Source organism: Micromonospora coriariae (assembly GCF_900091455.1).
GTDB classification, from domain to species: Bacteria; Actinomycetota; Actinomycetes; order Mycobacteriales; family Micromonosporaceae; genus Micromonospora; species Micromonospora coriariae.
The window spans coordinates 4,318,898-4,432,456 of record NZ_LT607412.1; the positions used below are offsets into that span (position 1 = coordinate 4,318,898).

Annotated in this window: 103 protein-coding genes, 1 other RNA gene and 1 pseudogene (2 of these 105 only partly in view); 56 read left to right on the plus strand and 49 right to left on the minus strand. The window is 72.9% G+C overall.

Features of this window, described 5'->3' with window-relative positions; all coding sequences use genetic code 11:
- The 3 genes from GA0070607_RS20275 to mctP all read left to right on the plus strand — a co-directional run.
- On the plus strand, positions 1–568 hold the end of the coding sequence (locus GA0070607_RS20275; RefSeq protein WP_089019609.1) for a bifunctional RNase H/acid phosphatase. Its footprint begins 587 nt before the window's first position; only the last 568 of its 1,155 coding nucleotides appear in the window; the start codon falls outside the window, past its left edge; it ends in the stop codon at positions 566–568.
- A 164-nt stretch (positions 569–732) separates the two neighbouring features.
- Entirely contained in the window at positions 733–975 is a 243-nt protein-coding gene (locus GA0070607_RS20280; RefSeq protein WP_074313313.1) for a DUF3311 domain-containing protein, read from the plus strand.
- Complete coding sequence (mctP, locus tag GA0070607_RS20285) at positions 975–2,624, plus strand: monocarboxylate uptake permease MctP (RefSeq protein WP_089019610.1); 1,650 nt, start codon at positions 975–977, stop codon at positions 2,622–2,624. Before GA0070607_RS20280 ends, mctP begins: the two co-directional genes overlap by 1 nt.
- Before the next feature lie 104 nt (positions 2,625–2,728).
- Here mctP and GA0070607_RS20290 read toward each other — a convergent pair whose 3' ends face one another.
- On the minus strand, positions 2,729–3,214 hold the full coding sequence (locus tag GA0070607_RS20290; protein ID WP_089019611.1) for a MarR family winged helix-turn-helix transcriptional regulator: 486 nt from the start codon (positions 3,212–3,214) through the stop codon (positions 2,729–2,731).
- Positions 3,215–3,268: 54 nt separating this feature from the next.
- On the opposite strand from GA0070607_RS20290, the gene GA0070607_RS20295 reads away from it, so the two are divergent.
- A complete protein-coding gene (locus tag GA0070607_RS20295; protein WP_089019612.1) occupies positions 3,269–4,501 on the plus strand; it encodes an MFS transporter in 1,233 nt (410 codons plus the stop codon).
- A 26-nt stretch (positions 4,502–4,527) separates the two neighbouring features.
- Here GA0070607_RS20295 and GA0070607_RS20300 read toward each other — a convergent pair whose 3' ends face one another.
- The gene (locus GA0070607_RS20300) at positions 4,528–5,289 is read right to left on the minus strand and encodes a sulfite exporter TauE/SafE family protein (RefSeq protein WP_089019613.1); all 762 of its coding nucleotides are present in this window, start codon (positions 5,287–5,289) and stop codon (positions 4,528–4,530) included.
- A 150-nt stretch (positions 5,290–5,439) separates the two neighbouring features.
- Between GA0070607_RS20300 and rnpB the strand changes: the two genes are divergently transcribed.
- From rnpB to GA0070607_RS20340, 10 genes are all read left to right on the plus strand, one after another.
- Positions 5,440–5,855: RNase P RNA component class A (rnpB, locus tag GA0070607_RS20305), an RNA gene on the plus strand.
- A 422-nt stretch (positions 5,856–6,277) separates the two neighbouring features.
- A complete protein-coding gene (locus GA0070607_RS20310) occupies positions 6,278–6,580 on the plus strand; it encodes a hypothetical protein (RefSeq protein WP_089019614.1) in 303 nt (100 codons plus the stop codon).
- A 187-nt stretch (positions 6,581–6,767) separates the two neighbouring features.
- Positions 6,768–7,190: a hypothetical protein gene (locus GA0070607_RS20315; protein WP_089019615.1), complete on the plus strand. Its 423-nt coding sequence runs from the start codon at positions 6,768–6,770 to the stop codon at positions 7,188–7,190.
- A 385-nt stretch (positions 7,191–7,575) separates the two neighbouring features.
- Complete coding sequence (locus GA0070607_RS20320) at positions 7,576–7,764, plus strand: helix-turn-helix domain-containing protein (protein WP_089019616.1); 189 nt, start codon at positions 7,576–7,578, stop codon at positions 7,762–7,764.
- 184 nt (positions 7,765–7,948) lie between these two features.
- On the plus strand, positions 7,949–8,650 hold the full coding sequence (locus GA0070607_RS33825) for a tyrosine-type recombinase/integrase (protein WP_197701110.1): 702 nt from the start codon (positions 7,949–7,951) through the stop codon (positions 8,648–8,650).
- Positions 8,610–8,993, plus strand: coding sequence for a tyrosine-type recombinase/integrase (locus tag GA0070607_RS33830; protein ID WP_269458390.1), 384 nt, complete (start codon positions 8,610–8,612; stop codon positions 8,991–8,993). Before GA0070607_RS33825 ends, GA0070607_RS33830 begins: the two co-directional genes overlap by 41 nt.
- Before the next feature lie 510 nt (positions 8,994–9,503).
- A complete protein-coding gene (locus tag GA0070607_RS32420; protein ID WP_157743190.1) occupies positions 9,504–10,124 on the plus strand; it encodes a fascin domain-containing protein in 621 nt (206 codons plus the stop codon).
- Between the two features lie 517 nt (positions 10,125–10,641).
- Positions 10,642–11,868 carry an epoxide hydrolase family protein gene (locus GA0070607_RS20330; RefSeq protein WP_089019617.1) on the plus strand — a complete coding sequence of 409 codons (1,227 nt, stop codon included), beginning with the start codon at positions 10,642–10,644 and terminating at the stop codon, positions 11,866–11,868.
- The gene (locus GA0070607_RS20335) at positions 11,869–12,822 is read left to right on the plus strand and encodes a redoxin domain-containing protein (protein ID WP_089019618.1); all 954 of its coding nucleotides are present in this window, start codon (positions 11,869–11,871) and stop codon (positions 12,820–12,822) included.
- Between the two features lie 44 nt (positions 12,823–12,866).
- Positions 12,867–13,508, plus strand: a complete 642-nt coding sequence (locus GA0070607_RS20340; RefSeq protein WP_172899070.1) for a GNAT family N-acetyltransferase — start codon at positions 12,867–12,869, stop codon at positions 13,506–13,508.
- Here GA0070607_RS20340 and GA0070607_RS20345 read toward each other — a convergent pair.
- The gene (locus tag GA0070607_RS20345) at positions 13,498–14,088 is read right to left on the minus strand and encodes a GrpB family protein (RefSeq protein WP_197701111.1); all 591 of its coding nucleotides are present in this window, start codon (positions 14,086–14,088) and stop codon (positions 13,498–13,500) included. The two genes, GA0070607_RS20340 and GA0070607_RS20345, sit on opposite strands and share 11 nt — an antisense overlap.
- 172 nt (positions 14,089–14,260) lie before the next feature.
- Between GA0070607_RS20345 and GA0070607_RS20350 the strand changes: the two genes are divergently transcribed.
- Genes GA0070607_RS20350 through GA0070607_RS20360 form a run of 3 tightly spaced genes read left to right on the plus strand, consistent with a single transcriptional unit; the run spans position 14,261 to position 16,445 of the window.
- A complete protein-coding gene (locus tag GA0070607_RS20350) occupies positions 14,261–15,133 on the plus strand; it encodes an AraC family transcriptional regulator (RefSeq protein ID WP_089019621.1) in 873 nt (290 codons plus the stop codon).
- A 20-nt stretch (positions 15,134–15,153) separates the two neighbouring features.
- The gene (locus GA0070607_RS20355) at positions 15,154–15,486 is read left to right on the plus strand and encodes a PadR family transcriptional regulator (RefSeq protein WP_089019622.1); all 333 of its coding nucleotides are present in this window, start codon (positions 15,154–15,156) and stop codon (positions 15,484–15,486) included.
- Complete coding sequence (locus tag GA0070607_RS20360; protein WP_231930055.1) at positions 15,480–16,445, plus strand: hypothetical protein; 966 nt, start codon at positions 15,480–15,482, stop codon at positions 16,443–16,445. Before GA0070607_RS20355 ends, GA0070607_RS20360 begins: the two co-directional genes overlap by 7 nt.
- An 11-nt stretch (positions 16,446–16,456) precedes the next feature.
- Here the strand turns inward: GA0070607_RS20360 and GA0070607_RS20365 are convergent, their stop codons facing one another.
- Positions 16,457–16,954: an NUDIX hydrolase gene (locus GA0070607_RS20365; RefSeq protein WP_089019623.1), complete on the minus strand. Its 498-nt coding sequence runs from the start codon at positions 16,952–16,954 to the stop codon at positions 16,457–16,459.
- Positions 16,955–17,179: 225 nt separating this feature from the next.
- On the opposite strand from GA0070607_RS20365, the gene GA0070607_RS20370 reads away from it, so the two are divergent.
- The 4 genes from GA0070607_RS20370 (at position 17,180) to npdG (ending at position 20,617) form a co-directional block, all read left to right on the plus strand.
- Positions 17,180–17,383 carry a hypothetical protein gene (locus tag GA0070607_RS20370; RefSeq protein WP_089019624.1) on the plus strand — a complete coding sequence of 68 codons (204 nt, stop codon included), beginning with the start codon at positions 17,180–17,182 and terminating at the stop codon, positions 17,381–17,383.
- An 82-nt stretch (positions 17,384–17,465) separates the two neighbouring features.
- The gene (locus GA0070607_RS20375; RefSeq protein ID WP_231931237.1) at positions 17,466–18,308 is read left to right on the plus strand and encodes a histone; all 843 of its coding nucleotides are present in this window, start codon (positions 17,466–17,468) and stop codon (positions 18,306–18,308) included.
- 98 nt (positions 18,309–18,406) lie between these two features.
- Positions 18,407–19,837 carry an RNB domain-containing ribonuclease gene (locus tag GA0070607_RS20380; RefSeq protein WP_089019625.1) on the plus strand — a complete coding sequence of 477 codons (1,431 nt, stop codon included), beginning with the start codon at positions 18,407–18,409 and terminating at the stop codon, positions 19,835–19,837.
- A gap of 81 nt (positions 19,838–19,918) precedes the next feature.
- Positions 19,919–20,617, plus strand: coding sequence for an NADPH-dependent F420 reductase (gene npdG, locus GA0070607_RS20385; protein WP_089019626.1), 699 nt, complete (start codon positions 19,919–19,921; stop codon positions 20,615–20,617).
- Positions 20,618–20,712: 95 nt separating this feature from the next.
- Here the strand turns inward: npdG and GA0070607_RS20390 are convergent, their stop codons facing one another.
- The 3 genes from GA0070607_RS20390 to GA0070607_RS20400 all read right to left on the minus strand — a co-directional run bounded on the left by GA0070607_RS20390 (position 20,713) and on the right by GA0070607_RS20400 (position 24,859).
- Positions 20,713–21,963 (minus strand): HNH endonuclease signature motif containing protein, encoded by a 1,251-nt coding sequence (locus GA0070607_RS20390; RefSeq protein ID WP_089019627.1) that lies wholly within the window; start codon positions 21,961–21,963, stop codon positions 20,713–20,715.
- A gap of 171 nt (positions 21,964–22,134) precedes the next feature.
- Positions 22,135–22,980 carry a 3-methyl-2-oxobutanoate hydroxymethyltransferase gene (gene panB / locus GA0070607_RS20395; protein ID WP_089019628.1) on the minus strand — a complete coding sequence of 282 codons (846 nt, stop codon included), beginning with the start codon at positions 22,978–22,980 and terminating at the stop codon, positions 22,135–22,137.
- Between the two features lie 121 nt (positions 22,981–23,101).
- Positions 23,102–24,859, minus strand: a complete 1,758-nt coding sequence (locus tag GA0070607_RS20400) for an NAD+ synthase (RefSeq protein WP_089019629.1) — start codon at positions 24,857–24,859, stop codon at positions 23,102–23,104.
- Between the two features lie 259 nt (positions 24,860–25,118).
- On the opposite strand from GA0070607_RS20400, the gene glnA (GA0070607_RS20405) reads away from it, so the two are divergent.
- From glnA (GA0070607_RS20405) to GA0070607_RS20420, 4 genes are all read left to right on the plus strand, one after another.
- On the plus strand, positions 25,119–26,468 hold the full coding sequence (gene glnA, locus GA0070607_RS20405) for a type I glutamate--ammonia ligase (RefSeq protein WP_089019630.1): 1,350 nt from the start codon (positions 25,119–25,121) through the stop codon (positions 26,466–26,468).
- Positions 26,469–26,555: 87 nt separating this feature from the next.
- Positions 26,556–26,981 (plus strand): DUF350 domain-containing protein, encoded by a 426-nt coding sequence (locus GA0070607_RS20410; protein WP_089019631.1) that lies wholly within the window; start codon positions 26,556–26,558, stop codon positions 26,979–26,981.
- 187 nt (positions 26,982–27,168) lie between these two features.
- A complete protein-coding gene (locus tag GA0070607_RS20415) occupies positions 27,169–27,765 on the plus strand; it encodes a helix-turn-helix transcriptional regulator (RefSeq protein WP_231930064.1) in 597 nt (198 codons plus the stop codon).
- Between the two features lie 150 nt (positions 27,766–27,915).
- Positions 27,916–28,296, plus strand: coding sequence for a VOC family protein (locus GA0070607_RS20420; RefSeq protein ID WP_089019632.1), 381 nt, complete (start codon positions 27,916–27,918; stop codon positions 28,294–28,296).
- 51 nt (positions 28,297–28,347) lie between these two features.
- Here the strand turns inward: GA0070607_RS20420 and GA0070607_RS20425 are convergent, their stop codons facing one another.
- Entirely contained in the window at positions 28,348–28,830 is a 483-nt protein-coding gene (locus tag GA0070607_RS20425; RefSeq protein WP_089019633.1) for a hypothetical protein, read from the minus strand.
- Between the two features lie 232 nt (positions 28,831–29,062).
- Here GA0070607_RS20425 and GA0070607_RS20430 point away from each other — a divergent pair, with 232 nt between their 5' ends.
- On the plus strand, positions 29,063–29,947 hold the full coding sequence (locus GA0070607_RS20430; RefSeq protein ID WP_089019634.1) for a Vgb family protein: 885 nt from the start codon (positions 29,063–29,065) through the stop codon (positions 29,945–29,947).
- 37 nt (positions 29,948–29,984) lie between these two features.
- Here the strand turns inward: GA0070607_RS20430 and GA0070607_RS20435 are convergent, their stop codons facing one another.
- Positions 29,985–30,920 (minus strand): S66 peptidase family protein, encoded by a 936-nt coding sequence (locus GA0070607_RS20435; protein ID WP_089019635.1) that lies wholly within the window; start codon positions 30,918–30,920, stop codon positions 29,985–29,987.
- Positions 30,921–31,034: 114 nt separating this feature from the next.
- Here GA0070607_RS20435 and GA0070607_RS20440 point away from each other — a divergent pair, with 114 nt between their 5' ends.
- The 5 genes from GA0070607_RS20440 (at position 31,035) to mptB (GA0070607_RS20460) (ending at position 39,447) form a co-directional block, all read left to right on the plus strand.
- Positions 31,035–31,802 carry a type 1 glutamine amidotransferase gene (locus tag GA0070607_RS20440; protein ID WP_089019636.1) on the plus strand — a complete coding sequence of 256 codons (768 nt, stop codon included), beginning with the start codon at positions 31,035–31,037 and terminating at the stop codon, positions 31,800–31,802.
- On the plus strand, positions 31,802–34,825 hold the full coding sequence (locus GA0070607_RS20445) for a bifunctional [glutamine synthetase] adenylyltransferase/[glutamine synthetase]-adenylyl-L-tyrosine phosphorylase (RefSeq protein ID WP_089019637.1): 3,024 nt from the start codon (positions 31,802–31,804) through the stop codon (positions 34,823–34,825). The genes GA0070607_RS20440 and GA0070607_RS20445 overlap by 1 nt, the downstream gene beginning before the upstream one ends.
- The gene (locus GA0070607_RS20450) at positions 34,818–36,467 is read left to right on the plus strand and encodes a hypothetical protein (protein ID WP_231930066.1); all 1,650 of its coding nucleotides are present in this window, start codon (positions 34,818–34,820) and stop codon (positions 36,465–36,467) included. Before GA0070607_RS20445 ends, GA0070607_RS20450 begins: the two co-directional genes overlap by 8 nt.
- 71 nt (positions 36,468–36,538) lie before the next feature.
- Entirely contained in the window at positions 36,539–37,939 is a 1,401-nt protein-coding gene (mptB, locus tag GA0070607_RS20455) for a polyprenol phosphomannose-dependent alpha 1,6 mannosyltransferase MptB (RefSeq protein ID WP_172899072.1), read from the plus strand.
- Between the two features lie 71 nt (positions 37,940–38,010).
- Complete coding sequence (gene mptB, locus GA0070607_RS20460; RefSeq protein WP_089021973.1) at positions 38,011–39,447, plus strand: polyprenol phosphomannose-dependent alpha 1,6 mannosyltransferase MptB; 1,437 nt, start codon at positions 38,011–38,013, stop codon at positions 39,445–39,447.
- Positions 39,448–39,620: 173 nt separating this feature from the next.
- Here mptB (GA0070607_RS20460) and GA0070607_RS33455 read toward each other — a convergent pair.
- Both GA0070607_RS33455 and glnA (GA0070607_RS20470) read right to left on the minus strand, forming a co-directional pair.
- Positions 39,621–39,761, minus strand: a pseudogene (locus GA0070607_RS33455) (helix-turn-helix transcriptional regulator); the annotation flags it as partial.
- A 135-nt stretch (positions 39,762–39,896) separates the two neighbouring features.
- Positions 39,897–41,321 (minus strand): type I glutamate--ammonia ligase, encoded by a 1,425-nt coding sequence (glnA, locus tag GA0070607_RS20470; RefSeq protein ID WP_089019640.1) that lies wholly within the window; start codon positions 41,319–41,321, stop codon positions 39,897–39,899.
- A 260-nt stretch (positions 41,322–41,581) separates the two neighbouring features.
- On the opposite strand from glnA (GA0070607_RS20470), the gene GA0070607_RS20475 reads away from it, so the two are divergent.
- The gene (locus GA0070607_RS20475) at positions 41,582–41,980 is read left to right on the plus strand and encodes an RDD family protein (RefSeq protein WP_089019641.1); all 399 of its coding nucleotides are present in this window, start codon (positions 41,582–41,584) and stop codon (positions 41,978–41,980) included.
- Positions 41,981–42,045: 65 nt separating this feature from the next.
- Here GA0070607_RS20475 and GA0070607_RS20480 read toward each other — a convergent pair whose 3' ends face one another.
- Positions 42,046–42,732 carry a DUF4191 domain-containing protein gene (locus GA0070607_RS20480; protein WP_089019642.1) on the minus strand — a complete coding sequence of 229 codons (687 nt, stop codon included), beginning with the start codon at positions 42,730–42,732 and terminating at the stop codon, positions 42,046–42,048.
- Between the two features lie 207 nt (positions 42,733–42,939).
- Here GA0070607_RS20480 and GA0070607_RS32795 point away from each other — a divergent pair, with 207 nt between their 5' ends.
- Positions 42,940–43,110, plus strand: a complete 171-nt coding sequence (locus GA0070607_RS32795) for a hypothetical protein (RefSeq protein WP_172899073.1) — start codon at positions 42,940–42,942, stop codon at positions 43,108–43,110.
- Positions 43,107–46,115: a helix-turn-helix transcriptional regulator gene (locus GA0070607_RS33835; RefSeq protein WP_269458391.1), complete on the plus strand. Its 3,009-nt coding sequence runs from the start codon at positions 43,107–43,109 to the stop codon at positions 46,113–46,115. Before GA0070607_RS32795 ends, GA0070607_RS33835 begins: the two co-directional genes overlap by 4 nt.
- A 23-nt stretch (positions 46,116–46,138) precedes the next feature.
- Here GA0070607_RS33835 and GA0070607_RS20490 read toward each other — a convergent pair whose 3' ends face one another.
- Positions 46,139–47,716: a hypothetical protein gene (locus GA0070607_RS20490; RefSeq protein ID WP_089019643.1), complete on the minus strand. Its 1,578-nt coding sequence runs from the start codon at positions 47,714–47,716 to the stop codon at positions 46,139–46,141.
- 129 nt (positions 47,717–47,845) lie between these two features.
- Positions 47,846–48,841 carry a lipoyl synthase gene (gene lipA / locus GA0070607_RS20495; RefSeq protein WP_089019644.1) on the minus strand — a complete coding sequence of 332 codons (996 nt, stop codon included), beginning with the start codon at positions 48,839–48,841 and terminating at the stop codon, positions 47,846–47,848.
- A 454-nt stretch (positions 48,842–49,295) separates the two neighbouring features.
- Between lipA and aspS the strand changes: the two genes are divergently transcribed.
- Positions 49,296–50,582, plus strand: coding sequence for an aspartate--tRNA(Asn) ligase (aspS, locus tag GA0070607_RS20500; RefSeq protein ID WP_089019645.1), 1,287 nt, complete (start codon positions 49,296–49,298; stop codon positions 50,580–50,582).
- Between the two features lie 133 nt (positions 50,583–50,715).
- Here the strand turns inward: aspS and lipB are convergent, their stop codons facing one another.
- Both lipB and GA0070607_RS20510 read right to left on the minus strand, forming a co-directional pair.
- Positions 50,716–51,357, minus strand: coding sequence for a lipoyl(octanoyl) transferase LipB (gene lipB, locus GA0070607_RS20505; RefSeq protein ID WP_089019646.1), 642 nt, complete (start codon positions 51,355–51,357; stop codon positions 50,716–50,718).
- A gap of 87 nt (positions 51,358–51,444) precedes the next feature.
- Complete coding sequence (locus GA0070607_RS20510) at positions 51,445–53,259, minus strand: DUF2079 domain-containing protein (RefSeq protein WP_089019647.1); 1,815 nt, start codon at positions 53,257–53,259, stop codon at positions 51,445–51,447.
- 234 nt (positions 53,260–53,493) lie between these two features.
- Here GA0070607_RS20510 and GA0070607_RS20515 point away from each other — a divergent pair, with 234 nt between their 5' ends.
- Positions 53,494–54,711 carry an extracellular catalytic domain type 1 short-chain-length polyhydroxyalkanoate depolymerase gene (locus GA0070607_RS20515; protein WP_089019648.1) on the plus strand — a complete coding sequence of 406 codons (1,218 nt, stop codon included), beginning with the start codon at positions 53,494–53,496 and terminating at the stop codon, positions 54,709–54,711.
- Positions 54,712–54,761: 50 nt separating this feature from the next.
- On the opposite strand, the gene GA0070607_RS20520 is transcribed toward GA0070607_RS20515, so the two are convergent.
- Both GA0070607_RS20520 and GA0070607_RS20525 read right to left on the minus strand, forming a co-directional pair.
- A complete protein-coding gene (locus GA0070607_RS20520; RefSeq protein WP_089019649.1) occupies positions 54,762–55,661 on the minus strand; it encodes a TIGR01777 family oxidoreductase in 900 nt (299 codons plus the stop codon).
- A 52-nt stretch (positions 55,662–55,713) separates the two neighbouring features.
- On the minus strand, positions 55,714–56,712 hold the full coding sequence (locus GA0070607_RS20525) for an aldo/keto reductase (protein WP_089019650.1): 999 nt from the start codon (positions 56,710–56,712) through the stop codon (positions 55,714–55,716).
- Between the two features lie 55 nt (positions 56,713–56,767).
- Between GA0070607_RS20525 and GA0070607_RS20530 the strand changes: the two genes are divergently transcribed.
- Entirely contained in the window at positions 56,768–57,148 is a 381-nt protein-coding gene (locus GA0070607_RS20530) for a MerR family transcriptional regulator (protein ID WP_089019651.1), read from the plus strand.
- A 27-nt stretch (positions 57,149–57,175) separates the two neighbouring features.
- On the opposite strand, the gene GA0070607_RS20535 is transcribed toward GA0070607_RS20530, so the two are convergent.
- The 4 genes from GA0070607_RS20535 to GA0070607_RS20550 form a co-directional block, all read right to left on the minus strand.
- Positions 57,176–58,099 carry an LLM class flavin-dependent oxidoreductase gene (locus tag GA0070607_RS20535; protein ID WP_089019652.1) on the minus strand — a complete coding sequence of 308 codons (924 nt, stop codon included), beginning with the start codon at positions 58,097–58,099 and terminating at the stop codon, positions 57,176–57,178.
- 61 nt (positions 58,100–58,160) lie between these two features.
- Positions 58,161–58,664, minus strand: a complete 504-nt coding sequence (locus GA0070607_RS20540; protein ID WP_231930077.1) for a hemerythrin domain-containing protein — start codon at positions 58,662–58,664, stop codon at positions 58,161–58,163.
- A gap of 92 nt (positions 58,665–58,756) precedes the next feature.
- Entirely contained in the window at positions 58,757–60,094 is a 1,338-nt protein-coding gene (locus GA0070607_RS20545) for a low temperature requirement protein A (protein ID WP_089019653.1), read from the minus strand.
- Between the two features lie 45 nt (positions 60,095–60,139).
- Positions 60,140–60,709, minus strand: a complete 570-nt coding sequence (locus GA0070607_RS20550) for a TetR/AcrR family transcriptional regulator (protein ID WP_089019654.1) — start codon at positions 60,707–60,709, stop codon at positions 60,140–60,142.
- 135 nt (positions 60,710–60,844) lie between these two features.
- Between GA0070607_RS20550 and GA0070607_RS20555 the strand changes: the two genes are divergently transcribed.
- Positions 60,845–61,780, plus strand: coding sequence for an SDR family NAD(P)-dependent oxidoreductase (locus GA0070607_RS20555; protein WP_089019655.1), 936 nt, complete (start codon positions 60,845–60,847; stop codon positions 61,778–61,780).
- Between the two features lie 133 nt (positions 61,781–61,913).
- Here GA0070607_RS20555 and sucB read toward each other — a convergent pair whose 3' ends face one another.
- On the minus strand, positions 61,914–63,752 hold the full coding sequence (sucB, locus tag GA0070607_RS20560; protein ID WP_089019656.1) for a 2-oxoglutarate dehydrogenase, E2 component, dihydrolipoamide succinyltransferase: 1,839 nt from the start codon (positions 63,750–63,752) through the stop codon (positions 61,914–61,916).
- A 67-nt stretch (positions 63,753–63,819) separates the two neighbouring features.
- Positions 63,820–65,211, minus strand: a complete 1,392-nt coding sequence (gene lpdA, locus GA0070607_RS20565) for a dihydrolipoyl dehydrogenase (protein WP_089019657.1) — start codon at positions 65,209–65,211, stop codon at positions 63,820–63,822.
- Positions 65,212–65,389: 178 nt separating this feature from the next.
- Between lpdA and GA0070607_RS20570 the strand changes: the two genes are divergently transcribed.
- Positions 65,390–65,719 carry a hypothetical protein gene (locus GA0070607_RS20570; RefSeq protein ID WP_089019658.1) on the plus strand — a complete coding sequence of 110 codons (330 nt, stop codon included), beginning with the start codon at positions 65,390–65,392 and terminating at the stop codon, positions 65,717–65,719.
- 56 nt (positions 65,720–65,775) lie between these two features.
- Here GA0070607_RS20570 and GA0070607_RS20575 read toward each other — a convergent pair whose 3' ends face one another.
- Positions 65,776–67,350: a leucyl aminopeptidase gene (locus tag GA0070607_RS20575; RefSeq protein ID WP_089019659.1), complete on the minus strand. Its 1,575-nt coding sequence runs from the start codon at positions 67,348–67,350 to the stop codon at positions 65,776–65,778.
- A gap of 161 nt (positions 67,351–67,511) precedes the next feature.
- Here GA0070607_RS20575 and gcvT point away from each other — a divergent pair, with 161 nt between their 5' ends.
- Positions 67,512–68,642 (plus strand): glycine cleavage system aminomethyltransferase GcvT, encoded by a 1,131-nt coding sequence (gcvT, locus tag GA0070607_RS20580; protein WP_089019660.1) that lies wholly within the window; start codon positions 67,512–67,514, stop codon positions 68,640–68,642.
- Between the two features lie 65 nt (positions 68,643–68,707).
- On the opposite strand, the gene GA0070607_RS20585 is transcribed toward gcvT, so the two are convergent.
- The 4 genes from GA0070607_RS20585 to GA0070607_RS20600 all read right to left on the minus strand — a co-directional run bounded on the left by GA0070607_RS20585 (position 68,708) and on the right by GA0070607_RS20600 (position 74,602).
- Complete coding sequence (locus GA0070607_RS20585) at positions 68,708–70,006, minus strand: DUF2314 domain-containing protein (RefSeq protein ID WP_089019661.1); 1,299 nt, start codon at positions 70,004–70,006, stop codon at positions 68,708–68,710.
- A gap of 65 nt (positions 70,007–70,071) precedes the next feature.
- Entirely contained in the window at positions 70,072–70,845 is a 774-nt protein-coding gene (locus GA0070607_RS20590; protein ID WP_089019662.1) for an adenosylcobinamide-GDP ribazoletransferase, read from the minus strand.
- Positions 70,835–72,754: a bifunctional adenosylcobinamide kinase/adenosylcobinamide-phosphate guanylyltransferase gene (locus GA0070607_RS20595; RefSeq protein ID WP_089019663.1), complete on the minus strand. Its 1,920-nt coding sequence runs from the start codon at positions 72,752–72,754 to the stop codon at positions 70,835–70,837. Before GA0070607_RS20595 ends, GA0070607_RS20590 begins: the two co-directional genes overlap by 11 nt.
- Before the next feature lie 60 nt (positions 72,755–72,814).
- Positions 72,815–74,602 (minus strand): protein kinase domain-containing protein, encoded by a 1,788-nt coding sequence (locus tag GA0070607_RS20600; RefSeq protein WP_089019664.1) that lies wholly within the window; start codon positions 74,600–74,602, stop codon positions 72,815–72,817.
- A gap of 143 nt (positions 74,603–74,745) precedes the next feature.
- On the opposite strand from GA0070607_RS20600, the gene GA0070607_RS20605 reads away from it, so the two are divergent.
- Together GA0070607_RS20605 and GA0070607_RS20610 are read left to right on the plus strand one after the other, a co-directional pair.
- A complete protein-coding gene (locus tag GA0070607_RS20605; protein ID WP_089021975.1) occupies positions 74,746–74,946 on the plus strand; it encodes a hypothetical protein in 201 nt (66 codons plus the stop codon).
- Positions 74,946–75,743 carry a site-2 protease family protein gene (locus tag GA0070607_RS20610; protein WP_089019665.1) on the plus strand — a complete coding sequence of 266 codons (798 nt, stop codon included), beginning with the start codon at positions 74,946–74,948 and terminating at the stop codon, positions 75,741–75,743. The genes GA0070607_RS20605 and GA0070607_RS20610 overlap by 1 nt, the downstream gene beginning before the upstream one ends.
- Positions 75,744–75,910: 167 nt before the next feature.
- On the opposite strand, the gene GA0070607_RS20615 is transcribed toward GA0070607_RS20610, so the two are convergent.
- From GA0070607_RS20615 to nadA, 6 genes are all read right to left on the minus strand, one after another.
- Positions 75,911–76,909 (minus strand): aldo/keto reductase family protein, encoded by a 999-nt coding sequence (locus tag GA0070607_RS20615; RefSeq protein ID WP_089019666.1) that lies wholly within the window; start codon positions 76,907–76,909, stop codon positions 75,911–75,913.
- A gap of 43 nt (positions 76,910–76,952) precedes the next feature.
- Complete coding sequence (locus GA0070607_RS33470) at positions 76,953–81,650, minus strand: WG repeat-containing protein (protein ID WP_231930079.1); 4,698 nt, start codon at positions 81,648–81,650, stop codon at positions 76,953–76,955.
- Positions 81,651–82,032: 382 nt separating this feature from the next.
- Positions 82,033–82,593: a helix-turn-helix domain-containing protein gene (locus tag GA0070607_RS20625; RefSeq protein WP_089019667.1), complete on the minus strand. Its 561-nt coding sequence runs from the start codon at positions 82,591–82,593 to the stop codon at positions 82,033–82,035.
- A gap of 143 nt (positions 82,594–82,736) precedes the next feature.
- Positions 82,737–83,330, minus strand: coding sequence for a DUF3043 domain-containing protein (locus tag GA0070607_RS20630; RefSeq protein WP_089019668.1), 594 nt, complete (start codon positions 83,328–83,330; stop codon positions 82,737–82,739).
- Between the two features lie 74 nt (positions 83,331–83,404).
- Complete coding sequence (murA, locus tag GA0070607_RS20635) at positions 83,405–84,760, minus strand: UDP-N-acetylglucosamine 1-carboxyvinyltransferase (protein WP_074313195.1); 1,356 nt, start codon at positions 84,758–84,760, stop codon at positions 83,405–83,407.
- 212 nt (positions 84,761–84,972) lie between these two features.
- A complete protein-coding gene (gene nadA / locus GA0070607_RS20640; RefSeq protein ID WP_089021977.1) occupies positions 84,973–86,172 on the minus strand; it encodes a quinolinate synthase NadA in 1,200 nt (399 codons plus the stop codon).
- A 68-nt stretch (positions 86,173–86,240) separates the two neighbouring features.
- Here nadA and GA0070607_RS20645 point away from each other — a divergent pair, with 68 nt between their 5' ends.
- The 3 genes from GA0070607_RS20645 to GA0070607_RS20655 all read left to right on the plus strand — a co-directional run bounded on the left by GA0070607_RS20645 (position 86,241) and on the right by GA0070607_RS20655 (position 89,083).
- Complete coding sequence (locus GA0070607_RS20645) at positions 86,241–87,380, plus strand: glycerate kinase family protein (protein WP_089021978.1); 1,140 nt, start codon at positions 86,241–86,243, stop codon at positions 87,378–87,380.
- Between the two features lie 181 nt (positions 87,381–87,561).
- Positions 87,562–87,930, plus strand: coding sequence for an iron-sulfur cluster insertion protein ErpA (erpA, locus tag GA0070607_RS20650; protein ID WP_074313193.1), 369 nt, complete (start codon positions 87,562–87,564; stop codon positions 87,928–87,930).
- Between the two features lie 175 nt (positions 87,931–88,105).
- On the plus strand, positions 88,106–89,083 hold the full coding sequence (locus GA0070607_RS20655; RefSeq protein ID WP_089019669.1) for a carbohydrate kinase family protein: 978 nt from the start codon (positions 88,106–88,108) through the stop codon (positions 89,081–89,083).
- A 101-nt stretch (positions 89,084–89,184) separates the two neighbouring features.
- Here the strand turns inward: GA0070607_RS20655 and GA0070607_RS20660 are convergent, their stop codons facing one another.
- Both GA0070607_RS20660 and GA0070607_RS20665 read right to left on the minus strand, forming a co-directional pair.
- Complete coding sequence (locus GA0070607_RS20660) at positions 89,185–89,418, minus strand: sulfurtransferase TusA family protein (RefSeq protein ID WP_089019670.1); 234 nt, start codon at positions 89,416–89,418, stop codon at positions 89,185–89,187.
- Positions 89,415–90,566 carry a cysteine desulfurase family protein gene (locus tag GA0070607_RS20665; protein ID WP_089019671.1) on the minus strand — a complete coding sequence of 384 codons (1,152 nt, stop codon included), beginning with the start codon at positions 90,564–90,566 and terminating at the stop codon, positions 89,415–89,417. The genes GA0070607_RS20660 and GA0070607_RS20665 overlap by 4 nt, the downstream gene beginning before the upstream one ends.
- 171 nt (positions 90,567–90,737) lie before the next feature.
- On the opposite strand from GA0070607_RS20665, the gene ctaC reads away from it, so the two are divergent.
- Together ctaC and GA0070607_RS20675 are read left to right on the plus strand one after the other, a co-directional pair.
- A complete protein-coding gene (gene ctaC, locus GA0070607_RS20670) occupies positions 90,738–91,709 on the plus strand; it encodes an aa3-type cytochrome oxidase subunit II (protein ID WP_089019672.1) in 972 nt (323 codons plus the stop codon).
- Positions 91,710–91,718: 9 nt separating this feature from the next.
- On the plus strand, positions 91,719–92,144 hold the full coding sequence (locus GA0070607_RS20675) for a cytochrome c oxidase subunit 4 (protein ID WP_089019673.1): 426 nt from the start codon (positions 91,719–91,721) through the stop codon (positions 92,142–92,144).
- Between the two features lie 221 nt (positions 92,145–92,365).
- On the opposite strand, the gene GA0070607_RS20680 is transcribed toward GA0070607_RS20675, so the two are convergent.
- The 4 genes from GA0070607_RS20680 to GA0070607_RS20695 all read right to left on the minus strand — a co-directional run bounded on the left by GA0070607_RS20680 (position 92,366) and on the right by GA0070607_RS20695 (position 95,331).
- Positions 92,366–92,572, minus strand: a complete 207-nt coding sequence (locus GA0070607_RS20680; RefSeq protein WP_089019674.1) for a hypothetical protein — start codon at positions 92,570–92,572, stop codon at positions 92,366–92,368.
- 148 nt (positions 92,573–92,720) lie between these two features.
- Positions 92,721–93,767 carry an anthranilate phosphoribosyltransferase gene (gene trpD / locus GA0070607_RS20685; RefSeq protein WP_089019675.1) on the minus strand — a complete coding sequence of 349 codons (1,047 nt, stop codon included), beginning with the start codon at positions 93,765–93,767 and terminating at the stop codon, positions 92,721–92,723.
- Positions 93,768–93,854: 87 nt separating this feature from the next.
- On the minus strand, positions 93,855–94,250 hold the full coding sequence (locus GA0070607_RS20690) for a response regulator (RefSeq protein ID WP_089019676.1): 396 nt from the start codon (positions 94,248–94,250) through the stop codon (positions 93,855–93,857).
- A 106-nt stretch (positions 94,251–94,356) separates the two neighbouring features.
- Positions 94,357–95,331: a cytochrome c oxidase assembly protein gene (locus GA0070607_RS20695; protein ID WP_089019677.1), complete on the minus strand. Its 975-nt coding sequence runs from the start codon at positions 95,329–95,331 to the stop codon at positions 94,357–94,359.
- A gap of 108 nt (positions 95,332–95,439) precedes the next feature.
- Between GA0070607_RS20695 and ctaE the strand changes: the two genes are divergently transcribed.
- The 5 genes from ctaE to GA0070607_RS20720 all read left to right on the plus strand — a co-directional run bounded on the left by ctaE (position 95,440) and on the right by GA0070607_RS20720 (position 100,613).
- On the plus strand, positions 95,440–96,039 hold the full coding sequence (ctaE, locus tag GA0070607_RS20700) for an aa3-type cytochrome oxidase subunit III (protein ID WP_074313173.1): 600 nt from the start codon (positions 95,440–95,442) through the stop codon (positions 96,037–96,039).
- A gap of 72 nt (positions 96,040–96,111) precedes the next feature.
- Positions 96,112–96,948, plus strand: coding sequence for a cytochrome bc1 complex diheme cytochrome c subunit (gene qcrC / locus GA0070607_RS20705; RefSeq protein ID WP_089019678.1), 837 nt, complete (start codon positions 96,112–96,114; stop codon positions 96,946–96,948).
- A gap of 64 nt (positions 96,949–97,012) precedes the next feature.
- Positions 97,013–98,101, plus strand: coding sequence for a cytochrome bc1 complex Rieske iron-sulfur subunit (gene qcrA, locus GA0070607_RS20710; RefSeq protein WP_089019679.1), 1,089 nt, complete (start codon positions 97,013–97,015; stop codon positions 98,099–98,101).
- On the plus strand, positions 98,098–99,729 hold the full coding sequence (gene qcrB, locus GA0070607_RS20715) for a cytochrome bc1 complex cytochrome b subunit (protein WP_089019680.1): 1,632 nt from the start codon (positions 98,098–98,100) through the stop codon (positions 99,727–99,729). Before qcrA ends, qcrB begins: the two co-directional genes overlap by 4 nt.
- A 194-nt stretch (positions 99,730–99,923) precedes the next feature.
- On the plus strand, positions 99,924–100,613 hold the full coding sequence (locus GA0070607_RS20720; RefSeq protein WP_089019681.1) for a DUF4142 domain-containing protein: 690 nt from the start codon (positions 99,924–99,926) through the stop codon (positions 100,611–100,613).
- A gap of 66 nt (positions 100,614–100,679) precedes the next feature.
- On the opposite strand, the gene GA0070607_RS20725 is transcribed toward GA0070607_RS20720, so the two are convergent.
- From GA0070607_RS20725 to GA0070607_RS20745, 5 genes are all read right to left on the minus strand, one after another.
- Complete coding sequence (locus GA0070607_RS20725) at positions 100,680–100,967, minus strand: Lrp/AsnC family transcriptional regulator (protein ID WP_074313163.1); 288 nt, start codon at positions 100,965–100,967, stop codon at positions 100,680–100,682.
- Positions 100,968–101,046: 79 nt separating this feature from the next.
- Positions 101,047–101,946 carry a nucleotidyltransferase family protein gene (locus tag GA0070607_RS20730; RefSeq protein WP_231930081.1) on the minus strand — a complete coding sequence of 300 codons (900 nt, stop codon included), beginning with the start codon at positions 101,944–101,946 and terminating at the stop codon, positions 101,047–101,049.
- On the minus strand, positions 101,943–102,485 hold the full coding sequence (locus GA0070607_RS20735) for an NUDIX hydrolase (RefSeq protein ID WP_089019682.1): 543 nt from the start codon (positions 102,483–102,485) through the stop codon (positions 101,943–101,945). The genes GA0070607_RS20730 and GA0070607_RS20735 overlap by 4 nt, the downstream gene beginning before the upstream one ends.
- 53 nt (positions 102,486–102,538) lie before the next feature.
- A complete protein-coding gene (locus tag GA0070607_RS20740) occupies positions 102,539–104,332 on the minus strand; it encodes a RelA/SpoT family protein (RefSeq protein WP_089021980.1) in 1,794 nt (597 codons plus the stop codon).
- Positions 104,333–104,461: 129 nt separating this feature from the next.
- Positions 104,462–106,216: a DEDD exonuclease domain-containing protein gene (locus GA0070607_RS20745; RefSeq protein WP_089019683.1), complete on the minus strand. Its 1,755-nt coding sequence runs from the start codon at positions 106,214–106,216 to the stop codon at positions 104,462–104,464.
- 127 nt (positions 106,217–106,343) lie between these two features.
- Between GA0070607_RS20745 and GA0070607_RS20750 the strand changes: the two genes are divergently transcribed.
- The 4 genes from GA0070607_RS20750 to GA0070607_RS20765 all read left to right on the plus strand — a co-directional run bounded on the left by GA0070607_RS20750 (position 106,344) and on the right by GA0070607_RS20765 (position 110,802).
- The gene (locus GA0070607_RS20750; RefSeq protein WP_089019684.1) at positions 106,344–107,798 is read left to right on the plus strand and encodes an NYN domain-containing protein; all 1,455 of its coding nucleotides are present in this window, start codon (positions 106,344–106,346) and stop codon (positions 107,796–107,798) included.
- A gap of 246 nt (positions 107,799–108,044) precedes the next feature.
- A complete protein-coding gene (locus GA0070607_RS20755) occupies positions 108,045–108,266 on the plus strand; it encodes a hypothetical protein (protein ID WP_089019685.1) in 222 nt (73 codons plus the stop codon).
- Between the two features lie 155 nt (positions 108,267–108,421).
- Positions 108,422–109,681 carry a M48 family metallopeptidase gene (locus tag GA0070607_RS20760; RefSeq protein WP_089019686.1) on the plus strand — a complete coding sequence of 420 codons (1,260 nt, stop codon included), beginning with the start codon at positions 108,422–108,424 and terminating at the stop codon, positions 109,679–109,681.
- Positions 109,678–110,802, plus strand: a complete 1,125-nt coding sequence (locus GA0070607_RS20765; RefSeq protein ID WP_089019687.1) for a glycosyltransferase family 4 protein — start codon at positions 109,678–109,680, stop codon at positions 110,800–110,802. The genes GA0070607_RS20760 and GA0070607_RS20765 overlap by 4 nt, the downstream gene beginning before the upstream one ends.
- 14 nt (positions 110,803–110,816) lie before the next feature.
- Here the strand turns inward: GA0070607_RS20765 and GA0070607_RS20770 are convergent, their stop codons facing one another.
- From GA0070607_RS20770 to GA0070607_RS20780, 3 genes are all read right to left on the minus strand, one after another.
- Positions 110,817–111,485, minus strand: a complete 669-nt coding sequence (locus GA0070607_RS20770) for a lysophospholipid acyltransferase family protein (protein ID WP_089019688.1) — start codon at positions 111,483–111,485, stop codon at positions 110,817–110,819.
- Positions 111,486–111,512: 27 nt separating this feature from the next.
- On the minus strand, positions 111,513–112,094 hold the full coding sequence (locus GA0070607_RS20775) for a TetR/AcrR family transcriptional regulator (protein WP_089019689.1): 582 nt from the start codon (positions 112,092–112,094) through the stop codon (positions 111,513–111,515).
- A 174-nt stretch (positions 112,095–112,268) separates the two neighbouring features.
- Positions 112,269–113,559, minus strand: the 3' portion of a protein-coding gene (locus GA0070607_RS20780) for a putative bifunctional diguanylate cyclase/phosphodiesterase (RefSeq protein ID WP_231931186.1). Its footprint extends 368 nt past the window's final position; the window shows 1,291 of its 1,659 coding nt (coding positions 369–1,659); the start codon falls outside the window, past its right edge; it ends in the stop codon at positions 112,269–112,271.

The window sequence follows — 113,559 nt, forward strand, 5'->3', positions numbered from 1 at the left end:
GCGCTACTCCGGCCGGGGCGACGTGCCGCTCTCCGAGCGCGGCCGGGCCCAGGTGCGGGCCACCGCGACCCGGGTTGCCGCGCTGGCCCCGTCCGTCGCGGCCGTGCTCAGCTCACCGCTGTCCCGGTGTACGCAGACCGCGGCGGCGATCGCCGGGGCGCTCGGCGACGTGCCGGTACGCACCGAGGACGACCTGATCGAGTGCGACTTCGGGGACTGGGAGGGGCGCACCTTCGCCGAGGTGCGCGCGCAGTGGCCGGGGGAGATGGACGCCTGGCTCGCCTCACCCCGGATCGCCCCGCCGGGCGGTGAGTCGTTCACCCACGTGGCCGAGCGCTGCCACCGGGTGATCGCCGGGCTGCTCACGGCGTACCCCGGGGAGACCGTGGTGGTCGTCTCGCACGTCTCGCCGATCAAGCTGGTGCTGCGGGACGCGCTCGCGGCCAGCGACGGCTTCCTGCACCGGCTCTTCCTGGACGCGGCCGGCATCTCGGTGCTCGACATGTGGCCCGACGGCGGCGTCGCTGTGCGCACGGTCAACGACACCGCCCACCTCTCCGCTGGCTGATCCGGCCGAACCTGCTCGCCCGTCCGGCCCGACCGGTCGCGCCGTTCGGCGCATGCCGTCGGCCGCTCGGCGCAGCACCCTCCGCGCAGCGCACGTGACAGCGGTCACAGAGTCGTAGCCTCCGGCCGTTACATCGCGAGCCATACTTCCCGGAGGTGTGTCACATGGCTGCACCGGAACCGGAGGCGCCCACCACGGCGCCGTCCAGGGCGAAGGACCACAGCCCCTGGAACTGGTTGCTCTTCATCCCCATCGTGGTGCCGCTGATCCCGGCCTTCTTCAACGGCGACTCTCCCCGAATCTTCGGGTTCCCGCGTTACTACTGGCTGCAACTCGCCTGGATCCTGCTCGGCGTGGCCACCACGACGCTGGTCTACCAGATGACGAAGAAGCGGGGTGAGCGCTGATGTGGAGGGACCATCTCACCGAGATCATCGTCTTCTCCCTGCTCTTCCTGCTGGTCAGCGGGATGGGCTTCGTGGCCGCCCGCTGGCGTGCCCCGAAGGACATGGCCCACCTCGACGAGTGGGGGCTGGGCGGGCGCAGCTTCGGCGGCTGGATCACCTGGTTCCTGGTCGGCGGTGACCTCTACACCGCGTACACCTTCGTGGCGGTGCCGGCGCTGATGTTCGGGGCCGGCGCGGCCGGGTTCTTCGCCGTGCCGTACACCATCGTGATCTACCCGCTGGTCTTCCTGGTGCTGGTCCGGCTCTGGTCGGTGTCACACCGGCACGGGTTCGTCACGCCGGCCGACTTCGTCCGCAACCGGTTCGACTCGCCGGTGCTGGCGCTGTTGATCGCGATCACCGGCATCGTGGCCACCATGCCGTACATCGCGTTGCAGTTGGTCGGCATCGAGGCGGTCCTCAAGACGATGGGGGTGACCGGCGACAACGCACTGGCCCGGCACCTGCCGATCATCATCGCGTTCGCCATCCTGGCGGCCTACACCTACCAGTCGGGGCTGCGCGCGCCGGCGCTGATCGCGTTCGTCAAGGACACGCTGATCTACATCGTGATCCTGGTGGCGATCGTCTACCTGCCGTACAAGCTGGGCGGCTGGGGCGACATCTTCGCCGCCGCGGACGCGAAGTTCGACGCCTCACCCAACCCGAACGACGGGATCCTGCTCAACGGCAACAACCAGCTCCAGTACATCACGCTGGCGTTCGGCTCGGCGCTGGCGCTCTTCCTCTACCCGCACAGCATCACCGGCGTGCTGGCCAGCAGGAACCGTGACGTGATCAAGCGGAACATGTCGGCGCTGCCGGCGTACAGCCTGCTGCTCGGGCTGATCGCGCTGCTCGGCTACATGGCCATCGCGGCCGGCGTGAAGCCGCTGCCGGGTGCGTCGGAAGGCAGCGTGGACAACAACACCATCGTCCCGCTGCTCTTCGACCAGCAGTTCCCGGACTGGTTCGCGGGCGTGGCGTACGCGGCGATCGGCATCGGCGCGCTGGTGCCGGCGGCGATCATGTCGATCGCGGCGGCGAACCTGTTCACCCGCAACGTCTACAAGGAGTACCTGAAGCGGGACGCCAGCCCGGCGCAGGAGGCGAACGTTTCGAAGATCACCTCGCTGGTGGTGAAGGTCGGCGCGGTGGCCTGCATCGTCTTCCTGGACCCGCAGTTCTCCATCGATCTCCAGCTGATCGGCGGCGTGATCATCCTGCAGACGCTGCCGGCGGTGGCGCTGGGTCTCTACACCCGCTGGTTCCACCGCACCGGGCTCATCGTCGGCTGGGTTGCCGGCATGGGCCTGGGCATGTGGATGCTCTACCAGGTGGCGAGCCCCACCCGGAAGCACTTCGGTGGCTCGGCGTTCCCGCTGTCGGAGTTCGGGTTCGACACCACCAAGACGATCTACGTGGGCATCGTGGCGGTGCTGGTGAACCTGGCGGTCGCGGCGCTGGTAACGCTGGCCCTGCGCGCCGCCAAGGTGGCCGAGGGGGTCGACGGCACCACGCCGGACGACTACTTCGCCGACGAGGGCGACCCCCGGGTCACCCCCGGCACCGAGCGCGACGCCGACTCCGCCCGGGAGCCGGTCGCCTAAGGTCCCCGCGAAGGAAGGGCCCCTTCTTAACGCCTCGCGTTAAGAAGGGACCCTTCCTTTCGTTTCGGCGCGCTGCGCTGTGGGTGCGGCGTGCGCGCGGCGGTTCAGCGGGGGCGGTTGCGCGATTCCAGGGCCTCGTTGAGGCGGCGCAGCAGCACAGCGAGGGTTTCCCGGTCCTCGGCGGGCCAATCGCCGAGCATGTCGCCGTAGAGCCGGGTCCGCGCGGCCCGCACCGCGGCCATCCGCTGCAACCCGGTGGCGGTGGGGGAGATGACGGTGCCCCGGCCGTCGGACGGGTCCGGGGTACGGGTGATCAGGCCGTCGCGCTGGAGCGCGGACACCTGCCGGGTGACGGTCGAGCCGTCCAGGTTGAGTCGGGCGGCGAGCGCGGAGACGTTCTGCGGGCCGGCGGTGTCCAGGTGACGCAGGATCACGTACGCCGCCCGGTCGAGCACCCGGTGCTCGGCGGTGCCGGTGGCCCGCCGGGTCGCCTCGCCGAAGCGCATCAGCAGGGCCACCTCGGTCTCGATCCGGCCCAGGGTGACCTCGTCGGTCTCGGCTTCGGCGTCCCGGTAGGGGTCATCGCTCATAGCTGTATGATACAAGATAACTACCTGTACCATACAGCTAATTGGGGAGTCGGAGTGGATCGGCGTTCCGAACCGAACCGCAGTGCCATCTACGCCACCACACTGGTGGCCTTCCTCGCGATCGCCGGCATCGCCGTCGTCGACCCGATCCTGCCGGCCATCGGCGACGCGATCGGGGTCACAGCCTGGCAGGTCGAGCTGCTGTTCACCGCGTACATCGCGGTGATGGCCCTCGGCATGATCCCGGCGACCCTGGCCAGTGGCCGGTTCGGCTTCAAGCCGGTGCTGATCGCCGGAGTCTCCGTGGTCGGCCTGGCCGCGATCCTCGCCTCGTTCAGCGACAACATCGTGCAGCTGTCCGTGCTGCGCGGCGTCTGGGGGCTGGGCAACGCGATGTTCTTCGCCACCGCCATGGTGGTGCTGGTCAACCTCGCGGTCGACCGGGAGTGGGTGGTCGGCCTCTTCGAGACCGCCCTCGGCCTCGGCTTCGCGGTCGGCCCGCTGATCGGCGGCCTCCTCGGCGAGGTCAGCTGGCGACTGCCGTTCTTCGTCTGCGGTGTGTTCATGGTGCTGGCGCTCGGCGTGGCCGCCCGCAAGCTGCGCGAGCCGACCAACCGGCAGGCGCCGGTACGCGTCGGTCAGATCTTCGCCACCTACCGCCGTCCCGCGTTCATCGCGCTCTGCGTGGTGACCGGCACGTACAACTTCGTCTTCTTCGTGGTACTCGGCTACACGCCGCTCTTCCTGGGCCTGGACGTCATCCCGCTGGGGCTGGCGTTCACCGGCTGGGGGCTCGGCCTGGCCGCCGGCATCCTGCTGATCGGCCACCGGTTGGCCCACCGGATCGGCGCGGTGCAGACCGTCGGCGTGGCCATCGCCGGGCTGCTGGTCTGCATGGTCCTCTTCGCCACCTCCACCAGCACCACCGAGGCGCTCGTCGTGCTGGTGCTGGCCGGGCTCTGCATGGGTCTGGCCAACGCCAACCTCACCGACCTGGCGCTCGGCCTCGGCTCCAGCGACCGCCGGGTGGCCACCGGCGCGTTCAACCTGGTCCGCTGGGGTGCCGCCGCGCCCGCGCCGATCATCTCCGGCAAGCTCGCCGAACACTCGCTGTCGATGCCGTTCTGGGTCGGCTTCGGCGTACTCGCCGTCGGTGTGCTGGTCTACCTGGCCTTCGCGCACGTGATGGCCGCCGGCTACGGCGAGCGGGTGCTCTGGTCCCGGTGGAACCGGGCGGCCGCCGGCACCGAACACGCCCCCGAGGAGCCGGTCGGCGAGGCGTACTGACCGCGCGGTCCCCGCTGCCGCCGGTGTCAGCTCAGGGCGCGATAGAGCAGATAGAGCCCGATCACCGTGCCGAACACCACGATGATCGTCTTGAGCAGCACCGGCGGCAGCCGGCGGACCAGCCGGGCGCCAACGTACCCGCCGATCAGCGTGGCCGGGGCGACCATCGCGACGGCGGCCCAGTTCACCGGTCCGAACAGGGCGAACACCACCAGCGTGGTGAAACCCACCACCGCGGAGAGCAGGTTCTTGATCGCGCTCACCCGGGCCAGCGTCGCGTCCAGCACCAGCGCCAGCCCGGCGACCAGCATCACGCCGAGCGCCGCGCCGAAGTACCCGCCGTACACCGCGCCGAGCCCGACCATCGTCTGCACCGCGACCGTCCGCTGGCGCGGCGACATGTCCCGTGGGTGACCGACCAGCCGGCGCAGCGGGTCCTGGAACGCGAGCACGGCGGTCGCACCGAGCACCAGGAACGGCACGACCACCTCGAACGCGCGGGCCGGGGTGGCCAGCAACAGCAGTGCCCCGAGGATGGTGCCGACGATCGTGGTGGGTACCAGCGTGGCCAGCGCCCGTCCGCGCGGAAGATCCGCCCGGCTGCCCGCCACGCTGGACAGGTACCCGGGGAACACGGCGACGGAGTTGCTGACGTTCGCCGGCACCGGGGGCAGCCCGACCGCGATCATCGCTGGAAAGGTGATCAGCGAGCCACCACCGGCCACCGCGTTGACCGTGCCAGCGGCGAGACCGGCGGCGAGCAGCAGCGCGGCGTGGGAGAGATCCATAGCCCCACGAGGCTAGACCCCGCCCGGGCGGGTGGGTACGCCGGACTCCCGCCCGATGACCGCCACCACCGCCCCTGAGCTGCGCGATCTTGACCAGGCGGGGTGGCAATACCGGTGGGCCGCCCGTCGTTAGGATGAGAGCGCGACGGACGAGTCGACCGGGCGGCCGCGTCGGCGGGCTTCGGCCCGCCGCCGAGGAACGTCCGGACTCCACAGGGCAGGGTGGTTGTTAACGGCAACCCGGGGTGACCCGCGGGACAGTGCCACAGAAAACAGACCGCCGGCCCCATCGGGGCCGGTAAGGGTGAAACGGTGGGGTAAGAGCCCACCAGCACCCCGGGTGACCGGGGTGGCTTGGTAAACCCCACCCGGAGCAAGGCCAAGTAAGGGCCGTCACCGCAAGATGACGACCCGGCGCAGACGCTTGAGGGCTGCCCGCCCGATGTCTGCGGGTAGGCCGCTGGAGCCTGCCGGCAACGGCAGGCCGAGATGGATGGCCGCCGCCGGCGCAGACCCCTCGGGGTACGCGCCGCGCACAGAATCCGGCGTACAGGTCGACTCGTCCGTCGCCCACCAGGTCGCAGCCTCGATCAAGGCTGCGACCTGGTTGTATTTCAGGCTGTCTATGGGCGTTGGCGGTCATCATTGGTTGGCGTTCGACGCCCTGGAGACGCCCTGACGCCCTGACGCCCTGGGGACGCCCTGATCTTGAGGGCGTGAAAGCTTCAGTTTGGAAGGACGAAGATCACGACCGACAAGGGCCTGGTGGGCCAGGTCAAGGGCAAAAGTTCGCGACCGTTCGTGCCCCCTGGTGACCGTCCGAGGTACTGGCTACTGGCACGTGGATGGCACGGTGACCTACGCATTACGAGATCATGTTTCCCGACTCGCCTACCTGGCCAACCGTTGGTTGAGCTGCGATTTGCCTTCCGGCATCTCTCACTGACGGTGGTGGCGGCTCGGCGTCTTGAGGACTGGATGAGGACCGGTGAACATCGCCGATGTTGGTACGGTCGCGCTCGTGCATGCGGTGAACGTCGTCAGCAAGTTCGGTGATGACGGCTACCTTGAAGGGTCATGGGTCCTGCCGCTGGAAGTGATCGAACCGTTGAGATCCCACGTCCGCATGACCAGCGAGGGCTGGATCGTCGACGAGTGGGCGATCACCGACGCGACAGCCGCCATCGTTCAACCGTGGGTAGACCAGGCGATCGATGTGGCATCTGACGCGTGGTGGGTTGGATCAGAGCAAGTTGACCCGTCGCACGTCTGGGCCATCCGTGTCCGCTGATCTCCGCACCGGAACGGCGGCAGTGGCCCTGGGATTAGAAGAAGATCGCGGGTGGCTGGTCAGGTGATGGCACTCCTGGTCAGCACGTCCGTCGTTGTCGGGCAGCGTCGGCGTAAGCGGGCGGGCTTGGCTGTACGGATGGCTGTACGTGTGTCGGCTGCCGCAGGAACACCTACAGTGCAGAACCGTGGATCTCACTGACTGCTTGGAGCGGGTGCTCGAACTGAGGAACGCACCGCTACCGCGCACCGACGCCGCTGTGTCGACCGAGGGCGGACCCGGCTACCTGGTCCTGGACCTCAGCACCAGTGAGGCTTTCTGGGAGGACCGGTCGCAGGCCAACGAGGTGTGGGACCAGTTCTCACAAGACTTCCTGGGGCTCACGGAGGCACTCGGCGGAGTGTGGGGGCCGGCGGAAAGTATTGATCTGAGTCCGGTCCTTGATCGCGCGATGCGGGGAGAGGCGGTCCCGGCGCTTGCCGGCGTCCTCTCGAACTTCGTGCCGTCCGTGTCTGCCTGGCGCTTTGAGGACCGCAGCGTCTGTGTCGGCGTCGGTCAGTGGGATTCGGAACTGCCAGTCGTGCTGGTGGCCGCAGCAGGTGAGCTGTAGTCAGCGTGCCTGTTGGTGGGATCTCCTCGTCGGGCAGTTGCAGACCTTCCAGCCTCCCCCGGACGGGGACAAGGTGGAGCGCCTCACCAGCCGAACGACCTTGGCCCCGTCCGGGGAGGCTGGAAGCCCTCGTGGTGCCCGGCGAGGGGATCCCGGGCGGATCTCTGAGGAGGGCCGGGGTTCGGGGCGGAGCCCCGAGGTCTTCGTGGTCTTAGTCATCCGTCACGTGGCCGGCCGGCCCGGCCGATGCCGGCCGGAGGTCGCCAGCAGGCCGGGGCCGGGCCGGCGCGGCCCGCTTTGCGGGCCGCCTTGACGGCGCCAGACGCGCCGCCGCTGACCCGCCCGACGTTTCGGCAACCGCGACCGAGCGCAAGAAGGTGAGCTGATGACTGTGGCTTCGGTGCCGGAGCATCTGTGGTCAGTGGACGACGTGGCTGCTTACCTGTGGGTGCCCGTCGAGACGCTGTACCAGTGGCGTAAGCGCAAGTACGGACCGCCGGCCGCCCGGGTCGGCAAACACCTGCGCTACGACCCGAACGACGTGCGGTCCTGGTTCCGCCAGAAGGCGGCCTGAGCGATGGCGCACATAGAGGACCGCTGGTATCGCACGGTGCGTCAAACCAACCGGGCGCGCTGAGCGGGTCAAATCAGATCTGTTCGGCAAAGGGCTGCGGTACCGGGTCCGCTATGTCGGACCGGACGGCAAGGAGCGGAAGAAGTCGTTCCCCGATCGGGCGAAGCGGGACGCCGAAGCGTTCATGGTGTCGGTTGAGTCCGACAAGCTTCGGGGTGCCTACGTCGACCCGGCGGCCGGGCGGATCACCTTCGCCGAGTATGCCGAGGAGTGGATGCGGACCCGAGCGCTTGACGAGTCCTCGCGGGAGAGCACTGAGTTTCGCGTCCGCAAACATCTACTGCCGTTCTTCGGCCACCGGCACCTATCGGCGATCAAGCCGGGCCAGATCCGCGAGTGGGACCGCAGCATGGTGGGCGTCCTCGCCCCGGCTACCCGCTCGGTGGTCTTCGCTCACCTGCGCTCGATCCTGGCCGCTGCTGTCGATGACGAGCGTATAGCCAAGAACTCCTGCTCGGCTCGCTCGGTGACACCACCTCGGGCCGTTCAGCGTCGGGTGGTGCCCTGGAAGCCGCACGAGGTCGCGGCACTCCGTGCCAACCTTCCCGAGCGGTACCGGGTTGCCGTCGACCTGGGCGCGGGCTGCGGGCTGCGTCAGGGCGAGATTTTGGGTCTCTCCGTCGATGACATCGACTTCGACGCAGGCTGGCTGCACGTGGTCCGGCAGGTCAAGTTCGTACGCTCCCGGCTCGTGTTCGGCCTACCCAAGACAGACCGGGACCGGCGGGTACCGCTCCCCAGCTCGGTCGCGAGCGCTGCGGGCGCATCTCGACCGGTTCCCGCCTGTGGAGATCACTCTTCCGTGGGAGGACCCGACCGCCGATGAGCGGCGGACTGTCGCCCTGGTCCTCACCACCACCCGCAATGCCGCGATCCGCCGGAGCACCTTCGATGAGCGGGCGTGGCGTCCGGCTGTCACGGCGGCCGGCATGGTTCCGACCCGTGCCACCGGAATGCACGCTCTACGCCACTTCTACGCCTCAGCGCTCCTGGACGCGGGGGAGAGCATCAAGGCCCTGGCGTCCTACCTCGGGCACACCGACCCCGGATTCACTCTCCGGGTCTACACCCACCTCATGCCGTCTAGCGAGGAACGCACCCGCCAGGCGACCGACAACTTCTTTCCTGAGGTAGACGGGAGCGAGGGTGACGCCCTGGGGACGCCCTGAGGGCCATGATCGCTCATATCTCCGCAGTTCAGAGGCGGTGTGGTGTTCAGAATCCGGCGTACAGGTCGACTCGTCCGTCGCCCACCAGGTCAGTCACCCTCGTAAGGTGGCTGACCTGGTGTTGCTTCGGGTGCTGCTGGTCGTGGTCGGTCGTCTACACCCAGCGCCGGCTCGCCACAGCGTCGGGCTTGATTGCGAGCGTGTCCGCTATGGCAACTGCCATCGAAGACTTCGCGCTGGGTTCAAGCGGAAACCCGCGGCGGCCAACTGCGGCCGTCTGATGGGCGCGCCGGCTTTAGCTCCAGAGCTCATAGGATAATGGTTGATTGCCGACGTTTCGCGCGGTCTTGTGCCGCAAGCGCGCCCCGGCAGATCTGGTCGTCAGGTTGACCGCACCGGGCATTGCGGCGTTACCCCCGATCAATGTGGCCCCACGCATTCCATCGACGTGTTAATATCTCTGCCACTGATGATCATCAACGCGTCACACGGTGGAATAGGGGAGTGTTCGTGGAAAATGTCCGCAAAGCTGGCCAACGAGGCCTCAGTGGGTTTGGCCGACAAATCACATTCCGCTTGACTTCGCGGTGGTGGACCGCTCGGTTCTTCGCGCCGCTCGCGCTCTTCGCGGTCCTTGCCGCACCGTTGGCCGCACCGGCGCAGGCGGCGACGCCGCAGCGCGCCGCCAGTGCGGCGGCCGCGGCAGATCCGCTCGACGACTGCTGGTTCATTTACTCCTACGTCAGCGGCCTGTTCGTCAGCGCGCGCCACAACGTGAGCGGATCCCCGCTGCAAGCCAGCGCTGCTCAGCCAGGGACGTGGGAGCGGTTTTGCATTTGGCCATGGGGTTATGACGAACTGGGTTTCCAGCTCTACGCCATCCGGGCGGAATCAGTATACAAGTTCGTAAGCGCAAGGTTAAATGTGACCAATTCCCCGCTGCGGGCCAGCGCCGACAGCATTTCAACCTGGGAGCTGTTTAGATTTAGGTACAATTCCTCCGATGGGTCCTATTCTCTCGTTGCCCATAACCAGAAGTTCGTCAGTGCACGGTTGAATTCGACCGGCGCCCCGCTGTGGGCGAGCGCTTCCATCCCCAGCACGTGGGAGAAGTTCTATCTCACGCACTGACCTACATCAGGATCGCGCCTCTGTCCCGTCTGTCATCGACCCGCCCCGCTGGGGAACGCGCCGCTGCCCGACCCGGCACGTCATCTAGGGAGCGGGGCCGGTCAAGGGTGGAGCGTGTGTGCGGCGTCGGGGTCAAGGCTGGGCCGTAGGCCCACCCCGGTAGGGGCTTGGCCTTGACGCCGGCGCCGTGGACGCCCTCCTGCTGAGTGGCGGAAGTCGGTGTTGTGGGTGGCCGCCCTGGGAACCGGCAGTCCGACGAACAACGTCGACCCGTGGCCCGCGAGCCTGCGCCGCACCACGACAGCGACTGGCGCGCCTCGAACTGTCTGCGCCGAATGCGCCCGACGTAACCGTATGCGTTCAGCGGCGACTGCTCGTATCGCCGCGACCACGGGGTAGGTCGTTCTAGGCTCCGACATGTGGCGTCGGCGTGCCCTTGTCGAACTGGCACACAGTTCCGGTCAGCGCCTCTGTCGAACATGCCCTCCAGCGAGCCCAAGCGGAGAGGAAGGCACGCATGGCCGTCAAGACCAAGACTCGTCCGGGCACCACGGAGGTCCGGCCGTTCACGGTGGAAATTCCCCAGGCGGACCTCGACGACCTGAAAAGGCGGATCGCGGCCACCCGATGGCCGGAAAAGGAAACCGTCGACGACCAGTCGCAGGGCGTGCCACTCGCGATGATTCAGGCCGTCGCCCGCTATTGGGAGAACGAGTACGACTGGCGCAAGGTCGAGGCGCGGCTGAACGCCGTACCGCAGTTCATTACCACCATCGACGGGGTGGACATCCACTTCATTCACGTCCGCTCGAAGCACGAGGACGCGCTGCCGCTCATCGTGACGCACGGGTGGCCGGGTTCGGTGATCGAGCAGATGAAAATCATCGAACCGCTCACCGATCCCACGGCGCACGGCGGGAGCGCGTCGGATGCCTTCCACCTGGTGATCCCGTCACTGCCCGGCCACGGTTTCTCGGGCAAGCCGACCTCGCCGGGCTGGAACCCGGAGAAGATCGCGACCGCTTGGACCGAGCTGATGAAGCGTCTCGGCTACTCGCGGTTCGTCGCGCAGGGCGGCGACTGGGGTGCGGTCGTCGTGGACCAGATGGGTGTGCAGGCGCCTCCGGAGCTGCTCGGCATCCACACCAACATGCCCGGGGCGGTCCCACCCGAGATCGACCTGCTGTTCCAGGGCGACACCACGGGCGCGAACAACGCCATGGGTTCGCTGCCATCCGGTCTGTCCGACGACGAAATGCGTGCTGCCGAGGAAGTCAACTTCGTCTGGAAGCACGTGGCCTATGCCCTCATGATGGCGACGCGTCCGCAGACGCTGACCGGGCTGGCGGACTCTCCGGTCGGCCTGGCGGCTTTCCTGCTCGACCATGACGCGAAAAGTCTGGATCTGATCTCGCGGGTGTTCGACGGGGCCAACGAGGGCCTCACCCGCGACGACATCCTGGACAACATCTCGCTCTACTGGCTGACGAACACCGCGATCTCCGCGTCCCGTCTGTACGCGGACAACAAGCTGTCATTCTTCGCCACCAAGGGCGTGAACGTCCCGGTCGCCGTGAGCGTCTTTCCCGACGAGCTCTATGAGGCACCGCAGAGTTGGGCCGAGCAGGCGTATCCCAACCTCATCTACTACAACAAGCTCGACAAGGGCGGGCACTTCGCGGCCTGGGAACAGCCGAAGATCTTCTCCGAGGAGCTGCGTACCGCCTTCCGGTCGCTTCGCTAGATGGCCGTGTTCGGGCGTCCACACCTGCCCCCGCTCGACGGGGCGGTCGAGTGGCTCAACTCCGAGCCACTCGGCCCCGCCGAGCTGGGCGGGCGCGTCGTCCTCGTGAACTTCTGGACGCTGACCTGCATCAACTGGCTGCGCCAGGAGCCGTACGTGCGCGCGTGGGCGCAGGCGTACCGCGACGACGGGCTGGTCGTTCTCGGAGTGCACACGCCGGAGTTCTCGTTCGAGCACGACGTCGACCAGGTGCGACAGGCGATCAGCGCGCGCGGGATCGGCTACCCGGTCGCGGTCGACAACGACTACGCGATCTGGAGAGCCTTCGGCAACCAGTACTGGCCGGCGCTCTACTTCGTCGACGCGGTCGGTGTCATCCACGACCAGCAGTTCGGCGAGGGACGCTACGAGCAGTCGGAGCGTGTCATCCAGCAGTTGCTCGGCATCGAGCGCGGGCTCGTCCCCGTCGAAGGACTCGGGGTGGAGGCGGAGGCCGACTGGGCTCTCCTGCGTACGCCCGAGACGTACCTCGGTTTCGAGCGTGGTGAACACTTCGCGTCGCCGAACGACGCCGTGCTCGACGAACGCCGCGCGTACCAGGTCCCCGAGAGCCTGAGCCTCAACCAGTGGGCCCTCGCGGGGGAGTGGACGATCGGGTCGGAGCGTGTCGTGCTCGGCCAGGCCGGCGGGAAAATCGCCTTCCGGTTCCACGCGCGCGACGCGCATCTCGTGCTGTCTTCCGGGGCGGGACAGCCCATCCCGTTCCGCGTGCTGCTCGACGGCGTTGCTCCCGGCCCGTCGCACGGCGTCGACGTCGACGAGGACGGCAACGGCGTACTCCAGGACGGCCGCCTCTACCAGCTCGTACGCCAACAGGGCACGGTCCGTGAGTCGGCCCTGGAGATCACGTTCGGCGAGCCGGCCGCCGAGGCGTACGTCTTCACCTTCGGATAGGCGCGGCCACTCCCGCCAGCGCGGCCGGGATAGTGTCGACTGCTGTGACAACGCCCGAGATCACCATCGCCACGTCAGCGGACCGCGACGCGGTGGTCGGTTCGCTGGTCGCCGCGTTCGTCAAGGATCCCGTGCTGCGGTACCTGTTCCCGGACGAGGACACCTACCCGCGGTACGCCGCCGCCTTCTTCGGCCATCTCTTCGACAAGCGGGTGCACAGGTCGTCGATCTGGACGATCGGCGGAGGCGCCTCGGTCGCCATCTGGGAGCCGCCGGCCGAGCCGCCAACCCCCGGGGACGGATCGCCGGACAGCGGGTTCGCCGCTCATTTCCCGGCCGACGTGCTGGCCCGCGTTCAGGGCTATGACAGGGCCGTGCATGCCGCCCTGCCGGCGCTCCCGTTCTGGTATCTCGGCGTCCTGGGCACGCACCCCGACAGCGCCGGACGGGGTTGGGGGCGCGCCGTCATGAGGGCCGGGTTGGATCGCGCCGCCGCGGACGGTCTGCCGGCGATCCTGGAGACCAGCAACCCGGCCAACGTCGAGCTGTATCGCCGCGCCGGCTGGGAGGTGGTGGACTCCCTGTCGGAGCCCGTCCCCACCTGGATCATGCGGCAACCCTTAGTTGGTAACGGCAAGTGTCCAAGATCTGCGGATGGCCGCCGGTGGCGTGAGGTCATCGGCTGAAGATGCGGGCGTAGATCTCGTCGATGACGTCGTTCTTCGCCAGGCTGTAGTCGCCGGGCCGCTGCGCGGTCTGCCGCGCGAGGCGACGCTTGGTCGTGGCGTACAGCTCCCGGTCGTCCGGATGCGACCGCAGCCAGTCCCGGAAGAGCCGATGCCGGACGGGTTCCGGCGCGCCCCGCGGCCAGACGTGCAGGTTGACGTCCTCCGCCGGGCTGACGAGCATCCGGTGTCCGTGCCACCAGGGCTCCCGGAGAACGAGCCGGTACCCGAGCCGTTCCAGGGCGGGGAGATAGGTGGACTCCTCCGCTGTGTCCTCGACTGTGAGGTCGATGTCGATGACGGGCTTGGCCGCCAAACCCGGCACCGACGTGGACCCGACGTGCTCCACACCGATGATCAGGCCACCCAGCGCCCCGGTCAGCAACGCGCGGACGGCGGCGAAGCGACCCACCCACTCGGGGTCGTAGTCCTCGATGACGACCGACTGCCACGTCCGTGGTGGCTCACCCACCAGGCCGGCGCCCACCTGCTCGGGGCTGCCATGGAAGCGTTGCACGATGTCTTGCGGATACTCGGCCACGTCAACCTCCGGAAAGAAGCAAAGTCCGCCAGGGTACGACACCGGGGACCGCTGCCGCCGCGACGGGGCGACCCGGGGTTCGCCGCCCACCCGATCAATACGGGCACCGGATGTCGGGTGCGCCATCGGCCCCGCGACCTAGCGTCAGTGCTCGAAAGGGAAGGAGGCCCGGGTGCTGGAGCGGCTCAACGAGGCCATGGCGTACATCGAGCGCCACCTCGACCAGCGGATCGAGGTGGCCGAGCTGGCGCGGATCGCGGTGACGTCGGAGTACCACTTCCGGCGGCTGTTCTCCGCGTTGGCCGGCATTCCGCTGTCGGAGTACATCCGGCGGCGTCGGCTCACCGTCGCAGGCGCGGACGTGCTGGCGGGGGAGCGGACGCTGCTCGACATCGCGGTGCGCTACGGCTACGGCTCGGCCGAGGCGTTCGCCCGTGCGTTCCACGCCGTGCACGGTGTGACGCCCGGCGAGGCCCGGCGTACGGGGGCGGCGCTGCGCGCCCAGCCCCGGATGTCCTTCCGTCTCACCGTCGAAGGGAGCGGCAGCATGGAGTATCGAATCGTCAGCAAGGAGGCGTTCACCCTGGTGGGACGCAGGGCCCGGGTCCCGCTCGTGCATGAGGGGATGAACCCGGCGATCGTCGCGTTCATCAGGGGCATCGACCGGGAGACCGTCGGGCGGATCGAGGCGCTCTCCGATCAGGAGCCGAGCGGCGTCGTCAACGTCAGCGACAACCTCGCCGGCAGTCGGGCGGAGGGCACCGAGCTGGACTACTGGCACGGGGTGGTCACCGGAGCCGCACCGCCGGACGACCTGGATGCGCTGCCGGTGTCGGCCGGGGCATGGGCGGTCTTCACGACCTCCGGCGCGTTCCCGCAGGCGGTGCAGTACCTGTGGCGGGACGTCTTCACCCAGTGGTTCCCGTCCAATCCGTACCGCAGCCGGCCCGGTCCGGAGATCTCCCGGGTGCGGGTGTCCCCGGATGGGGGCCAGGCGGACGCGGAACTGTGGATTCCGGTCGAACGGGTCCCCACCCCTATGTAGATATCCGATACAGTGGCCGGATGCGGATCACCATTCCGGTCGCGAAGGTGCTGGCGGCGTTGCTCGCCGAGCCCGGCGTGGAGCGGTACGGGCTGGACCTGATGCGGATGACCGGCCTGCCCAGCGGCACCCTCTATCCGGTGCTGCACCGGCTGCGGGCGGCCGGCTGGCTGGCTGGCGACTGGGAGGCGATCGACCCCGTCGCGGTCGGCCGGCCGGCCCGCCGCTACTACCGGCTCACCGCGCAAGGGGTGGCGGAGGCCCGTCGGGCGCTCGCCGACCTGCGGGCCGTCATCCCCGACGGCCGACCCTCCTGGGGCGGCACCGGGCCAACCGAAGCACCGGCATGGTGACCCGCCGCGCCGCCGAGCTGCTGTTGGCGATGGCCGCTCGCCGCTGGCCCGCCGACATCCGCGACGACCTGCGCCGCGAGTGGACCGCCGAGCTGCACGTGCTCGCCGCGAGCGGGCGGCGGACGAAGATGGTCGGGTTCGCGATGAGCCTCGCTGTCAGCCGGGCCGGCGCCCCGCTCGTCGACCGCACCGTGCTGCACCGGCGGGCCCGGCGCACCGCGGCCGCGCTGCTGCTGTCTCCGCTCGCCAGCGTCGGGATCGTGGTCGTCACCGGGCTGGCCCTGCACCCGATCCAGCGCTGGCTGATGGGAATGATCTGGTCGGATCGGACGCAGAAGCAGATCTGGACGGTGCTCATCGTCGGGCTGGCGGTCCTGCTGGCGGTGTTCGCCGCCCGATGGGCCCGGCACACCGCACTCCACGGCCCGCTGCGCATCGCGCTCGGTGTGGTGCTCCCCATCGGTGCGGCCGCGGTCCCCCTCCTGTACGTGATCTACCCGAACGACGTGGCCCGCGTCGTACCCGGTCTGCTGCTCTGGCTGGCCGGCCTGACGCTGGCCCTCTGGGCGGCGGCGAGCCTCGCCGCCCGCGAGCAGGTCCGCGCGGCCTGGTGGGTGGGCGTCCTCGGTGCGCTCGTCGCCGCCGACCTCGCGGTCATCCTCGCCGTGGTCGACAGCATCCCGGGCGGCACCGCCGCCGGTCCGGTGATCGGCGCGATTCCACTGGACAGCGTCGACCGGACCTCCGCGCCGCTGTGGCTCTTCGCCTCGTGGACGGACTGGAACTTCGGCCTGCCCCGGCCCATCCAGTGGGAGATCTTCCTCATCACCAACAAGGTGCTGGTGGAGCCCATGCTCTACCTGGCCTGCATGCCGTACGCGCTCGCGTACACGATCCGGGCGGCCCGGTCGGCGCCCGCCGCGCCGGTCGCCCTCGCCCCGGCCCCGTCGTCGGTCTGACCCGCGCACGCTCAGCCGGGCACGTCGTCCCACGTCGTGCCCGGCGGCAGGTAACCGGCCGACTGGTTGTCGCGCAGCGCGTAGGCGAGGACCAGCAGGGCGTGCGCGTCCAACTCGGGCAGGCGGTCCATCGGAAACCACCGCACGGCCAGCGACTCGTCGTCGTTCACCCGGGCGGTGCCGGCCACCACCCGGCAGACGAAGCCCAGATTGAGGTACTCGCAGCGATCCCCGTTGGGGTAGGTGTGCGGGTGCGAGACGGCGCTGGACAGCCGTACCGGCACCACGTCCAGGCCGGTCTCCTCCCGCACCTCGCGGACCAGCGCGGTGGCCGGCTGCTCGCCCGGCTCGACGAAACCGCTGATCACCGACCAGCGCCCGTCGTCGGCGCGCTGACCGAGCAGCAGCTCACCGGCGTCGTTGCGGACCACGGCGCTGACGCTGGGCAGCCACAGCAGATCGTGGCCGACGTGCTTGCGCATCCGCAGGATGTAGTCCGGTACCGCCATCGGGCGATCATAGGCCGCGACCATGCGGCCGCCGCCGCCCCGCGCCGCCGCGCCGGGGTCAGGCCAACCAGCCGACGGTACGACGAAAGCCTCGTCCTACCCGTCTCACCTGCACTTCTTTCGGCGTTCCGACCCGAGGCGCGGAAAGCGGCTCTACTGTGGAGAAGGTCGGCGACTTGTGTGATCCGGTGGCGGCCGGCTGGATCGCAGTGCACAGTGATTCCCATGAGCGACAGCGAACGTGGTGGGCAGTTCTACTGGTGCACCCGACACCACCGGGTCGAGACGGACGCCGACGTGTGCCCGGCGACGCATGTCCTCGGCCCGTACGACTCGGCGGCCGACGCGGAGAACGCCCTGCAACGGGTGCAGGAGCGGAACGAGGCGTGGGACGCCGAGGACGCCCGTTGGGCCGGGGAGGACAGGTAGACGGCGCGGGACGGCTCGCGCCGCGGTATTTCGTGCTCCGCGAGGACGCACGCGAGAGCACGTCCCCAAGGAGGGAACCACGATGGCCGAAGCACAGCAGGCCACCACCCGCCCGGCCGCCCGACGTACCACCCCGAAGAAGACCGCCGCGGCAGAGCGGAACACGGCGGCGAGCCGGACCACCCCCGTGCGCAAGTCCACCACGGCTGCGACGAAGGCGCCGGCCCGCAAGGCGGCCGGCGGTGCGGGGCGTGCCCCGGCCAAGAAGACCACCACGGCGGCCAAGGCCCCGGCGAAGAAGGCCGCCACCAAGACCTCCACCGCGGCCAAGAAGGCGCCGGCGAAGGCCTCGACCGCCACCCGCAAGACGACCACCGCCGCGAAGCGTGCCCCGGCGTCGGCGGCGAAGAAGACCACCGCCGCCGCGAAGAAGACCACGACCAGCACGGCGCGGAAGACCGCCGGTACGGCGAAGAAGACGACCGGCGCCGCGAAGAAGACCACCAGCGCCGCGAAGAAGACGACCGGCGCCGCGAAGAAGACCACCACGTCGGCGGCCAGGAAGACCACCGCCGCGGCGAAGGCGCCGGCGCGCAAGGCCGCGACCAAGGCGTCCACCGCGAAGAAGACGGCCGCCAAGAAGGCCCCGGCGAAGAAGACGGCGGCGAAGAAGACCGCGTCGACCGGCCCGAGCGGCGGTGCCCGCAAGGCTCCCGCGAAGAAGGCCCGGGCCGCGAGGTCGACCGCCACCTCGTCGACCACCGCCCGCAAGGCGGCGGCGAAGAAGGCCCCGGCGAAGAAGACCGTGGCGGCCAAGGCTCCGGCCCGCAAGGTGACCGCCCGCAAGTCACCGGCACGTCCGGTCGCCGCCCGGGCCACCGCCCCGCACGGCACACGGACCACCGCGCGGAAGGCGACCGGCTGACCGTAGGCCACAGCAACTCGGCGCTGCCCGGCACGCCGGCCCGACATCTCGGCCGGTCACCGGAAGCGGATCACCGGCGGCGCTGTCAGGATTGACCCGTGGTCATCCGACGCGTACTCGCGCCCCGCATCGACTTCGGCGCGCTGCGCCGCGAGCTCGGCTTGCCGGAGGGGTTTCCGGCCGCCGCCCAGAAGGAGGCCGACGAGGCCGCCGCCGCACCGCCGCGGCCGCCCGCCGATCGCACCGACGTGCCGTTCGTGACGGTCGACCCGGCGACCTCACGGGACCTTGACCAGGCGATGCACCTCGCCCGCCGACCGGGCGGCGGCTACCGGGTGCGGTACGCGATCGCGGACGTCGCCGCGCACGTCCGCCCGGGCGGCGCCCTGGAGGCGGAGACCTGGCGGCGGGGGCAGACCGTCTACCTGCCCGACGGGCACGTGCCGCTGCACCCGCTGACGCTCAGCGAGGGCGCCGCCAGCCTGCTGCCCGACGACGACCGGGCGGCGGTGGTCTGGACCATCGACCTGGACGCCGACGGCGGCACGGTGGCTGTCGAGCTGGAACGCGCCCTGGTCCGCAGCCGGGCCAAGCTGGACTACTCCGGGGTGCAGGCGGCGGCCGACGCCGGTCGGCTGCCCGAGCCGATCGCGCTGCTACCCGAGATCGGTGACCGGTTGACCGCCCGGGGCCTGCGTCGTGGCGCCATCAACCTGCCGCTGCCCGAGCAGGACGTGGAGCCCGACGGCGACGGCTGGCGGCTGGTGCTGCGCGGACCGGTGCCCATGGAGGAGCACAACGCGCAGATCTCGCTGCTGACCGGGATGGCCGCCGCCGGCATCATGCTGGCCGGAGGGATCGGCCTGTTGCGCACAATGCCGGCGCCGAAGCCCGAGGCGGTGCAGCGGTTGCGGGCCGCCGCCGCGCCGCTGGGCGTGCACTGGCCGGACGGCATCGGCCCGGGCGAGGTGATCGCCGAGCTGGACGCCGCCCAACCACGAGCCGCCGCGTTCATCGACCAGGCGGCCGAGCTGATGCGCGGCGCGGCGTACACCGCGTTCGACGGGACGCTGCCCGAGCAGCCGGAGCACGGCGGTGTGGCGGCCGCGTACGCCCACGTCACGGCGCCGTTGCGGCGCCTGGCCGACCGGTACGCCACGGAGGTCTGCCTGGCCCTGCACGCGGGCCGGCCGGTGCCCGACTGGGCGCGCGCCGCGCTGCCCCGACTGCCCGAGGTGATGGCCACGACCGACCGGACCGCCTCGGCGGCCAGCCGGGGTGCCGTCGAGCTGGCCGAGGCGGTGCTGCTGGCGCACCGGGTGGGTGAGACCTTCGACGCGGCGGTGCTGGACGTGGACGCCCCACCGAACGGCCGGTCCCGCCCCCGCCCGCCCGGCGGAACGGTGGCCCTGGACGCCCCGCCGGTACGCGCCCGCTGCCTCGGCGAGCTGCCGCTCGGCGAACGGGTCCGGGTCCGACTGGTCACGGCCGACCCGGCGGACCGCACGGTCCTGTTCGAGCTGGCCTGACCCGGCTGCGGCGGGCGGCAGCGGGGATTGTCACAGCGCCTGGCGCTGCTGCCGGACCGGGCGGTTTGCGAGGATGGGCCAATGGCATACGACGCGAGCACGCTGCCCGACGTGTCCGGGCTGACGGTCGGCATCATCGGCGGCACCGGCGACCAGGGGCGGGGCATCGCCTACCGGTTCGCCCGGGCCGGGCAGACGGTGCTGATCGGCTCCCGGTCCGCGGAGCGGGCCGCCGAATCCGCCGCCGAGATCGCCGCCCTGCCCCGGATGCCGGCCGACGCCAGCATCACCGGCGCCGCCAACGACGAGGTGGCCCGCCGTAGTGACGTGGTCATCATCGCGGTGCCGTGGGACGGGCACGCCGCGACCGTCGCCGCTCTCGCCGAGCCGCTCGCCGGCACGATCGTCGTCGACTGCGTCAACCCCCTCGGCTTCGACAAGCAGGGCCCGTACGCGCTGACCGTCCCCGAGGGCAGCGCCGTGCAGCAGGCCGCCGCGTTGCTGCCCGACTCCCGGGTCTGCGCGGCGTTCAACCATGTCAGCGCTCCGCTGCTGGCGGACCCCGAGGTCGACCGGATCGACCTGGACGTGCTGATCTGCACCGAGGACCGCGAGTTGGTCGACGTGGTCGGCGCGCTCGCCGCCCGGATCCCCGGGATGCGCGGCATCTACGCGGGGCGGCTGCGCAACGCCCACCAGATCGAGGCGTTCACCGCCAACCTGATCGCCATCAACAAGCGGTACAAGGCGCACGCCGGCATCCGCGTCACCGACCTCTGAGCACGCAGCACCCACCGGTGAGTCTGTTTGTCTGGCGTCCGATGGGCGGTGGGTGTCTCGTCGACCTGCCGCTTGTCGTGGCTCAAGGGTCGCTGTCACGTGCGCCGGTGGTACTGGTTGCGGCGGGGGAGTTGGTCGGGGTCGAGCCAGGCCGGTGGGACGAACTCCGGGTGGCCGTCGCCGCCGAGGCGGACGGTCCAGTCGCCGTGGTGGATGTGTCGGTGGTGGTGTGCGCAGAGCAGCACGGCGTTGGCCAGGCTGGTGCTGCCGCCGTCGGCCCAGTGCTGGATGTGGTGGGCGTCGCACCAGCGGGGTGGGCGGTCGCAGCCGGGGAAGGCGCAGCCGCGGTCGCGTAGGACCAGGGCGCGTCGCAGCGGCCCGGTGACGAGCCGGCGTTGCCGGCCCACGTCGAGCGGTTGACCGGCGCCGCCGAGGACGGCGGGCAGGATGCCCGCGTCGCAGGCGAGCCGGCGGACCGTCTCCGGGGTGAGCCGGAGGCCGGTGTCCAGGGTGCCGACGTTGAGCTGCCGAGCCAACGGGTCGAAGCTGGTCGTGACGACGATCTGGGCGGGCTCGCCGCCGTGTTCGGGGAGGTCACCGATGCGCAGGGTGAGCCGGCAGAGATCGGCGAGCGCGTCATGGCGGCGTTGTCCGGGGGTACGCGGGTCGTCCGGGCCCGGCGGCGCGGTCAGCGGGTCGATCGCGGCGCGCAGCAGGGCGGCGGTCTCGGCGTCGAGGCTGCCGGTGAGCCGGAGACGGCCGTCGTGCAGCTCGGACAGGGTGACGTGGCGGTCTCGGGCGGATCGGTGGGCCTCGGCTTCCAGGGCGGCCCGGCCGGCGGCTTCCGCGACCTCCGGGGCGACGTGGTCGAGGATCCGTGTGCCCAGCTTGCGCAGGAGGGTCGGATCGAACTGACCGGCCCACTCGACGAGCACGCCGACGGCCTTGTCGGCGGCCTCGGCACCAGCGGTGGCGTGCACCGTGCCGACCGTGTCGCCGATGACCCGGGCCTGCTCCAGGCTGATGGCCCCATCGGCCAGCGCGCGGCGCACTCCCTGGGCGCCGGCGTCCAGCGTGGCGGCCAGGTCGACCAGCCGCCGGGCGGTGGGAACGGTGAGCCGCAGCCGGTCACGTAACCAGACCGCCGTCGAGGACGCGCCCTGCGCGCCGGCCGTGCCTCGGCCGTCCAGCTCCCGCACCAGGACCAGTTTCACGGCTGCCAGGCGCTGCTCGAGCCGGTGCGCGGCGTCGAGCGCCGCGATGAGGTCATGCTCCGCAAGGGCCCAGCTGGCCACGTCGAGGCACGCCGCCACCGCGTCCTCCGCCTGCGCCAACTCCTTGACCACGACCCGAGACTAGAACAGGTGTACGACAGCTTCAGTCACCATGATCGATTGACTGCCGCTGCCGCTGCCGCTGCCGCGCACCGGGGACAGCGAGGCAGGCACCGCGACCCGCGGCGGGGCCGGCCGGCGAGCGGAAACGCCGGCGCCGGCCGGCCCGTGCCGTGGACCGTCCTAGAAGGTGTGCTCGGCGGCCGGGAACTCGCCGCCGCGGACCTCGTCGGCGAAACGGCGGGTGGCGTCGGTGAGGGCGCCGGCCACGTCCGCGTACCGCTTCACGAAGCGTGGTGCCTTGCCGGTACGCAGGCCGGCCATGTCCTGCCAGACCAGCACCTGCGCGTCGGTGGCCGGGCCCGCCCCGATGCCGACAGTGGGGATCGGCAGTTCGTGGGTGACCTGCTTGGCCACCTCACCCGGCACCATCTCCAGCACCACCGCGAACGCGCCCGCCTCGGCCACCGCCCGCGCGTCGGCCAGCACCTCGTCGGCCGCGTCGCCCCGGCCCTGCACCCGGTAACCGCCCAGGGTGTGCTCGCTCTGCGGGGTGAAGCCGATGTGCGCCATCACCGGGATACCCGCGCCGACGATCGCGGCGATCTGCGCGGCGCAGCGGCGGCCACCCTCCAGCTTCACCGCGTGGCAGCCACCCTCCTTCATGAACCGGACGGCGGTGCGCAGGGCCTGGGTCGGGCCCTCCTCGTACGAGCCGAACGGCAGGTCGCCGACGATGAGTGCCTGCCGGGTCGCCCGTACCACGGCCCGCACCAGCGGGAGCAGTTCATCGGCGGTGACCGGCAGGGTGGTCTCGTAGCCGAACACGTTGTTCGCGGCCGAGTCGCCGACCAGCAGCACCGGAACTCCGGCCTGGTCGAAGATCGCCGCCGTGTACTGGTCGTACGAGGTGAGCATCGGCCACCGTTCGCCGCGCTCCTTGGCGGCGATCAGGTCGCGGGTACGGACCCGTCGCGTGGCCGGCCCGCCGTACAGGGCGGTCACCTCGTTCGGAGTGGACTCCACCATCACTGTCTCCCTTCCTCGAGGCCGCCTGCGCGGTCCCCGGGTTCCACAGCGATCGTCGCACCGCGAAAGGGGATGACGGCAGAGCGCAGTGCGAGATGTCACTCCACCGCACCCGGGCGACTCAGCCGTGCTCGCGCCACCGGTTGGTGATCGGCAACCGGCGGTCCCGCCCGAACGCCTTCATCGAGATCTTCGCGCCCGGAGCGGACTGCCGTCGCTTGTACTCGGCGGTATCCACCAGCCGCAGCACCTTGTCCACCACCGCCGGGTCGTGACCCGACTCGACCAGCCCGTCCCGGCCGAGGTCACCATCGACGTATCCGATCAGGATCGGGTCCAGCACGTCGTAGTCGGGCAGGGTGTCGCTGTCCAACTGGCCCGGGCTCAGCTCGGCGCTCGGCGGCTTGCCGATCGAGTTCTCCGGGATCGGGGCGGTCGCACCCCGCCGGATCGCGTCCGCGTTGCGCCACTTCGCCAGCCGCCAGACCAGCGTCTTCCAGACGTCCTTGATGGGGTTGAAGCCGCCCACCGAGTCGCCGTACAGGGTGGAGTAGCCGACCGCCAGCTCGCTCTTGTTGCCGGTGGTCAGCACCAGGTGGCCCTCCTGGTTCGACAGGGCCATCAGGATCACGCCGCGTACCCGGGCCTGGAGGTTCTCCACCGCCACACCGGACAGCGACAGGTTGGCCAGGAAGCCGTCCACCATCGGCTGGATCGGCTCCACGCGGTAATCCAGCCCGGTGCGCTTGGCCAGGTCGGCGGCGTCCTCCCGGGAGTGCTCCGAGGAGTGCTGGCTGGGCAGCGACACCCCGACCACCCGGTCCGGGCCGAGCGCGTCGACGGCGAGCGCGGCCACCACCGCGGAGTCGATGCCGCCGGAGAGGCCGAGCACCACCGACGGGAACCGGTTCTTGTTGACGTAGTCGCGCAGGCCGAGCACCAGCGCCTGCCACACCTCGGCCTCGTCGGCCACCGGCTCGATCAGCCCGCCGGTCGCGGCCGGGCCGGACGGCGCGGGCGGAATGGCGTCCACCGTGCTGCGCACCACCCGCATGCCGTCCGCGACGGCCTCCACGGCTGGTGCGTCGGCGGCGGCCGGCAACTCGACGTCGTGCACGAGCAGGTGCTCGACGAACTGCGGGGCCCGGGTGAGCAGCTCACCGTCGGCGCCCACGATCATCGAGTCGCCCTCGAAGACCAGCTCGTCCTGGCCGCCGATCATGTTGACGTACGCGATGGCGGCGCCGGCCTCGGCGGCCCGGCGGCGGACCAGCGGCAGCCGGATGTCGTCCTTGTTCAGCTCGTACGGCGAGCCGTTGATGTTGACCACGAGGCCGACCCGGGCCTGCCGGGCGGCGGCGAACGGACCGCCGGCCTGCCACAGGTCCTCGCAGATGGTCAGCGCGACGTCCACCCGGCCGATCCGCACGACGGTCAGCGTGTCACCGGAGACGAAGTAGCGGTCCTCGTCGAAGACGCCGTAGTTGGGCAGGTGGTGCTTGAAGTAGCGGGCGGCCACCGAGCCCCGGTGCAGCAGGGCGGCGGCGTTGCGGGCGCCCCGGCCCGGCTCGGCGTCCCCACTGACCTGCGGCGGCCCGTCGGCGTCCAGGTAGCCGACCACGACCGGCAGCTCGCCGAGGCCGTCCGCCGCGAGGTCGGCGGCGAGCCGCTCCAGGGCGGCCCGGGACGCGGCGACGAAGGACCGCCGGAAGACCAGGTCCTCGACCGGGTACCCGGTCAGCATCATCTCCGGAAAGAGCACCAGCTGGGCGCCGGCGTCGGCGGCCTGGCGTGTCCAGCTGCGGACCAGGTCGGCGTTGCCGGCGAGGTCGCCGACGCTCGGGTTGACCTGGGACAGGGCGAGACGCAGGGTGGGCATGCCCTCATCTTGCCCCAGCCGCTCGGGGCCGACACGGCGCCCGGCGGGAGATGCGGGCCACGCCCCGGTGGGCTCAGCCACCCACCGGCCGGTCGGCTTCCGTCGGGCCGCCGTCCGCGTGCGCGGGCACCTCGGCGGGCGCGGCGGGACGGTGTCCGGGCGTTGGCGTAACGTCGGCGTAACCAGGCCCGTGGAGACTGGTCGGTCAGGCCCGGCCGGCCCGGCCGGTGATGGCAAACAGGTGTCGCGAGGGGTGGAAGTGGACCGTCAGCAGGAGTTCGTCCTCCGTACGCTGGAAGAGCGGGACATCCGGTTCGTCCGGCTGTGGTTCACGGACGTGCTGGGCACGCTCAAGAGCGTGTCGGTGGCGCCGGCCGAGCTGGAGGCGGCCTTCGAGGAGGGCATCGGCTTCGACGGCTCGGCGATCGAGGGCTTCGCCCGGGTCTTCGAATCCGACATGGTCGCCATGCCCGATCCGACCACCTTCCAGGTCTTCCCGTTCGAGGGCGGGGTGAGCGGCGAGAGCGCCCGGATGTTCTGCGACATCCTGCTGCCCGACGGCGGGCCCTCCTGGGCCGATCCGCGGCACGTGCTACGCCGGGCGCTGTCCAAGGCCGCCGAGAAGGGCTTCACCTTCTACACCCACCCGGAGATCGAGTTCTTCCTGCTGGAGAACGGCCCGCAGGACGGCTCGGTGCCCACCCCGGTGGACACCGGCGGCTACTTCGAGCACACCACCCACGCCGTCGCCCGGGACTTCCGGCGGCAGGGCGTGCTGGCGCTGGAGCGGATCGGGATCTCGGTGGAGTTCAGCCACCACGAGGTCGCCCCCGGCCAGCAGGAGATCGACCTGCGCTACGCCGACGCGCTCACCACCGCCGACAACATCATGACCTTCCGGCACGTGGTCAAGGAGGTGGCGCTCTCCACCGGCGTGCAGGCCAGCTTCATGCCGAAGCCGTTCACCGACCAGCCGGGCAGCGGTATGCACACCCACCTGTCGCTGTTCGAGGGCGAACGCAACGCCTTCCACGACAGCGGCGACCCGATGAAGCTCTCCAAGGTGGCGAGGTCGTTCATCGCCGGCCTGCTGGTGCACGCCCGCGAGTACACCGCGGTCACCAACCAGTGGGTCAACTCGTACAAGCGGCTCTTCCCGCAGCACCTGCCGGACCGGATCACCGAGAGCCCGGCGTACGTCTGCTGGGGTCACCTGAACCGGTCCGCGCTCGTCCGGGTGCCGGCCTACGGCAAGCCCAACTCGGCCCGGGTGGAGGTCCGTTCGCTGGACTCGGCGGCCAACCCGTACCTCGCCTTCGCGGTGCTGCTCGGCGCCGGCATGAAGGGCATCGAGGAGGGCTACGAGCTGCCGCCGGGCGCCGAGGACGACGTCTGGTCGCTGACCAGCGCCGAGCGGCGCGCGATGGGGTACGAGGCGCTGCCGGAGAACCTCGCCGAGGCGATCGACGTGATGGCCGAATCCGAGCTGGTCGCCGAGGTGCTCGGCGAGCACGTCTTCGACTTCTTCCTGCGCAACAAGCGGGCCGAGTGGGAGCAGTACCGTCGCGAGGTCACCCCGTACGAGCGGCAGCGCTACCTGGCGCTGTAACCACGGGGCTGACGCCGTTGCGCGCTGCCGCTATCGTCTCGATCACCGCGCCGGTACCCCTCCGGGCGGAGAGTCGGGAGGCAGTCGGTGCTGGAGGATCTGCTCAGCGGTGCCTGGCAGAGCGTCGTGTTCGGGGTCGTCGGCGTGGGGCTGATGGCGGCCGGGTTCGGGTTGGTCGACCTGCTCACCCCCGGCCGCCTGCGGGACCTGATCTGGGTGGACCGCAACGCCAACGCCGGGCTGCTGCTCGCCGCCAACCAGTTGGGCATCGCCGGGATCGTCTTCACCGCGATCCTCACCAGCTACAGCGACTTCGGCAAGGGGCTCGCCTCCACAGTGGTGTTCGGGCTGGTCGGTCTGGCCATCATGGCGCTCGCCTTCGTGGTGCTCGACCTGCTCACCCCGGGCAAGCTCGGTGAGGTCATCTGCTCGCCGGAGCCGCACCCGGCGGCCCGGGTCAGCGCGGCCACCCACTTCGGCGCTGCGCTGATCGTCTGCGCCTGCATCGCCTGAGCCGCGTCGCCTGAGCCGCGTCGCCTGAGCCGCGTCGCCTCAGCGCGCGTCGCCTGAGCGCGGTCGTCGTACCCCGGCCGTAGCGTGCCGGGCATGAACCGCACGGACCGCCTCTACGCCCTGGTCGAGGAGCTGCGGGCGATGTCGCCGCGGCCGCGCAGCGCCCGCTGGCTGGCCGCGCGCAGAGGTGAGCAGCCGGACCATCGAGCGCGACATCGGCGCCCTGCAGGAGGCCGGCGTGCCGATCTGGGCGGAGCCGGGGCGCACCGGCGGCTACGTGCTGGACCGCGCCCGCACCCTGCCCCCGGTCAACCTCACCGCCGCCGAGGCGGTGGCGATGGCCGTCGCGCTGCACCGGCTCGCCGCCACGCCGTTCGCCGGGCCCGGCGCCACCGCGCTGCGCAAGCTGGTGGCGGTCCTGCCGGCCGCCGACGCGGCCGCGGCGCACCGGCTCGCGGGCCGGGTGCACCTGATCGGCGACGGGCCGGCAACGCCCGTCCCGGCCATCGTCGCCGACGCGGTCGCCGCGCGGCGGGTGCTGCGCATCCGGTACGCGGACCGCGACGGCGCCGATTCGGCACGCGACGTCGAGCCGCTCGGCTATCTCGGCAACCCTCGACACTGGTACCTGCTCGCCTGGTGCCGCCTGCGCGACGAGCTGCGCTGCTTCCGCACCGACCGGATCCGGGGCGTGCGGACGCTGCCCGAGGTGGTGTCCCGGGAGCTGCGGCCGGCGGATCTCGACATCCCTCAGGAACGGGTCCGACGGCTCAGCCTGGTCTGAGACCGACGGCGCGGGCGTGTCGTGCATCGCCCGGCCGGTGCGGACCCCGTCGGGTGGTCCGGAAACACCGACAGGACGGTGTCGCGGACGGCCCCGAGACTGCTCCTGACAACGGCCGAACGGCCGGCACGGGAAACCTGGAGGCAGCAGATGTCCACGACGCCCATCACCTGGTTCGAGATCGGCACCGATCGACCCGAGGAGGCGGAGCGCTTCTACGGCGAGCTGTTCGGTTGGACCTTCGAGGAGCAGGGCGGGGCCAACGGCGGGTCCTACCGCGTGACCGGGGCCGGTGGCGACACCGGAATCGGCGGGGCGATCCGGGCGACCGACGGCACGTCGCCGAACTACGCGGTGTTCTACGCCGAGGTGGCCGACGTGGCCCAGACCTGCCAGCGGGCCGAGGCGGCCGGCGGCAAGGTGCTGGTGGCGCCACGTACGGCGCCGAGCGGGCTCGCGTTCGCCCAGCTGCTCGACCCGGCCGGCAACCACCTCGGTGTGTTCACGCCCCCGCCCGCTCCCGCCGCCTGACGGTCTGGTCAGCGGCGGCCCCGCCCGGGTGCCGGGCGGGGCCGCCGACGGTCACTTGCCGGCCGTACCGTCGGGGCCGCCGTGACCGCCGTGACCGCCCGGCCCGCGGTGGCCGCCCGGGCCGGGGAAGACACCGGCCTCGACGGCCTTGGTGATCGCATCGGCCTGCTCCCGGGTGAGCTTGCCGTCCTTGACCGCCTGGTCCAACCGTTCCTTGAGCGCGGCCTGCCGGTCCTCGGTGGACGGCCGCTCCCGCCGGTCGGCGCGCTGCTGCTCGCGGACCTTCTCCAGCGCGGCGGCCACCTTGTCGGTGGGGACGCCCAGCTCCTTGGCGAGCGCCTCGGCGAACTCGCCCCGCCGGTCGGCCTTCGCCGTGCCGGAGCCCGTGTCGGAGTTGTCGGCGGTGCTGCTGGCGCTCGGCGTCGACGTGGCGTCCGCGGCGAACGCGATCGTCGGTGCCGCGATCCCCACGCCGAGGACGCCGGCGGTGGCCAGGCCGGCCAGCAGGTGCTTCTTGCGGATGGTGCGGGACATGCTCTCCTCCAGATGCTCGGTGGTGCTGCGATGTCTTCACCGACAGTGACCAGCCCGGCTGGGTGGAAGCCGTGCCGAAGCTGTCCGCCAGCTGGCAATCCGGGTCGCGGAGTCGGACAAACCGGTTGCCTCGGTACGCTCGATGGGTGAGGGTGGGTCCTCGCCGGGCCCTGGGTGGGCCGAGCCGTACGGGCCGGGCCGGCCGGGAACCATCGACGGAAGGCAGCCTCTCGTGACGTCCACACCGATCCGGGAACTCCCGGTCACCGATTCGCAGGCCGGGCCGTACGGCATCACCACCGGCCCCGACGCTGCCCTCTGGCTGACCCTGGTCCACGCCGGCGCGATCGCCCGGGTGGAGGTGGATGGTTCGGTGCGCCACTGGGCGGCCGGCGACCCGGGCAGCCGGCCACTGATCGTCACGTCCGGTCCGGACGGCGCGCTCTGGTTCACCCGCTCCGGGGACGACCGGATCGGCCGGATCACCACCGACGGGGAGCAGAGCGAGGTCGCGTTGCCGGCGGGCACCGGCCCGTGCGGCATCGCCGCGGGCCCGGACGGCGCCCTCTGGTACGCCGGGATGAACTCCGACACCATCGGACGGGTCAGCACCGACGGCGTGGTCACCGAGGTGCCGTTGCCGGTCACCGGTGCGTACGCCTCGATGGTGGCGGCCGGGCCGGACGACGCCGTCTGGTGCACCCTCAACCAGTCGAACGCGATCGCCCGGGTCGGCATGGACGGCGCGGTACGGGTGCACCCGTTGCCCACCGAGGGCGCCGCGCCTGTCGGTATCGCCGCCGGCGTGGACGGGGCGCTCTGGTTCGTGGAGATCGCGGCCGGTCAGGTCGGGCGGATCACCCCCGACGGTCGGATCGAGGAGTACCCGCTGCCGGACCGGACGGCCCGGCCGCACGGCATCGTCGCCGATCCGTCCGGTGGCGCCTGGTTCACCGAGTGGGCCGGAAACCGCATCGGCCACGTCGACCCGGCCGGCCGGGTCGACACCTACGAGCTGCCCACCCCGAACTCCGAGCCGCACGGCCTCACCGTCGCCCCCGACGGGAACATCTACGCGGCCCTGGAGAACGGCCACCTGGCCCGCCTCACCCTGTGACTCGCGCGAGGGGGCACGGGCCGGGCTGGGGTGCGGGTCAGGCTACGGCGGGTTGGACCGTGAGGGTGGCCGTGGTGGTGTCGAGGGTGGCCCGGGTGCCGACGGGGACGGTGAGCTGGTTGGGGCCGTGGCCGATCGGCAGTCCGCCGAGCACCGGTACGCCGAGGCCGCCGAGGCGTTCGCCGAGCACGTCGACGATCGTGGTGTCCCAGCCGTCGGCGCAGTCGGTGAACTGGCCGACCGCCACCCCGGCCAACCCGTCCAGCGCGCCGGCCCGGCGCAGGTGGGTGAGCATCCGGTCGACCTTGTACGGAGGCTCCTGCACGTCCTCGATCAACAGCACCGCCCCGGTCAGGTCGGGCAGGTCCGGCGTGCCGACCGACGCGGCGATCATGCACAGGTTGCCGCCGAGCAGGGTGCCGGTGGCCCGACCCGGGACGCGGACCGGATAGGTCTCCTCGCCGGCCACCGCGGTGACCGTCACCGGCTCGGTCGTCATCAGCGCGGCGTGCAGCGACTCGGCCGAACGCAGCGGGGTGCGTTCATCCCGCCAGGCCGCCCCCGGGCCGTGCACCCCGGCGAGCCGGGCACCCCGCCAGAGCGCGAACTGCAGCGCGGTGATGTCGGAGAAGCCCGCCACCACCTTCGGGTCGCGGCGGACCGCGGCCATGTCGATGGCGTCCACGATCCGCTGGGCGCCGTACCCGCCCCGGGTGCAGATCACCCCGCGTACCTGCGGGTCGGCGAACGCCGCGTTCAGGTCGGCGGCGCGCAGCTCGTCCGCACCGGCCAGGTAGCCCTGCCGGGCGTACGCGTTCGGCGCCGGCACCGGCCGCAGGCCCCAGCCGGTGAGCAGCTCCATCCCACGGGCCACCCGCTCCGGCGAGGTCGGACCGGACGGCGACACCAGCAGCACCGTGTCACCCGGGCACAGCGCGGGCGGGCGGATGACTGTCGGGTCGTCGCTGATCACAACCGCAGAGCCTATCGACCCTGCTGTCCTCCAGGACGGGCGCAGGCCGGGGGCGGAGGGCGCGGGGCCGTGGCGGGGCGTGGCGCCCGGCGGCGCACCGGCTAGCCTCGACGGGTGGCAACCGCTCTGGTGATCGAGAACGACCCGTCGGACGACCTGCGCCGACTGGGCGAATGGCTGACCGAGGCCGGGCTGGAGCTGTGGGTGGTCCGCCCGCACGCCGGCGACGAGCTCCCCGCCGACCTGGAGGGGTACGCGGCGCTCGTGGTGCTCGGCGGCGAGCAGCAGGCGTACCCGCTGCCGGACGGCTCGCCCGGCGCACAGTGGTTCCCGGCGGTGGAGGGGCTGCTGCGTAAGGCGGTCCGTTACCGGGTGCCCACCCTGGCCGTCTGCCTGGGGGCGCAGCTGCTCGCCACCGCGCACGCCGGGCTGGTCGAGCGGAGCCCGTCCGGGCCGGAGATCGGCCCCGGCGTGGTCGGCCGGCGGGACGCCGCCGAGAACGACCCGCTGTTCCGGTATGTGCCGCTGATCCCGGACGTGCTCCAGTGGCACTCCGACGAGATCACCGAGCTGCCCCGGGGCGCCACCCTGCTGGCCGCCTCCACCCGCTACCCGAACCAGGCGTTCCGGCTCGGTGACCGGGCCTGGGGGCTGCAGTTCCACATCGAGTGCGACACCGCGATGATCGCCGACTGGGCCGCCGACTCGACGCTCCTCGCCGACCTGGGCTACGACCCGGAGCTGGTGGTCGCGGCGTGCGCCTCGGTGATGGCCGACGTCGAGGAGGTCTGGCAGCCGTTCGCCGCCCGGTTCGCCGCGCTGGCCCTCGGTGAGCTGGACGACAGCACGATGCGGCGTGGCCTGCCGCTGCTCGGGCACTGATGAGCCGGCCGACCAGGGCGTCGGGCCGCCTCGCCCGGTACGGCTTCGGCACCGCCGATGGCGACGGCGGGGCGCGCGCCGCCGACCTGCTCGGCCCGGACGGGCTGCGGTTGTGGCGGCCGGCCGAGCAGGAGCCGGTCGACGAGCCGGCCGTGGAGCTGCTCGCCGCGCTGTCCCGGGCCGCCGACCCGGACCTGGCGCTGCGCCAGCTGCACCGCATCGTCGAGGCCGAACGCCGCGCGAACGGCGGCAGCGACCCCGGGTCGCCGCTGCTCGCGGAGCTGCACGCCGATTCCGGGTTGCGGCGGCGGCTGATCGCTGTGCTCGGCGCCTCGTCGGCGCTCGGCGACCATCTGGTGGCCCACCCCGAGCACTACGCGGCGCTGCGCACCGCCCCGGACGGGCTCGCCCCCACCGCCGAAGGCCGGCTGGAGCCGGCCGGCGACGGCAATCCGACGGCGGTGCTGCGGTCCGCGTACCGGCTGGCCCTGCTGCGGATCGCGGCGGCCGACCTGACCGGCGGGCGCGGCCTGGAGCAGACCATGGCGGCGCTCTCCGCGCTGGCGGACGCGACGCTGGCCGCGGCGTACGAGATCGCGGTCGCCGAGCTGCCCGCGGGCACCGCGCGGCCCCGGCTGGCCGTGGTGGCGATGGGCAAGTGCGGCGGCGGCGAGCTGAACTACGTCTCGGATGTGGATGTCATCTTCGTGGCCGCCGAGGACGCCGACCTCTCCGCCGCCACCCTGGTGGCGACCCGGCTGATCCACATCTGCGGGCTGGTGGCCTGGCCGGTGGACGCGGCGCTGCGTCCGGAGGGCAACCGGGGCCCGCTGGTGCGGACCCTCGCGAGCCACCTGGCCTACTACCGCCGGTGGGCCCGCACCTGGGAGTTCCAGGCGTTGCTCAAGGCCCGCCCGGCCGCCGGTGACCTGCCGCTGGCCCAGGAGTGGATCGACCAGCTCGCGCCGCTGGTGTGGCGGGCGGCGGAACGGCCCGAGGCGGTCGAGGACGTTCGCGCGATGCGACGCCGGATCATCGACAACATCCCGCCGAAGGAGCTGGAGCGCGAGATCAAGCGCGGCTCCGGCGGGTTGCGCGACATCGAGTTCGCCGTCCAGCTGTTGCAGCTCGTGCACGGACGCGGCGACGAGACGCTGCGGGTGCCCGGCACCATCCCGGCGTTGCGCGCGCTCGTCGCCGGCGGCTACGTCGGTCGTGCCGACGGCGAGGCGCTGCTGCGCGGCTACCGCTTCCTGCGCGGCATCGAGCACCGGCTCCAGTTGCAGGGCCTGCGCCGCACCCACACCGTGCCCACCGAGCCGGCCGCGCTGCGCTGGCTCGCCGCCGCGCTGGGCTACACGGCGACGCCGGGGCGCAGCGCCGTGGAAGCCTTCCGGGCCGAGTGGGTGACGCACGCCGCCGAGGTACGTCGGCTGCACGCCAAGCTGCTGTACCGGCCGTTGCTGGAGTCGGTCGCCCGGGTCCCGGCCGACGGGCTGCGGCTCACCCCGGAGGCGGCCCGGCACCGGTTGGAGATCCTCGGCTTCGCCGACCCGGCCGGGGCGCTGCGCCACCTCCAGGCCCTCACCGGTGGGGTGAGCCGCACCGCGGCCATCCAGCGGACCCTGCTGCCGGTGCTGCTCAGCGAGTTCGCCGACGCGCCGGAGCCGGACCGGGGGCTGCTCAACTACCGGAAGGTCTCCGACAAGCTGGGCAGCACCCCCTGGTATCTGCGGCTGCTGCGCGACGGTGGCCCGGTCGCCCGGCGGCTCGCCCGGGTCCTCGCCCTCTCCCGGTACGCCGCCGACCTGCTCGCGCGGGATCCGGAGGCGCTGCGGCTGCTGGCCGAGGAGAACGAGCTGGCGCCCCGCCCGCGCGAGGTGCTCCGGGAGGGGTTCCTCGCGGCGGCGGCCCGGCACACCGACCCGGTCGAGGCCACCCGGGCGGTGCGCGCGTTGCGCCGCCGGGAGCTGGTCCGGGTGGCCTGCGCCGACGTGCTCTGCCGGGCCGGTTCGCTCGCACCCACCCCCACCCGTACGGACGGCGGAACCCGGCCGGCCCCCGGGCTCGCCGACATCACCGCCGTCGGCACGGCGCTCGCCGACGTCACCGACGCCACCCTGGCCGCCGCGCTGCGCGCCGCCCAGGCCAGCCAGCCGGCACCAGCCGGGCTGCGGTTCGCGGTGATCGGCATGGGCCGGCTCGGCGGGTACGAGTCGAACTACCTCTCCGACGCCGACGTGCTCTTCGTCTACGACCCGCCCGCCGGCAGCAGCGAGAGCGCGGCCAGCGCCGCCGCCCACGCGATCGCCGAGGAGCTGCGTCGGCTGCTCGGCGTACCCGCCCCCGATCCGCCGCTCGGCGTCGATGCCGACCTGCGTCCGGAGGGCCGGCAGGGCCCGTTGGTGCGCAGCCTCGCCGCGTACGCCCAGTACTACGCCCGCTGGTCGCGGGTGTGGGAGGCACAGGCGCTGCTGCGCGCCCGGTTCGTCTGCGGTGACGCCGACCTGGGCGCCGAGTTCGAGGCGCTGATCGACCCGGTGCGCTACCCGGCCGAGGGGCTCACCCGCGAGCAGGTCGTCGAGATCCGCCGGATCAAGGCCCGGGTGGAGACCGAGCGGCTGCCCCGGGGCGCCGACCCGGCCACCCACACCAAGCTGGGTCGCGGCGGGCTGGCCGACGTGGAGTGGGCGGTGCAGCTCGTCCAGCTCCGGCACGCCGGCGCGGTGCCGGCGCTGCGCGGCACGCGTACCCTCGACGCGCTCGCGGCCGCCGAGCGGGCCGGCCTGATCGACCCGGCGGACGCCGCCGAGATGGCGGCCGGCTGGTCCCTGGCCGCGCAGGTCCGTAACGCGTTGATGCTGGTCCGTGGTCGGGCCGGCGACCAGCTGCCCCGGCACGGGGTCGAGTTGGCCGGGGTGGTCGCGCTGCTCGGCCGGGACGACCCGGGGGAGTTCCTCGACGAGTACCTGCGCACCGGCCGCCGCTCCCGCGCCGCGGCGGAACGGGTCCTCGATGCCTGACGCGCTGACCCAGCCGACCGGTACGGCGGCCGGCCGGCGTACCGGGGGCGCCCGGTCCCCGTACACCGTCTGGGTGCCGGCTGCCGGGGTCGCGGTGCTGCTCGCGGCCGTGTTCCTGCTCGCGCCGCGGATGGGCACCGACCTCGCCGCCCAGGTGGCCCGTGCCGAGTTCGCCGACCGGTACGGTGCCGCGCCCCTCGACCTCGGCTGGTACGGCGGTGTCAACCAGTACGGCTACAGCCTGTTCACGGCCAGGTTGGGCGCACTGATCGGGGTGCGTCCGCTGGGCGCACTCGCCGCAGTGCTCGGCGCGGCCGCGCTGGGTTGGCTGTTCGACCGGAATCGGGCTCGTCGGCCACTGCTGGCCGGTGTCCTCGGTGCCGTGGTGCTGGTCGGCAACCTGGCCAGCGGTCGGATCACCTTCGCCGTGGGGGTGACGTTCGGGCTGCTGGCGCTCTGCGCGGTCAGCGCGGAGCGCCCGCCGCGTCCGGTACGGCTGGCGCTCGCCGCCGGCTGCGCTGCCCTGGCGACGGCGGCAAGCCCGGTCGCCGGCCTGTTCACCGGCCTGGCAGGCGCGGCGTTGCTGCTGGCCGCCCTGCGTCGCGGTGACGGACCGGGCCGCCCGCTGCCGGGTGGGTGGCGAGCGGAGCGACCACTGGCGGAGGGCATCGTCCTGGCCGTGGCGCCCGCGCTCACGCTGGCCCCGATAGCGTTGTTCTTCGGCAACGGCGGCACCCAGCCGTACTCGCCCGAGTCGATGCGGATCAACGTCGCGCTCGCGGTGCTGGTGGGCGTCGTGCTGCCCCGTCGTCGCCGGGTGCTGCGCGTCGGCGCGGTGCTCACGGTGCTGCTCCTGGTCGGGGCCTACTACGTGCCCAGCCCCATCGGTTCCAACGCGTTGCGCCTGCCGATGCTCTTCGCCCTGCCCGTGCTGGCCGGGTACGCCCCGCTGCCGGGGCCGTGGCTGGCCGGGCTGCTCGCCGCGACCGTGTGGTGGCAGCCCCCGGTGATGGTGAGCGACGTCGTCCGGGCCGGCGCCGCCGAGAGCGCCGCCGGTTTCTACCGGCCGCTCGTCGCGGAACTGGAGCGGCGGCAGCCGGTCGGGCGGGTCGAGGTGGTGCCGCTGCGGGACCACTGGGAGTCCGCGTACCTGCCACCGACCGTGCCGCTGGCCCGCGGTTGGGAACGGCAGGTCGACAGCGATCGCAACGCGCTGTTCTACGACGGCGACCTGAGCGCGGAGACCTACGAACGTTGGCTACGCGACGTGGCGGTGACCTACGTGGTGGTCGCGGACGCTCCCGCGGACCGGTGGGGCCGCGACGAGGCCGAGCTGATCCGCACCGGCCTGCCGTACCTGCGGGAGGTCTGGCGTGATCCGACCTGGCGGATGTATGCAGTGGTCGATCCGACTCCGCTGGTCGGGGACCCGGGCCAACTCGTCGCCGCCGACCGGGGCTCGGTCCGGCTGACCGCCGCGCCGGGCGACGTGCTGGTTCGGGTCCGCTGGTCGCGCTGGCTGTCGCTCACCGGCCCGGACGGCTGCGTGCGGCCCGGCGCGAACGGGTGGACCGAGGTGCGGGTGCGTGCCGCCGGTGACTACTCGATCGCCAGCGGCCTCGCGCCGGCGAACCACTGCTGACCGTCCGGGGACGCTCTCCGGCCGGGTGCCTGCCGTCGGCTCCCCGCCGACGGGCTGGCAGCATGTCGGACGTGCCTCACCACCTCGCACGCTGGACCGGCCTGGCCGGCTCGACGCTGCTCGCGCTGTCCGCCTTCCTCGGGGGCGCGTTTCCCGGCGGCCCGCTGCGCAGCACCCCGGTCAGCATCTGGCAGGGCCCGAACGGCCCGCTGATCCTCGCCGCGTGGGCGGTCGGCACAGGCCTGCTGGCGTACGCCTGGTGGGCTCTGCGCGACGGGGTGCCGTCGACCCGCTGGGCCCTGGTCACCGTGGGGCTCTGGCTGCTGCCGCTGCTCGTCGCGCCGCCCACGGGCAGCCGGGACGTGTACGCGTACACCTGCCAGGGCGCCAGCTTCGTCGGCGGCATCAGCCCGTACGAGCAGGGCGTCTCCGCCCTGCCCTGTCCCTGGCTGGACACGGTCTCCTACATCTGGCGGGACACCCCGGCACCGTACGGCCCGCTCTTCGTGATCATCGCGGGTGCGGTGGTCAAGGTCGCCGGTTCGCTGACCGCCAGCATCGTGCTGTTCCGGGCGTTGTCGCTGGTCGGGGTGGTGTTGAGCGCGTGGGCACTGCCGGCGCTGGCTCGTCGAGCCGGCGTGCCGGCCGAGCGGGCCGTGTGGCTGGCACTGGGCTCCCCGCTGGTCGCCGCGCACCTGATCGGTGGCCCACACAACGATGTGCTGATGCTCGCCGCGCTTGTCGGTGGGCTGGCCGTGGTGGCGTCCCGGCCGGGCCGGCGTGGGCTGCTGCTGGTTGGCGGGGTGCTGCTCGGTGTCGCGGTGGCGATCAAGGTCACCGCCGTGGTGGTGGTGCCGTTCGCCGCGCTGGCGGCCACCGCCGGGCCGTACCGGATCCGGACTCTGATCCGTGACGGCGGCTGGGTGGTCGGCGGCGCGGTCGCCACCGTGGCGGGAGTGACCGCCGCCGGTGGGCTGGACTTCGGCTGGGTCGGCGGGCTGTCCCAGGGAGGCGCCGCCGTCGCGTGGACATCCCCGCCGACAGCGGTCGGCCAGACGGTCGGCTATGTCGCGGCGCTGTTCGGCGGGCACGTCGACGCGCTGCCGGTGACGCGCGGGATCGCCGTCGTGCTCCTGGCCGTACTCCTCGTCTGGCTCTGGTGGCGGGCTCGCACCCGCGACCCGCTGTTCTACGCCGGCCTCGCGCTCGCCCTCACGGTCGGGCTCTCTCCGGTGGTGCATCCCTGGTACTGGACCTGGCCGTTGTTCGTGCTGGCGGCCACCGCCCGGCGCACCAGGTGGTTCCTCGTGGTCGCCCTGGTCGCCTCGTTCCTGGTGCTGCCCGATGGCACCGGGCTGCCCCGGTACACCAAGTCGGTCGGGGCGCCGCTGATGACGCTGTTGGTGATCGTGCTGGTCATCTGGTTGGTACGGTCGGCTCGGGCGGCCCGTCAGCCGGTCGCTACCGACTGAGGAAAGGTGCGCCGGTGACAGTTCCCGGCGCCGCGCCCGTCGCCCCGCCACCATCCGCCGCTCCCGGTCCGCTGACGGCGCGCGTCGCCCGGTACGGCGGGCTGGCCGGCGCGGTCCTGCTCGCCGTGGCCGGGTACCTGGGTGGGGCGCTGCCCGACGCCCCGCTGGGCGCGACGCCGGTGTCGATCTGGCGCACCCCGGGCGGCCCGGCGACGCTGACCTGCTGGCTGGGCGGCACCGCACTGCTGGTCGGGGCGTGGTGGTCGCTGCGCGAGGGTGCGCCGTCGACCCGGTGGGCGTACGCCACCGCCGGCCTGTGGGCGTTGCCGCTGCTGCTCGCGCCGCCGATGGGCAGCCGGGACGTGTACTCGTACGCCTGCCAGGGCTGGACGTACGCGCACGGCCTCGACCCGTACGCGACTCCGGTGGCGGCGGCGGGCTGTCCGTGGCTGGACACGGTGGCACCGATCTGGCGGGACACCCCCGCCCCGTACGGACCGGTGTTCGTGCTGCTCGCGGCGCTCGCGGTCGGCCTGGGCGGCGGGCTCACCGGCGCGATCGTGCTGCTGCGGGTGATCGCGGTGGCGGGCCTGCTGCTGGCCGCGCTCTGCCTGCCCGGGCTGGCCCGCGCGGCCGGGGTGCCGACCCGACGGGCCGCCTGGCTGGCGCTGGCCAGCCCGCTGGTCGGGGTGCACCTGGTGGCCGGCGCGCACAACGACGCGGTGATGCTGGGTCTGCTGCTGTGCGGGCTGCTGGTGGTGATCCGCCGGCCGGGCCGACCTGCGGCGCTGCTGCTCGCCGGGGCGCTGCTCGGGCTGGCGGTGACGGTGAAGGCGAGCGCCGCGGTGGTGGCGCCGTTCGCCGCGCTGGCCGCGGTGCACGGCAGGTACACCGTGCGGGCGCTGCTGCGCGACGGCGGCTGGTTGGCCGGCGGGCTGTTCGCCGCGCTGCTGATCAACTCGGCGCTGTCCGGCCTGGGGTTCGGCTGGGTGGGCGGGTTGACCCACAGCGGCGACTCCGAGCAGTGGACGTCACCGCCCACCGCGGCCGGTTTCGTCGTCGACTACGCCGGCGCGCTGGTCGGCCGGGACCCGGCGGCGGTGCCGGTGCTCCGGGTCCTCGCGCTGCTGCTGCTCGCCGGAGTGCTGGCAGGGCTCTGGTGGCGGGCGTGGCGGGCGCTGCGCGCGTTGAACGACGTCCGGCAGCGGGTGACCCGGATCGAGGCGGGGCGCCCCCGGGTGGCGCTGCACGGCGCGGCGCTGGCGCTGGTCGCCACCGTCGTGCTGTCCCCGGTCTTCCACCCCTGGTACGCCACCTGGCCGCTGGCGCTGCTCGCCCTCACCGCCATCCGGACGGCGTGGTTCGTGCCGCCGGCCGCGGTGGCGGGCTTCCTCGCCCTGCCCGACGGCACCAACCTGGCCCGCTTCACCAAGGCCCCCGGCGCTGTGGCGATGACCGCCCTGCTCCTGACCGTGCTCATAGGCACCGCCCGCAGCCGCCATCGTTGATCATGAGGTTGACGGGGGCGATCCGGACGGAACGCCTCGCCAACCTCATGATCGTCATCGTCGTGCGGTCAAGATCGTGCTCGAACGTGGATGTAGTGGTGTCCGACACGATCGAGGCCACTAGATCCAGGATCGAGCGCGATCTTGAAGCGGGGCGGGGCGGGGCGGGGCTGGGGGACGCCCCGGCGGTAGTAGCGGCGCAGTCGGCCGTCCACCACTTCTTCCCGGTCGACCTCGACAAGGCCGGCGGCGACCAGTCGGTCGAGCGCCCCGTAGAGCGTCCCAGGGCGTGGCGACACGCGGTTTTCAGAGAGAGGGGTTTCCACCGCCTCGATATATCGACAGCGAAGGTATATCGGGGGACGTTATAAAGCGGCCGGGGCCGGCTCCGCGACAGCGGAGCCGGCCCCGGCCGGTGATCGAGTGACTGCTCAGCAGTCGTAGGCTGCTCAACAGTCGTAATACATGGCGAATTCGTGCGGGGTCGGGCGCAGGCGCACCGGGTCGACCTCGTTGGCCCGCTTCCAGTCGACCCAGGTGGAGATCAGGTCGGGGGTGAAGACCCCGCCGTCGAGCAGATAGTCGTGGTCGGCCTCCAGCGAGTCGAGCACGGCCGGCAGCGAGCCCGGCACCTGCTTGACGTCGCCCCATTCCTCGGGCGGGAGGTCGTAGAGGTCCTTGTCGATCGGCGTGGGTGGTTCGATCTTGCTCTTGATGCCGTCGAGGCCGGCCATCATCATGGCCGAGAAGGCGAGGTAGACGTTGGCCGACGGGTCCGGGACGCGGAACTCGACGCGCTTGGCCTTCGGGTTCGCGCCGGTGACGGGGATGCGGGTGCAGGCGGAGCGGTTGCGCTGGGAGTAGACCAGGTTGACCGGCGCTTCGAAGCCGGGCACGAGGCGCCGGTACGAGTTGACTGTCGGGTTGGTGAAGGCCAGCAGCGACGGCGCGTGGTGCAGCAGGCCGCCGATGTACCAGCGGGCGGTGTCGGACAGGCCGGCGTAGCCGGTCTCGTCGTAGAACAGTGGTTCGCCGTTGAGCCAGAGGCTCTGGTGGGTGTGCATGCCCGAGCCGTTGTCACCGAACAGGGGCTTGGGCATGAACGTGGCGGTCTTGCCGTTGGCCCAGGCTTCGTTCTTGACGATGTACTTGAAGAGTTGGAGTTGGTCGGCGGCGTGCAGCAGGGTGGAGAACCGGTAGTTGATCTCGGATTGGCCGGCGGTGCCGACCTCGTGGTGCGAGCGTTCCACGGTGAAGCCGGAGTCGACGAGGCGGCGCACGATCGCATCGCGCAGGTCGGCGTAGTGGTCGACCGGGGGGACGGGGAAGTAGCCGCCCTTGTAGGCGGTCTTGTAGCCGCGGTTGCCGCCGGGCTCTTCGCGGCCGGTGTTCCAGGCGCCCTCGACCGAGTCGATGTAGTAGAACGACTGGTGCGCGGAGGTTTCGTGGCGGATGGAGTCGAAGATGTAGAACTCGGCTTCGGCGCCGAAGTAGGCGGTGTCGGCGATGCCGCTGGCGGCGAGGTACGCCTCGGCCTTCTTCGCGACGTTGCGGGGGTCGCGGGTGTAGGCCTCGCGGGTGAACGGGTCGTGGATGAAGAAGTTCAACGCGAGGGTCTTCTGCGCCCGGAACGGGTCGATGAACGCGGTGGCGACGTCCGGGAGCAGGAGCATGTCCGACTCGTGGATCGCCTGGAAACCGCGGATCGATGAGCCGTCGAACGCGAGGCCGTCGGTGAACAGATCGTCGTTGACGGACTCGACCGGCAGGTTGAAGTGCTGCATCACACCGGGCAGGTCACAGAAACGAACGTCGACGAACTTCACGTCCTCGTTCTTGAGGTACCGCAGCAGTTCCTCGGAATTGGCGAACACACGTCCTCCTGGCACGTCCACGGGGTGGCTAGGCTTCTGGCGACGCTATGGCCAGGGGGTTGCCCGGCCGTGTCCCCGGTGTTTCTGCCGTGTTACGTCCCTCGCGGAGCGTCAGCGACGCTCCTCTACCGCTCCCGGTCCGCCGCGAGCCGCGTACCACGTACACCATTGTAATGACGTTTGATGCCATTGGCCGGATTTAGCGAGCGCGGTGGCAGCACCCGGAAGCCCCGATCGCGACACGGATACCCTTGACCGCTGTGACCAACCCGCAGGCCCCGGCAGCGCCGGCCACCGATCCCACCTTCACCCCACCGAGCCTGGGTCGGCGGTTCGGGGCGCTGATCATCGACTGGGTGCTGTGCCTGCTGGTGGCCAACATCTTCGCCGACCCGGTGCGCGACGGCTGGGCCCCCGTGCTGGTGCTGATCCTGCTGTACGGCTTCTTCCTCGGCCTGTTCGCCCAGACGCCGGGCATGTACATCACGAAGGTCCGCTGCGTGAACTGGCACGACGGCGGCCGGATCGGGCTGCTCCGTGGGCTGCTCCGGGGTCTGCTGCTGGCCCTCGTCGTCCCCGCGCTGATCATGGACGAGCACCGTCGCGGCCTGCACGACCGGCTCACCGACGCCGTCATCGTCGACGCGCCCCGCCGCTGACCACCCCCCGCAACGCGGAAGAGCCGGGCCCGTAGGGCTCCGGCTCTTCCGGGGGTACGCCAGGGTCAGCGCCGCGACTGGCGGAACGAGCCGCCCGGCGGCCGCATGTTCTTCGGGATCGCGCCCTTGGGCATCTGCGGCCGGGCCGTCAGCGCCTTGAGTCGCTTGTCCAGCGAGTTGACGTCCTTGCCGCTGAGCGCCCGGGGCAGCCGCAGCAGCGTGGTCCGCAGCTTGCGGATCGGCAGCTCGCCCTCCTCCTGCCCGATCACGTAGTCGTGCAGCGGGGCGGAGCCGATCACCTTGGCCAACCGCCGCTTCTCCTGCCCGAGCAGGCCGCGTACCCGCTGCGGGTTGCCCTCGGCCAGCAGGATCACGCCGGGCCGGCCGATCACCAGGTGGACCATGTCCATCTGGGTGGTGGAGCTGACGGCCGGGGTCACCCGCCAGTCGCCGCGCATGTTCTCCATGATCTGCGCCGCCGCGCCGGGCTGCCCCTCGGCGGCGTTCATCATCGCCTTGTTGGACCGCAGGTTCAGCACGATCAGCACCGCGAGCAGGGCGAACAGGATGCCCAGCGGCAGCCAGATCCAGCTCCAGAGGATGACCGCGACCACGGTGAGGGCGAGCGGGAGGAGCACCGCGGCGGCGACCAGCGGCGCGAACCACCGGTCCTGCTTGGCGGTGAACTGGAACACCATCCCGATCTGCTTCAGCCGCTGGCCGAACGAGACCTTCTCCTGGGGCTTTGCCATGCCGCAGAGTCTAGTGGGCGCCGCCCGCCCCGTTGATCCGCGTCCGGGTGCCGGCCGGCTGAGTACCTTACGTCGCCGTACGCCCCCGCGGCCGGCGGGTAAGGAGGGTGGCGCCGGAGAAGATCCGGCAGTGTGCCCATGCCCGGATGGGGCCTTCGCGCGAAGAGTCATCAACAGCAAGATGACGACGCCACGAAGGAGCCCGAGATGTTCGGCAACGACGCAGACTTCCTGCTCACCCTGCACCACAGCCACGCCGCCGAGCTGCGCGCCGAGGCGGCGACGGAACGGCTCGCCCGTTCGCTGTCGCGCCCCGCCAGGCGCACCTGGCTGGGCCGGCGCCAGCAGATCCGGCGCACCGGCGACGACCACCGGTGACCGCGACCGCCCTGCCCGCCGCCGCGCCCACCCCGCCGCCGTCCCCGCCGCTCGGTCACCAGCCGATCGGCGGGGACGGCGTTCGGGCCCGTCGTGGCATGCTCGACCCCGTGACCGTACGTGCCGCCAGCTCCGTCCTCGTCGGCCGCCAGCGCGAGATCGCCGCGCTGCGGGCCGCGCTAGCCCGGGCCCGGGCCGGGGAACCCAGCACCGTGCTGGTCGGTGGCGAGGCGGGCGTCGGCAAGACCCGGCTGCTGGAGGAGTTCGCGGGCTCGGCCACCGACGCCGGCGCGCGGGTGCTCGTCGGGCAGTGCCTGGAGCTGGGCGAGGCCGGCCTGCCGTTCGCGCCGTTCGCCGCCGCCCTGCGCGCGGTGCTGCGCGCCGACGGCGCCGAGGTCTTCGCCGGATACGAGGCGGAGTTCGCCCGGCTCCTGCCGGAGCTGGGCCGGGTGTCCGCCGCGCTGGCCGCGCCGGCCGCCGCGCCGCTCACCGACGCGCCGCGCGGCTACCTGTTCGACCTGGTCGCCGAGCTGTTCCAACGGCTCGCCGACGTCCGGCCGCTGGTGCTGGTGATCGAGGACCTGCACTGGGCCGACCGTTCCACCCGTGACCTGATCGGTTTCCTGGTCCGGGCCGCCCGGCCGGGCCGACTGCTGCTGGTCAGCACCTACCGCACCGACGAGCTGCAGCGCGGGCATCCGCTGCGCCCGTTCCTGGCCGAGCTGGACCGGGCCCGCGGCGTCGAGCGGGTCGAGCTGGGCCGGCTGGACCGCGACGGCACCGCCGCGATCCTCGCCGACCTCCTCGGCGCCGAGCCGCATCCCCGCGCCATCGACGACATCCACAAGCGCACCCAGGGCAATCCGTTCTTCATCGAGGAGCTGACCGTCGCGGGCGACCCGATCGGCTGCGCCGCGCTACCCGAGACGCTGCGCGACCTGCTGCTGGCCCGGGTGGACCGGCTGCCCGAGCCCGCCCAGCGGGTGCTGCGGATCGCCGCCGCCGGCGGCACCCGCTTCGCCCACCACCTGCTCGCCGAGGTGGCCGGGCTGCCCGAGGCCGAGCTGGAGGACGCGCTGCGCGCCGCCGTCGCCGCCCAGCTGGTCGTGGCTCGTGACGGCGACTACGAGTTCCGGCACGCGCTGGTCCGCGAGGCCGTGCACGACGAACTGCTGCCCGGCGAGCACGCCCGGCTGCACGCCCGGTTCGCCGCCGCGATCGAGGCCCAGCCGCACCTGGTCGCCGAAGGGCGGGCCCCGGCCGAGATCGCCCATCACTGGTACGCCGCGAACGACCACCCCCGGGCCCTGGTCACCGCACGGGCCGCCGCCTGCGCCGCCGCCGACCGGTACGCCTACGCCGAGCAGCGCCGCCTGCTGGAACGGGTGCTGGAGCTGTGGGAACTCGTGCCCGACGCCGCCGACCGGCTCGGCATGGACCACCTGGCGCTGCTGGAGCAGACGCTGAACGCCGCGGTCACGGCGGGCGACTTCAGCCGCGCGATCACCCTGACCAGGGCCGGGCTGGCCGAGGTGGACGCCGAGGCCGCGCCCCTGCGCGCCGCCCGCCTGCTGGCCCAGCGGGGCCGCCTGCTGGCCCTGCTCGGCAAGAGCGACGGCAGCAGCGAGCTGGGTGAGGCGTACCGGCTGGCGGCGGGCGGCCCGGCCGGCGTGGAGCGGGTACAGCTGCTCGCCGACATCGCCGCCCACCTGGTCAAGATCGACTCGCGGCAGGCGGCCCGGGTGGCCACCGAGGCCGTCGCGGACGCCGAGGCCCTCGGCGAGTACGTGGCCCTGCTGCCCACGCGGATCGCCCTGCTCTGCCACGGCGACCGGGACCTGGAGCAGGGGCTTGCGGAGCTGCACGAGGCCGAGTCGGCCGCCCGCGCCGCCGGGGACGCGCCGGCCCTGGTGAACGCCATGGTGTACCGATCGGACGTGCTCTGCGAGCTGGGCCGCTACGCCGAGTCCGCGCAGGCGGCCGAGGCCGGCGTCGCCGAGGCGCGGCGGGTGGGGATCAGCCGTTCCACAGGCGCGTACCTGCTGAGCAACCGGGCCGAGGCGCTGATCGCGCTGGGCCGGTGGGATGAGGCGGAGGCGGTGTGCGCGGAGGCCGCCCGGATCGATCTGTCCGGCGTCACCGGGGTGCACTGGCTCCAGTTGGGCGCCGGCCTGCGGCTGGCCCGCGCCCACCCGGGCGCCGACGAGCTGGTCGACCGGGCGCTGGCCTTCCTCGGCCGGCCCTACCTGCGGCCGAGTCACCGGCTGCCCCTGCACGAGCTGGGGATCGAGTCGGCGCTGGCCGCCGACGACAAGGTCGAGGCGATCCGGGCGGCCCGCGTCGCGCTGGCCGATCAGAGCCTGCCGCAGCTGCCCCGCGAGGGTTGGCCGGTGCTCAGCGCGGTCGCGCGTACCGCCGCCCGGGTGGGGGACCGGGAGTTGGCCGCCACCGTCGCGGCGCTCGCCGCCGACCTGCCCGCGCGGCACCCGGCCGCGCGGGCGCACGCCGCCCAGGTCACCGCCCTGCTCGCGACCGCCGGGCGAGCGCTGCCGGCCTGGCGTGCGGCGGTGGACGCGTGGCGCGCCGACGGGCAGCCGTATCCGCTGGGCCGGGCGTTGCTGGCGCTGGCCGAGGCGGCCGCCGCCGCGGGAGAGCGGGACGAGGTGGCGGCCGCGGTCACCGAGGCCACCGAGATCGCCCGGCGGCTGGGCGCGACGCCGCTGGCCGAGGCGGCCGCCACCCTGGCCCGCCGGGTCGGCCTGCGCGGGGCGGGCCAGGCGGGGCCCGGCGCCGACCTGCTGACCTCGCGGGAACGGGAGGTGCTGCGGCTGGTCGCCGAGGGGCACAGCAACAGCCGGATCGCCGAGCAGCTGTTCATCTCGCCGAAGACGGCAAGCGTCCACGTGTCCCGGATCATCGCCAAGCTCGGCGTGACCAACCGGGGGGAGGCCGCCGCCCTGGCCCACCGCCTCGGTCTGCTCGCCGAGACCGCCGCACCCCGCTGACGGGCGGGCCGGTCAGCCCGTCCTCAGGTGCGCGGCAGATAGATCCGCCAGCCGTCGAGGGTGACCAGTTCCAGGCTGTCCGGGGCGGCGCGCAGCCGGTCGTCGAGGCGGGCCGCCATCGGCGACCCGGTCGGCGCGACCCAGGCCGGCGCCGTCGCACGCTCCACCTCCAGCCGGTACGCGGGGTAGCGGTCGAGGCCGGGGCGCAGCCTGTCGTCGACGACCGCGCAGACCACCTCCTCCGCGCTGGCGAAGGTGAGCCGGTTGCAGGTCCAGTAGCCGCCGTGCACCTGCCGTACGCCGAGATGGCGCAGCGTGGTCACCAGCTCGGCGTGCCGGGCCTCGACGGCCCGGGTCGCCGGGGCGGTCTGCGCCACCCGCCAGGTGGCGTGGGCGGTGGTGCCCACCGTGGCGGCGAGCACGGCCAGCGCGACCGGTCGGGCGACGGTCCGGCCGCCCCCGTTCCGGGCCACCGTCCACACCGGCCAGAGCAGCGCCGGCGTGGAGATGAGCAGGCAGGACAGGTAGCGGGAACTCTCCACCGGGGTGAGCCCGGCGGCGCTGCTCACTGTGTACGCGCCGAGAGTGGCCGCCGCGGCCAGAACGAGGCCCAGCCGCATCGCCGCCGCGGCCCGGGGCGACGGACCAGCGGTGGGCGACCGGCGCAGCACCCGCCAGGCGGTCCCGGCGGCGACGGCCAGCAGCACCGGCAGAACGAGCGCCCACCACAGCTGCCAGGTGGCGCACCGCCCCGGCGCGCAGAAGCCCATGCCCAGCGGTGGGCCGAGCAGCAGCCCGCCGTGCAGCCGGTCCGTCCAGCCCGTGGTGGCGTCCGCGCCGCTGGCGGCGAGCATCGCGTGCAGTGGGATCCGCTTGGTCAGCAGGCTGTGCGCCAGCAGGGGGGCCGCGCCCAGCACGGTGGCCGCCCCGAGCAGCACGCCGGCCGCTCCGCGAAGTTCCCGGCGGCAGAACGCGACCAGCACCGCGCCGGTGGCGAGGACGTACGCCAGCACCAGCGGGTCGACCCAGAGCATGAGGCCGGCCAGGAAGCCCCACAGCGCCCAGCGCACCGGCCGCCGACCCGGCCGTCCGGTGGCCAGATCCAGGGCCAGCAGGGCGAGCGCCACCCCCGCCGCGTTCATCTCGGGATAGCCGCCGCCGGCGATCAGCTGGTTCTTGACCACCCGATCGGAGCCGAGGGCGAGCAGCGCCACCACCAGCAGCCCGAACCAGCGGTCCCCGGTCAGCCGCAGGGTCAGCCGCCAGGCCAGCAGCAGGAACACCGCGTACAGCGCCAGTGTCGGCAGGCGCAGGCCGAGCAGTGATGGCCCGCCGGTCAGGGCGAACACGGGTGCGGCCAGATACGCCTCCAGCGTGCCCATGTACTGCTGGCCGTAGAACCAGACCGGGAAGCCCTCACCCCGGGCGATGTGCAGCGCGGCCAACCCCATGGTGGCCTCGTCGCTGTTGGTCGGCGGCGCGGCGTGGCCCAGCAGACCCAGGCGATAGCCGACACCCGCGACGACGGCGGGCACGGTGAGGATTTCGGGCAGCCGCGACCGCCGGACGGGTGGCGATACCCGCTGCACAGACACCAACACCTGTACATAACGGGCGAAGCGGGCAATTGGCGCGCAAGCGCCAACGTCCGGCGGCAGCCGTCAGCCGATCGGGGCACCCCAGGTGTCGGCGCTCCCCGACGCGACGTGCGGCGGCGCCGTCGGTGCGGGTTAGCCGGCGGTGCCGACCGGTGCGGCGGCGCGGGCGTCGAGAGCCTGGCGGTAGAGCCGGCCGGCGCGGTACGACGAGCGCACCAGCGGCCCGCTCATCACCCCGGCGAAGCCGATCTCCTCGGCCTCCTCGCGCAGCTCCACGAACTCCTCCGGCTTGACCCATCGGGTCACCGGGTGGTGCCGGGGCGAGGGGCGCAGGTACTGCGTGATGGTGATCAGCTCACAGCCGGCCTCGTGCAGGTCGCGCAGCGCCTGCGAGACCTCGGCCCGCTCCTCGCCCATGCCCAGGATCAGGTTGCTCTTGGTGACCAGGCCGTCGGCGCGGGCCTTACGGATCACGTCCAGCGAGCGGTCGTAGCGGAACGCGGGGCGGATCCGCTTGAAGATGCGCGGCACCGTCTCCACGTTGTGCGCCAGCACCTCCGGGCGGGAGCCGAAGACCTCGGCCAGCTGCTCGGGGACGGCGTTGAAGTCCGGGATCAGCAGCTCGACGCCGCAGCCCGGCTGGAGGGCGTGGATCTGCCGCACGGTCTCGGCGTACAGCCACGCGCCGCCGTCGGGCAGGTCGTCACGGGCGACGCCGGTGATGGTGGCGTAGCGCAGCCCCATGGACACCACCGACTCGGCGACCCGGCGGGGCTCGTCGGCGTCGAACTCGGCCGGCTTGCCGGTGTCGATCTGGCAGAAGTCGCAGCGCCGGGTGCACTGGTCGCCGCCGATCAGGAAGGTGGCCTCGCGGTCTTCCCAACACTCGTAGATGTTGGGGCAGCCGGCCTCCTGGCAGACGGTGTGCAGCCCCTCGCGCGAGACGAGCCCGCGCAGCTGGGTGTACTCCGGGCCCATCTTGGCCTTGACCTTGATCCATGGCGGCTTGCGCTCGATCGGCGTCTCGGCGTTGCGCGCCTCGATCCGCAGCAGACGCCGCCCCTCGGGGGCGGCCGTTGCGGTGCGCGCTGCCTGGCCGGTCGTCGGCGCGGAGTGCTCGATCGTCACGAAAACGAGCCTACGCCCGACGGCCGCCGTCTATGTGCGTCGGGCGACCGGCGTCACGCCGCGGATGTTGTGACGCCGGACACCAGCGGCTCGAAATTGGCGTCACAGCCACGGGGATCGGGTGTTACCGTCACCGCCAACAGCGACGACGGAGCCGAGTAGCGCCCCGACCCGCCAGTGCAGAGAGCCGCCGGTGCTGAGAGGCGGTCTGGCGCCGGTGCGCGAAGACCCTCCCGAGCTGCGGGAAGAACGGTTGCGGGTCACCCCGTGCCCAGTAGAGCCCGCCCGGCTGGCCCCGGTCATCAGGCGACGAACGAGGCCCCCGCTCCGGCGGGGGCGAAGGTGTGGTGGCACCGCGAGGTTCCCGCTCGCCCACACCTCCCTGGGGCTGATGCGACGCTTTCGCCACCCCGGGGCGGCGACGGCGTGGCGATCGACCGAGGAGCAGCCCGCCATGCAACGAACCCTGTCCCACCAACTGCCCGCCCAGGTCGGCGCGACCGTGCGGATCGCCGGCTGGGTGCACCGCCGCCGAATGCTCAAGTCGGTGGCCTTCCTGATCGTGCGCGACGCCACCGGCCTGGCCCAGGTCGTCGTCACCGATCCGGCCGTCCGCGCCGAGCTGGACAAGCTCACCGAGGAGACGGTCGTCGAGGTGATTGCGACGGCCACCGCGAACGAGACGGCGCCCACCGGGGTCGAGCTGACCGACCCGACGGTACGTCCGCTCGGCCCGCCCGCAGTGCCGCCGCCGTTCGACCTGTACCGGCCGGCGCTCACCGCGAGCCTGCCCACCCAGCTCGACAACGCGCCGACCGCGCTGCGTCACCCGACCCGATCCGCAGCGCTGCGGATCTCGGCGGCGGCGGTGGCCGGGTTCCGTGCCGCGCTCGACGCCCGGGACTTCGTGGAGGTCCACACGCCGAAGGTGGTCAGCTCCTCCACGGAGAGCGGGGCGAACGTGTTCGCGCTGGACTGGTTCGGCCGGCCCGCGTACCTGGCCCAGTCACCGCAGTTCTACAAGCAGCTGATGGTCGGCGTCTTCGAACGGGTCTACGAGGTGGGGCCGGTCTTCCGGGCCGAACCGCACGACACCGTCCGGCACCTCGCGCAGTACACCTCGCTCGACGTGGAGCTGGGCTTCGTCGCCGACCACCGCGACGTGATGATCGTCCTGCGGGACACCCTGGCCGGGATGCTGGGCACCGTCAACGAGCGGGCCGCCGGCGCCCTGGCGACGCTCGGCGTCGAGGTGCCGGCCGTGCCGGCGCAGATCCCCGCGGTGCACTTCACCGAGGCGTTGAGGATCGCCGGCGCGCCCGCCGACGAGCCGGACCTCGCGCCCGCCCATGAACGGGCGCTGGGGGAGTGGGCCCGCCGCGAGCACCTGTCGGACTTCCTCTTCGTCACCGGCTATCCGATGGCGAAGCGCCCGTTCTACACCCACCCGGACCCGGCCCGGCCGGACTACTCCAACGGCTTCGACCTGCTCTTCCGGGGGCTTGAGCTGGTCACCGGCGGGCAGCGCCTGCACCGGCACGCCGACTACCTGGCGGCGCTGGCGGCCCGGGGGGAGCCGGTCGAGCCGTACGCCGGCTACCTCGACGCCTTCCGGCACGGCATGCCACCGCACGGCGGCTTCGCCATCGGCCTGGAGCGCTTCGTTGCCCGCCTGGTCGGCGCGGCGAACATCCGGGAGGTCACCGCGTTCCCCCGCGACCTACACCGCCTAACCCCCTGACCAACGGCCAAGCCCTCCGCCCGCCCGCCCGCCCGCCCGGGCGGGCGGGCGGGCGACTCGTCGATCTAGGGGAAATCGCGGCGTCTGTAGATCAATCAGCGACGATAGTCCCTAGATCGACGAGGTTGGGCGGTCAGGCCTCGATCAGGGTGGAGAGGCGGCGCTCGACGACTGGGAGCACGTCGGCGACGGTGATCGGGCGGGCCAGCTCGGCGGTGAGCGAGGTGACGCCGGCGTCCCGGATGCCGCACGGCACAATCCGGTCGAAGTGCGTCAGGTCGCAGTCGCAGTTGATCGAGAAGCCGTGCAGGGTGACGCCCCGGGCGACCCGGATGCCGATGGCGGCCACCTTGCGGGCCGGCCCCCGGTCGTCCTCGGGCACCCAGACCCCGCTGCGCCCCTCGACCCGGCCGGCGGTCAGCCCGAACTCGGCGCACACGTCGATCAGCAGTTCCTCGGTGCGGCGCACGTAGGCGACCACATCCACCGGGTCGGGGAGCCGGAGGATCGGGTAGCCGACGAGCTGCCCCGGCCCGTGCCAGGTGATCTTGCCGCCGCGGTCCACGTCGACGACCGGGGTGCCGTCCACCGGCCGGTCCCACGGCTCGGTGCGCTTGCCCGCGGTGTAGACGCTCGGGTGCTCCAGCAGCAGCACGGTGTCGCCGCGCTCGCCGGCCACCACCGACTCGTGCAGGCGCCGCTGCTCGTCCCAGGCGGCCTGGTACTCGAGCAGGCCGGCACGGACGGCCGTCAGGCCGGAGGTCGTCGTCGTCACGCCTCTCAGCCTAGTCCCGTGACCGGCAATGATCGCTGGTGAGCCGCCTCACCAGGGTGTCGACGGGTCCCGGCGGCGGGCCGCCGGTCAGGACGGCGGGATGCGCCAGACCCAGACGTCGTCGACCCGTTGCGGTTCCCCGAACAGGGCGGTGGCGGTGCGTCGGACCGCCTCCTCGTCGACGTCGAACTTCGCGCCGTGTACCCGGTCGGGAAGCACTACCACCTCGATCCGCCAGTGCTGCAGGTCGGCGCGGACATCCCGCAGGGTGCCGTCGGTGACGATCGGCACCAGCCCGGTCCGGCCGGCCTGGTCCATCAGGGCGCTCAGGGTGCGGGGCACCGGCCCGATCCGACCGCGACCGTCGGGGCCACCGGGGCCGAGGAAGAAGCCGCCCGGAATGGCGAACTCACCCTGTCGGTGGGACAGCGCGTACGCCTGCCAGCGCTGCCCGTCCGGGTAGATGTCCACGGTCAGCGGCACCGGCGTGAGCACTCCGCCGGGCGAGACGTACTCCCGCCAGGTGCCGGCCGTGATGAACCGCGGGACGGGCTCCCGCTCGTGGGTCAGCAGCGGGGTGGGCAGCAGCGGCAGCAGGGCCACCGTGAACCCGATCACCCAGGCCAGCTCCGTGGGGCGGTACCGGGGCGGATCGTGCCGCAGTTGGTCGATCGCGTACGCCAACAGCACCCCGATCACCGGCGCGACCACCAAGGCCAGCCGGGCGGGCAACGCGGCGTTCACCACCGGCAGATGCCCGAGCAGGTCGAACGGCATCGGCAGGTCGGTGCGCCGCCCATCGACCTTCGCCACAGGTCCGAAGGAGAGCACGGCGAAGATCAGCGCGGTGACGCCCAGCGCCCAGAGGGTGCCCCGGCGGGCGGCATCGGCGCGTCGCCAGAGCGCGACGAAGCAGATCACGGTGAGCACCAGCAGGGGGATGCCGAAGAACGAGTTCTCCTCGGTCGGGTTCGGCGCCAGCGCGGTGCCCAGCCCGGCCTCACCGGCCAGCGAGCGGCGCGGGAACGCGGCGAACGCGGCGATGTCCTCGGAGTGGATCAACGGGTCGAAGCCGGTGCCGTGGAACCGCTGCGGCCCGGCGAAGTGCAGCCACAGCGGGTACGACAGCAGCACGCCCGCCACCACCGCGGTCACCCCGAGCCCGCGCAGGAAGGTGGGCAGCGCGGCCCGGCCCTCGGCGCGGTGGGCCGGGTGCAGCGCCCAGACGGCGACGAACACGCCGAGCGCGAGCGCGGCGAAGAACAGGCCCTCGGCGGCGATCGAGAAGGCCAGCGCGACCAGGACGCCGAGGATCACCCCGTCCCGGAGCCAGTGCCCGGGCCGGCGCAGCGCGAACAGCCGCCAGACCAGCAGTGGCACCAGCCAGCCGGCGCTCCAGTTCAAATGGGCGTTGGCGTGCGAGACCATGCCGGGGGAGTAGGCGATGAACAGTCCGCCGACCCCGGCGGCCAGTCGGCTGCGGACCAGGTGTCGGGAGAGCAGCCAGTACCAGGCCAGCGCGGTGGCGAGCAGGTTGAGGGTGAGGATCACCAGGAAGGTCGCCGGCGGTCCGACCAGGTACGTGAGCGGGGCGAAGACGACTGCGTACACCGTGATCGAGGTGTTGACCGCGAGGTTGACCCCGTCCGGGACGTTGATCAGGTACGTGAAGAACGGGTTCTCCCCGTGCGTCACCGCGTGCCCGCCGAAGGCGAGCAGCCACTCGAAGAGCGCCTGGTCGCTGGAGTTGACGGTGATGGTGCGTACGTTCGGGTCCCGCCACAGCCCACTGGTCACCCAGACGGCGAGCGCGAGCGCCACCAGCACGACGATCAGGTCGGCCCGGCGGTCCCGGGCGGCGCGAGGTGCGGGCCCGGTGGCCAGCGACGGGGAGGACGGCACGCAGCGGACGTTACCAACCGGACCTGGACGGGCCGGTCATACATGCAAGGAGGGGACCCTTGTTATCGCCTGAGGTAGAGGAGGGGGCCCTTCCTAACGGCTGGGCGTCGGGGGTACACAGTGGCCGCCGTGAATGTGTGACTGTGGCCCATGTCATAGCGGCGACACACCGACGTAACGTTCCGGCAATTCGACCGTGACCCAGTTCACAGTCCGCCCCGTCAGGAGGCCGCCGTGCGCCGCTCCTCGTCCACCCTCACCCGGCTGATCGGTGCGGTCGCCGGGCTCGTCCTCGCCGTCGCCGGTGCGGTCGCCCTCGCCACGCCCGCCCAGGCCGCCAGTCTGACCCAGGTCACCGGCTTCGGGTCCAACCCCGGCAACCTCGCCATGTACGCCTACCGTCCGGACAACCTCCCGGCGAACTCCCCGGCAGTGGTGCTGCTGCACGGGTGCACCCAGAGCGCCTCCGGCTACTTCGCCAACTCCGGTTGGCAGAAGTACGCCGACCAGTGGAAGTTCGCCCTGATCGTTCCCCAGCAGCCGTCGGGCAACAACGCCAACAGCTGCTTCAACTGGTTCGAGCCGGGGGACACCGCCCGGGGTCAGGGCGAGGCGCTCTCGATAAAGCAGATGGTCGACCACGCGAAGGCGAACTTCGGGGTGGACGGGGCCCGGGTCTTCGTCAGCGGCCTCTCGGCGGGCGCGGCGATGAGCTCGGTCATGCTCGCCACCTACCCGGACGTCTTCGCCGCCGGATCGATCATCGCCGGCATCCCGTACCGCTGCGCCACCAGCATGGTAAACGCGTTCAGCTGCATGAACCCGGGCACGGACAAGACCCCGGCCGCCTGGGGCGACCTGGTCCGCGGCGCGTACCCCGGCTACAGCGGCCGGCGGCCCCGGGTGGCCATCTGGCACGGCACCTCGGACACGACTGTCGCCCCGCTCAACGGCGCGGAGTCCCGCGACCAGTGGACGAACGTGCGGGGGATCTCGCAGACCCCGAGCAGCACGTCGTCGCTGCCCGGGGGCACCAGCCTCGAGGTGTACGGGAACGACGACGTGCGGCTCTACCGGGTCGCCGGGATGGGCCACGGCACTCCGGTCGACCCGGGCTCCGGCGCCGAGCAGTGCGGCAGCACCGCCGCGTACTTCCTGGACACCATCTGCTCGACGTACCGCGACGCGGTCTTCTTCGGGCTCAATGGTGGCGGCACCACCCCGACCCCGACCCCGACGGCCACCCCGACGCCGACGCCGACCCCCACCCCGACCACGCCGCCGACCTGCGTGACCGCCAGCAACTACGCGCACGTCAGCGCCGGCCGGGCGTACCAGTCCGGCGGCTACGCCTACACGAACGGCTCCAACCAGCGGATGGGCCTCTACAACACCTTCTACACCAGCGCCCTCAAGCAGACCGCCCCCAACTACTGGGTAATCGGCTGCTGACCCACCCGACGAGAGGCCCCTCCCGACCCGACGGGACGGGCCTCTCGTCGTCACTCGGTGAGCGCGGCGCGCAGAGCGCTGGGCAGGTCGGGGTGGTGGTAGGTGAAGCCGGCGCGGGTCAGCACCGCCGGCAGGACCCGGGTGCTGGTGAGGGCCTCGTGGGCGAAGCCGCCGAGCACCACCTTCAGCGCCAGCGCCGGGATGGGCATGATCGCCGGACGGTGCAGCTGACGGGCGAGCTCCCGGGTGAACTCCGCGTTGGTCACGGGGGCCGGACCGACCATGTTGACCGGCCCGGCGATGTCGTCCGAGTCGAGCAGGAAGAGGGTCGCCCGCAGCCAGTCAGCCATCGAGATCCAGGGCCACCACTGCCGGCCGCCGCCCAGCGGGCCGGAGACACCCAGCCGCATCGGCAGCAGCTGCGGTTTGAGCATCCCGCCGTCGCGGTGCAACGGCAGGCCGATGCGCAGCCGCACCACGCGTACCCCGGCGTCCTCGGCCGGCCGGGTCGCGGCCTCCCAGACCCGGCAGACGTCGGCCAGGAAGCCCTCGCCGGCCGGCGCGTCCTCCTCCACCACCCGGTCGCCGGTGTTGCCGTACCAGCCCACCGCCGAGGAGTTCAGCAGCGCCCGCGGCCGGTCGGCGGCTGGTAGGCCGGCGATCGTGACCGCCAGCGTGCTGGTGCTGTCCACCCGGCTGGACCGGATCAACCGCCGGTAGTCGTCGTTCCACCGCTTGTCGCCGACGCCCGCGCCGGCCAGGTTGACCACCGCGTCCGACCCCGCGACCGCCGCCGGGTCGAGCTGCCCGGCGGCGGGGTCCCACCGTCGCTCCCGCGGATCGCGTGGCGGCCGGCGGACCAGTCGGGTGACCTGGTGCCCGTCGGCCGAGAGCCGGGCGACCAGGCGGGTGCCGAGGAAGCCGGACGCGCCGGCCAGAAGGATGCGCATGCCTACATCTTCGTCCAGAACGTCGCCGGTGGACGCGCGGGCGGCCGGCGGGTCAGGCCGCGCGGACCGGACGCAGGTCGGCCAGCAGCCGCTCCACCTCGGTGTACGCCTCGGCGCTCAGCGGGCCGAGCGCCAGGGTGGCAAGGTTCTCCTCCGCCTGCGCCACCGTGCGCAGGCCGGGGATCGGCACGGTACGCGGGCTGCGGGCCAGCAGCCAGCCGAGCGCGCCCTGGGCCAGGGTGCGCCCGTCGGCGGTGAGCGCCCCGCGGACCTGCTCGACCCGGGCCGCCCAGCGCGGCGTCGGCCGTCCGTCGGTGAACCACTGCAGCCACTCGGGCGCCCGGCCGCGTACGTCGTCCGCGCCGACCGCCCGGGTCGACCCGGTGAGCAGCCCCATCGCCAGCGGGCCGCGGTTGAGGCTGGCCAGGTCGTAGCGGTCGCAGACCGCCAGCACCGCGGCGTTGTCCCGCAGCACCGACTCGTCGTGCTGGATGGCGGCGCAGTGCACGCCGGCCGCCGCGAACGCCTCCGCCGAGGCCGGGTCGTCGGTGCTCCAGCCGTACGCCCGGATCTTGCCCTGGCCGACGAGGTTCTCCAGGGTGTCGACCAGGTCGAGCGCGGCGGGCACCGGCAGCTCGTTGATGTGCAGTTGGTAGAGGTCGACGTGGTCGGTGCCGAGCCGGCGCAGGGAGTCCTCCAGGCTGCGCACCGCGAAGGCCGGGCTGGCGTCGGTGCCGAGCGCCCGACGGGTGGCCTCCTCGCTGACGTTGCCGAACTTGGTGGCGATCACCGCGCCGTCCCGGCGGCCGGCCAGGGCCCGGCCGAGGATCCGTTCGCTGTGCCCGGCGCCGTAGTTGCTCGCCGTGTCGAACAGGGTCACCCCGAGGTCGAGCGCGCGGTGGATGGTGCGGATCGACTCGTCGTCGTCCACCTCGCCCCAGCCGAACGGCTGCCCGCCGTCGCCCCAGAGCGGGCCGCCGATCGCCCAGCACCCCATCCCGATCGCGCTCACCTCGATGCCGCTGCGTCCGAGCTTCCGTGTCGTCGTCATGCGGTCAGCCTCCAACCTGGAGTGCGCTCCAGGTCAACCACTACGATCTCGGGGCATGACCGGTTACGCCCCCTCGGAGGCCGCCCGGCGCAGCGGCTTCAGCCTGGACACCCTGCGGTACTACGAGAAGATCGGCCTGCTCGCCGACGTGAGTCGGACGTCGGGCGGCCAGCGGGTCTTCACCGACGACGACCTCGGCTGGCTTGTGTTGTTCCGCTGCCTGCGCGACACCGGAATGCCGATCGCCCAGATGTGCCGCTACGCGCAACTGGCCCGGGAGGGCGAGCACACCGCCGAAGACCGGCGTGAGCTGCTGGAACGGCACGCGGTGCGGGTCGAGGAGCAGATGCGCCTGCTCCAGAGCCAGTACGACCACCTCCGGGAGAAGATCCGCTTCTACGAGCAACTGCCCGGCTCCGGGTCGGCGGGCGCGTAGGCCACCCGGCCCGGTGCGCGAGCGCGCTCAGGTGATGGCGGCCAGCCGGGGCAGCAGCGGGGCCAGCGGATCGAGCGCGTCGGCCCGGACCACGTAGCGGGTCACGCCCCAGCGCCGCCGGTGCGCGGCCACCGCCGCGACGATCTCGTCCGCGGTGCCGATCAGCACGAACGGGGTGGCGAGCAGCTCGTCGACCGTCAGGCCGGTCTCCTCGGCGGTCTGCACGGCGGCAGCCGCCGCGCCGTCGCCCACCACGAGCCGCTGCACAAGTGCCTCCAACGCGGGCGGGTCGTCCCGCCCGGCCGCGCCGGCCGCGACCGCGGCCAGTTGCGCGTCGATCTCCGCGGCCCGCCAGCGCACGTCGTGGCCGTGGCCGTCCGCGAGGGTACGACCGAAGCCGCTGAGCCCGACCACGTCGGCGTGTGCGCCGGCCCAGCGCAGCAGGTCGGTGTTGGCCGTGCCCACGGTCAGCGGGATCCTCGGCTGCACCGGTCGGGGCCGGTCCAGTCGCGCCCCGTGCACCGCCAGGTCGGCGGAGTCGACCGTGACCTGCTCGCCGGCCAGCAGGGCCTGGACCGCCTCGGCCACCGCGATGCAGCGGCGTACCCGGCCGGCGACGTCCGGGCGCTCCCGCCCCACCGCCCGCCACTCGACGGGGGTGTGGCCGGCGCCGATGCCGAGCCGGGCCCGCCCGCCGGAGACCAGGTCGAGGGTCGCCACGTCGGTGGCGAGCAGCGCCGGTTCCCGAACGCCGGCATTTGTGACGTACGAGCCGAGCCCGAGCGTCGAGGTGACCGACGCGGCGGCGGCCAGCGCGACGAACGGCGCGGCGACCACGCCCGGGTGGTCGCCGACCAGCAGCGCGTCGTAGCCGGCCGCCTCGGCCCGGTGGGCCAGCCCACACCAACTGGCGGCGTCGGACGGGCTCGCCTGGACCGAGAAGGTGACCATGGGCCCAGCCTGCCCTTCAGCGGGCCCCGTGGCCAGCGGTTCTGCCGAGGGGAGACAGGCGTCAGCCGGCGGGCGGCGCGGTCAGGCCGAGGAGTTCCTCGACCGTCCCGGGCCGACCGGTGAGCGCGTTCAGCGCGGTGACCAGGCGCTTCTCCTCGTACCGGAAGTGCGACTCCAGCAGTGCCGCAAGCCCGTCCAGCTCGGCGCGCAACTGGGCCGCCGGCGGCGGCGTGGGATCGCCCAGCAGCTCCTCGACCCGGCGCAGGATCCCCGCGACCACCTCGTGGTCGGTGATCAGGTTGGCGAGGACCGGGCGCAGCTCCGGGACCTCGTCGGCCAGCAGCCGGAACGCGCCGTCGTCCTCACCCGTGTGGTGTCGGCCGAGCGCGGCACAGAAGGTGAGGCAGTGGGCCCGCAGATCCCGCGACGGCCGGGCCCCGGCGGGGGCGTCGGCGTCGAGGCTCGCCCGGAGGCGGGCCAGCTCCGTGCCGAGCCAGAGGTGGATCTCGATCATCTGATTGCCGACGGCGGCGAGCCGGTCGGCCGGTGAAGTGGTTGGGTGCACGTTCGTCCCATGCTGTCCCCGCGCCTCCATGCCCACGGCGGCCTTCGTGCCGGGTGCACCGCGACGCTGGGCTGGAGCCTATCCCGGCGGGGTCACGGCGTGGTCGGCTCGTCGGGTTCCTTGAGGTGCCAGCTGGCCCGGAAGTGGGCCTCGTGGACCTCGTGGGTGGTCCGTTCCTGGAAGACGGCGGCCCGCAGCGCGTGCCGCGACTCCGACATCACCATCACCTCGACGGCCACCAGCCCGACGCAGATCGCGGTGAGGAGGGTGAGTGCGCCCAGCACCGGCAGGTGCTGGGCGATCGGCAGGGCCAGCGCCAGCACCGCCAGCACGCCGATCCGGGTCCAGGTGACTGTGTGCAGGGTGCGCAGTTGGAACAGCAGGTTGGCGGCGAAATAGCAGATCACCCCGCCGAAGAGCAACGGCACGGCGGGCCCGTCGATCCGTTGCGCGGGCCCGCCGGCCGGATCGGTGATCTGGTGCAGGATCTCCTCGCTGCCGATGGAGAAGAGGATCACCGCGGCGATCATCGGCAGATAGAGGTACGCGTACGCGTCGCGGGCCATCGCCACCCGGGGGCCGCCCTCCGCCGCGTGCAGGGCGATCCGGGCGGCCGGGCCGATGAAGTCGAAGTGCGCCCACCACAGGGCGGCGGTGAAGAAGATCCCGAGCGAGGCGGCGGCCACTGCCGGCCAGGTGACCGGCTTGCCGACGAGCAGGTTGCCGCCGACACCCACGGAGATCACCGACTCGCCCAGCGCGATGATCAGGATGAGGTCGTACCGCTCCGTCCAGTGTTCCGCGCTGGTCACCCCCCAGCCCCAGGTGCCGACGATGAAGCCGGTGGCGTACTGGACCACCACCACGGTGATCCACAGGGCGTCGCGGACCATCGCGGCCTGGTCGGGGTCGCCGATCTGCGGCGGAATCAGCGCGGCCGCCAGCAGCAGCACGATGCTCACCGCCAGCTCCGGGGCGAAGCGGCGCAGTTGGCGCCGTTCCCGCGGGCTGTCCCGCACCACATGCTGGTAGAGGATCATGTGGACGGCACGGACCACGACGTAGCTGATGGCCACCAGCATCGGGCCGGCGGTGCCGCGCTTCGGGTCGCTGAACGCCTGCGGCAGCGCCAGCGCGAACGCGAACAGGGCGGCCATCGCGATCACCATGAGCACCGGTACGTAGCCCTCGCCGAGCCGGACCCGGGTGGCGACCAGACTGTGCACCACCCAGATCCACCAGAGCACGGCGAGTACCAGGCCGGCGTGCAGCAGCTGCCGGCCGGAGATGTTCGCGGCGGTCGCCCGGGTGATGATGAAGAACGAGAAGACGAAGACCAGATCGAAGAAGACCTCGAACTTGTCGACCCGGGCACCGGGGGCGATCGGGACGGCGGGCCCCAGTCGCCCACGCCGCCGGTAGCCGCCCACGGTCCCACTCTGGCAGCGTCCAGACCGGCCCGAGGTCGGAACGGGTCAGCCCGGGTGCCGGTGCCGCAGACCGTCCATGAGCAGGCCGAGCAGCCGCTCGGCCTGGGCGCGTTCACCAGCGGCCAGGGAGATTCCGCTCAGGCTGGCCAGCACGTCTGTGGTGTCCACGTCGGCCCGTACGGTGCCGGCCGCGGCGCCCGCGCTCAGCAGTCGGTCGAGCGCCTCCAGCAGCCGGTCCCGGCTCTGCGCGTACGGGTTGGCGCCGGTGGCGATCACCAGGCGCAGGGCATCGGCCATCCCGCGCTTGGTGGCGAGGTAGTCGATGAACCGGGACATCCAGCCCCGTAGCGCCCGGTCCGGCGGTAGTTGGTCGAGCAGCTCCGGCGCGGCGTCGCAGAGTTTGCCCAGTTCGTTGCGGTACGCCGCCTCGATCAGCGCCTCGCGGGTGGGGAAGTGACGATAGAGAGTGCCGATGCCCACCCCGGCCTCCCGGGCGATGCCGTCGAGCGTTACCTCCGGCCCGGGGCGGGAAAACGCCTGGATCGCGGCCTCCAGCAGTCGCTCGCGATTGCGCAGGGCATCCGCCCGCAGCGGGCGGGGGCTGGTCTCCGGCATCACTTCCTCCCTCGCTGGTGCGGGCCAGTGGTATCCGGAGGGCACTCCGGTTAGTCTCGAACGTAGCGGAGGATCCTCCGCTTCCATCGTAGCGGCGGGCCGGGTCGGTCCGCCCCACCCGGACAAGGATGGATCATGACGACGAGCACCCCGATCACCACCCCGTTCACCCATGCCTCCACCGCCATGGACGTGATCCAGGGCGTGGACCTCGGCGGCCGGCGGGCGATCGTCACCGGCGGGTCGTCCGGCATCGGCGTCGAGACCGCCCGCGCCCTGGCCAGCGCCGGCGCGCAGGTCACCCTGGCCGTGCGTAACACCGACGCCGGGCAGCGCGCCGCCGACGACATCACCGCCAGCACCGGCAACGACCAGATCCTGGTCGCACCGCTCGACCTCGCCGACCAGGGCTCGGTGGCCGACTTCGTGGCCAACTGGGACGGTCCGCTGCACATGCTGGTCAACAACGCCGGCATCATGGCGTCGCCGGAGATGCGGACGCCACAGGGCTGGGAGATGCAGTTCGCCACCAACCACCTGGGGCACTTCGCGCTCGCCACCGGGCTGCGCCCGGCGCTGTCCGCCGCCGACGGCGCCCGGATCGTGTCGGTGAGCTCCGCCGCCCACCTACGCTCACCTGTGGTCTTCGAGGACATTCAGTACGAGCGCCGGCCGTACGAGCCGTGGGAGGCGTACGGGCAGTCGAAGACGGCGAACGTGCTCTTCGCCGTGGAGGCGACCCGGCTCTGGGCCGACGACGGCATCGTGGCCAACTCGCTGATGCCCGGGGCGATCCAGACCAACCTCCAGCGCTACGTCAGCGAGGAGGAGCTGAACCGGATGCGCTCGGGCAACGCGGCGGCGTGGAAGAACGTCGAGCAGGGTGCCGCCACGTCGGTGCTGGTCGCCGCCTCACCGCTGATCGACGGGGTCGGCGGGCGGTACTTCGAGGACTGCCAGGAGGCTGGCCCGGTGGTGCCCGGCGAGCGGCGCGGCGTCGCCCCGTACGCGCTGGACCCGGAGGCCGCGGAGCGGCTCTGGCAGGTCTCGACCGCACTGCTCAAGGGCTGAGCGCGCAGCGCCGGCCGGGGTCCGCCCCGACCGGCGTTCACCGGCCAACAGGCCGTTCGCCGGCCAACAGGCCCAGAAACGACGAAGGGCGCCCCGGTCATCGACCGGGGCGCCCTTTCGACTGGCTCGGGGATCAGGCCAGGCCCAGCTCCGACTCGAAGTTGCCGGCCTCCAGCCGCTCCTTGACCGCGGCCAGGAAGCGGGCCGCGTCGGCGCCGTCGATCAGCCGGTGGTCGTAGGACATGGCCAGGTAGACCATCGACCGGACCGCGACGACCTCGCCGAGCTCCGGGTCGTTGACCACGACCGGACGCTTGACCACGGCACCCGTGCCGAGCATCGCCGACTGCGGCGACGGCACGATCGGGGTGTCGAAGAGCGCGCCCCGGCTGCCCGTGTTGGTCAGCGTGAACGTCGCCCCGGCCAGCTCGTCCGGGCTGACCTTGTTGGTCCGGGTCCGCTCGGCCAGGTCCGCGACCCGCTTGGCGATGCCGCCCAGGTTGAGGTCACCGGCGTTGTGGATGACCGGCACCAGCAGACCCCGCTCGGTGTCCACGGCGATGCCGAGGTGCTCCGCCTCCGGGTAGGTGATCGTCCCACCCTCGAGATCCAGCCGGGCGTTGACGATCGGGTACGTCTGCAGCGCCTCGACGGCCGCCAGGGCGAAGAACGGCAGGAAGGACAGCTTCACGCCGTGCCGCTGCACGAAGGAGTCCTTCGCCTGCGCCCGCAACTTGGCGATCCGGGTGACGTCCACCTCGACCACCGTGGTCAGCTGCGCCATCTCGTGCAGCGACTCGTGCATCCGCGTGGCGATCGCCTTGCGGATCCGCGGAAGCTTCTCGGTGGTGCCCCGCTTGCCGCTCGGCTGCGGCTTGGCGACCGGCTTCGCCGGGGCCGACGGCGCGGCGGCCTGCTGCGGTGCGGCGGGCGCGGCCTTGGCGGCCTTGGCCTTCTCGGCCGCCTCCAGCACGTCCTGCTTGCGGATCCGGCCACCCACGCCGGTGCCGTTGAGCGAGGACAGGTCGACGCCGTGCTCGCTGGCGAGCTTGCGCACCAGCGGGGTGACGTACCCGGCGGCCTCCTCGCCGCCGCCCTGCGCCGGGGCGGACGGGCGCTGCGGCGTCGGGGTCGGCGCGGCCGGCTGCGCGGCCTGCTCGGCCTTCACCGGCTGCGCCGAGGTCTCGGCCTCCGCGGACGGCTCGTTGTACGACATGCCCGGGGTGGGCTCCTCGACCTTCGGCTCCGGCTTCGGCTCGGCCTTGGGCGCCGGCTTGGCCTCCGCCTTCGGCTCGGGCTTCGGCTCCGGCTTCGCTGCCGCGGGGGCGGCACCGGCAACGCCGATGATCGCCAGGTCGGCGCCGACCGCGGCGGTCTCGTCCTCGGCGACCTTGATCTCCAGCACCGTTCCGGCGACCGGCGACGGGATCTCGGTGTCCACCTTGTCGGTGGAGACCTCCAGCAGAGGCTCGTCCACCTCGATGGTCTCGCCGACCTGCTTGAGCCAGCGGGTGACCGTACCCTCGGTGACGCTCTCACCCAGGGCCGGCATCTTCACCGCAGTGCCCTCGCCCGCGCCCGCGCCGGCGGCGGCCGGGGCCGGCGCCTCGTCCTGGGCCACCTGGTCGGCGGTGCCCTCAGCGGCGGCCGTCGGCTCGGTGGCCGGCTCGGCCGCTTCGGCCGGAGCCTGCTGCTGCTCCTGCGGAGCGGCCTCGCCGCCACCGGCCGACTCGCCCTCGCCGGCGATGACGGCCAGCTCGCTGCCGACCTCCGCGGTCTCGTCCTCGCCGACCACGATCCGGCTCAGCACGCCCGCCGCGGGCGACGGGATCTCGGTGTCGACCTTGTCGGTCGAGACCTCGAGCAGTGGCTCGTCGACCTCGACCGTGTCGCCCTCCTGCTTGAGCCAGCGAGTGACGGTGCCCTCGGTGACGCTCTCGCCGAGCCGGGGCATGGTGACCGATACCGGCATGTTCTGAGACTCCTTCATTCCCCTGGTGGGATCTTCGCCCGTCGCCGGACGCCGCGGGTTGTGGTGATCAGGCGTGCGAGTGCAGCGGCTTGCCGGCGAGGGCCAGGTGCGCCTCGCCCAGGGCCTCGTTCTGGGTCGGGTGAGCGTGCACGAGCTGGGCGACCTCGGCCGGGTACGCCTCCCAGTTGTAGATGAGCTGCGCCTCACCGATCAGCTCACCCACCCGGGCGCCGATCATGTGCACGCCGACCACCGGGCCGTCCTCGACCCGGACCAGCTTCACGAAGCCGGTGGTCTTGAGGATCTGGCTCTTGCCGTTGCCACCCAGGTTGTAGTTGTACGTCTTGACCTTGTCAGCGCCGTACTGCTCCTTGGCCCTGGCCTCGGTGAGGCCCACCGACGCCAGCTCCGGGTCGCAGTAGGTGACACGCGGGATGCCGACCTCGTCGATCACGGCGGGGGTCTGCCCGGCGATCTCCTCGGCCACGAAGATGCCCTGCTGGAAGCCGCGGTGCGCGAGCTGGAGGCCGGGCACGATGTCGCCGACCGCGTAGACGTTCGGCACGCTGGTGCGCAGCCGCTCGTCGGTCAGCACGTAGCCGCGGTCCATCTTGACGCCCTGCTCCTCGTACCCGAGGTTGGCGGTGTTCGGGCCACGACCGACGGCGACCAGCAGCAGCTCGGCCTCGACGGTCTCGCCACCGGAGATGGTCAGCTTGACGCCGTTCTCGGTCTTCTCGACCTTCTCGAACGGCTTGCCGACCTTGAAGTTGATCTTCCGCTTGCGGAACGCCCGCTCCAGCGCCTTCGACGACTCCTCGTCCTCGGCGGCGACCAGCCGGGGCAGCGCCTCGACGATGGTCACGTCCACACCGAAGGACTTCCACACGCTGGCGAACTCGACGCCGATCACGCCGCCACCGAGCACGATCACCGACGACGGCACCCGGTCCATGGTGAGCGCGTGGTCACTGGTGATGATCCGCTCGCCGTCGACCTCCAGGCCGGGCAGGCTCTTGGCGTACGAGCCGGAGGCCAGGACGATGTTGCGGCCGGTGTAGCGCTTGCCGTCCACCTCGACCACGTTCTTGCCGACCAGCTTGCCGTGGCCCTCGACGATGGTGATCGCCTTGTTGCCCTTCAGCATGCCCTGCAGGCCCTTGTAGAGCCGGGCGATCACGCCGTCCTTGTACGCGTTGACCCCGGCCATGTCGATGCCGATCAGCTCGGCCTTCACGCCGAACTGCTCCGACTCGCGGGCCTGGTCAGCGATCTCGGCCGCGTGCAGCAGGGCCTTCGTCGGGATGCAGCCGTTGTGCAGGCAGGTGCCGCCGAGCTTGCCCTTCTCGACCAGCGCGACCTTCAGGCCCAGCTGGACGGCGCGCAGCGCGGTCGCGTAGCCGCCGCTGCCACCTCCGAGAATCACAATGTCGAAGGTCGCTTCGTTCGGCTCGCTCACGTCCAACTCCCAGGTCGCGTCGCTGCATCGGGGGTCACAGAGGTGTAACACGGACACACCCCACCTCGGTCATCTTGTCACCACTGGGCACAGGGTGCGTAGTGAGGTGCCCAACGACACGTCGGTGACACGTACCCTTGGCACCGTTGTCGATGACAGAGCATGGGGGAGAGGTCTGGTGGGGTTGTTCCGGCGCCGCAAACAGGCGCGTGTGCCCAGCCACGACCGCGCGGCGGATCGTGGTGATCTGGATCATCTCGAAAACTTCATCCGGAGCCGACGCGGCGTCGAGGCGTTCATCGAACCACGGACGACGGTGACGGAGACCACTGTCATCCTGATCGCCGACGACGGGGAGTGGACCCGCCGGCGCATCGACGGCCCGGACGGCGCCCGGCGCTTCGCGTACCGGATGGGCATCCCGGTGTACGACGTCCGGCTGATGGGCTACCCGCAGCGCATGCGCGACTTCAACGAGCGCCGCAAGCGGCGCCCCGAGCGGTACTGAGACGCGACCGGGGCGCCCCCGCACGGGGGCGCCCCGGTCGTCGGGTCTCTCGACGGTCAGCCGTTGACGGCGACGTCCTCGACCAGCTGCACCAGGGTGCGGACCGGTACGCCGGTGCCGCCCTTGGTCAGGTAGCCGGTCGGCTCGCCCGAGTGGTAGCCCGGCCCGGCGATGTCGATGTGCGCCCAGGCCACGTCGTCGGTCACGAACTCGCGCAGGAACACGCCGCCCTGCAACATGTGCCCGGCCCGGTCCATCCCGGCGTTGACCTGCGAGATGTCCGCCACGTCGGAGTCCATGCCCTTGCGCACGTCGTCCGGCAGCGGCATCGGCCAGGCCGGCTCGCCGACCGCGTCGCCGACAGTCCGGACCCGCTCGCACAGCTCCGCGGTGCCCATGACGCCGGCCATCCGCTTGCCCAGCGCGATCACCTGGCCGCCGGTCAGGGTGGAGGTCTCGAACAGGTAGTCGGTGCCGTCCTCGCAGGCACGGGCGATCGCGTCGGCCAGGATCATCCGGCCCTCGGCGTCGGTGTTGAGCACCTCCACCTTCTTGCCGCTGTACATGCTGATGACGTCACCCGGCCGGTAGCTGGTGCCCGACGGCATGTTCTCCGCCATCGGCAGGTAGGCGCTGACCGCCACCGCCGGCTTGAGCGCGGCGATCGCCAGCATGGCCGCACCCACCGCGGCGGCGCCCGCCATGTCGGACTTCATCTCCCACATGCCCTGCGCCGGCTTGATCGAGATGCCGCCGGTGTCGAAGGTGATCCCCTTGCCGACCAGCGCGACCCGCTTGCCGTTGCCGCCGTCCTGCGGGGTGTAGGTGAGCTTCACCAGGCGCGGCGGGGCCTCCGAGCCCTGCCCGACCGCGACGATGCCGCCGTACCCGCCGGCGGCCAGCGCCGCCTCGTCCAGCACCTCGACGCCGAGGCCCGCCGCACGGGCGGCGTCGGCCACCGCGTCGGCGAAGGACGGCGGACGCAGCTCGTTCGGCGCGGTGTTCACCCAGTCCCGGCTCAGCCGGACCGCGCCGGCCACCACCTGCGCCCGGCTGATCTCCGCCAGGGCGCCCGCGTCGCCGGCATCCGGCACCGAGACCAGCACCTCGGCCACCGGCTCCCGCCGGGTCGGCTGCGGCCGGGTCTTGTAGCCGGCGAACCGGTACCCGCCGAGCAGCGCGCCCTCCGCGACCGCGCGCAGCGCGGCCGGCGCGTCGGCGTCGTCCGGCAGCGGCATGGCCAGCGCCACCTTCGGCGCGCCCGCCAGGGCCCGGATCGCGCCGCCGGCCGCCCGACGCAGCGTCTCCGGGGCCGGGGCGGCGCCCGACGGCTCCGGGCCGAGCCCGACCGCGACGACCAGCGGGGCGGTGACCGTACCCAGCGTGGCCAGCTTGATCACCTCGCCCGGGCCACCGGTCGCGCCGAGCAGCGCCAGCGTCTCGGTCAGCTTGCCGTCGAACGCGGCGGCGATGCTCTCCGCGCCGCTGGCGAGCAGCAGGGTGCCGGCGAGGCCGCTGGTGGCGCCCTGCTCTCCGGTCTGGCTGTGCACGCCGATCACGATCGCGTCGACGGCGAGCTCCGCCGGGTCGGTGTCGACCAGGCTCAGGGTGGTGGTGCGGGGCGATGTCACTGAAGCTACTCCGGGCGGGCCGGGCCGGCCGCGTCGTCGCGTACCGGCGATGAAGGTCTCCGGCGGAACGTACCCGCCGGACGTCAGGGCTGTCCCGCCGATGATGCCGACGGGTCCCGCCGATGCTAACCAGCGGTGCTGCCCCCGGTAAGTTGCCACCCATGACCGAAGTGACCTCCGACGCCGCCGCGACCCGGCTGCGCCGTTCCCCGCTGCACGAGCGGCACACCGCCGCCGGCGCCAAGTTCGCCCCCTTCGGGGGCTGGGAGATGCCGCTGGAGTACGCCGGCGGCGGGGTGCTCAAGGAGCACACCGCGGTGCGGAGCGCGGTGGGGGTCTTCGACGTGTCACACCTGGGCAAGGCCCGGGTGAGCGGCCCCGGCGCCGCCGAGTTCGTCAACGCCTGCCTCAGCAACGACCTGGGCCGGATCGGGCCGGGCCGGGCGCAGTACACGCTCTGCTGCGACGACGCCACCGGCGGCGTGGTGGACGACATCATCGCCTACCTGTACGCCGACGACCACGTCTTCCTCATCCCCAACGCGGCGAACACCGCCGAGGTGGTCCGCCGGCTGCGGGCCGCCGCGCCGGAGCAGGTCACCGTCACCGACGAGCACGAGGCGTACGCCGTGCTGGCCGTGCAGGGGCCGCGCTCGGCGGAGCTGCTGGGCGCCCTCGGCCTGCCCACCGAGCACGACTACATGAGCTTCTCCGCCGCCACCCTGGCCGGGGTCGAGCTGACGGTCTGCCGCACCGGCTACACCGGTGAGCTGGGCTACGAGCTGGTCGTGCCGGCGGAGCACGCGGTCACCGTCTGGGACGCGCTCTTCGCCGCCGGCGAGAGCTTCGGGCTGCGCGCCTGCGGGCTGGCCGCCCGGGACACGCTGCGCACCGAGATGGGCTACCCGCTGCACGGGCAGGACCTCTCCCTGGACATCACCCCGGTGCAGGCACGGTCCGGCTGGGCGGTGGGCTGGGACAAGCCGGCCTTCTGGGGCCGTGACGTGCTGCGTACCGAGAAGGCCGACGGCCCCCGGCGTACGCTGCGCGGCCTGGTGGCCGTCGACCGGGCCATTCCGCGGCCCGGGATGACCCTGCACGTCGGTGACGTGCAGGTCGGCACGGTCACCAGCGGCACCTTCTCGCCGACCCGCAAGCAGGGCATCGCGCTGGCCCTGCTGGACACCGACGCCAAGCTCGCCGACGGCGACCTGGTCGAGATCGAGATCCGCGGCCGCCGAGCCCCCATGCAGGTAACCCGCCCCCCGTTCGTCACCCCGTCAGTCAGGTAGCCCGACCTCGTTGATCATGAAGTTGTTGCCGTGACACGCCGACGGCGGTGGCAACAACTTCATGATCAACGCGCGGTGGGGGTGGGGGGTTCGCCGGAGTCCAGGACGGCCTGCGTCCAGCCGCCCTCGATCACGCCGGTGGCGTCCAGCACCGCCCAGTCGACCACGTCGGTCGCCTCCACCACGACCGGGGCGCCGATCCGCACCGAGGAGTCGGTGGCGGCGTCGCTGGCGCTCACCCCGACGATCCGTTCCGGGGCCTCCCACGAGGTGACGCCCGCCCAGACGTACTCCGGGCCGTCGTCGCCGGGCAGGCCGTACTTGACCACCAGCTGCGACTCGGGCGGCAACTGGCCGGCGACGAACCGGGCCCGGGCGTCGTCCAGCGCGGCCCGGGCGGTGGCGACCGCCCGGCTCATCGCGTCACCCGAGCGGGCGTAGCGCACGTCCGGCTGGATCCCGGAGAACAGCGTCGCGCAGGCGGCGGCGTAGTAGCGCCCGTCCGGACCCGGATGCCCGGCCGGCGGGCGCAGGCTGAGGAACGAGTCGGCCTCCGGGTCGGTCGCCGGGTCCAGCTCCAGGCGCAGCAGCACCGGGGCCGTCGCACCGTGCTGCTCCGGGTTGCCGTACGCCACCGCGATGTCGTGCCCGGTCACAGTGGCCAGCACCGGCAACTGCACGAACGCCGGCACCTCCTCGCCGGAGAGCCCGTCGGTCCAGTCCCGCAGCAGCCGTCGCGCCGCCCCGGTCATCACCGCGCCCCAGGCCCGGGTGAGGTGGTCCGGCACCCCCTGGGTCTGCAACTCCAGCAGCCCGAAACGGCGCAGCCCCTTGGTGGTGAACCACAACCCCTCCACGTCCGAGGAGTACGGCACCAGCACCCAGTCCACCAGCCGGATCCGACCCTGCTCGTCCGGGAGCGAGCGCAGCGCGGTCGCCGGGTCGAGGAACTGCAGGCCGAAGACGTCCACCACGTCGCTGTCGACGGACTCCGCCACCGCCGCCGCCACCGCCCGGGCCGCCCACTCGTGCGCCGGCGGCCAGCCGGGCCGGTACTCGGCCTGCACCACCACCAGGTGGGTCGCCGCGGCCAGTCGCGCCAGCTGCGCCTCGGTGGCGCCGAACGCGGTGAGCAGATCCGGTGGCAACTCGGGGAACTCGGCGATCGGCCGGGTGTCCACGCTCATCAGCGGGCTGTCCAGCATCTGCCGGGCCAGCCCGTGCACCGGCTCGGCCAGCCGGCCGGTCAGCGCCGCCACCGCGGTCTTCGCGCTGACCTTCGGCAGACCCGCCATCGGCACCAGGTAGGTCGCGCTGAGCGACTCCGGGACCGGTACGGGCAGGAAGTCGTCCGTGATGAGCATTCTCGTTCCCCCGGTGGCCGTCCGGTGCTGTCGAGCCGAACGCTACCCGGCCCGACTCGCCAGCTTCAGCCGGACAGCACCAGACCCAGGTAGACCAGCGTGGTGACCACCTCGACGGTCGCGCCGAGCACGTCGCCGGTGATCCCGCCGAGCCGGCGTACCACGTGGGCCAGCAGCGGCACCGCGACGGCGAACGCGGCGGCAATGGCCAGCGGCCCCTGCCACGGGCGGCCCGGCACCGCGGGCACCGCCAGCAGCACGACGGCGACCGCCCCGGCGACCACCGCCACCGGACCCACCGTGCCGGCCACCAGCGCGCCCAGCCCGTCCGGGCGGGCCGCCGGCACACCCCGCCGGCAGGCCACCGTCACACCCAGCCGCCCGGCGGCGGTCGCCGCGACCACCGCCGCCAGGCACGCCGGCCAGGACCGACCGACAAGCTCGGCGAGCGCCGCCGCCTGCACCAGCAGGACGACCACCAGGGCGACCACCCCGAACGGGCCGACGTCCGGCTTCTTCATGATCTCCAGCGCGGCCGCGCCCCGCCGGTACGAGCCGAGCGCGTCCACGGTGTCGGCCAGCCCGTCCAGGTGCAGCCCCCGGGTGAGCAGGGCGGCGGCACCCACCGTCACGCCGGCGGCCACCGGTGCGGGAGCGAACGCGCCGAACAGCAGCAGCACGCCGGCCAGCAGCGCGCCGAGCAGGACGCCGACCGCCGGGGCGAGCGCCATCGCGGTGCCGGCCACCGGGCGGTCGATCCGGCCGGCCCGGACCGGCAACGTGCTGAACGTGGTGACCGCCAGCCGGGCCCCCGCGGCGAGCCGCGACTCAGCCGGCACGCCAGCCCGACGCCGCCTGCTCGTCCGCCCCGGTGGTGGCCGGGCCCGGCCCGTCCGGCTCCGGCTCGCTGTAGTCCGGTTCGGTGTCCTCCGGCTCGGTGTCCTCCGGCTCCTCGGAGCCCTGCTCCGGCTCCCCGGCGCCGGCCAGCGACGGGTGGACCGGGAGCGCGGCGGCCAGGGACAGCACCGAGCGCAGCAGCGGGAGCGCGACCAGCGCGTTGGCCCCCTCGCCGAGATCCAGCCGCAGGTCGAGCAGCGGGGTGAGGCCGAGCACGTCGGCGGCCAGCCGCACCGCCGGGTGACCGCCGTGGTCGGCGAGCAGGCACCAGTGCCGCGCCTGCCCGGCCAGGTCGCGGCTGACCATCCCGGCGGCCAGCCCGACCGGCCCGTCCAGCAGCACCGGCATCCGGCGGGCGGTGGCGCCGAGCAGCACGCCGGTGGCCACCGCCACGTCGCCGCCGCCCAGCTCGGCCAGCACGTCCTTGGCGCCCCTGGGCGAGCGGCGGGTGCGGTGCAGCGCGTCGCGTACCGCCGCGCAGCGGATCATCCAGGCCGCGTCGTCGATCTCGCCGGAGTTGGTGATCACCCGGCCGAGCACCGCCGGCGGTTCCGCGCCCGCGGTGGCCGCCAGCACCGCCGCCGCGGCGGCCTCGGTGCCGGCGCCGCACGCGGCCAGCACCAGCAGCTGTACGCCGGCGTCGGCGGCCTGCTCGGCCAACCGCCAGCCGTAGCGCAGCGCCGACTCCACCTGCTCGGGGCTGAGCGCCGGCTGGTCCTCCATCGGCGCGGCGGCCGGAGTGTCCACCACCTGGAGGCTGGCGCCGCTCTCGGCGGCCAGCCGGGCCAGCGCGCCCTGCCCTGCACGGGCCTGCCCGGCCCGGCGCGCCGACTCACCGGCGACGGTGCCGGCCGACGCCCCACCGGCGTGGTCACCGTGCAGCAGCAGCACCCGCACGGAACTCCAGGCGACCGGGGTCGGGGTGCCCTGGGTGGCGGCGGCGAAGCCGACGACGCGGTCCAGTACGCCCAGCCCGGCGCCGGGTACGTCCAACGTGGCCAGCCGGTCCACCGCCTGGGGGCCGGTGTACTCGTCGGGCATCGGCAGCTCCATGCCGGGCTGGATGACCAGCCCGGTGGCCACCATCGGCAGCGCCATGGTCGGCGCGGCCCAGGGGTTGCCCGGCTCCTGGTTCGGGGCGGCCGGCGGCGCGTGGGTCAGCACGTCCGGCAGCTGCACCTCCGGGGTCACCTCGACGTCGGCCGAATCCGCGTCGACCGGGCCGGGCCCGACCGGCGTGGTCCCGGCCGCGGGTGCCGGCACTGCGGCGGTGGCGGGCGGTACGGCGGCGGTCGCGGGCGGCACTGCCGGCTTCAGCCAGGCCGGCTGGCCGGCGACCACCAGCACCACGGCGTCGCAGGCGTCGGCGACGGCCCGGTTGGCAGCGCCGAGCGCGTCGGTGAACGCCCGGCCCAGCGGCGTGGTCGGCACCAGGGACAACCCGACCTCGGGGCTGACCAGGACCACCCGCGCCGAGCAGGCGCGGACCGCCTCGGCCAGCTCAGCGATGGTCGCCAGGTCGTCGGCGGGCTGGTGGTCCGGGTCGAGCAGCACCGTCACCCAGCCGCCCAGGTCGTCCACGAGCAGCGTTTCGTTCGGCTGGGCGGACGCGAGGACGTCGGCCAGCCGCCGTGGGTCGGCCGCGGTCTCCTCGGTGCTCCAGCTGCCCGGCCGCCGGGCGCGGTGCGCCGCCAGGCGGGTCGCCCACTCGGTGTCCTCCGGGTCGCCCTCCGCGGCGGTGGCGACGTAGCGGACCACCGGCGCGTCGGCGACCAGGGACTCGGCGAACTCGGACTTGCCGGACCGGATACCGCCGAGCACCAGGACCGTGTTCCACCCGTCAACGGACATGCCCGTACCTTAAGGCCGCCCGCGGTGTCGTTGCCTGCCGGCCCGGCGGTCGCGGTCCGGTCAGTCGCAGTGCTCGAATCCGCTGCCGTAGCTGACCCCGCCGGTGGCGCCGCCCCACTTCACGCACGTCCCGGCTGCGCTGGCCCGCACCGGCCCGGCGTAGTAGTCGAACGACCCGCTGTCGGTGCTGCGGGCCCGCCCCTGCACCTCCAGGTACGCCGAGGCCGCCGACTTCGTGCCGACCGCGGTGTCCTTGAGGGTGACCACGCAGTTGTTGCCGCTGCCCGAGTGGTAGAGCAGGTAGACCCGTCCCCGCCGGCGGCCGTCGCCGCCGGTCAGCGTCGCCGAGTCGATCACCTGGTATCCGCTGCCGCACACCTGGGCCGCCGTGTACGGGTTGGGCCGGCCCGCCGGGCTGCCGCTGGACGTCGGCTTGCCGGTGACGGACCCGGTCGGCGTGCTCCCCGGTGCCGTGGTGGGTGGGGCCGGGGCGCCGCTGGCCGGCGCGCCGGACCGGCCGGCGGCGCCGGCCGGTCCGGTGGTCGCGCTGCGGCTGGCGCCCGGCGTGCCGCTCGGTCGTGGCCCCGAGGTGGCCGCGTCCCCGCTCGGCAGCGGGTCGTTCGCGGCCGGCGCCGATTCGCCGGCCAGGGCCGGCGGAAGGTCCGTTCCCCCACGCTCCCCGTCGGGCCGCAGTGCCGCCACGGCCCCAGCGACCAGCGCGACGAGGACGACCGCGCCGACCCCGACCAGCAGCGGCCCGCGCCGCCGGGCCGACCCGGGCCGGAACGGGTCCTCCCGGGTCCCCGCCGGTTCGGTCCCGAAGACCGCCGGGGGACGCGGGTCCGTGGGTGGAGCCGAGGGCGCCGACTCGGCGGCCGGCGGGTTGGGACGCGCGACGGCCGGCGGGGTGGGGCTCGGGACGGGCGGCGCGACGGCCGGCGGAGTGGGACCCGGGCCGGACGGGCCGGGGGCGGCCAGTGCCCACGGTGGGCGGGCGGCCGGCGGGATGCCGGCCAGTGTCGCGTCGCGGGCGTCGGCGGCGGCGCGGGCCAGCTCGGCGGCGCTGGCGAACCGGTCCGCCGGCCCCTTGGCCAACGCGCGCGCGACGACCGCCACCACCGCCGGTGGGGTGTCCGACGGCAGCGGCGCAGGCTCGTCCTGGGCGTGCCGCAACGCCACCGCGAGCGGGTTGTCCCCGTCGAACGGGGGCTGCCCGGCCAGGCAGAAGTACGCCACCGCGCCCAGCGCGTACACGTCGGTGGCGGGGGAGACCGGCTGGCCGGTGGCCTGCTCGGGGGACATGTACGAGGCGGTGCCGAGCACCATGTTCGCGGCGGTGAGCCCTGCCATGCTGCGCGACCGGGCGATGCCGAAGTCGACAAGCACCACCCTGCCGTCCGCCTTGACCAGCAGGTTGCCCGGCTTCACGTCCCGGTGCACGATGCCGGCGAGGTGGGCGGTGTGCAGCGCGTCCGCGGCCTGCGCCAGCACCGACATGGTGGTCGCCGGGTCCAGTCGACCCACCTGGCGTACCCGGGCGGACAACGGCTCGCCCTCGACGTACTCCATCACCAGGTAGTCGACCCGGCTGGCGTCGGCGAGCGTGGCCTGTCCGACGTCGTGCACCGCGACCACGCCGGGGTGCCGCAGCGCCGCCAGCATCTGCGCCTCGGCCCGGAACCGGGCGGTGAACTCCGGGTCGGCGACCAGCGACGGCAGCAACACCTTCACGGCCACCTCGCGTTCCAGCAGCACGTCGGTGCCGCGCCAGACCGCGCCCATCCCGCCCGTCGCCACCCGCTCGCCCAGCCGGTACCGGTCACCGAGCAGCACTCCCCGTGTCAGCACCCGGCCACCGTACCGGCTGCCGCCGATGCGTTGATCAGCCCATGGGTCGCGGCCGGGGCGAGCGAGCGGCCGTTCCGGGTCGGGCCGACTACGCTGGCGAGGGTTCGTCCCACGGGGACTTCAGCGGCGAGGGGAGACGCGGCATGGCGTGGAGCTGGCGGTACGAGGGCACGGACGGCCAGACGGTCGAGGGACCGGCGGAGTCGTTCGGCAGCCAGGCCGACGCCGAATCCTGGATCGGTCAAACCTGGCGGGAGCTCGCGGCGTCCGGCGTCACCTCGGTCGCGCTCGTGGAGGACGACCGCCTGGAGTACCGGATGAGCCTGCTGCCCACGGCCGAGTGATGGGCTACGACCGGCCGGGCGGGGAGCGGCTGGTGCTGGGCGTGCCCAGGGCGGCGTTCCGGCCCAGCCCGGTCTTCCTCGGCCTGGTCGCCCTCTTCGCGGTCAGCGGGGTGCTGGCCTGGAACGGGTACGGCAGTGTCCGGTTCGACGTGTTCCTCTTCGTGGTCTCCGGGTGGCTGGTCTCGCTCTGCCTGCACGAGTACGCGCACGCGGTGGTGGCCTTCCGGGCCGGCGACCGGGACATCGCCCACCGCGGCTACCTGACGCTCAACCCGTTGAAGTACACCCACCCGCTGCTGTCGATCGTGCTGCCGGTGGTGGTGGTGCTGCTCGGCGGCATCGGCCTGCCCGGCGGCGCGGTGTGGGTGGACCGGCACGCCATTCCGGGCCGGTTGCGGCACACACTGGTCAGCCTCGCCGGGCCGGCGACCAACGTGCTGTTCACGCTGGTGCTGGTGGCGGCGTTGCGGATCGGCATCCAGACGGGGGGTCCGGTCGAGTTCTGGGCCGGGGTGGCGCTGCTGGCGTTCCTCCAGCTCACCGCGAGCGTGCTGAACCTGCTACCGGTCCCCGGCCTGGACGGCGGCAACATGATCCAGCCGTGGCTCAACCCGCAGTGGCGCCGGATGTACGACCTGTTCGCCCCGTACGGCTTCCTGCTGCTCTTCGCGCTGCTGTGGAACCCGCGCATCGGCGGCTGGTTCTTCGACGCGGTCTTCGCCATCGGTGACCTGCTGGGCCTGCCCTCGTGGCTCTACGCCACCGGCCTAGACCTAATCCGCTTCTGGCAAAACTAACCCCCCCCGCGCCCGCCCCCCCGCCCCCCTCCCCCCTCCCCCCGCCCCTCGCCCCGTCGATCTAGGGCTTATCGCCGCTTGTTGATCTCCATTGGCAGCGATATGCCCTAGATCGACGAGGCCGGCGGGGCCGGCGGGGGCGCCGGGGGGCGGGGTGGGGGTGGGGGTTATGGACGCTGGGCGGGGGATTCGGTCTTGGCCGGGTTCCGCTCGGTGACCGGGTCGACGATCTCGTCGATCGCCTTGAGCAGCTCGGCGTCGAGCTTCACGCCGGCCGCCTTGACGTTGTCGTGCACCTGCTCGGGGCGGGACGCGCCGATGATCGCCGACGACACGTTCGGGTTCTGCAGCACCCAGGCCACCGCGAGTTGGGCCATGCTCAGCCCGGCCTGCTCAGCGAGCGGCTTGAGCTGCTGAACCCGGGTCAGCACCTCGTCGGTCATGAACCGGGAGATGAAGCCCGCACCGGACTTCTCGTCGGTGGCGCGGGAGCCGGCCGGCGGCGGCTGCCCCGGCAGGTACTTGCCGGAGAGCACGCCCTGCGCCATCGGCGACCAGACGATCTGGCCGATGCCCAGCTCCTCGCTGGCCGGCACGACCTCGGCCTCGATGACCCGCCAGAGCATCGAATACTGAGGCTGGTTGGAGACCAGCGGGATGTGCAGCTCCCGGGCGAGCGGGTGGGCGGCACGCAGCTGCGCCGCCGTCCACTCGGAGACGCCGATGTAGTGCGCCTTGCCGGAGTGCACGACGTCGGCGAACGCCTCCATCGTCTCCTCCAGCGGCGTGCTGTGGTCGTACCGGTGGGCCTGGTAGAGGTCCACGTAGTCGGTGCGCAGCCGGCGGAGCGAGCCGTTGATCGACTCCATGATGTGCTTGCGGGACAGGCCGCGGTCGTTGCGACCGGGACCGGTGGGCCAGTAGACCTTCGTGAAGATCTCCAGGCCCTCGCGGCGCTCGTTCTGCAGCGCCCGGCCGAGCACGTCCTCGGCCCGGGTGCCGGCGTACACGTCGGCCGTGTCGAAGGTGGTGATCCCCGCGTCGAGGGCGGCCCGGACGCAGGCGAACGCGGCGTCCTCCTCGACCTGCGAACCGTGGGTGATCCAGTTGCCGTACGAGATCTCGCTGACCATCAGGCCGGAACGGCCCAGGTGTCGGAATTCCATGACCCGACCCTAGCCCCGCCGGTTCTGGGTCGCCGAACCCCGGTCAGAGCACCGGGTTGGCGTCGGTGAGCAGCCGGTCGATCTCCGCCAGCACGGCGGCGCGGTCGCGGTGCACCGGGTCGATGAGTGGCTCGCCGCGTCGGTCCAGGGCACCCCAGCGTCCGGTGCCGTTGCCGACCAGGAACGCCACCGGGTGGATGACCAGCATCGGGTGCGCCGGTGGCACCAGCACCGTGCCGCTGCGGTCCACCACGCCACGCCGGCCGCCCACGTCGACCACGGCGAGGCCCTCGTCGGTGAACCCGTCGATCTGCTGGCCGTCGGCCAGTTCGGTGGCGAAGCCGTGGTAGCGGGTGGGCACCACGATCCGGCCGGTCCGGTCGACCGCCCCCCAACCGTCGCGCCGGACCGCGGCCACCCCGCGACGGAACGGGCGTACCTCGGCGAAGTTGGGCGGGACCTGCACCTCGCCGGTCGCGTCGATCGCCGTCCAGCCGCCGTCCGTGACGACCCAGGCCAGGCCGTCGCTGAACGGGCGGGCCGCGCGGTAGGACGGCGGGATCACAGTCGTACCCAACAGGTTGATCAGCGACCACCGGTCGGTGTCCGGCCGGCGGACCCAGGCCAACCCGTCGTGGAACGGCTGCGCCTCGGCGTAGCGGGCGGGGATGACCAGGTCACCGTCGGGGTCGGTGTACCCCCACAGCGGTCCGTCGCGGCCGGGCATCGGGGGTCGGTCGCGGTCGAGCACCTCGTCCCGACTCCGGGGGTACGGCCCGAAGCCGTCCGCCGCGGCCCGGGTGGCGACCGCGTCGAGGGCCACCCGGATCCGGTCCAGCAGGTCGGCGTCACCGGCGCCGCGCAGGTCGAGGGCCTGTTCGAAGTGGTGGCAGGCCTCCATCAGCCGGCCCTGGTCGTAGCAGGCGCGGCCGGCGTGCTCGTGCAGGGCGGCCCGCAGCCGGTCGGGCAGTTCGACCGAGTTGGCCTTGGCGAAGAGCTGGTCGGCCTCGGCGAAGTCACCACGCCAGCGCAGCACATGGGCCAGCCGGGCCTGGGCAAGCGCCGTCCGTCGCAGCTCGCCGGTGGCCTCGGCGTAGGTGAGGGCGAGCCGGCCGTCGGCCAGCGCGTCGTCCAGTTCGTTCAGGATCCGGGAGGTCACCGCCCGCAGGCTGAGCAGCCGGGCCCGGGCCCGGTTGTCGATGGCCGAGCCCAGCTTCTCGGTCAGCCGCCGCCGGATCGCCCGCATGTCGTCCGGCTCCGTCAGGTCCTCGCGCAGGGTGACCGGGTCCAGCCGCCACCGGTACGCGGCAAGGACCTGCTCCGGGTCGCCCTGCTCGGCCAGTGGCCGGCGGGTCGCCGGCGGCGCCGTGTCGGGTGGCGCGGACACCGGCACGCCCTCGTCGGCTGACCCGCTCCGCGGACCGGGAACGGCTGCGGCCGGCGGCGCGGAGACGGGCGGCGCGGAGACGGGCGGCGCGGACACCGGCGGTGCGGAGACCGGCGGTGCGGAGATCGGCGGTGCGGAGACGGGCGGTGCGGAGACGGGCGGTGCGGAGACCGGCGGCGCGGACACGGGTGCCGCGGACGTCGACGCTACGGGCGTGGCGGAGGCGGGCGCAGGCGAGTCCGGCCGTGCGGGCTCCGTCGAGACGGGCTCGTCCGGGTCGTGGTCGGACGGCGCGGGTCGGGCGGACTGCTCACCGACGGCGGACGGGTCGTCGGTGAGCGAACCGGCCATCGGTTCGGGACTGCTCCGACCGGCCGGCTCGTCCGGCGCGGAGCGCACCTCGTCCACCGGGGCGCGCTCGGCCAGGCCCCTGTCGCGTGCGGGCGGCGCGGAGACCGGCCGGTCCAGCGGTGCCGGGATCGGCTGGTGGGCGTCGATCGATGCCGGCGGTGCGGATGTCTGCCGGTCCAGCGGCTCCGGCTCGGCGAGGCGCTCGGCCGCCCAACCGTCGGGTTCGTCGTGGCCCGGCGTGGCCGGGGATCCGGAGCCGTCGGGGTCGGTCTCGGCGGGCGCCGGGTCGGTGCGCTGGTGCGGTGTTCCGGCGGTGCTCGGCGCGCCGGAGACCGACAGGTGGGCCTCCGCCGGTGTCGGCTCGGCGCTGGGCTGCGCCTCGTCGAGCAGATCGTCCGCCGAGCCGCGGGGCGCACCGGAGACCGGCTGCTCTGCGGGTGCCGACACCGGGTAGGTCGGTGGTGCCGACACCGGGTAGGCCGGTGGTGCCGACACCGGGTAGGTCGGTGGTGCCGACACCGGATAGGCCGGTGGTGCGGAGACCGGGTAGGCGGGTGGTGCGGAGACCGGGTAGGCCGGTGGTGCGGAGATCGGTCGCGCGGGCGGTGCGGAAACCGGCCGGGTCTGGGGCTCGGGGGGCGACGCCATGGCGGCCGGCTCGAGCGTGTGGTCCGGGTGCGGGTCGGGCGTCCGATCGTCGTCGGTCGCCTCGGCTGGCCGGCGGTCCGTCTCCGGTTCCTCCTGGTCGGACTCCACCTCCTGAGCGGGGCTGAACCAGGCGGCCGGCCCTTTGGTGACCGGAGCCTCGACCGGATCCGGAGCGGGCGCCACCGGTGGCTCCGACGGCGGCGGGGGTACGTAGCGGCGCGGCATGCCCGGCGCCACCGGAAGCGCCGGCTCGGCATCCGCCATGGGTGTTCGAGCCGTGGCTGACTGAGCCGTGGGTGTGGGGACCGGCCGGGCGGGCGGAGAACCCGAGGCCTGCCACGTGGGCGGCGGTGCGACCGGCGGGCGCGCGTCCGCCGCCGGTGCGGGCTGCTCCGGCGGGGTCGGCTCGGCCGGCGTCCGGCGCTCGGGGGACGCCGGCGGGTCCGGGTGCTCGTCGGACAGCGGCGGGTCCACCGGTGCGGGCAGGAACTCCAGCCGGAGTCGGGCGGCCGGCGGACCCGAGACGGGTACGTCCGCCGCCGGGGACACCGGGGCGGCCGACACCGGCTGGTTTCGATCCGGGCGGGCGGGCGGGAGGTGGTCGGCCGTTCGGCGCTCGTGGTCCGCCGGCGCGGGGGAGGTCGGGGCGGCCGAGATCGGCCGGTCCCGGCCCGGTGCGGTGGGGGAGCCGGATGCCGGTGACACCGGTCGCTCCGGGGATACCGGCGGGACCGGGGCTGGGCGGCCGGTGCCCGGGCTGGCCGGGGAGACGGGCGCCGGCGGGACCGGGGTGGCCCGGCCGGAGGTGGCCGGTGTCCGTGGATCCGCCGCGGCGGGACGTACCTGTCGCTCGTCGTAGCGGGACGGCGCGGCCGGCGGCCTTTCTGGCCGGGTGGCCGGCCGCGACGGGCCGCCCGCCTCGGAGGCGGTGCGGCGCGGGTCGGCGGTGCGGCGCGGGTCGGCGGTGCGGTGCGCATCGCCCTGGTGGCCCGGCTCCCGTGTGCGGTCCGGACGCACCGGACCCGGCGGTGGCCAGGGCAGGCCGCCGTCCGGGCGGTGGCCGGGCTGCGGCCGTGCCTCGCGGTACGCCTCGTCGCGGTACGCCTCCGGCCGGGTCTCCTCGCGGGGGCGCCGGTCCGGGTACGCCTCGGCGCGGGCCGCCGCCTCGCGGGGCTGTTGCCGGTGCGGGTCGGCTGTCCGGCGCCGCTCGTCGTCCCGGCGCGGCTGTCCCGGCATCTCCGGCTCGGGCCGGTGCCGTCGTCCACCGTCCGGTGTCTGCGGTGCGCCGACCGCCTCGTCCGGGCGGTACCGCCGCTCGGCGGGCGCGCCGACGCCGGCGTCCGCACGGGCCCGCGCCGCCGGTCGGGCGTCGTCGGCAACCCGCTCCGGGCGCCGTGTGTCGTCGGCAACCCGCTCCGGGCGGCGGGCATCGTCGCTGACCCGCTCCGGGCGCCGTGTGTCGGACACCCGGTCGGAGCGGCGGGTGTCGTCGGCGGCACGATCGGGGTACCCCTCGGCGGGGTACCGCGAGCGTCCCTCCACGGGTGCCCACTGGCCGGCCCCGCCAGCGGCCCAGCCGTCGGCCGGGCGGTCCTCGTGGCCCCGGGTGGGGCGGACGGCGTACCCGTCGGCGGGGTGCCGGTCGTATCCGGCGGCCGGGCGCTCCTGCGTGCCGCGCCGGCGCGGCGCCTCCTCCGGCTCCTGCACCCAGCCGGGTTCGGCCCGGGGTGCGGGGGACACCGGTGGCGCGCCCGGGTACCCCCGTTCCCGATCGGCCGGGTCGTGTCGCGGTCGGCGGCTGTCGTACCGCTCGGCGGGCTGGTCCCGGTGCCAGGCCGCCTCGCGGGCCGGTGCCCGCTCGTCGCTCGGACGCCGCTCGGACCAGGCGGTCCGCCGGTCGGACTCGGGGGAGCGGCGGTCGTCGCGCCGAGGTGGCTCGGGCAGCGGCCGGCGGTACGGCTCATGGTCGTAGTGGCGGCTGTCGGCCCCGTCCGGCCGGCCGTAGGCGGACGTCTCGACCGGGCGTTCGTCGCCCCGGGATCTGCCGTGGGCCGGCGCCCCGGCCGGCTCCTCGTCGGACCAGGATCGGCCGTAGGGAGCCGTCTCGTCCGGCTCCTCGTCGGCCCAGGACCGGCCGAGGTAGGTGCCGTCCGGGCGGGTGGGCGCGAGTGGCGGCACCTCGGTGCGGCCGACAACTGTCGCCCGGCCGCGCGGCGGCGGGGGCGGCTGGTGGGACATGCCGATGTCGCCGGGATAGCGCTGGCCGGGGAACTGGGGATGCCACTCGGTGGTCGGTTCGACCACCCAGGACGGCTCGTTCGGGTCCCGCCACCGGTCGGTGTAGCGGCCGTTCATCCGCCGAGCCCGTCGCCACACCCGCCCAGGTGGCCGATCAACGCAAGAGGTCGGTGGTCCGCGTTCGCGCCCCGGTGACCGCCGGGCGTCCGGTCGCCGCCTGCCACGCCCCGGTGGCCGGCTCGCGTCCGCTCGCTCACGGCGTTTGTCACCTCGTTGCAGATTGTCGCGCTGGGCCTCGCGTGCCGGTCAGGTCGCCCGTTTCGGCAGGGCGTGGCTGCGGATGGAGGGTAACGGCGTGGGCTCGCTCACCGCCACTGTGGCGCCGCCCACGGACGCAAACGTTATCCTATGGTTTCGGACATTTGGGTTGATAACCGAATCTGGCCTCCGACGATACCTCACCTGTCGGCGGCTCGGCTCGGGCGGGATCCCGCGCCGGTCAGGGGTGTTCCATGACGAGCACCGCGAAAGTGCCGGCGACCAGCGCCTCGTAGCGATGCGGAGCGTCGCCGGGGAACGTCGCGTAGTCGCCGGGGCCGAGGTCGACCGTGCCGGACTCGGGGCCCACCCGCAGTCGGCCGGCAGCGACCACCACGTGCTCGACGCTGCGGGGGGTGTGCCCGTCGGCGGCCCGGATCGCGCCCGGCTCCAACTCGATCAGGTAGATGTCCCGACGCAGGTGCGCCGCTCCGGCGCTGAGCAGCGTCCCGGTGAAGTCGGCCTGCTCGGAGCGGACCTGGGGGCCGTCCCCGGCGCGGATCACCCGTACGCCGTCGTCGGCGGGCTCCACCAGCCGGCTTAACGGCACACCGAGCGCCGCGCCGAGCGCCCACAGCGTCTCCACGCTCGGGTTGCCGGTCCCCGACTCCAGCTGGGAGACGGTGGACTTGGCGACACCCGCCCGCCGGGCGAGCTCGGTCAGCGAGATGCCCACCCGGTCCCGCTCCCGGCGCAGGGCGGCGGCGATCGTGGCGAGCGGGGCGGCCGGTTCGGGAGGCATGCGTTCGCTCCATTGGATCAACGTTCGGCATGAGGAACACCTGTGCTGCGTTCAGCACGGTGGACCATCCGTACGCTACAACGAACAACCGACCCCGGGACGCTTTGCGGCCGCTTACTGCCGCGCCTGCTCGCGTGCCGGTGTCAGACCTTGTCGCCGAGCTTGACCTGAGGAGCCGGGGCGCGCATCCGCCGGAAGGTGATCGACCGCATGACCGCGTACAGGTAGAGCGAGCCCATCCGCTGGTCGGTCTTCGGGAAGCGCTGCCGCACCAGCTTGCCGATCTTGCGGCAGATCAGCACCGAGTCGACGACCACACCCAGTGCCAGCGCGCCCCAGAGCACGTTGGAGATCAGCCGGACCAGCGGCGGCATCGCCGCGTTCGACCCGATCAGCACGATCAGGGCACCACCGAAGAACCAGGTGCCGACGGTACGCCGGGAGTCGACCACGTTGCGCGCCAGCAGCCGCTCCGGGCCGCGGTCGCGGGGGCCGCCCTCGCGGCGGAACTCGGAGGCGGCCTCGGCGCGCAGCTGGCGGCGGCGCTCCCGCTCCTCCTCCTTCGTGAGGGGGCGGGTGGGGCCGGCCGGGCGGCGGCCGGCGGTCGGCCGCTTGGGCGTCTCCCGACCCTTGGCCGGGGTGTAGCCCCGGGGCCGCTCGGCGGTCTCCTCGGGAGTCACCGAGGAGACGGCCTCGTCGACGAGGTCGGTGGACTTGCGGCGAAAGAGCGACGGCACGCGGCAAGGGTAGCCAACGGTCCGCGCCCGGTGCACATCGCGGTGCACCGGGGGCGAACGGAAGGTGGTGGAGGTTACGGACGCTCGGCGTGCGCGCCGAGGTCGGCGAGCTTCGCCTCGAAGTCCTCGTAGCCCCGGTTGATCAGGTCGACGCCGTACACCCGGGAGGTGCCCTCGGCCGCGAGCGCCGCGATCAGATGGCTGAAACCGGCCCGCAGGTCCGGGATGACCAGGTCGGCGGCGTGCAGCTTGCTCGGCCCGGCGATCACCGCGGAGTGCTTGAAGTTGCGACGGCCGAAGCGGCACGGGGTGCCGCCGAGGCAGTCCCGGTAGACCTGGATGTTGGCGCCCATCGAGTTGAGCGCCTCGGTGTAGCCCAGCCGCTGCTCGTAGACCGTCTCGTGGACGATCGACAGCCCGCGGGCCTGGGTCAGCGCCACGACCAGCGGCTGCTGCCAGTCGGTCATGAAGCCGGGGTGCACGTCGGTCTCCAGCGCCACGGCGTTCAGTTCGCCGCCCGGGTGCCAGAACCGGATGCCACCCTCCTGGCCCGGGTCGCCCAGCTTCGGCGGACGGGCGTCGGTGACCTCGTACTCGCCGCCGACCGACCGGAAGATGTTCAGGAAGGTCATCATGTCGGCCTGCTGCGCGCCGAGCACCTCGACGTGACCGCGGGTGGCCAGCGCGGCGGCCGCCCAGCTCGCCGCCTCGATCCGGTCCGGAATCGGCCGGTGGGTGTAGCCGTGCAGCTTCGGTACGCCCTGGATCTCGATCACCCGGTCGGTGTGCACCTTGATGATCGCGCCCATCTTCTGCAGGATGCAGATCAGGTCGATGATCTCCGGCTCCACCGCGGCGTTGCGCAGCTCGGTGACGCCCTCGGCCATCACAGCGGTCAGCAGCACCTGCTCGGTGGCGCCGACGCTCGGGTACGGCAGGGCGAACTTGGTGCCGTGCAGGCCGTTCGGCGCGGACAGGTGCAGACCCTCGGGCCGCTTGTCGACAGTGGCACCGAACTCCCGCAGCGCCTGAAGGTGGAAGTCGATCGGGCGCGGGCCGATGTGGCAGCCGCCCAGGTCCGGGATGAACGCGTGCCCGAGCCGGTGCAGCAGCGGGCCGCAGAAGAGGATCGGGATCCGGCTGGAGCCGGCGTGCACGTTGATCTGGTCGGTGCTGGCGCTCTCCACGTTGGCCGGGTCGAAGACGAGCTCGCCGTCCTCGGTGCCGTCGGTGACCTTGACGCCGTGCAGACCGAGCAGACCCCGGACCACCTCGACGTCGCGGATCTTCGGCACGTCGAACAGCCGGCTCGGGCTGTCGCCGAGCAGCGCGGCGACCATCGCCTTCGAAACCAGGTTCTTCGCGCCGCGCACGCGGATCCGCCCTTCAAGCGGAGTGCCTCCGTGCACGACCAGGACGTCGTCGGTCAACGCAACCTCCAGCGCGTCGGTGCTGCCGTGTTGATGGTGGGGAGCGTGAACCCTTTCGCTACCCCGGATGCGGCCATATCGAAACGGCCCGCTTGCGTCGTCGCTCCGGCAGCATAGCCCTCGGTGACGAAAAAGGACTCGGTCACATCGGCGTGTGTGGCATTAATCGGTGATCCGGCACTTTTGCGTACCAAGGGCACTACGGATCGTGATCAGACCGTGGCCGGCGGCGGGGTGTCCGCGCCGGGCAGGGCGAGCATCTGATCCAGCGCCACCCGGGCGTGGTACGCGGTGTCGGCGTCCACCGTGATCTGGTTGACCACCCGGCCGGCGACCAGCTCCTCCAGTGCCCACACCAGGTGCGGCAGGTCGATCCGGTTCATCGTCGAGCAGTAGCAGACCGCCTTGTCCAGGAACATGACCTGCTTGTCCGGGTGTGCCAGCGCCAGCCGGCGGACCAGGTTCAGCTCGGTGCCGAGCGCCCACGCCGACCCGGCGGGGGCCGCCTCGATGGTCTTGATGATGTACTCGGTCGAGCCGACGTGGTCGGCGGCCGTGACCACCTCGTGCCGGCACTCCGGGTGGACCAGCACGTTGACCCCGGGTACCCGCTCCCGTACGTCGTTGACGCTGTCCAGGGTGAACCGGCCGTGCACCGAGCAGTGCCCGCGCCACAGGATCATCTTGGCGTCGCGCAGCTGCTCGGGGGTGAGCCCGCCGCCCGGCTTGTGCGGGTCGTAGAGCACGCAGTCGTCCAGGGACAGGCCCATCTCCAGCACGGCCGTGTTGCGGCCCAGGTGCTGGTCGGGCAGGAAGAGCACCTTCGACCCCTGCTCGAACGCCCAGTCCAGGGCGCGCTTGGCGTTGGAGGAGGTGCAGACCACGCCACCGTTACGGCCGACGAAGCCCTTGATGTCGGCCGAGGAGTTCATGTACGTCACCGGCACGGTCTCGCCGGCGATGCCCAGCTCGGTCAGCGTGTCCCAGGCGGCCTCGACCTGGCCCAGCACGGCCATGTCCGCCATCGAGCACCCGGCCGCCAGGTCGGGCAGGATCACCCGCTGGGTGTCGGTGGTGAGGATGTCGGCGCTCTCGGCCATGAAGTGCACGCCGCAGAAGAGGATGTACTCCGCGTCCGGGCGGGCCGCGGCCTCGCGGGCGAGCTTGAACGAGTCGCCGGTCACGTCCGCGAACTGGATCACCTCGTCGCGCTGGTAGTGGTGCCCCAGCACGAAGACCTTGCTGCCCAGCTTCGCCTTCGCCGCCGCGGCGCGGGCCACCAGATCCGGATCGCTGGGCGCCGGAAGATCGCCCGGACACTCGACGCCGCGCTCGGTGTCGGGGTCGCTGCCCCGGCCGAGCAGCAGCAGAGCCGTCGCCGTGTTGGAGGGTTCCACCCAGGTCGAAGTCACGTGATCCATGGTCCCACAGCGCGGGCGCGGCGCGGCTTCCGTTGGTGTGGGCTGCCACACTGCTCGGCATGCGTGTGCTGCTCTGCCCGGACAAGTTCGCCGGCACCCTGCCCGCACCGGAGGTGGCCGCCGCGGTGGCTGCCGGTTGGCGCACCGTCGCCGAGGGTGACGACCTGCTGATCCGGCCGCTGGCCGACGGCGGGCCGGGCTTCGTGGAGGTGCTCGCCGAGGCCCTCGGCGGCCGGCGGGTGGCGGTACGGACTGTCGACCCGCTGGGCCGGCCGGCGGCCGGTGAGATCCTGCTCACCGCCGACGGCGCGACCGCCTACCTGGAGAGCGCCCAGGCGTGCGGGCTGCACCTGCTCACCGGCGCCGAACGTGACCCGAAGACCACCACCTCCTACGGGCTGGGCCTGCTCGTCGCGGCCGCGGTGGAGAGCGGGGCCCGGACGGTGGTGATCGGGCTGGGTGGCTCCGGCACCAACGACGCCGGCGCCGGGATGCTGGCCGCGCTGGGCGTGACCCCGCTCGACGCCGCCGGCGCCGCGCTTCCGTACGGCGGGGCGGCGCTCGCCGGGGCCGTCGCGCTGGACGGCGCACCCCGGCTGCGCGGGGTCCGCCTGGTCGCCGCCACCGACGTGGACAACCCGCTGCTCGGCCTGCACGGCGCGAGCAACGTGTTCGGCCCGCAGAAGGGTGCCGACCGGGCCGACGTGCTGTTGCTCGACGCCGCACTGGAGCACTTCGCGACGGTGTTGGAGCGGGATCTGCCCGGCTGCCCGGCGGGGCTCGGCGCGCTGCCCGGCGGCGGGGCCGCGGGCGGCATTGGCGCGGCCATCCTCGCCCTGGGTGGCGGCTGCGAATCGGGCATCGGCCTGGTCACCCGGGCCACCGGGCTGGACGCCGCGCTCGACACCGTCGACCTGGTGATCACCGGCGAGGGGTCCTTCGACCACCAGTCGCTGCGCGGCAAGGTCGTCGCCGGGGTGGCCGGCGCCGCCCGGGACCGGGGGGTTCCCTGCGTGGTGGTGGCCGGCCAGGTGAGCACCGGCCGGCGGGAGGCCGCCGCGGCGGGGGTGACCGACGCGTACAGCCTGGTCGAGCACTTCGGCGGGGAGGAGGGCGGCGGGCTCGCCGCCGCGCTGAGCCGGCCGGTGGACGGGCTGCGCGAGCTGGGCGCCCGGCTGGCCCGGCAGTGGAGCCGCTGAGCGCTCCGGGTGGTCGCGGTACGCGGCCACGACCGGGCCGACCTGCGGCGGGGGTCACGCCACGCGGGTGAGCCCGGCCGCGGCGGCGTACGATCGGAAAAGGACCACACCGGGAATCACTGGACGGCGCGCGGCGTTGGCCAGTGCGTCCGGACCCAATACCGCGCAGGGAGACTTCCACGTGACCACGCCAGCGCAGACCGAGTCGACCGAGGCCAAGGCCCCTACTTCCGTCGTCCTCACCGACGTCGCGGCGCAGAAGGTCAAGGCTCTGATCGAGCAGGAGGGCCGCGACGACCTGCGGCTCCGTGTCGCGGTGCAGCCGGGCGGCTGCTCCGGCCTGCGGTACCAGCTCTTCTTCGACGAGCGTTCGCTCGACGGTGACGTCGTCACCGATTTCGGTGGTGTCGAGGTCGTCGTCGACCGGATGAGCGCCCCGTACCTTTCCGGTGCGACGATCGACTTCGCTGACCGGATCGACGCGCAGGGCTTCACCATCGACAACCCCAACGCGGGCAACTCCTGCGCCTGTGGCGACTCGTTCAACTGAGTCGTCCGCACCACGCACCATCACGACGGGGCCGTCCTGTGGGACGGCCCCGTCGTCGTGTGCGGGTGAAAGTGGTCCCCGAGCCGGCCGATCACCGTTGTCCGACCGACCGGATACCACCGGGTGGCCGGGCCGGTAGTCTGACCGCGCCCTGCTCCCGACCCCGAGGGTTGACATGAAGATCGCCGTGACCGGCTCGATCGCCACCGATCACCTGATGAGCTTCCCCGGTCGCTTCGCCGACCAGCTCATCGCCGATCAGCTGCACAAGGTTTCGCTCTCCTTCCTGGTGGACGACCTGGTGCTCCGCCGGGGCGGGGTGGCGGCGAACATCGCGTTCGGCATGGGCCAGCTCGGGCTGCGCCCGGTGCTGCTCGGCGCGGTGGGCGCCGACTTCGCCGACTACCGCTCGTGGCTGGAGCGGCACGGTGTGGACTGCGACTCGGTGCACATCAGCGAGGTGGCGCACACCGCCCGCTTCGTCTGCACCACCGACACCGACATGTGCCAGATCGCGTCGTTCTACGCCGGCGCGATGAGTGAGGCGCGCAACATCGAGCTCGCCCCGGTCGCCGACCGGCTCGGCGGGCTGGACCTGGTGCTGGTCAGCGCCAACGACCCGGAGGCCATGCTGCGCCACTCCGCCGAGTGCCGCACCCGCGGGTACGCGTTCGCCGCCGACCCCTCCCAGCAGCTCGCCCGGATGCCGGGTGAGGACGTGGTGGCGCTGATCGAGGGCGCCGAGTACCTGATGACCAACGACTACGAGAAGTCCCTGCTGCAGAGCAAGGCGCAGCTGAGCGACGACCAGCTGCTGGAGCTGGTCAAGGTGCGGGTCACCACGTTGGGCAAGCACGGCGTGGAGATCGCCGGGCGCGGCATGGACCCGATCCACGTGCCGATCGCGCGGGAGATCCGGGCGGTCGACCCGACCGGTGTGGGCGACGGCTTCCGGGCCGGGTTCTTCACCGCGCTCTCCTGGGGCCTCGGCCTGGAGCGGGCCGCCCAGGTCGGCTCGCTGCTGGCCACGCTGGTCCTGGAGACCGTCGGCACCCAGGAGTACGACGTCCGCCGCGACCTGTTCGTCAAGCGCCTCGCCGAGTCCTACGGCGACACCGCCGCCGACGAGATCCGCCCGCACCTCCTGCCGTAACGCTCGAAACGTCCTCCATGATCGTTGGCTGCTCAGCAGCTGCCGGGGCCGCGTGCCGCCCAGCTCAGCCGCCAACGATCATGGGTGGGCGGGGATGTTGGTCAGTGGGTTCGGCGGATGTCGTAGGCGGGGCCGTCCGGGCCCGTGATGGCGGCGACGAACTCCTGGCCGCGCATCCGGCACCAGGCGGGAATGTCCACGGCCGCGGCCGGGTCGTCGGCGAGCACCCGCACCACAGTGCCGATCGGCACCTGGGGCATCCGTCGGGCCGCCGCGATCACCGGCAGCGGGCAGCGCTGACCACGGCAGTCGAGCACCTCGTCCGGCATCGTCACAGCCCCACCACCCCGGCCTCGGCGCGCAGCCCGGCGACGATCCCGGGCAACTCGGCGAGGAACCGCTCGACGTCCGCCTCGGTCGTCTCCCGGTGCAGGCTGACGCGGACGTTGCCGTGGGAGAGCACCCCCATCGCCTCCAGCACGTGCGACGGGCGCAGCGTGGACGAGGTGCAGGACGAGCCGGACGACACCGCGAAGCCCCGCCGGTCCAGCGCGTGCAGCAGCGCCTCGCCGTCCACGTACAGGCAGGAGAACGTGACCAGGTGGGGGAGCCGGAGCACCGGATCGCCGACCACCTCCACGTCCGGCACCTCCGCCGGGACCCGCGCCCGGATCCGGTCCACCAGCGGCGCCAGCCGGGTCTCCTCGGCCGCGGCGTCGGCCGCCGCCGCGCGCAGGCTCGCCGCCGCCGCCACCACCGCGGGCAGGTTCACCGAGCCGGGGGTACGCCCGCCCTCCCGCTCGTCGGCCGGCCAGGGTGACTCCCAGCGGGTGCCCTTGCGGACCGCCAGCAGCCCCACCCCGGGCGGACCACCCCACTTGTGCGCGCTGGCGGTGAGCACCGACCAGCCCGCCGGCAGGGGCACCCGGCCGACCGACTGCGCGGCGTCGACGTACAGCGGCACCCCGGCGTCGGCGCAGGCGGCGGCCGCCTCCGCGACCGGTTGCACGGTGCCCACCTCGTGGCTGGCGGTGATCAGCGCGGCCAGCGCGACCCCGGGAGCCCGGACCGCGTCCGACCAGGCGGCCAGGTCCAGCCGGCCCAGCCGGTCGACCGGCACCGGGTTGGCGACGCCGCCCGCCGCAACGTGCCGCTCCGCGGCGTGCAGCACCGCGGAGTGCTCGATCGCCGAATGCACAAGCGTCGGCCCGACCCGACGCCGCCCGGCCAGGCCGCCGAGCACCGCGCCGTGCGCCGCCGTCGTACCGCTGGAGGTGAAGGACAGCTCGTCCGCGCGGACGCCGAGCGTCTGCGCGGTGGCCTCGCGGGCGGCGTCGAGCAGTTGCCGTGCCCGGCGGGCCTGGCTGTAGAGCTTGCCCGGGTCGGCCCAGCCGTCGTCGAAGGCGGCCAGCAGCGCCTGCCGGGCGACCGGATGCATCGGCGCGGCGGTCGCCGCGTCCAGGTAGACCGGGGATGCGCTCACAGACCAACACGCTATCGCGGCGGTATGCCTAGGATCCCCCCAATGGGGGGCGGACAGTGACCCCACCACGGCCGAGTCCGTCATGGTCGAGTAATCTGCGACCGTCGGTGACGCCTTTGCCGCCGGTGCTGAGGAAAGACGCACCGCGGCGCGCTAGGGAGGCAGGACCAGGTGGTCGCAAGGAGTTCGGAGGTACGGCCGTCGGCCGTACGGCACAGCGCTTCCCGAGGGGTCGGTGGACGCCGACGGCGCGGTGCTGGTCGGTTGGCCGGGCTCGGTCTCGGTGGCGTGGCGCTGCTGGTCCTGCTCACAGGCTGTGACGTCGGTCAGGCGTTCGACGGCTTCGGCTGGCCGCAGGGCGGCATCTCGGCCGAGTCCCGGCGGATGTACGACCTGTGGATCGCCTCCTGCATCGCCGCGCTCGCGGTCGGCGTCTTCGTGTGGGGTCTGATCTTCTGGTGCGTCGTGCGCTACCGCAAGCGTGGCAACGCGCTGCCGGTGCAGACTCGCTACAACATGCCGATGGAGTTCCTCTACACCATCGCGCCGATCCTGATCGTCTCCGTGCTCTTCTACTACACGGCGATCGTGCAGACCGACGTGGACAAGTTGTCGAAGAACCCCGACGTCACCGTCGAGGTCGTCGCGTTCAAGTGGAACTGGCAGTTCAACTACCGCGACGGCCAGGGCACGGAAGCCCGCACCACCGCGTCGACGCTCGGCACCAGTGAGGTCATCCCGGTGCTGGTGCTGCCGACCAACCGGTCCATCCGGTTCGAGGAGACCAGCCGCGACGTCATCCACTCTTTCTGGGTGCCGGAGCTGCTGTTCAAGCGGGACGTCATGCCGGGCAAGATCCGCAACGTGTTCGAGGTCTCCAGCCTGGTGAGCGAGGGCGCCTACGTCGGCCGCTGCGCCGAGCTGTGCGGCAGCTACCACGCGTTCATGAACTTCGAGCTGCGGGTGGTCTCGCCGGAGAAGTACGACCAGTTCCTGGCTGCCAAGCAGAGCGGCAAGTCCACCCAGGACGCGCTGACCGCCATCGGTGAGAAGCCGTACGCGGAGACCACGCAGCCGTTCGAGACCAGGCGGACGCAGAGCAACTTCAACCCGGACAGCGCTCCGGCCGGCACGGGAAGCTGAGGCGGCGGCATGAAGACCGAATGGCGTATCTTCCTGATCATCGCCACGTTCCTGTTCGGCGCCGCGATCCTCTACGGCGCCTGGACGGCCGGTGAGTCCGGCGGCGTCGAGTGGGTGGGCACTGTCGCCCTGCTGCTGTCCTTCCTGCTCTGCACGATGTGCGGCGGCTTCTTCTGGTTCGTCTCGCGCCGTATCGACCTGCGCCCGGAGGACCGGCCGGACGCCGAGATCTCCGACGGCGCCGGTGAGGTCGGCTTCTTCAGCCCCGGCAGCTACTGGCCGTTCGGGCTGGCGCTCGCCGCCGCGATGGCCGGCATGGGCCTGGCGTTCTGGCAGTACTGGCTGATCGGCCTCGGTCTGGTGGCGGTCATCTTCGCCGCCTGCGGGCTGCTGTTCGAGTACTACAGCGGCACCCGGCGCACCGCCGAGCACTGACCCACCCGGTCGCCGTCACGGCCGATCCATGGCAGCACGAAGGCCCGTTCCCCGGTGGGGGAGCGGGCCTTCGTCGTGCCCGGGCCTGGTCGGGCACGACCTGCTCGGGTGATCGACTCCACATCGCCGAACTGGGTGTGACAGCGCGGCAGGACACCGCAAGACCGGCGACACCGAGTTGATCGAGCCAGGGTGCGGCGCAGACGGGTCGGGTGGTGGGGTCAGGCGGCGTGCCGCCGGGCGGGCTGGCGGCGTCGGCGGTCGGCCAGCCGGGTGACGCGGAAGGCGAACGTGGCGATCACCACGGCGCTGCCACAGCCGGTGCAGATCAGCTCGGGGCAGTCGGTGCCGTGACCGTCGACGCAGGGCGGGGCCTCGAACGGTGCCACGCCCTCGCAGACGTCGCAGTAGAGCTCGCGGTCCGACACGGGCGTCTCCTCTCACTCCGGGCGACCCGCCCCCGGGATGCGACAGCGGACGCACAACGGAAGCGGAGAACTACTCGGCTGTAGTTTCCCACGCGGGTCCGACAATTCCCGCACACCGCCGCTCGCGGGTACGGGCGACCGGAGCGGGTCAGGCGGTGGTGGCGGTCTCGATCCAGCGGTCGAGAGTGTCCGCCGCAGCGCCGGAGTCGATCGACTCGGCGGCGCGGTCCAGGCCGGCGCGCAGCGCCTCGGTCAGGTCGCCGTCCAGCGGGCCCTGGGTGGCCAGCGCCGCCGCCGCGTTGACCAGCACGGCGTCCCGGACCGGGCCGGTCTCGCCGGCCAGCAGGCGACGGGCCACGCCGGCGTTGTACGCGGCGTCACCGCCGCGCAGGTCCGCCAGGGTGGACCGGGGTACCCCAAGGTCCGTCGCGTCCAGCACGGCCTCGCGTACGGTGCCGCCCTGCGCCGCCCACACCCGGGTCGGCGCGGCGGTGGTGAACTCGTCCAGCCCGTCCTCGCCGCGCATCACCAGCACCGAGTCGCCGCGGGCGGCGAACACGCCGGCCATCACCGGGGCCATCCGGAGGTCGAAGCAGCCGACGGCGCCGGCGCGCGGCCGGGCGGGGTTGGTCAGCGGGCCGAGGAAGTTGAAGACGGTGGGCACGCCCAGCTCCCGCCGGATCGGGCCGGTGTGCCGCATGCCCGGGTGGAACCGGGCGGCGAAGCAGAACCCGATGCCGGCCTCGGTGACACAGCGCACGATCGCGTCCGGGTCGAGGTCGAGCGGGACGCCGAGGAACTCCAGCAGGTCCGCCGTGCCGCAGGAGGACGACGCGGCCCGGTTGCCGTGCTTGACCACCCGGACCCCGGCGCCGGCCACCACCAGCGCGGCCATGGTGGAGATGTTGACCGTGTGCGCGAGGTCACCGCCGGTGCCCACCACGTCCAGCGCGGTGGAGCGCAACTCGTCGGGGAGGTCGACCGGGACCGCCCGGCTCAGCATCGTCTCGACCAGCCCCGCCAGCTCGGCCGACGTCTCGCCCTTGGCCCGTAGCGCCACGGCGAAACCGGCGACCTGCGCGGCGCCCGCCGAACCGGCCATGATCTCGCCCATCGCCCAGGCGGTGTCGGCGGTGGACAGCTCGTCGCCGCGCAGCAGCGCGTTGAGCAGGTGCGGCCAGGTCCGATCGCCCATGACGGGCCTCCCGAGCGTGCGAAGTGCGGGTGGGCTGGAACCGGCGCCGGCTCATCCGGCGCCGAGGCGGTGCCGGGAAGTGGGACGTCAGGCGGGTGCGTGCGTCCGCAGCAGCTCGGCCACCGTGCCGCCGGTGGTCACCGGGTCGAGGGGGTGCACCAGCGTCGCGTCGACCTCGGCGTACGCGGCGAGCCATCGGTCGGCGGCGCGAGCGATCACCACGCAGGTCGGGGGAGCGTCGTCCCGGTCGTCCTTGATCTGGCGGGCGATGCCGATGCCGCCACCCGGGCTGGCCTCGCCGTCGAGCAGCAGCAGGTCGATCTCGTAGTCGTCGACCAGCCGGATGGTCTCGGCGTAGGTCGACGCGTCGACGAACTCGATCTGCAGCCCGGGCGCGGGCCGGGTGCCGACGGCCAGCCGCATCCGGTCACGGACCTGCGGGTCGTCGCTGTAGAGCAGGACGGTGCACTGACGATCGCTCATGGCTGGACTGGCTCCCACCTCGTAGCTGCCCGCCGATCGTACCGGTCCACGTGACGTAGTCGACATCCCGCCCGTCGCCCGCGGTCGGGCGTACCGTCGGCGCAGCTCAGGCGGGGGTGCCGGCGGCGCGTTCGCGGGCCTCCTGGCGGTCCAGCTCGCGGTCGACCCGGCGGGCCTCGCGCTCGGACTGCTTGACCCACTGCGCCACCAGCACCGCGAGCATGGTCACGCTGACGAACTCGCCACCGGCCCACAGGATGCCGCCGGCGACGACCTGGTCGTTCCAGGGGTCGGACCAGCTCAGGTTGAGCGACGGGTACCAGTCGCCGCCGAAGAGCGTGCTGCTCTGCATGATGGTGAGCCCGAGCACGGTGTGGAACGGCACGGAGAGCAGCATCAGCAGCGCCCGCGCCGGGTACGGCCAGCGGCCGGGCAGCGGGTCGAGGCCGAGCAGCGGCCAGAAGAACACGCAGCCGGTCATGATGAAGTGCGCGTGCACCAGCTCGTGCGCCCAGGCGTGTTCCAGGGTGAAGCGGTACAGGTCACTGAAGTACAGCGCGAACGGGTTGACCACGAAGATGGCGAACGCCACCAGCGGGAAGCTGTAGACCCGGGCGACGCGGCTGTGCACGAGCGCCAGCAGGCGCTTGCGTGCCCGGACCGGCAGGGTCCGCAGGGCCAGCGTCATGGGTGCGCCGAGCGCCAGGAAGATCGGCGCCACCATCGACAGCACCATGTGCTGGACCATGTGCACCGACAGCAGCGCGGTGTCGTACGCGTGCAGCCCGCTGACCGTGACCAGCGCGATGCCGCCCAGGCCGGGGCCGAGGAAGAACACCGTACGGGTGACGGGCCAGCGGTCGCCGCGGATGCGCAGCCGGTGCACCCCGTAGAGGTAGAGGCCCGCGGCGAGTACCAGGCCGACGGCCAGCCAGCTGTCCAGCCGGGTCTCGGTCAGCACCGCGCCGACGGTGAACGGGGGCGGCGTCGCCTCGCTCCCGGCGGCCAGCGCTGGCGGGGCCGCGAGCAGTGCGGCCGGGACCGCCGAGGTGGCGGCGAAGATCGGATCGACATGCAGCACGCTTTTCAGGCTAGGCCAGGCGAACCGGACCCTGACGCTCGGGCCACGGAAGGCGCAGGTTTGCCACCCCGCTGATCGCCGGCCCCGGTCAGGGGCAATAATGACGGCGTGACTGCGGCCCCAGCCATTGACAAGAGCCGGATCCACTCTCTGACCCGACCGAACATGGTCAGCGTCGGGACGATCGTGTGGCTCTCCAGCGAACTCATGTTCTTCGCGGCGCTGTTCGCGATGTACTTCTCGATCCGCGCGGCTGCGCCGGAGCAGTGGGAGAAGCACACGGAGCACCTGAACATCCCGTACGCGACGACGTTCACGGTGATCCTGGTGCTTTCGTCCGTGACCTGCCAGCTCGGCGTCTTCGCGGCGGAGAAGGGTGACGTCCACGCGCTACGACGCTGGTTCACCATCACCTTCGTGATGGGCCTGATCTTCGTGCTCGGCCAGGTGAACGAGTACCGCACCCTGGTGCACGAGGGCGTCAAGATCAACGAAGACGGCTACGGCTCGATGTTCTACCTGACCACCGGTTTCCACGGCCTGCACGTGACCGGCGGCCTGATCGCCTTCATCATCTTCATGGTCCGTACCACCATGGGCCGGTTCACCCCGGCGCAGGCGACCTCGGCGATCGTCGTGTCGTACTACTGGCACTTCGTCGACGTCGTGTGGATCGGGCTGTACGCCATGATCTACTGGCTTCAGTGATCTTGGCGCGTCACGTACCGCGCCGCTGCTTCGTCCCCTGAGACAAGGTCCAACCGGTTAAGGACACAGCTCATGACTTCTGACAACGACCGCCGACGCGGTCTGCTCGCGCGGCTGCGCGAGCGGCCGGCCGCGCGCAGCAGGGGCCGCCGCCGGCTGGGCGCCGCGGTCCGGCTGTTCGCCGCGCTGATGCTCGCCGGCGGCGCCTACACCGTCTTCGCCCCCGGTGCGCAGGCGCAGGACAACCCGCCGCTGACCGGCGCCGCCGCCGAGGGCAAGGCGCTGTTCGACGTGAGCTGTGTGACCTGCCACGGACGCAACGCCCAGGGCGTCGAGGGCCGCGGACCGAGCCTGATCGGCGTCGGAGCGGCCTCGGTCGAGTTCCAGGTCAGCAGCGGCCGCATGCCGCTGGCCCGCCAGGAGGCCCAGGCGCACCGCAAGCCCCCGCTCTTCACCGACGAGCAGACCCGCCAGCTGGCCCAGTACATCCAGGAGCTCGGCGGCGGCCCGATCGTCCCGGAGGGCGACAACCTCCGCGAGAGCGGCAACGTCGCTTCCGGCGGTGAACTGTTCCGGATCAACTGCTCGCAGTGCCACGCCTTCGGTGGCGGTGGCGGCGCCCTCTCCTCGGGCAAGTTCGCCCCGAGCCTGCACCCGGCGACCGACCGGCAGATCTACGCGGCGATGCTGAGCGGCCCGCAGAACATGCCGGTGTTCGGTGACAACCAGCTCCGGCCGGAGCAGAAGGCCGACATCATCGCGTACATCCAGGAGACCCTGAAGCACGACCAGGACCCGGGCGGGTTCAACCTCGGCCGGTACGGCCCGTCCACCGAGGGCCTGGCGATCTTCCTGGTTGGCATCGTGGCGCTCGTCTTCGCTAGCCTGTGGATTGCGGGTAAGTCGTGACCGAGCGGAGCATCCGATTCAGTGTCGTGGTGCCGCTCGGCGCCACCCGTAGCGAGGTGACGGCATGAGCACCCACACCGAGCACCAGGCCCAGCAGGGCCGGGAGCCGCTCGACGTGAACAGCCCCGGGCTGACCCGGTTCGACATCGTTCGTGAAGGCGCGCGCCGGGACGACATCGAGATCGTCCACTACGAGCCGCAGGTGCAGCCCGGCACCAAGGCCGAGCGCCGCATGACCCGGATCGTGGCCGGGTTCTTCCTGATCACCGGCCTGGCGGCGACCGCCTTCCTGGCCATCTACATCTGGTGGCCGTGGCAGTACGAGCCCGGCCGCGGCGGTGACAAGTTCTACACCCCGCTGCTCGGAGTCACCCTCGGCCTGGCCCTGCTCGCCGTCGGTTTCGGCATCCTGACCTGGGGCAAGAAGCTGATGCCGAAGGAGGTGTCGATCCAGGACCGGCACGAGGGCGCGGTCGACGAGGAAGGCCGCACCATCACCGGGCAGACCATGCTGTACGTGGCCGACGAGCTGGGTTTGAAGCGTCGGCCGCTGCTCGGCATCTCGCTGCTGGCCGGTCTCGCGCCGGTCGCCGCGGTCGTCGCCGCGCCGCTGGTCGGCGGTCTGATCTCGCAGCCGCACAAGAACAACCAGATGTTCACCACCGGGTTCGCCACGGCCGAGGGCGGCGGACGGATCCGCCTGGTGCGCGAGGACGGCCGACCGGTGCGTCCGGCGGACATCAGCAGCGGCGGTCAGCTGACCGTCTTCCCCGGCATCGAGCACGGCGTGAGCAACAGGCACGCCGACTCGCCGACGCTGCTGATCCACCTGCGCGACTCCGACGCGCAGGACTCGCGGCGGGCCAACGAGAAGATCGGCCACGGCGACTACATGTGGGGCAACTACGCGGCGTTCTCCAAGATCTGCACGCACGCCGGTTGCCCGGCAAGCCTGTTCGAGCAGCAGACCAACCGGCTGCTCTGCCCGTGCCACCAGTCCCAGTTCCTGATCACCGACAACGCCCGGCCCGTCTTCGGCCCCGCCAGCCGGCGGCTGCCGCAGCTGCCGATCGAGGTGGACTCCGAGGGCTTCTTCGTGGCGAAGTCCGACTACACCGAGACCATCGGGCCCGACTTCTGGGAGCGGCCATGAAGCGTCGTAAGTTCGACCTGGCGGCGACGCCGGGCAAGGCCGCGGCGGGAGTGGACGACCGCTTCCAGGTGGCCACCCCGCTGCGCCGGCTGCTGAACAAGGTCTTCCCGGACCACTGGTCCTTCCTGTTGGGCGAGATCGCGCTGTTCTCGTTCATCGTGCTGCTGTTGACCGGTGTGTTCCTGACCTTCTTCTTCGAGCCGGCGATGACCGAGGTGGTCTACGACGGCAGCTACGCCCCGTTGCAGGGCACGCCGATGTCCGCCGCGTACGCCTCCAGCCTGGACCTGTCGTTCGACGTCCGGGGCGGTCTGGTGATGCGGCAGATGCACCACTGGGCGGCGCTGCTGTTCATGGCCTCGATCGTCGTGCACATGCTGCGGGTCTTCTTCACCGGTGCCTTCCGCAAGCCGCGGGAGACCAACTGGATCATCGGCTCGCTGCTGTTCTGGGTCGGCTTCCTGGCCGGCTTCACCGGTTACTCGCTGCCGGACGACGGCCTGTCCGGCACGGGCCTGCGGATCGCCTCGGCGATCATGCTGTCCATCCCGGTGATCGGCTCCTGGCTCACGTCGTCGATCTTCGGTGGCGAGTTCCCCGGCACGATCATCATCAGCCGGTTCTTCATCGCCCACGTGCTGCTCATCCCGGCTCTGCTCGTCGCCCTGATCAGCGTCCACCTGGGCCTGGTCTTCAAGCAGAAGCACACCCAGTGGCCCGGCCCCGGGCGGACCAACGCGAACGTGGTCGGCGAGCGGTTCTTCCCGCGGTACGCGCTCAAGCAGGGCGGCTTCTTCATGGTCGTCTTCGGCGTCATCGCGCTGATGGGCGGTCTGTTCCAGATCAACCCGATCTGGCTGTTCGGCCCGTACGAGGCATGGGTGGTCTCGGCCGCCAGCCAGCCGGACTGGTACGTCATGTTCCTCGACGGCTCGACCCGACTCATGCCGGCCTGGGAGATCCCCATTCCGATCGGCGACGGGTACGTGATCCCGCCGCTGTTCTGGCCGACGGTCGTGCTGCCCGGCATCCTGGTGGGCCTGTCGACGATGTACCCGTTCCTGGAGGCTCGGCACCTCAAGGACCGCAAGAGCCACAACCTGCTCCAGCGGCCCCGGGACGTTCCGGCCCGGACCGCGGTGGGCGCCATGGCGGTGGCCTTCTACATCGTGCTGACGCTCTCCGGTGCCAACGACGTGATCGCCGACAAGTTCCAGATCAGCCTGAACGCGATGACCTGGGCCGGCCGGATCGGCCTGCTGGTGGTTCCGCCGCTGGCGTACTACATCACCTACCGGCTCTGCCTGGGTCTGCAGCAGCACGACCGGGAGGTGCTCGCGCACGGCGTGGAGACCGGCATCATCCGGCGCCTGCCGGACGGGCGGTTCATCGAGGTGCACCAGCCGCTCAGCGCGGCGAACGGGCACGCGGACGGTCACGGCGAACTGGAGTACGTCGGCTGGGTGGTGCCCAAGAAGATGAACCGGCTCGGGGCTCTCGGCCCGGCCATCCGGGGCTTCTTCTACCCGATCGAGAAGCCGGCCGAGGCGCCGGTCTCGCCGGGCCACCCGCCGGTCGAGGCCCGGCCCGAGCGCGAGGAGATCAGCAGCGGCGAGAGCCGCCACTGATCCCCCGACCGCACCGTCACGTGGCGCCCGCCGGAATTCCGGCGGGCGTCACTGTCGTATCCGTGTCCACCGCCCATCCGACCAGGAGTGGGACGGCCACGGCGCGACCGGTAGACCCCGCGCGACGGGCGATCGCAGGAATAACCCCGGTGAGCCGGGTATCCGTGCGGTCCAACGTCTCAAGGGGGGGAAGCATGTTGGGTATCAAACGCCTCGGCCTGTTGGCCGCGCTGGTACTGGTCGGTGTCGCGCCGGCCGCGGCCGCGCAGGCCGCGGCACAGCCGTCAACGCAGGACACCCAGTATCTGCAGGCGGTGCACCAGGTCAACCTGTTCGAAATCACCGCCGGTGACCTGGCCCAGCAGAAGGGCCAGGACCAGGGGGTCAAGGACCTGGGTGCGATGTTGAAGACCGATCACACCCAGCTGGACCAGACGGTGCAGCAGACCGCGTCCCAGCTCGGGGTGGAGCTGCCGAACGAGCCCAGCGCCGATCAGCAGGCCGTCATCGACCAGCTGAACAACGCCAGCGGCAAGGAGTTCGACCGGCTGTGGGTGACCAGCGAGCTGGCCGGTCACGTCCAGGCCATCCAGGCCACCCAGACGGAGATCTCGCAGGGCTCCGAGCAGTCGGTGGTCCAGCTGGCCCAGACCGCCCTGCCGATCTTGCAGACGCACTACGACGAGCTGGTTCAGCTCGCCAACCAGCTCGGCATTCCGGTCCCGCAGACCAGCGCCAGCGGTACGCCCAGCCCGGGTGGCACTGGCACCGAGTCGCCGGCTCCGGGTGGCACCGGCACCGAGTCGCCGGCTCCGGGCACCGGCACCGAGTCGCCGGCTCCGGGCGGCGGCACCACCGAGACGCCGGCTCCCAGCGAGAGCTGACGTAGGCAGCAGACGGCCGGCCCACCCGCGCGGTGGGCCGGCCGCCGTGCGTTCGGCGCCCGTGGGTCAGTCGGCGCTGGCCAGGCCGATCGCGAACGCCTCCTCCAGGTCGTGCTGGGAGTACGCCCGGAACGCGATGTGCGACTCGGTGTTCAGCACACCGGGCACCTTGGAGATGCTGCCCGCGATGACCTGGGCGATCTGGTCGAACTCACGGACCCGGACGATGGCGATGAGGTCGACGTGCCCGGCCACCGAGTAGACCTCGCTGACGCCGGGGAGGTTGGCCAGGTTCTCCGCCACCTCGGGGATCGCATCGGTGGCGCAGTCGATCAGCACGATCGCGGTGATCACGGGACATTTCTCCGTTCGTCGGCGTCGTCGCCCATGCTAGATGTTTCCGCCCGGGCCCGGAGGCGGGAGGCGTCGGGGCTCAACCGTGCGCGGTGGCCGGCACGGTGCAATCGTCCCCGGTGCGGATCGTGTCGCGCAGCCGCTCGCCGTCGCGGACCGTCGCGCCCGGCCAGACCACTGTGCGCCGCACGTCGCCGTACACCCGGGCACCCGCGCCGACCACCGACTCCACGCAGCGACCGGTCACCGTGGCGGACGGGTCGATCAGGGCGCCGCCGGCTGCGGCATGCAGGTTGGCCGCCAGGTAGTCGGCGGGGGTGCCGGTGTCGTAGAAGGTGCCCGGGTAGGCGATCACCTCCAGGGCTCCGGCCGCCTCGGCCGGCCGCCAGACCGCGCGTACCAGATCGGAGAAGACCACCGGCAGGTCGCGGACCAGCCGCCAGGGCAGCAGCGAGAAGCCGGTGAAGCAGTGCCCGGCGAAGGTGCCCGGCGCCGCCGGGTCCGCGGCGGGCTGACCGAGCAGGCGTACGGTGTGCCCGTCCCAGCCGTCCAGCAGCGCGGCCACGTCCCGGCCCGGCGGGGTCGCCGCGTCGGCGAGGTACGCGTCGGCGTTGCCGACCAGCACCGGCCGGCCGTCGATCCAGTCCCGCAGGTTGGCCACGCCGCCCGCGGTGCCCAGCGGGTCGTCCGGCTCCACCGACAGGTGGGCGCGGTCACCGACGTGCGTGACCACCTGGTCGGCGAGGTAGCAGGCGTTCACCGCGACCCGTCCGGGGCCGGTCAGGCCGAGCCCGGCCAGCCGGGCCAGCGCCCGGTCGAGCAGCGGCACGTTGCCCACCGGGCAGAGCGCCTTGGGCACCCGTTCGGTGAGCGGACGCAGTCGGGTGCCCTCGCCAGCGGCGAGCACCACCGCGCAGACCTCCGTGCGTCGGTCGCCCGCCCGCCCGCCGGTCGCCGGCACACCCGCCGCCCCGGTCACGGCGTGGTGTCGGGCACCGGTGGCGGAAACTGCCCGGCCAGCGGCCCGATGTCGTAGTAGGCGAGCAGCCGTGCGGTCGGCCAGGTCAGCTTCGGCAGGTCGTCCAGGGGGTGCCAGGCGGCCTCGAAGACCTCCGCGCCGTCGACCGCCAGCTCGGTCTCGGCGGCCGGCACCTCCGCCTCGAAGACCATGTCCACCCAACCCTTGGCGTGCACGACCGCGTTCGGCACCGCGGGCCGCAGCCGGGACGGGGGGAGCCGGATGCCGGACTCCTCGAACAGCTCGCGAGCCGCGCCCACCACCGGGGCCTCGCCCCGATCCAGCAGGCCGGCCGGGAGCGACCAACCCTTGCCGGGCGGCTGGCGCAGCAGCAGCAACCTGCCCGCACCCGTCGCCTCGGCGTCGCGGACCAGGGTGACCGCGCCGACGATGTACTTGGGCACGGCCAACCGGACCAGGCGACGGCGCACCGGCAACGGCAGCCGGTAGAAGGCCTGGTAGAAAATGGCCCGACCGGTGGCGCGGGAGCGGGGGATCATGACCCCAGGCTAGTGGTCACGAAAGTCCTTCGGACGTGCTGGGGCCCGGACGGTCACTGTCGATGGTCGACCAGGTCGATCAGCTGACGTACCACCGTGTCCGGTTCGATCACGCGGTCGAAGACGGCGACCAGCAGGGTCTCCAGGTCGGGATAGCCCAGCTCCTCGGAGAGCCGCAGCAGGGGCAGGTCACTGGCGAGGCCGCGGTTGTGCTGGCGCAGGGCGAGCCCGATGGTGGCCCGGCCGAGGCGGACCTTGTCGCTGATCGTGATGCCCGGCTCGGTGTGCTCGGCGAACCACCGGTTGATCTGCATCTGCGCGTGCGGCGACTTGACGAAGTCGAGCCACTCCCGGCGGGGGCCGCGCGGCGCTTCACCGGCCTCGAAGCCGTTGTCCCCGTCGTTCTCGGTGAAGATCTCCACCACGTCGCCCTCGTCCAGCTCCGAGCTCAGCGGCGCCAGCCGGCCGTTGATCCGGGCGGCGAGGCAGTGGTCGCCCCGCTCGCTGCCCAGCTCGTAGGCGAGGTCGACAGGCGTGGCACCGGCCGGCAGCACGACCTGCCGCCCGTCGGAGAACACCTGGATCTGCCCCTCGGCGAGGTCGCAGCGCAGCGACTCGAGGAACTGTGCCGGGTCGGCGGCGTCCGGCTCCCAGTCGAGGACCCGGCGCAGCCAGTCCAGCTGCTCGGCACGCGCTGCCGCGCCGCCGCCCCCCGAACGCGGGAAGCGGAAGTCGGCGGCGATGCCGTACTCGGCCGAGCGGTGCATCTCCTCGGTGCGGATCAGCACCTCGACGGTGCGGTCCTGCGGGCCGCAGACGCTGGTGTGCAGCGAGCGGTAGAGGTTGTTCTTCGGCGAGGCGATGAAGTCCTTGAACCGGCCGGGGACCGGGCGCCAGGTGCCGTGGATCGCGCCCAGTGCGGCGTAGCAGTCGGTGGCCGGGCCGTCGACGACCACCGCGATGCGCGGCAGGTCGTACGGCGCGGTGTGGCCGCCGGCGATGGTGTCCTTCCAGATCGAGTAGAGGTGCCGGGGACGGGGGCTCACCTCGGCGTCCACCCGGCTGCGGCGCAGCGCCACCCGGGCCCGGGTGACCACCGAGTCGAGGTACGCGTCCCAGCCCGGCCGGTCGTGCACGTGCCGGGCCAGCCGGGCGTGCTCGTCGGGCTCCAGGTGCAGCAGCACCACGTCGTCCAGCTCGCGCTTGAGGGTCTGGATGCCGAGCCGGTCGCAGAGCGGGACCAGCACCTCCTGGGTCTTGCGGGCGATCCGTTCCCGCGAGGCCGCGGAGCGCACACCGAGGGTGCGCATGTTGTGCAGCCGGTCGGCCAGCTTGATGATCAGGACCCGGACGTCCTTGGCGGCCGCGACGATCATCTTGCGGATCGTCTCCGCCTCGGCGGCCTTGCCGTAGAACGCCTTGTCGAACTTGGTCACCCCGTCGACCAGGTGGGCCACCTCGCCGCCGAAGTCCTCCGAGAGCGCCTGGAGCGTGTATCGGGTGTCCTCCACCGTGTCGTGCAGCAGCGCCGCCACCAGGGTGGTGGTGTCCATCCCGAGCTCGGCGCAGATCTGCGCCACCGCGAGGGGGTGGGTGATGTACGGCTCCCCGCTCTTGCGGAACTGCCCGCGGTGCATGTTCTCCGCGATGGTGTACGCCCGGCGCAGCACGGCGGGTTCGGTGCCGGCGTGGATGCCACGGTGGGTCCGGACCAGCTGGGTGACCGGGTCGGAGTCGGTGGTCGGCCAGGTGAGCAACGACCGCAGCCGGCGGGCCAGCGGCAGCTCACCCGACTGGGTCGGCAGGGCGCCCCCCAGGGCGGCGCCGTGTCCGGCGTCGACGTCCACGAGGGACACCTCCTCACCCCGGCCCCGCGGCCGCCGAAACCCGGCGACCGGGAGCAGGCCCACGAATCGGGCAGGACTGCACTTCTCTAACAGCCTAAGCGAGTCGACGTAGTCCGATCGGTCACTTGGTCATGAGCGTTCGGTCGAGAGTTGGTGGGACGCTGCGCTCTCGGCCTTCGCCAGCAGGTCCCGGAACCGCCCCGCCCCACCCACCGGGGAGGACCAACCGGAGGACATCTCCACCAGCCGGGTCTCCTGTCGCTCCAACCAGGACAGGATCCGCTCGGACTCCTCCGCCGTGGCCGCCGGCACCGGGCCGTGCCCACCCGACACCGTCTCGGCGGTGGCCCGGATGGCGTTCAGCGTGGGTCGCGGGTGGACGCCGGGCGGGGACACCCCCGCGCCCGCCAACCGCCCGTGCCGGACCAGGGCCAGCTCCCAGCCGCCCCGGGCGGCCGGCCGGGCCGCCGCCAGCTCGACGATCCCGGTCAGGGCGGCCAGCCGCTGCATCCGCACGGTGGCGCGCAGCACCGCCGCCAGTCGGGACCGCACCACCGCCGCCTCCTCGTAGCGCTGGTCGCGGGAGAGCACCTCGATCCGGGCCAGCAGCGCGTCCACCACCGGCTGTGGGTCGCTGGCGGTGGCGGTGCGGAACGGCGCCGCGGCGCGGTGGTCGTACTCCTCGGGGGTGATCTTGTGCTCGCAGGGTGCCGGGCAGCGACCCAGCTCGGCCAGCGCGCAGGCCGGCGTGATGGTCCGCAGCGAGAGCCGGTGCGTGCACTGGCGCAACGGCACGGCGTCGTGGAAGCCCGCCGCGGCCAGCTCCGCGGCCCGCCGGGAGGTGAACGGGCCGAGGTAGGCGGTGTCGGTGGGGGAGAGGTCGCGGACCACCGACAGCCGGGGGTACGGCCCGTCGGTCAGCTTGAGCCAGACCATCCGCTCCGGGTATTTCGACCGCCGGTTGTACGGCGGGGCGTGCGCGGCGATCAACCGCAGCTCGCGGACCTCCGCCTCCAGCGAGTGCGCGCACTCCACCGCCTCGACGCGCTCGGCCGCGGCCAGCATCTCGGAGATCCGGGCCCGCTTCTCGCCGGCGGTGAAGTAGCTGCGCACCCGGGTGGCGATGTCGCCGGAGGTGCCGACGTAGAGCGGCCGGTCGTCGGCGGCCCGGAAGATGTAGACCCCCGGCACCTTGGGCAACCCCTCGGCCAGGTGCCGCTTGCGGCGCTGGGTCGGGGTGACCGCCCGGGCGAACTCGATGGCGTCGCCGACCGTGTCGACCCGGTGCCCGCCGAGTCGGGCGATCAGCCCGTGCAGCACGTCGACTGTGGCCTTCGCGTCGTCCAGCGCCCGGTGGGTGGGCTGGGTGGCGGTGCGGAAGTAGGCCGCCAGGGTGCCCAGCTTGCGGTTGGGCACCTCGTCGCGGGTCAGCACCCGGCGGGCCAGCGCCGCCGTGTCCAGAACGCGGGGGTTGGGCCAGCGGTAGCCGTGCTTCGCGCAGGCGGCCTTGAGGAAGCCCACGTCGTAGGGCGCGTTGTGGGCGACCAGGACCGCGTCGGCGATGAACTCCAGGAAGCTCGGCAGCACCTGCTCGATCGGCGGCGCCGGCATCAGCATGGCCTGGGTGATCCCGGTCAGCACGGTGATGAACGGCGGGATCGGCTGCCCCGGGTTGACCAGGGTGGCCAGCACGCCCAACTGCTCGCCACCGCGCACCTTGACCGCGCCGATCTCGGTGATGCCGCCGCCGTCCGGCGCGCCCCCGGTGGTCTCCAGGTCGACCACCACGAAGGTGGTCGCGTAGAGCGGCAGCGCCGGGTCCACCCCGCCCACCGCCGGGTCGAGACCAGCGAGGGACTCCTGGACGTACTCCGCCTGTGCCATCGGCGGCACGCTAGCGCGCCGGTCCGACACTCCCGTCACAGCGGCCCCAGCGGTCGGCATGGGGCTAGGATGAGAGATCGGCTCACTCACCGGGCGGTGGGCCCGGTCGCGGTGGGAGACTTGCCACATGCCCCTCACCGAGCCGCACGACGACCACCTCCCGCAGGAGGATCCGGTCGCGCGCGACGGTGCCGGGGGCGACCCGGACAGCGGCGACCAGACCGCCGTCGACGCGTCAGCCGGCCCGGCGCGCCCGGGCGGCGACCCGACTGTCGAGCCGGAGCCCGTCCTGCCCGAGCCGGTCCGACAGCGGATCGTGGCGCTGACCGCCGCGGTGCTGCCGACCCTCCCGCTCGACGAGGTCCCGGTTCCGTTGCGCCGGGTGGCCAAGTTCGCCCCGAACCGGCGGGCCCGGCTCGGCGCGCCCGCCATCGCCGCCCAGCTCACCGGTGACCCGCTGTTCCGGCAGCGGGTCACCGCCCGGGTGCTGGCCGACGCCGGTGACCTCGGCGCGGCCGTGGTCGAGGGCACCGCGCCGGCCGCCGCCGACCCGGTCGAGGTGGCCGCACTGGCCTACCTGGCCCGGCCGCGTGGCTGGCGGGAGCTGATCGACGCCAGCGGCGCGGCGGTCCGCGCCGAGGCGGACAGCGCGGTCGTCGCCGAGCTGGTCCGTGAGGCCGAGCAGCGGGCCACCCGGGCCGAGCACGACCGCGCGGTGGCCCGGGTGGAGGCGGAGAAGCTCCGCGACGAGCTGGCCCGGGTCCGCGAGGAGCTGGGTCAGCTCCGTGAGGAGTCCCGCCAACTGGCCCGCACCCTGCGGGAAACCCAGGCCCGCGAGCGCAGGGCCACCGAACTGCTGGCCACCGAGCGCGGTCGGGCCGCGCGGGCCAGCGCCGACGTGGACGCCGAGCTGCGCCGCGCCCGCGCCCGGCTGGCCGAGGCCGAGGCGGCCGCCGGGGTGGCCCGGGCCAGTGCCAAGGAGGCCCGTTCGGTCGACGACGCCCGGCTCTGGCTGCTGCTGGAGACCATCGGCCAGGCCGCCGTCGGGCTGCGCCGGGAGCTGGCGCTGGACCCGGTGGACAAGCTCCCCGCCGACTTCGTCGCCGACGCGTTCGCCGAGCAGCCGGGCACCGCCCCGGCCGGCCCGGCCGCGCGCGCCCGGGACACCGACGACCCGGCCCGGTTGGACCAACTGCTCGCGCTGCCTCGGGCGCACCTCGTGGTGGACGGCTACAACGTCACCAAGCGCGGCTTCGGCGAGATGTCGCTGGAACAGCAGCGCAAGCGCCTGATCACCGGCCTGGGCGGGATCGCCGCGCAGACCGGCGACGAGGTCACCGTCGTCTTCGACGGCGCCGAGCGGATGCACGGGCTGCCGCCGGCGCCGCGCGGCGTACGGGTGCTCTTCTCCCGCAAGGGCGAGACCGCGGACGAGCTGATCCGGCGGCTGGTCCGGGCCGAGCCGGCGGGCCGCCCGGTGGTGGTGGTGTCCTCCGACCGCGAGGTCGCCGACGGGGTCCGCCGGCACGGCGCCTACCCGCTGGGCGCCGACTCGCTGCTGCGGCGGCTGGCCCGCTCCTGACGCCCCCTTCCGCCGGTGCGTCGGCGCCCTTGCGTCAACGACACGAGGTCGGCGACATCGGGGTGTCCGGCCGGGCGGGATAGCCCGATATCACTGATCTGGAGTCGATCTCGCACCCAAAACGGCCGGTCGGGGCGGTTGTCCGGGTTTCTGTCGTACCCGGTGTCTAGCGTCGATGTGACCGACGGTGCTCGGCCGGCGACGACAGCTCGCCGACGGGGCGTCGCGAGCCGATCAGGAGGCGTGATGCGCATCGACTGCGAGAGGTGCCCGAAGCAGCGGGGCGAGGGTTGTTCCGGCTGCCTGGTGGCCGCCCTGTTCGACGACGCGTCCCCGGCGGCCGGCCTGGATGCCGCCGAGGTCCAGGCGATCGAGGTGTTCGCCCGGGCCGGTTTCGACGTGCAGGTGCTGGCCGCGCCCGCGCGTCCCGGCGCCGCCCGTCGCCGCGCCTCCCGCCGGGTCGCCTGAGCGCGACACCGCGCCCGGAGCGGGCTTTTCGCGGGCCATAGGATGAGCGGTCACGGCGGGAGGAGCGGCGGGATGAGCGGGGTACGACGCGACGACGGCGGGCCCGCCGGCGGCGGCGGGAAGGCCCGCCGCGTGGCGAACACGGGGGTGTCCCGGTGACCCCGCGCGGCTGGGCGCTGCTGACCCTGGCCGGGTTGACCGTCGCGCTGCTGGTGACCGCCGCGCTGCTGATCCCGTGGCACCGGCCGCCGGCGCCCCGGGCCGACCAGCTCGCCGCCCTGCGCGACCTGCCCGCCGAGCAGGTGGCCCGGGGGCGGGAGTTCCGCGCCGCGCTGCGCCCCGGCGGTTACGCCGCGCTGACCGTCGGGCTGCTGGTCGCCCTCGCGCTGGGGCTGACCCCGCTGGGCAGCCGCCTGATCGAGCTGGTGGGCCGGCCGTTCGGAGGGCACTGGGCCGCGCAGGCGGTGCTCGGCGGGCTGGCCGTGGTCCTCGTCGCCGACCTGCTCACCCTCCCGTTCGCCGCCTGGCGGCAGAGCGTGCTCACCCGCTACGGGCTCAGCACCAACGGCTGGAGCGGCTGGGTTGCCGACCTGCTCAAGTCGTATGCGGTCAGCGCGGTGATCGGCGCGGTGGCGCTGTTCGGGTTCTACGCGGTCATCCGGCTCGCGCCGCGCTGGTGGTGGGCGTTCGGCGCGGCCGGCGCGGCCCTGCTGGTGGTGCTGCTGTCGTTCGTGCTGCCGGTGCTCGTGGAGCCGGTGTTCAACCGGTTCACGCCGATGGAGCAGGGCCCGCTGCGCACCGAGCTGATGAGCATGGCCGCTCGCGACGGGGTGCCGGTGCGCGACGTGCTGGTCGCCGACGCCTCCCGGCGCACCAGGGCGGTCAACGCGTACGTCTCCGGTCTCGGGCCGACCCGGCGCGTGGTGGTCTACGACACGCTGCTGCGCGAGGCCACCCCGGCCGAGGTGACCGCCGTGGTGGCGCACGAGCTGGGGCACGCGAAGGACCGGGACGTGGCGGCCGGCACGCTGACCGGGGCGCTCGGCGCCGCGGCCGCGGTGGTGGCGCTCTACCTGCTCGGCTCGTGGGGGCCGCTGCTGCGGATGGCCGGCGTCGAGTCGGTCGCCCACCCACGCGCGTTTCCGCTGCTGGTCGCCCTGGTCACGGTGGCCGGGCTGGTCGCCGCGCCGGTGCAGGCGCTGATGTCGAGACGGGTGGAGGCAAGGGCCGACGCGCACGCGCTCGCGCTCACCCGTGACCCGGTCGCCTTCGAGTCGATGCAGCGCAGGCTCGGCTCGGTCAACCTCGGCGACCCCGACCCGCCGCGCTGGGAGTATCTCTACTCGGCCTCACACCCGTCCACAGTGGAGCGGATGGCCGCCGCCCGCGCGTACGCCCGGGAGGCCGGCCGATGAACCGCACGCTGCTGATCACCAACGACTTCCCGCCCCGCCCGGGCGGGATCCAGTCCTTCGTGCACAACCTCGCGGTGCGTCAGCCGGCCGGCTCGGTGGTGGTGTACGCGTCGAGCTGGCGCGGGGCGGCGAAGTTCGACGCCGACCAGCCGTTCGAGGTGATCCGGGAACGCACCCGGGTGCTGCTGCCCACCCCGCTGATTGCCCGCCGGGCGGCGCGGCTGGCCCGCGCGTACGACTGCGACACCGTGTGGTTCGGCGCGGCGGCCCCGCTCGGGCTGCTCGCCGCCGGCCTGCGGCGGCGGGCCGGGGTGCGCCGGGTGGTGGCGCAGACCCACGGCCACGAGGTCGGTTGGGCGGCGCTGCCCGCCGCCCGGCCGGCGCTGCGCCGGATTGGTCGGGGCGTCGACGTCACCACCTACCTCGGCGAGTACACCCGCAGCCGACTGGCCCGCGTGCTGGACGGGCTGACCGAGCTGCGCCGGCTGGCGCCCGGGGTGGACGTGGACACCTACCACCCGACCGTGGACGGCGAGCCCGTCCGGGCCCGGTTGGGGCTGACCGACCGCCCGGTGGTGGTCTGTGTGTCCCGGCTGGTGCCGCGCAAGGGGCAGGACATGCTGATCCGGGCACTGCCGGAGATCCGCCGCCGGGTGCCCGACGCGGCGCTGCTGATCGTCGGCGGCGGGCCGTACCGGGCGACCCTGGAGAAGCTGGCCCGGCAGGCGGGGGTGGAACGGGACGTGGTCTTCACGGGCTCGGTGCCGACGGCCGAGCTGCCGGCGCACTACGCGGCCGGCGACGTCTACGCGATGCCCTGCCGCACCCGCAACCGGGGTCTGGACGTGGAGGGGCTGGGCATCGTCTACCTGGAGGCGTCCGCGACCGGCCTGCCGGTGGTGGCCGGTGACTCCGGGGGCGCGCCCGACGCGGTGCGCGAGGGGGAGACCGGCTACGTGGTCCGCGGCCGCGACGTCGCCCAGCTCGCCGACCGGGTGGCCCGGCTGCTCGCCGACCGGGACCTGGCCCGCCAACTGGGCGCGGCAGGTCGGGCGTGGGTGGAGCGGGAGTGGCGCTGGGAGGCGCAGGCGCAGCGGATGGCCGCCCTGCTCGCCGGCTGACCGCCTACCACGTTTCAGCTGGGAGCCGATCGGGGCGGGGCGTAGCGGGGCACGTACTCCTGGCCGGTGAGCCGCTGGATGGCCGCCATCACCTCGTCGGTGACCGTCCGGATGTCGCGTGGCCCGTTGATCCGGCCCGCGACCGGGATCGGCGGGCCGAATCGCAGGCTGACCGGGTGCCGGCGCGGCAGCCGCGCGTCGACGGGCAGCACCTCGGCGGTGCCGAGCACGCCTACCGGGATGATCGGCACCTCGGCGTCGCGGGCCAGCCGGGTCATGCCGACGCGGCCCCGGTAGAGCCGCCCGTCCGGGGAGCGGGTGCCCTCCGGGTAGACGGCGACCAGACCGCCGGCGCGGAGCACCGGCACGGCGGCGTCGAGGGCGCTGAGGGCGGCCCGGCCGCCGGCGCGCTCGACGCGGATCGCTCCCATGCCGGCGACGATCCGCCGGTTGAGCCAGCCGCCCGGACCGCGGCCGCTGAAGTACTCGGACTTGGCCCAGAAGGTGACGTGCCGGGGCGTCACGCTGACGAGGAAGAGCTCGTCGGCGACGGAGAGGTGGTTGCCGGCGAGGATCGCGCCGCCGCGCCGGGGCAGGTGTTCGAGCCCTTCCACGCGTGGCCGCCAGCCCAGCCGCAGCGCGGTGCCGACGGTCAGCTTGGTGAGGTCGTACAGCAGGGGCACGTGTCCTCCGGGTGCGGAATGGATGGTTCAGTCGGGGGCCGGGCCGAGGTGGGCGTCCAGTGCGGCGTGCAGCAGGGCGTCGTCGTCGGTGGCGCCGGTGGCCAGCGGCAGGCTGCCCCAGGCCCAGAGCTGGGCGATGCCGTGCAGGTTGGCCCAGAGCGCGCCGGCCAGCACCGGGGCCGGCGCGTCGGTCGGCCGGCGCACCTGAGCCACCAGGTCGGCCAGGACGGCGAACAGCGGCAGGCTCGTCTCGCGCAGCTGGAGCCGGCCGCTGGCCAGCAGGTCGTGCCGGAACATCAGCTCGAACATCCCGCGGTGCGCCGCCGCGAAGTCCAGGTACATCCGGCCGAGCGCGGTCAGCCGGGCGCGCGGGTCGGGACCGGCGGAGCGCATCGTCCGCTCGACGCGGGCGGCGAGGTCGGCGAAGCCCTCCCGGGCGATGGCGGAAAGCAGGTCGACGTGGGTGGGGAAGTAGCGGCGCGGCGCGCCGTGCGAGACCCCGGCCCGGCGGGCGATCTCCCGCAGTGACACCGCCGACTGGCCCTCGCGCACCACCAGGTCCACCCCGGCGGCCACCAGTCGGGCCCGGACACTCCCCTCCGCACTCATAGACATTGTCTACCAGGGCCACGTAGACGGTGTCTACCCCTTGCTCCGGGTGCCGGCTCCGGCGGGCCCGCCTTTCGAGGGTGATACCTCAGAGTCATAAAGATGCCTGTGCGGTATCGCGGTCGGCGCCGACCCCGCGACCACGGGGACGCGCCCGACCAGCGCCGGGGTGGGTCAGCGGATGCGGGCCAGGATCCGGTCGGCGGGGGCCGGCCGGCCGAAGTGCCAGCCCTGGGCGGCGTCGCAGCCGATCGCCCGCAGCCGCTCGGCCTGCCCGGCGGTCTCCACCCCCTCGGCGGTCACCGTCAGGTCCAGTGCGTGCGCCAGCGAGACCAGCGAGGCGAGGATCCGCTCATCCGTGCGCCCCACCGAGGGGGACCGCAGCCCCGCCACGAACTCCCCGGCGACCTTCAGCTCCGTCACCGGCAGGTCCCGCAGGTAAGCCAGATTGCTGTAGCCGGTGCCGAAGTCGTCGATGGCGATCCGCACGCCGAGGTCGGCCAGCACCCGCAGGGCGCGCACCGGCTCCTTCGCCGTGCTCATCATCGTGCTCTCGGTGATCTCCAACTGCAGCCGCTCCGGCGGCAGTCCGGTCTGCCGCAGCAGGCCGCGTACCTCCTGCACCAGCCCGGGCCGGTGCACCTGCCGGACCGCCAGGTTGACGCTCACGAACGGTGCGGCCGTCCCGCCGGCCGACCAGGCCTCCGCCTCCCGGCACGCCTCGGCCAGCACCCATCCACCCAGCTGCACGATGAGCCCGGTCTCCTCGGCCAGCCCGATGAAGCTGTCCGGCCGCAGCACACCCAGCTCCGGGTGGCGCCAGCGGACCAGCGCCTCCACGCCGACCAGCCGGCCGTCGCGGAGCGAGGTCAGCGGCTGGTAGTCGAGGTAGAACTCGCCTCGCTCCAGGGCGGCCGGGATGGCCGCGGAGAGCGCGTACCGGGCCAGCTCGCGTCGGTTGCGCTCGGCGTCGTACAGCGCCCAGCGCGCCCCGCCGGCCGACTTCGCCCAGTGCAGGGTGCTGTCGGCGGCCCGCATGAGGTCACTGGGGTTGGCGCCGGCCACCTGGCGCTCGACGATGCCGATGCTCGCGGAGACCTGGAGCTCGTGCCCGTCCACCAGCGCCGGTGTCCGGACGGCGGCCAGTGCGGCCTCGGCCATCGCCACCATGTCCTCGGTGCCGCCGCTGCGTTCCACCAGGATGACGAACTCGTCCCCACCGAGTCGGGCCACCAGGTGCTCGCCCACGGTCTGGCACAGCCGCTCGGCCACCGTGGTCAACAGCCGGTCGCCGACCTGGTGCCCCAGCGTGTCGTTCACGACCTTGAACCGGTCCAGGTCGATGAAGCACACGCCGACCCGCTGCGCGCCCCGGCCCGGCTCGTTGAGCGCGGCGGTGAGCCGCTCGGTGAACAGCGTCCGGTTGGGCAGGCCGGTGAGCGGGTCGTGGGTGGCCTGGTGCCGG

Excerpts from the sequence above, each read along its gene's own strand:
- GA0070607_RS20280 (WP_074313313.1), top strand. The coding sequence starts at position 733 with ATGGCTGCACCGGAACCGGAGGCGCCCACCACGGCGCCGTCCAGGGCG.
- mctP (WP_089019610.1), top strand. The coding sequence starts at position 975 with ATGTGGAGGGACCATCTCACCGAGATCATCGTCTTCTCCCTGCTCTTC.
- GA0070607_RS20290 (WP_089019611.1), bottom strand. The coding sequence starts at position 3,214 with ATGAGCGATGACCCCTACCGGGACGCCGAAGCCGAGACCGACGAGGTC.
- GA0070607_RS20300 (WP_089019613.1), bottom strand. The coding sequence starts at position 5,289 with ATGGATCTCTCCCACGCCGCGCTGCTGCTCGCCGCCGGTCTCGCCGCT.
- GA0070607_RS20320 (WP_089019616.1), top strand. The coding sequence starts at position 7,576 with ATGACTGTGGCTTCGGTGCCGGAGCATCTGTGGTCAGTGGACGACGTG.
- GA0070607_RS33825 (WP_197701110.1), top strand. The coding sequence starts at position 7,949 with ATGGTGTCGGTTGAGTCCGACAAGCTTCGGGGTGCCTACGTCGACCCG.
- GA0070607_RS20330 (WP_089019617.1), top strand. The coding sequence starts at position 10,642 with ATGGCCGTCAAGACCAAGACTCGTCCGGGCACCACGGAGGTCCGGCCG.
- GA0070607_RS20335 (WP_089019618.1), top strand. The coding sequence starts at position 11,869 with ATGGCCGTGTTCGGGCGTCCACACCTGCCCCCGCTCGACGGGGCGGTC.
- GA0070607_RS20355 (WP_089019622.1), top strand. The coding sequence starts at position 15,154 with ATGCGGATCACCATTCCGGTCGCGAAGGTGCTGGCGGCGTTGCTCGCC.
- GA0070607_RS20360 (WP_231930055.1), top strand. The coding sequence starts at position 15,480 with ATGGTGACCCGCCGCGCCGCCGAGCTGCTGTTGGCGATGGCCGCTCGC.
- GA0070607_RS20365 (WP_089019623.1), bottom strand. The coding sequence starts at position 16,954 with ATGGCGGTACCGGACTACATCCTGCGGATGCGCAAGCACGTCGGCCAC.
- GA0070607_RS20370 (WP_089019624.1), top strand. The coding sequence starts at position 17,180 with ATGAGCGACAGCGAACGTGGTGGGCAGTTCTACTGGTGCACCCGACAC.
- GA0070607_RS20375 (WP_231931237.1), top strand. The coding sequence starts at position 17,466 with ATGGCCGAAGCACAGCAGGCCACCACCCGCCCGGCCGCCCGACGTACC.
- npdG (WP_089019626.1), top strand. The coding sequence starts at position 19,919 with ATGGCATACGACGCGAGCACGCTGCCCGACGTGTCCGGGCTGACGGTC.
- panB (WP_089019628.1), bottom strand. The coding sequence starts at position 22,980 with ATGGTGGAGTCCACTCCGAACGAGGTGACCGCCCTGTACGGCGGGCCG.
- GA0070607_RS20400 (WP_089019629.1), bottom strand. The coding sequence starts at position 24,859 with ATGCCCACCCTGCGTCTCGCCCTGTCCCAGGTCAACCCGAGCGTCGGC.
- GA0070607_RS20420 (WP_089019632.1), top strand. The coding sequence starts at position 27,916 with ATGTCCACGACGCCCATCACCTGGTTCGAGATCGGCACCGATCGACCC.
- GA0070607_RS20425 (WP_089019633.1), bottom strand. The coding sequence starts at position 28,830 with ATGTCCCGCACCATCCGCAAGAAGCACCTGCTGGCCGGCCTGGCCACC.
- GA0070607_RS20445 (WP_089019637.1), top strand. The coding sequence starts at position 31,802 with ATGAGCCGGCCGACCAGGGCGTCGGGCCGCCTCGCCCGGTACGGCTTC.
- GA0070607_RS20450 (WP_231930066.1), top strand. The coding sequence starts at position 34,818 with ATGCCTGACGCGCTGACCCAGCCGACCGGTACGGCGGCCGGCCGGCGT.
- GA0070607_RS20480 (WP_089019642.1), bottom strand. The coding sequence starts at position 42,732 with ATGGCAAAGCCCCAGGAGAAGGTCTCGTTCGGCCAGCGGCTGAAGCAG.
- GA0070607_RS32795 (WP_172899073.1), top strand. The coding sequence starts at position 42,940 with ATGTTCGGCAACGACGCAGACTTCCTGCTCACCCTGCACCACAGCCAC.
- aspS (WP_089019645.1), top strand. The coding sequence starts at position 49,296 with ATGCAACGAACCCTGTCCCACCAACTGCCCGCCCAGGTCGGCGCGACC.
- GA0070607_RS20520 (WP_089019649.1), bottom strand. The coding sequence starts at position 55,661 with ATGCGCATCCTTCTGGCCGGCGCGTCCGGCTTCCTCGGCACCCGCCTG.
- GA0070607_RS20525 (WP_089019650.1), bottom strand. The coding sequence starts at position 56,712 with ATGACGACGACACGGAAGCTCGGACGCAGCGGCATCGAGGTGAGCGCG.
- GA0070607_RS20530 (WP_089019651.1), top strand. The coding sequence starts at position 56,768 with ATGACCGGTTACGCCCCCTCGGAGGCCGCCCGGCGCAGCGGCTTCAGC.
- GA0070607_RS20535 (WP_089019652.1), bottom strand. The coding sequence starts at position 58,099 with ATGGTCACCTTCTCGGTCCAGGCGAGCCCGTCCGACGCCGCCAGTTGG.
- GA0070607_RS20550 (WP_089019654.1), bottom strand. The coding sequence starts at position 60,709 with ATGCCGGAGACCAGCCCCCGCCCGCTGCGGGCGGATGCCCTGCGCAAT.
- GA0070607_RS20555 (WP_089019655.1), top strand. The coding sequence starts at position 60,845 with ATGACGACGAGCACCCCGATCACCACCCCGTTCACCCATGCCTCCACC.
- sucB (WP_089019656.1), bottom strand. The coding sequence starts at position 63,752 with ATGCCGGTATCGGTCACCATGCCCCGGCTCGGCGAGAGCGTCACCGAG.
- gcvT (WP_089019660.1), top strand. The coding sequence starts at position 67,512 with ATGACCGAAGTGACCTCCGACGCCGCCGCGACCCGGCTGCGCCGTTCC.
- GA0070607_RS20585 (WP_089019661.1), bottom strand. The coding sequence starts at position 70,006 with ATGCTCATCACGGACGACTTCCTGCCCGTACCGGTCCCGGAGTCGCTC.
- GA0070607_RS20595 (WP_089019663.1), bottom strand. The coding sequence starts at position 72,754 with ATGTCCGTTGACGGGTGGAACACGGTCCTGGTGCTCGGCGGTATCCGG.
- GA0070607_RS20605 (WP_089021975.1), top strand. The coding sequence starts at position 74,746 with ATGGCGTGGAGCTGGCGGTACGAGGGCACGGACGGCCAGACGGTCGAG.
- GA0070607_RS20610 (WP_089019665.1), top strand. The coding sequence starts at position 74,946 with ATGGGCTACGACCGGCCGGGCGGGGAGCGGCTGGTGCTGGGCGTGCCC.
- GA0070607_RS20615 (WP_089019666.1), bottom strand. The coding sequence starts at position 76,909 with ATGGAATTCCGACACCTGGGCCGTTCCGGCCTGATGGTCAGCGAGATC.
- GA0070607_RS33470 (WP_231930079.1), bottom strand. The coding sequence starts at position 81,650 with ATGAACGGCCGCTACACCGACCGGTGGCGGGACCCGAACGAGCCGTCC.
- GA0070607_RS20625 (WP_089019667.1), bottom strand. The coding sequence starts at position 82,593 with ATGCCTCCCGAACCGGCCGCCCCGCTCGCCACGATCGCCGCCGCCCTG.
- GA0070607_RS20645 (WP_089021978.1), top strand. The coding sequence starts at position 86,241 with ATGCGTGTGCTGCTCTGCCCGGACAAGTTCGCCGGCACCCTGCCCGCA.
- GA0070607_RS20655 (WP_089019669.1), top strand. The coding sequence starts at position 88,106 with ATGAAGATCGCCGTGACCGGCTCGATCGCCACCGATCACCTGATGAGC.
- GA0070607_RS20675 (WP_089019673.1), top strand. The coding sequence starts at position 91,719 with ATGAAGACCGAATGGCGTATCTTCCTGATCATCGCCACGTTCCTGTTC.
- trpD (WP_089019675.1), bottom strand. The coding sequence starts at position 93,767 with ATGGGCGATCGGACCTGGCCGCACCTGCTCAACGCGCTGCTGCGCGGC.
- GA0070607_RS20690 (WP_089019676.1), bottom strand. The coding sequence starts at position 94,250 with ATGAGCGATCGTCAGTGCACCGTCCTGCTCTACAGCGACGACCCGCAG.
- qcrC (WP_089019678.1), top strand. The coding sequence starts at position 96,112 with ATGACTTCTGACAACGACCGCCGACGCGGTCTGCTCGCGCGGCTGCGC.
- qcrA (WP_089019679.1), top strand. The coding sequence starts at position 97,013 with ATGAGCACCCACACCGAGCACCAGGCCCAGCAGGGCCGGGAGCCGCTC.
- qcrB (WP_089019680.1), top strand. The coding sequence starts at position 98,098 with ATGAAGCGTCGTAAGTTCGACCTGGCGGCGACGCCGGGCAAGGCCGCG.
- GA0070607_RS20720 (WP_089019681.1), top strand. The coding sequence starts at position 99,924 with ATGTTGGGTATCAAACGCCTCGGCCTGTTGGCCGCGCTGGTACTGGTC.
- GA0070607_RS20735 (WP_089019682.1), bottom strand. The coding sequence starts at position 102,485 with ATGATCCCCCGCTCCCGCGCCACCGGTCGGGCCATTTTCTACCAGGCC.
- GA0070607_RS20745 (WP_089019683.1), bottom strand. The coding sequence starts at position 106,216 with ATGGCACAGGCGGAGTACGTCCAGGAGTCCCTCGCTGGTCTCGACCCG.
- GA0070607_RS20750 (WP_089019684.1), top strand. The coding sequence starts at position 106,344 with ATGCCCCTCACCGAGCCGCACGACGACCACCTCCCGCAGGAGGATCCG.
- GA0070607_RS20755 (WP_089019685.1), top strand. The coding sequence starts at position 108,045 with ATGCGCATCGACTGCGAGAGGTGCCCGAAGCAGCGGGGCGAGGGTTGT.
- GA0070607_RS20765 (WP_089019687.1), top strand. The coding sequence starts at position 109,678 with ATGAACCGCACGCTGCTGATCACCAACGACTTCCCGCCCCGCCCGGGC.
- GA0070607_RS20775 (WP_089019689.1), bottom strand. The coding sequence starts at position 112,094 with ATGAGTGCGGAGGGGAGTGTCCGGGCCCGACTGGTGGCCGCCGGGGTG.